Origin of the sequence: Microcystis aeruginosa NIES-2549 (assembly GCF_000981785.2) — a bacterium.
GTDB classification, from domain to species: domain Bacteria; phylum Cyanobacteriota; class Cyanobacteriia; order Cyanobacteriales; family Microcystaceae; genus Microcystis; species Microcystis aeruginosa_C.
On sequence record NZ_CP011304.1, the window covers coordinates 2,129,625 to 2,244,967 of the forward strand.

Annotated in this window: 108 protein-coding genes and 2 pseudogenes (2 of these 110 cut by a window edge); 52 read left to right on the plus strand and 58 right to left on the minus strand. The window is 41.6% G+C overall.

The genetic code is table 11. The features are described 5' to 3' along the window. From myaer_RS10515 to myaer_RS10530, 4 genes are all read right to left on the minus strand, one after another. A protein-coding gene (locus myaer_RS10515) for an O-antigen polymerase (protein ID WP_046662047.1) crosses the window boundary here: on the minus strand, positions 1–348 show its 5' end (the start). 687 nt of this gene lie to the left of the window's left edge; only the first 348 of its 1,035 coding nucleotides appear in the window; its start codon is at positions 346–348; its stop codon lies off the left edge, out of view. Between the two features lie 250 nt (positions 349–598). Further along, positions 599–1,396, minus strand: a complete 798-nt coding sequence (locus tag myaer_RS10520; protein ID WP_046662048.1) for an FkbM family methyltransferase — start codon at positions 1,394–1,396, stop codon at positions 599–601. A 25-nt stretch (positions 1,397–1,421) separates the two neighbouring features. Further along, positions 1,422–2,777 (minus strand): flippase, encoded by a 1,356-nt coding sequence (locus myaer_RS10525; protein WP_046662049.1) that lies wholly within the window; start codon positions 2,775–2,777, stop codon positions 1,422–1,424. Between the two features lie 69 nt (positions 2,778–2,846). Next, on the minus strand, positions 2,847–3,596 hold the full coding sequence (locus tag myaer_RS10530; RefSeq protein WP_046662050.1) for a Uma2 family endonuclease: 750 nt from the start codon (positions 3,594–3,596) through the stop codon (positions 2,847–2,849). 270 nt (positions 3,597–3,866) lie between these two features. Between myaer_RS10530 and myaer_RS10535 the strand changes: the two genes are divergently transcribed. Further along, positions 3,867–6,188, plus strand: a complete 2,322-nt coding sequence (locus myaer_RS10535; RefSeq protein ID WP_046662051.1) for a GumC family protein — start codon at positions 3,867–3,869, stop codon at positions 6,186–6,188. A 79-nt stretch (positions 6,189–6,267) separates the two neighbouring features. Then, positions 6,268–7,725: a DASH family cryptochrome gene (locus tag myaer_RS10540; protein WP_046662052.1), complete on the plus strand. Its 1,458-nt coding sequence runs from the start codon at positions 6,268–6,270 to the stop codon at positions 7,723–7,725. Positions 7,726–7,982: 257 nt separating this feature from the next. On the opposite strand, the gene nadA is transcribed toward myaer_RS10540, so the two are convergent. Together nadA and myaer_RS10555 are read right to left on the minus strand one after the other, a co-directional pair. Then, a complete protein-coding gene (nadA, locus tag myaer_RS10545; protein WP_046662053.1) occupies positions 7,983–8,942 on the minus strand; it encodes a quinolinate synthase NadA in 960 nt (319 codons plus the stop codon). A gap of 749 nt (positions 8,943–9,691) precedes the next feature. Beyond that, positions 9,692–10,261 carry a pentapeptide repeat-containing protein gene (locus tag myaer_RS10555; protein WP_046662054.1) on the minus strand — a complete coding sequence of 190 codons (570 nt, stop codon included), beginning with the start codon at positions 10,259–10,261 and terminating at the stop codon, positions 9,692–9,694. Between the two features lie 245 nt (positions 10,262–10,506). Here myaer_RS10555 and myaer_RS10560 point away from each other — a divergent pair, with 245 nt between their 5' ends. From myaer_RS10560 to myaer_RS10570, 3 genes are all read left to right on the plus strand, one after another. Continuing rightward, positions 10,507–11,112: a DUF1003 domain-containing protein gene (locus tag myaer_RS10560; protein ID WP_080949742.1), complete on the plus strand. Its 606-nt coding sequence runs from the start codon at positions 10,507–10,509 to the stop codon at positions 11,110–11,112. A gap of 48 nt (positions 11,113–11,160) precedes the next feature. Next, the gene (locus myaer_RS10565) at positions 11,161–11,856 is read left to right on the plus strand and encodes a TerC family protein (protein WP_046662055.1); all 696 of its coding nucleotides are present in this window, start codon (positions 11,161–11,163) and stop codon (positions 11,854–11,856) included. A gap of 138 nt (positions 11,857–11,994) precedes the next feature. Next, a complete protein-coding gene (locus myaer_RS10570; protein ID WP_235614842.1) occupies positions 11,995–12,234 on the plus strand; it encodes a hypothetical protein in 240 nt (79 codons plus the stop codon). A 77-nt stretch (positions 12,235–12,311) separates the two neighbouring features. On the opposite strand, the gene myaer_RS10580 is transcribed toward myaer_RS10570, so the two are convergent. Both myaer_RS10580 and myaer_RS10585 read right to left on the minus strand, forming a co-directional pair. Then, a complete protein-coding gene (locus tag myaer_RS10580) occupies positions 12,312–12,710 on the minus strand; it encodes a YidH family protein (RefSeq protein WP_046662056.1) in 399 nt (132 codons plus the stop codon). Positions 12,711–12,781: 71 nt separating this feature from the next. Beyond that, on the minus strand, positions 12,782–13,588 hold the full coding sequence (locus myaer_RS10585) for a prohibitin family protein (protein WP_046662057.1): 807 nt from the start codon (positions 13,586–13,588) through the stop codon (positions 12,782–12,784). Positions 13,589–14,202: 614 nt separating this feature from the next. Between myaer_RS10585 and myaer_RS10590 the strand changes: the two are divergent. Continuing rightward, positions 14,203–14,472: pseudogene (locus myaer_RS10590) on the plus strand (PLP-dependent transferase); the annotation flags it as partial. Positions 14,473–14,516: 44 nt separating this feature from the next. On the opposite strand, the gene myaer_RS10595 reads toward myaer_RS10590, so the two are convergent. Next, a complete protein-coding gene (locus myaer_RS10595; RefSeq protein ID WP_046662059.1) occupies positions 14,517–28,604 on the minus strand; it encodes a cadherin domain-containing protein in 14,088 nt (4,695 codons plus the stop codon). Between the two features lie 359 nt (positions 28,605–28,963). On the opposite strand from myaer_RS10595, the gene myaer_RS10605 reads away from it, so the two are divergent. Further along, on the plus strand, positions 28,964–30,082 hold the full coding sequence (locus tag myaer_RS10605; protein WP_052734178.1) for a response regulator: 1,119 nt from the start codon (positions 28,964–28,966) through the stop codon (positions 30,080–30,082). Here the strand turns inward: myaer_RS10605 and myaer_RS10610 are convergent. Next, the gene (locus myaer_RS10610) at positions 30,079–32,679 is read right to left on the minus strand and encodes an ATP-binding protein (protein WP_158524794.1); all 2,601 of its coding nucleotides are present in this window, start codon (positions 32,677–32,679) and stop codon (positions 30,079–30,081) included. The two genes, myaer_RS10605 and myaer_RS10610, sit on opposite strands and share 4 nt — an antisense overlap. Positions 32,680–33,040: 361 nt before the next feature. After that, positions 33,041–33,466, minus strand: coding sequence for a hypothetical protein (locus myaer_RS21445; protein ID WP_162496090.1), 426 nt, complete (start codon positions 33,464–33,466; stop codon positions 33,041–33,043). Here myaer_RS21445 and myaer_RS10615 point away from each other — a divergent pair. Further along, positions 33,450–33,719 (plus strand): annotated as a pseudogene (locus myaer_RS10615) (transposase); the annotation flags it as partial. The gene myaer_RS21445 and the pseudogene myaer_RS10615 overlap by 17 nt on opposite strands. Positions 33,720–33,856: 137 nt before the next feature. Here the strand turns inward: myaer_RS10615 and myaer_RS10620 are convergent. The 6 genes from myaer_RS10620 to cysK form a co-directional block, all read right to left on the minus strand. After that, entirely contained in the window at positions 33,857–34,486 is a 630-nt protein-coding gene (locus myaer_RS10620; protein ID WP_046662062.1) for a cadmium resistance transporter, read from the minus strand. Positions 34,487–34,516: 30 nt separating this feature from the next. After that, a complete protein-coding gene (locus myaer_RS10625; RefSeq protein WP_046662063.1) occupies positions 34,517–35,092 on the minus strand; it encodes a Crp/Fnr family transcriptional regulator in 576 nt (191 codons plus the stop codon). 157 nt (positions 35,093–35,249) lie between these two features. Next, positions 35,250–35,924, minus strand: a complete 675-nt coding sequence (locus myaer_RS10630) for a hypothetical protein (RefSeq protein WP_046662064.1) — start codon at positions 35,922–35,924, stop codon at positions 35,250–35,252. A gap of 315 nt (positions 35,925–36,239) precedes the next feature. Further along, entirely contained in the window at positions 36,240–36,776 is a 537-nt protein-coding gene (locus tag myaer_RS10635) for an MgtC/SapB family protein (RefSeq protein ID WP_046662065.1), read from the minus strand. Between the two features lie 76 nt (positions 36,777–36,852). Next, positions 36,853–36,987 carry a PLP-dependent transferase gene (locus myaer_RS21635; protein ID WP_149039027.1) on the minus strand — a complete coding sequence of 45 codons (135 nt, stop codon included), beginning with the start codon at positions 36,985–36,987 and terminating at the stop codon, positions 36,853–36,855. Between the two features lie 15 nt (positions 36,988–37,002). After that, complete coding sequence (gene cysK / locus myaer_RS10640) at positions 37,003–37,950, minus strand: cysteine synthase A (protein ID WP_046662066.1); 948 nt, start codon at positions 37,948–37,950, stop codon at positions 37,003–37,005. Between the two features lie 638 nt (positions 37,951–38,588). Here cysK and myaer_RS10650 point away from each other — a divergent pair. Together myaer_RS10650 and cpcA are read left to right on the plus strand one after the other, a co-directional pair. Further along, positions 38,589–39,107 (plus strand): phycocyanin subunit beta, encoded by a 519-nt coding sequence (locus myaer_RS10650; RefSeq protein WP_002733930.1) that lies wholly within the window; start codon positions 38,589–38,591, stop codon positions 39,105–39,107. Positions 39,108–39,162: 55 nt separating this feature from the next. Then, positions 39,163–39,654, plus strand: a complete 492-nt coding sequence (cpcA, locus tag myaer_RS10655) for a phycocyanin subunit alpha (protein WP_002732914.1) — start codon at positions 39,163–39,165, stop codon at positions 39,652–39,654. 174 nt (positions 39,655–39,828) lie between these two features. Here the strand turns inward: cpcA and myaer_RS10660 are convergent, their stop codons facing one another. The 4 genes from myaer_RS10660 to myaer_RS10675 all read right to left on the minus strand — a co-directional run bounded on the left by myaer_RS10660 (position 39,829) and on the right by myaer_RS10675 (position 43,306). Continuing rightward, positions 39,829–40,827, minus strand: coding sequence for a sulfurtransferase (locus myaer_RS10660; protein WP_046662068.1), 999 nt, complete (start codon positions 40,825–40,827; stop codon positions 39,829–39,831). A 110-nt stretch (positions 40,828–40,937) separates the two neighbouring features. Beyond that, the gene (locus myaer_RS10665; RefSeq protein ID WP_046662069.1) at positions 40,938–41,606 is read right to left on the minus strand and encodes a phosphatase PAP2 family protein; all 669 of its coding nucleotides are present in this window, start codon (positions 41,604–41,606) and stop codon (positions 40,938–40,940) included. Continuing rightward, positions 41,603–41,983 (minus strand): hypothetical protein, encoded by a 381-nt coding sequence (locus tag myaer_RS10670; protein ID WP_046662070.1) that lies wholly within the window; start codon positions 41,981–41,983, stop codon positions 41,603–41,605. Before myaer_RS10670 ends, myaer_RS10665 begins: the two co-directional genes overlap by 4 nt. Positions 41,984–42,223: 240 nt before the next feature. Continuing rightward, positions 42,224–43,306 carry a sulfate ABC transporter substrate-binding protein gene (locus myaer_RS10675; RefSeq protein ID WP_046662071.1) on the minus strand — a complete coding sequence of 361 codons (1,083 nt, stop codon included), beginning with the start codon at positions 43,304–43,306 and terminating at the stop codon, positions 42,224–42,226. Between the two features lie 123 nt (positions 43,307–43,429). Here myaer_RS10675 and myaer_RS10680 point away from each other — a divergent pair, with 123 nt between their 5' ends. Beyond that, positions 43,430–43,666 carry a hypothetical protein gene (locus myaer_RS10680; protein WP_201261991.1) on the plus strand — a complete coding sequence of 79 codons (237 nt, stop codon included), beginning with the start codon at positions 43,430–43,432 and terminating at the stop codon, positions 43,664–43,666. 416 nt (positions 43,667–44,082) lie between these two features. Here myaer_RS10680 and myaer_RS10685 read toward each other — a convergent pair whose 3' ends face one another. Together myaer_RS10685 and myaer_RS21320 are read right to left on the minus strand one after the other, a co-directional pair. Continuing rightward, positions 44,083–44,469, minus strand: a complete 387-nt coding sequence (locus myaer_RS10685) for a type II secretion system protein (protein WP_052734179.1) — start codon at positions 44,467–44,469, stop codon at positions 44,083–44,085. 232 nt (positions 44,470–44,701) lie between these two features. Then, positions 44,702–44,938: a hypothetical protein gene (locus myaer_RS21320; protein ID WP_158524795.1), complete on the minus strand. Its 237-nt coding sequence runs from the start codon at positions 44,936–44,938 to the stop codon at positions 44,702–44,704. On the opposite strand from myaer_RS21320, the gene myaer_RS10695 reads away from it, so the two are divergent. Continuing rightward, the gene (locus myaer_RS10695) at positions 44,937–47,267 is read left to right on the plus strand and encodes a heavy metal translocating P-type ATPase (protein ID WP_046662072.1); all 2,331 of its coding nucleotides are present in this window, start codon (positions 44,937–44,939) and stop codon (positions 47,265–47,267) included. The two genes, myaer_RS21320 and myaer_RS10695, sit on opposite strands and share 2 nt — an antisense overlap. Positions 47,268–47,466: 199 nt before the next feature. Here the strand turns inward: myaer_RS10695 and myaer_RS10700 are convergent, their stop codons facing one another. Continuing rightward, positions 47,467–47,808, minus strand: coding sequence for a hypothetical protein (locus myaer_RS10700; protein ID WP_046662073.1), 342 nt, complete (start codon positions 47,806–47,808; stop codon positions 47,467–47,469). A gap of 12 nt (positions 47,809–47,820) precedes the next feature. Here myaer_RS10700 and holB point away from each other — a divergent pair, with 12 nt between their 5' ends. Beyond that, a complete protein-coding gene (holB, locus tag myaer_RS10705; RefSeq protein WP_046662074.1) occupies positions 47,821–48,786 on the plus strand; it encodes a DNA polymerase III subunit delta' in 966 nt (321 codons plus the stop codon). A gap of 37 nt (positions 48,787–48,823) precedes the next feature. Next, positions 48,824–49,042 carry a hypothetical protein gene (locus myaer_RS10710; RefSeq protein WP_046662075.1) on the plus strand — a complete coding sequence of 73 codons (219 nt, stop codon included), beginning with the start codon at positions 48,824–48,826 and terminating at the stop codon, positions 49,040–49,042. Positions 49,043–49,106: 64 nt separating this feature from the next. Here myaer_RS10710 and ftsH2 read toward each other — a convergent pair whose 3' ends face one another. Further along, positions 49,107–50,993, minus strand: coding sequence for an ATP-dependent zinc metalloprotease FtsH2 (gene ftsH2, locus myaer_RS10715; RefSeq protein ID WP_046662076.1), 1,887 nt, complete (start codon positions 50,991–50,993; stop codon positions 49,107–49,109). Between the two features lie 435 nt (positions 50,994–51,428). Between ftsH2 and myaer_RS10720 the strand changes: the two genes are divergently transcribed. Together myaer_RS10720 and myaer_RS10725 are read left to right on the plus strand one after the other, a co-directional pair. Continuing rightward, complete coding sequence (locus myaer_RS10720) at positions 51,429–51,575, plus strand: EcoRV family type II restriction endonuclease (RefSeq protein ID WP_230400975.1); 147 nt, start codon at positions 51,429–51,431, stop codon at positions 51,573–51,575. A 15-nt stretch (positions 51,576–51,590) separates the two neighbouring features. Further along, entirely contained in the window at positions 51,591–52,523 is a 933-nt protein-coding gene (locus myaer_RS10725; RefSeq protein WP_046662077.1) for a DNA adenine methylase, read from the plus strand. A 35-nt stretch (positions 52,524–52,558) separates the two neighbouring features. Here myaer_RS10725 and myaer_RS10730 read toward each other — a convergent pair whose 3' ends face one another. Further along, on the minus strand, positions 52,559–52,858 hold the full coding sequence (locus tag myaer_RS10730) for a hypothetical protein (protein ID WP_046662078.1): 300 nt from the start codon (positions 52,856–52,858) through the stop codon (positions 52,559–52,561). 218 nt (positions 52,859–53,076) lie between these two features. Between myaer_RS10730 and psbX the strand changes: the two genes are divergently transcribed. Then, positions 53,077–53,196, plus strand: coding sequence for a photosystem II reaction center X protein (gene psbX, locus myaer_RS10735; protein ID WP_002733679.1), 120 nt, complete (start codon positions 53,077–53,079; stop codon positions 53,194–53,196). Positions 53,197–53,241: 45 nt separating this feature from the next. Here psbX and myaer_RS10740 read toward each other — a convergent pair whose 3' ends face one another. Beyond that, on the minus strand, positions 53,242–53,889 hold the full coding sequence (locus tag myaer_RS10740) for a ComF family protein (RefSeq protein WP_046662079.1): 648 nt from the start codon (positions 53,887–53,889) through the stop codon (positions 53,242–53,244). Further along, positions 53,858–54,157 carry a DUF1816 domain-containing protein gene (locus myaer_RS10745; RefSeq protein WP_046662080.1) on the minus strand — a complete coding sequence of 100 codons (300 nt, stop codon included), beginning with the start codon at positions 54,155–54,157 and terminating at the stop codon, positions 53,858–53,860. Before myaer_RS10745 ends, myaer_RS10740 begins: the two co-directional genes overlap by 32 nt. 255 nt (positions 54,158–54,412) lie before the next feature. Here myaer_RS10745 and myaer_RS10750 point away from each other — a divergent pair, with 255 nt between their 5' ends. From myaer_RS10750 to myaer_RS10775, 5 genes are all read left to right on the plus strand, one after another. Continuing rightward, entirely contained in the window at positions 54,413–54,772 is a 360-nt protein-coding gene (locus myaer_RS10750; protein WP_046662081.1) for a ferredoxin thioredoxin reductase catalytic beta subunit, read from the plus strand. 9 nt (positions 54,773–54,781) lie between these two features. After that, complete coding sequence (locus myaer_RS10755) at positions 54,782–55,207, plus strand: DUF309 domain-containing protein (RefSeq protein ID WP_046662082.1); 426 nt, start codon at positions 54,782–54,784, stop codon at positions 55,205–55,207. A gap of 49 nt (positions 55,208–55,256) precedes the next feature. Next, on the plus strand, positions 55,257–55,757 hold the full coding sequence (locus myaer_RS10760) for an LptA/OstA family protein (protein WP_046662083.1): 501 nt from the start codon (positions 55,257–55,259) through the stop codon (positions 55,755–55,757). Between the two features lie 218 nt (positions 55,758–55,975). After that, on the plus strand, positions 55,976–56,704 hold the full coding sequence (lptB, locus tag myaer_RS10770; RefSeq protein WP_046662084.1) for an LPS export ABC transporter ATP-binding protein: 729 nt from the start codon (positions 55,976–55,978) through the stop codon (positions 56,702–56,704). 32 nt (positions 56,705–56,736) lie between these two features. Next, positions 56,737–57,906, plus strand: a complete 1,170-nt coding sequence (locus myaer_RS10775; RefSeq protein ID WP_046662085.1) for an LptF/LptG family permease — start codon at positions 56,737–56,739, stop codon at positions 57,904–57,906. Between the two features lie 36 nt (positions 57,907–57,942). On the opposite strand, the gene rsmI is transcribed toward myaer_RS10775, so the two are convergent. Further along, a complete protein-coding gene (gene rsmI, locus myaer_RS10780; protein WP_046662086.1) occupies positions 57,943–58,782 on the minus strand; it encodes a 16S rRNA (cytidine(1402)-2'-O)-methyltransferase in 840 nt (279 codons plus the stop codon). Positions 58,783–59,172: 390 nt separating this feature from the next. Here rsmI and myaer_RS10785 point away from each other — a divergent pair, with 390 nt between their 5' ends. After that, positions 59,173–59,289, plus strand: a complete 117-nt coding sequence (locus myaer_RS10785) for a photosystem II reaction center protein I (RefSeq protein WP_002732356.1) — start codon at positions 59,173–59,175, stop codon at positions 59,287–59,289. Between the two features lie 140 nt (positions 59,290–59,429). Further along, on the plus strand, positions 59,430–61,823 hold the full coding sequence (locus myaer_RS10790) for a DUF3769 domain-containing protein (RefSeq protein ID WP_046662087.1): 2,394 nt from the start codon (positions 59,430–59,432) through the stop codon (positions 61,821–61,823). 133 nt (positions 61,824–61,956) lie between these two features. On the opposite strand, the gene myaer_RS10795 is transcribed toward myaer_RS10790, so the two are convergent. From myaer_RS10795 to myaer_RS10850, 12 genes are all read right to left on the minus strand, one after another. Beyond that, a complete protein-coding gene (locus myaer_RS10795) occupies positions 61,957–65,697 on the minus strand; it encodes a WD40 repeat domain-containing protein (RefSeq protein WP_046662088.1) in 3,741 nt (1,246 codons plus the stop codon). A 104-nt stretch (positions 65,698–65,801) separates the two neighbouring features. After that, on the minus strand, positions 65,802–66,347 hold the full coding sequence (locus myaer_RS10800) for a Mov34/MPN/PAD-1 family protein (protein ID WP_046662089.1): 546 nt from the start codon (positions 66,345–66,347) through the stop codon (positions 65,802–65,804). 98 nt (positions 66,348–66,445) lie between these two features. Beyond that, complete coding sequence (locus myaer_RS10805; protein ID WP_002779140.1) at positions 66,446–66,844, minus strand: hypothetical protein; 399 nt, start codon at positions 66,842–66,844, stop codon at positions 66,446–66,448. A 20-nt stretch (positions 66,845–66,864) separates the two neighbouring features. Then, positions 66,865–67,866, minus strand: coding sequence for a hypothetical protein (locus myaer_RS10810; protein ID WP_046662090.1), 1,002 nt, complete (start codon positions 67,864–67,866; stop codon positions 66,865–66,867). Positions 67,867–67,871: 5 nt separating this feature from the next. After that, on the minus strand, positions 67,872–68,117 hold the full coding sequence (locus myaer_RS10815) for a hypothetical protein (RefSeq protein WP_002741506.1): 246 nt from the start codon (positions 68,115–68,117) through the stop codon (positions 67,872–67,874). After that, positions 68,110–68,376, minus strand: a complete 267-nt coding sequence (locus myaer_RS10820; RefSeq protein WP_002741504.1) for a hypothetical protein — start codon at positions 68,374–68,376, stop codon at positions 68,110–68,112. The genes myaer_RS10815 and myaer_RS10820 overlap by 8 nt, the downstream gene beginning before the upstream one ends. A gap of 14 nt (positions 68,377–68,390) precedes the next feature. Continuing rightward, on the minus strand, positions 68,391–71,261 hold the full coding sequence (locus myaer_RS10825) for an FtsK/SpoIIIE domain-containing protein (RefSeq protein ID WP_046663707.1): 2,871 nt from the start codon (positions 71,259–71,261) through the stop codon (positions 68,391–68,393). Between the two features lie 5 nt (positions 71,262–71,266). Continuing rightward, complete coding sequence (locus myaer_RS10830) at positions 71,267–71,728, minus strand: hypothetical protein (protein ID WP_046662091.1); 462 nt, start codon at positions 71,726–71,728, stop codon at positions 71,267–71,269. Positions 71,729–71,753: 25 nt separating this feature from the next. Continuing rightward, positions 71,754–72,116: a hypothetical protein gene (locus myaer_RS10835; protein WP_046662092.1), complete on the minus strand. Its 363-nt coding sequence runs from the start codon at positions 72,114–72,116 to the stop codon at positions 71,754–71,756. Between the two features lie 56 nt (positions 72,117–72,172). Continuing rightward, a complete protein-coding gene (locus myaer_RS10840; RefSeq protein WP_046662093.1) occupies positions 72,173–72,652 on the minus strand; it encodes a hypothetical protein in 480 nt (159 codons plus the stop codon). Positions 72,653–72,856: 204 nt separating this feature from the next. After that, a complete protein-coding gene (locus myaer_RS10845) occupies positions 72,857–73,312 on the minus strand; it encodes a hypothetical protein (RefSeq protein WP_002741496.1) in 456 nt (151 codons plus the stop codon). A 417-nt stretch (positions 73,313–73,729) separates the two neighbouring features. Further along, on the minus strand, positions 73,730–74,815 hold the full coding sequence (locus tag myaer_RS10850) for a hypothetical protein (protein WP_046662094.1): 1,086 nt from the start codon (positions 74,813–74,815) through the stop codon (positions 73,730–73,732). 100 nt (positions 74,816–74,915) lie between these two features. Here myaer_RS10850 and myaer_RS21640 point away from each other — a divergent pair, with 100 nt between their 5' ends. From myaer_RS21640 to myaer_RS10860, 3 genes are read left to right on the plus strand one after another with little or no spacing between them, the layout of a single operon-like run. Beyond that, positions 74,916–75,068 (plus strand): hypothetical protein, encoded by a 153-nt coding sequence (locus myaer_RS21640; RefSeq protein WP_201261992.1) that lies wholly within the window; start codon positions 74,916–74,918, stop codon positions 75,066–75,068. A gap of 47 nt (positions 75,069–75,115) precedes the next feature. Further along, positions 75,116–76,615 carry an NACHT domain-containing protein gene (locus tag myaer_RS10855; RefSeq protein ID WP_046662095.1) on the plus strand — a complete coding sequence of 500 codons (1,500 nt, stop codon included), beginning with the start codon at positions 75,116–75,118 and terminating at the stop codon, positions 76,613–76,615. Then, entirely contained in the window at positions 76,608–77,930 is a 1,323-nt protein-coding gene (locus myaer_RS10860; RefSeq protein WP_046662096.1) for a tetratricopeptide repeat protein, read from the plus strand. The genes myaer_RS10855 and myaer_RS10860 overlap by 8 nt, the downstream gene beginning before the upstream one ends. 55 nt (positions 77,931–77,985) lie before the next feature. Here the strand turns inward: myaer_RS10860 and myaer_RS10865 are convergent, their stop codons facing one another. After that, a complete protein-coding gene (locus myaer_RS10865) occupies positions 77,986–78,180 on the minus strand; it encodes a hypothetical protein (RefSeq protein ID WP_046662097.1) in 195 nt (64 codons plus the stop codon). A 20-nt stretch (positions 78,181–78,200) separates the two neighbouring features. Next, positions 78,201–78,353 carry a hypothetical protein gene (locus tag myaer_RS21325; protein ID WP_158524796.1) on the minus strand — a complete coding sequence of 51 codons (153 nt, stop codon included), beginning with the start codon at positions 78,351–78,353 and terminating at the stop codon, positions 78,201–78,203. Between the two features lie 287 nt (positions 78,354–78,640). Between myaer_RS21325 and myaer_RS10870 the strand changes: the two genes are divergently transcribed. The 5 genes from myaer_RS10870 to myaer_RS10890 all read left to right on the plus strand — a co-directional run bounded on the left by myaer_RS10870 (position 78,641) and on the right by myaer_RS10890 (position 83,261). Continuing rightward, positions 78,641–78,838 (plus strand): hypothetical protein, encoded by a 198-nt coding sequence (locus myaer_RS10870; RefSeq protein ID WP_002760112.1) that lies wholly within the window; start codon positions 78,641–78,643, stop codon positions 78,836–78,838. Then, complete coding sequence (locus myaer_RS10875; RefSeq protein ID WP_002760111.1) at positions 78,835–79,089, plus strand: type II toxin-antitoxin system RelE family toxin; 255 nt, start codon at positions 78,835–78,837, stop codon at positions 79,087–79,089. The genes myaer_RS10870 and myaer_RS10875 overlap by 4 nt, the downstream gene beginning before the upstream one ends. Positions 79,090–79,197: 108 nt before the next feature. Further along, on the plus strand, positions 79,198–79,617 hold the full coding sequence (locus myaer_RS10880) for a XisH family protein (protein WP_002767573.1): 420 nt from the start codon (positions 79,198–79,200) through the stop codon (positions 79,615–79,617). Then, the gene (locus myaer_RS10885) at positions 79,605–79,946 is read left to right on the plus strand and encodes a XisI protein (RefSeq protein ID WP_002803043.1); all 342 of its coding nucleotides are present in this window, start codon (positions 79,605–79,607) and stop codon (positions 79,944–79,946) included. The genes myaer_RS10880 and myaer_RS10885 overlap by 13 nt, the downstream gene beginning before the upstream one ends. A gap of 615 nt (positions 79,947–80,561) precedes the next feature. After that, positions 80,562–83,261, plus strand: a complete 2,700-nt coding sequence (locus myaer_RS10890; protein ID WP_046662098.1) for a DNA methyltransferase — start codon at positions 80,562–80,564, stop codon at positions 83,259–83,261. 203 nt (positions 83,262–83,464) lie between these two features. On the opposite strand, the gene myaer_RS10895 is transcribed toward myaer_RS10890, so the two are convergent. After that, positions 83,465–83,713 (minus strand): Ycf34 family protein, encoded by a 249-nt coding sequence (locus myaer_RS10895; protein WP_002760106.1) that lies wholly within the window; start codon positions 83,711–83,713, stop codon positions 83,465–83,467. Positions 83,714–83,807: 94 nt separating this feature from the next. On the opposite strand from myaer_RS10895, the gene myaer_RS10900 reads away from it, so the two are divergent. Next, the gene (locus tag myaer_RS10900) at positions 83,808–85,025 is read left to right on the plus strand and encodes a CCA tRNA nucleotidyltransferase (RefSeq protein WP_046662099.1); all 1,218 of its coding nucleotides are present in this window, start codon (positions 83,808–83,810) and stop codon (positions 85,023–85,025) included. A 460-nt stretch (positions 85,026–85,485) separates the two neighbouring features. Here the strand turns inward: myaer_RS10900 and myaer_RS10905 are convergent, their stop codons facing one another. Continuing rightward, complete coding sequence (locus tag myaer_RS10905) at positions 85,486–85,935, minus strand: DUF6933 domain-containing protein (protein WP_046662100.1); 450 nt, start codon at positions 85,933–85,935, stop codon at positions 85,486–85,488. Positions 85,936–86,281: 346 nt separating this feature from the next. Further along, entirely contained in the window at positions 86,282–87,100 is an 819-nt protein-coding gene (locus tag myaer_RS10910) for a carbon-nitrogen hydrolase family protein (protein ID WP_046662101.1), read from the minus strand. An 86-nt stretch (positions 87,101–87,186) separates the two neighbouring features. Here myaer_RS10910 and myaer_RS10915 point away from each other — a divergent pair, with 86 nt between their 5' ends. The 4 genes from myaer_RS10915 to myaer_RS10930 all read left to right on the plus strand — a co-directional run bounded on the left by myaer_RS10915 (position 87,187) and on the right by myaer_RS10930 (position 90,011). After that, positions 87,187–87,819, plus strand: coding sequence for an HAD-IB family phosphatase (locus myaer_RS10915; RefSeq protein ID WP_046662102.1), 633 nt, complete (start codon positions 87,187–87,189; stop codon positions 87,817–87,819). A gap of 707 nt (positions 87,820–88,526) precedes the next feature. Then, entirely contained in the window at positions 88,527–89,198 is a 672-nt protein-coding gene (locus tag myaer_RS10920) for a choice-of-anchor R domain-containing protein (RefSeq protein ID WP_046662103.1), read from the plus strand. 322 nt (positions 89,199–89,520) lie between these two features. Continuing rightward, positions 89,521–89,736 (plus strand): hypothetical protein, encoded by a 216-nt coding sequence (locus myaer_RS10925; protein ID WP_327348244.1) that lies wholly within the window; start codon positions 89,521–89,523, stop codon positions 89,734–89,736. Next, positions 89,733–90,011: a hypothetical protein gene (locus myaer_RS10930; RefSeq protein WP_002803028.1), complete on the plus strand. Its 279-nt coding sequence runs from the start codon at positions 89,733–89,735 to the stop codon at positions 90,009–90,011. Before myaer_RS10925 ends, myaer_RS10930 begins: the two co-directional genes overlap by 4 nt. A 251-nt stretch (positions 90,012–90,262) precedes the next feature. Here myaer_RS10930 and myaer_RS10935 read toward each other — a convergent pair whose 3' ends face one another. After that, positions 90,263–91,030: an ABC transporter ATP-binding protein gene (locus myaer_RS10935; RefSeq protein ID WP_046662105.1), complete on the minus strand. Its 768-nt coding sequence runs from the start codon at positions 91,028–91,030 to the stop codon at positions 90,263–90,265. A gap of 274 nt (positions 91,031–91,304) precedes the next feature. Here myaer_RS10935 and myaer_RS10940 point away from each other — a divergent pair, with 274 nt between their 5' ends. The 5 genes from myaer_RS10940 to myaer_RS10960 all read left to right on the plus strand — a co-directional run bounded on the left by myaer_RS10940 (position 91,305) and on the right by myaer_RS10960 (position 96,026). Further along, positions 91,305–92,381 carry an AI-2E family transporter gene (locus myaer_RS10940; protein ID WP_046662106.1) on the plus strand — a complete coding sequence of 359 codons (1,077 nt, stop codon included), beginning with the start codon at positions 91,305–91,307 and terminating at the stop codon, positions 92,379–92,381. 517 nt (positions 92,382–92,898) lie between these two features. Next, positions 92,899–94,434: a bifunctional phosphoribosylaminoimidazolecarboxamide formyltransferase/IMP cyclohydrolase gene (gene purH, locus myaer_RS10945; RefSeq protein WP_046662107.1), complete on the plus strand. Its 1,536-nt coding sequence runs from the start codon at positions 92,899–92,901 to the stop codon at positions 94,432–94,434. A gap of 146 nt (positions 94,435–94,580) precedes the next feature. Further along, on the plus strand, positions 94,581–94,805 hold the full coding sequence (locus tag myaer_RS10950; RefSeq protein WP_004158853.1) for a hypothetical protein: 225 nt from the start codon (positions 94,581–94,583) through the stop codon (positions 94,803–94,805). Continuing rightward, complete coding sequence (locus myaer_RS10955) at positions 94,798–95,166, plus strand: type II toxin-antitoxin system PemK/MazF family toxin (protein WP_046662108.1); 369 nt, start codon at positions 94,798–94,800, stop codon at positions 95,164–95,166. Before myaer_RS10950 ends, myaer_RS10955 begins: the two co-directional genes overlap by 8 nt. Before the next feature lie 53 nt (positions 95,167–95,219). Continuing rightward, on the plus strand, positions 95,220–96,026 hold the full coding sequence (locus myaer_RS10960; protein WP_046662109.1) for a creatininase family protein: 807 nt from the start codon (positions 95,220–95,222) through the stop codon (positions 96,024–96,026). A 260-nt stretch (positions 96,027–96,286) separates the two neighbouring features. Here the strand turns inward: myaer_RS10960 and myaer_RS10965 are convergent, their stop codons facing one another. After that, a complete protein-coding gene (locus myaer_RS10965) occupies positions 96,287–96,673 on the minus strand; it encodes a type II toxin-antitoxin system VapC family toxin (protein WP_046662110.1) in 387 nt (128 codons plus the stop codon). Beyond that, positions 96,670–96,897 (minus strand): DUF2281 domain-containing protein, encoded by a 228-nt coding sequence (locus tag myaer_RS10970; RefSeq protein ID WP_046662111.1) that lies wholly within the window; start codon positions 96,895–96,897, stop codon positions 96,670–96,672. The genes myaer_RS10965 and myaer_RS10970 overlap by 4 nt, the downstream gene beginning before the upstream one ends. Positions 96,898–97,408: 511 nt before the next feature. Here myaer_RS10970 and myaer_RS10975 point away from each other — a divergent pair. Then, positions 97,409–98,077, plus strand: coding sequence for a HEAT repeat domain-containing protein (locus tag myaer_RS10975; protein WP_046662112.1), 669 nt, complete (start codon positions 97,409–97,411; stop codon positions 98,075–98,077). Positions 98,078–98,138: 61 nt separating this feature from the next. Next, a complete protein-coding gene (locus tag myaer_RS10980) occupies positions 98,139–98,651 on the plus strand; it encodes a phycobiliprotein lyase (protein WP_046662113.1) in 513 nt (170 codons plus the stop codon). Positions 98,652–98,721: 70 nt separating this feature from the next. Here the strand turns inward: myaer_RS10980 and myaer_RS10985 are convergent, their stop codons facing one another. Both myaer_RS10985 and myaer_RS10990 read right to left on the minus strand, forming a co-directional pair. Beyond that, entirely contained in the window at positions 98,722–99,654 is a 933-nt protein-coding gene (locus myaer_RS10985; RefSeq protein WP_080949748.1) for a hypothetical protein, read from the minus strand. Continuing rightward, on the minus strand, positions 99,611–100,210 hold the full coding sequence (locus tag myaer_RS10990) for a DUF1517 domain-containing protein (RefSeq protein ID WP_046662115.1): 600 nt from the start codon (positions 100,208–100,210) through the stop codon (positions 99,611–99,613). Before myaer_RS10990 ends, myaer_RS10985 begins: the two co-directional genes overlap by 44 nt. Positions 100,211–100,412: 202 nt before the next feature. Between myaer_RS10990 and hpnH the strand changes: the two genes are divergently transcribed. Beyond that, positions 100,413–101,429 (plus strand): adenosyl-hopene transferase HpnH, encoded by a 1,017-nt coding sequence (gene hpnH / locus myaer_RS10995; RefSeq protein ID WP_008205928.1) that lies wholly within the window; start codon positions 100,413–100,415, stop codon positions 101,427–101,429. 2 nt (positions 101,430–101,431) lie between these two features. On the opposite strand, the gene myaer_RS11000 is transcribed toward hpnH, so the two are convergent. Beyond that, the gene (locus myaer_RS11000; protein ID WP_046662116.1) at positions 101,432–102,805 is read right to left on the minus strand and encodes a DICT sensory domain-containing protein; all 1,374 of its coding nucleotides are present in this window, start codon (positions 102,803–102,805) and stop codon (positions 101,432–101,434) included. Positions 102,806–102,988: 183 nt separating this feature from the next. Here myaer_RS11000 and myaer_RS11005 point away from each other — a divergent pair, with 183 nt between their 5' ends. Both myaer_RS11005 and nblR read left to right on the plus strand, forming a co-directional pair. Then, positions 102,989–103,471 (plus strand): hypothetical protein, encoded by a 483-nt coding sequence (locus tag myaer_RS11005; RefSeq protein ID WP_046662117.1) that lies wholly within the window; start codon positions 102,989–102,991, stop codon positions 103,469–103,471. 70 nt (positions 103,472–103,541) lie between these two features. Then, positions 103,542–104,231, plus strand: coding sequence for a response regulator transcription factor NblR (nblR, locus tag myaer_RS11010; RefSeq protein WP_046662118.1), 690 nt, complete (start codon positions 103,542–103,544; stop codon positions 104,229–104,231). A 153-nt stretch (positions 104,232–104,384) separates the two neighbouring features. On the opposite strand, the gene myaer_RS11015 is transcribed toward nblR, so the two are convergent. Beyond that, positions 104,385–105,182, minus strand: a complete 798-nt coding sequence (locus myaer_RS11015; RefSeq protein WP_046662119.1) for a glutathione S-transferase family protein — start codon at positions 105,180–105,182, stop codon at positions 104,385–104,387. A 361-nt stretch (positions 105,183–105,543) separates the two neighbouring features. Here myaer_RS11015 and myaer_RS11020 point away from each other — a divergent pair, with 361 nt between their 5' ends. The 3 genes from myaer_RS11020 (at position 105,544) to myaer_RS11030 (ending at position 108,312) form a co-directional block, all read left to right on the plus strand. After that, complete coding sequence (locus tag myaer_RS11020) at positions 105,544–106,752, plus strand: hypothetical protein (RefSeq protein ID WP_046662120.1); 1,209 nt, start codon at positions 105,544–105,546, stop codon at positions 106,750–106,752. A 33-nt stretch (positions 106,753–106,785) separates the two neighbouring features. Further along, on the plus strand, positions 106,786–107,778 hold the full coding sequence (locus myaer_RS11025; protein ID WP_046663708.1) for a pentapeptide repeat-containing protein: 993 nt from the start codon (positions 106,786–106,788) through the stop codon (positions 107,776–107,778). 96 nt (positions 107,779–107,874) lie between these two features. Continuing rightward, positions 107,875–108,312, plus strand: a complete 438-nt coding sequence (locus tag myaer_RS11030; protein WP_046662121.1) for a retroviral-like aspartic protease family protein — start codon at positions 107,875–107,877, stop codon at positions 108,310–108,312. Here myaer_RS11030 and myaer_RS11035 read toward each other — a convergent pair. Then, positions 108,307–109,968, minus strand: a complete 1,662-nt coding sequence (locus myaer_RS11035) for a M14 family metallopeptidase (protein ID WP_046662122.1) — start codon at positions 109,966–109,968, stop codon at positions 108,307–108,309. The genes myaer_RS11030 and myaer_RS11035 overlap by 6 nt on opposite strands. A 71-nt stretch (positions 109,969–110,039) precedes the next feature. Here myaer_RS11035 and myaer_RS11040 point away from each other — a divergent pair, with 71 nt between their 5' ends. After that, on the plus strand, positions 110,040–110,252 hold the full coding sequence (locus myaer_RS11040) for a hypothetical protein (RefSeq protein ID WP_002751038.1): 213 nt from the start codon (positions 110,040–110,042) through the stop codon (positions 110,250–110,252). Here myaer_RS11040 and myaer_RS11045 read toward each other — a convergent pair. From myaer_RS11045 to myaer_RS11060, 4 genes are all read right to left on the minus strand, one after another. Further along, positions 110,249–110,995: a circadian clock KaiB family protein gene (locus tag myaer_RS11045; protein WP_046662123.1), complete on the minus strand. Its 747-nt coding sequence runs from the start codon at positions 110,993–110,995 to the stop codon at positions 110,249–110,251. The genes myaer_RS11040 and myaer_RS11045 overlap by 4 nt on opposite strands. A gap of 90 nt (positions 110,996–111,085) precedes the next feature. Next, positions 111,086–112,357, minus strand: coding sequence for a type IV pilus twitching motility protein PilT (locus tag myaer_RS11050; protein WP_046662124.1), 1,272 nt, complete (start codon positions 112,355–112,357; stop codon positions 111,086–111,088). Positions 112,358–112,692: 335 nt separating this feature from the next. Beyond that, positions 112,693–113,595, minus strand: coding sequence for a three-Cys-motif partner protein TcmP (locus myaer_RS11055; RefSeq protein ID WP_046662125.1), 903 nt, complete (start codon positions 113,593–113,595; stop codon positions 112,693–112,695). A 14-nt stretch (positions 113,596–113,609) separates the two neighbouring features. After that, on the minus strand, positions 113,610–114,404 hold the full coding sequence (locus myaer_RS11060; protein WP_046662126.1) for a DUF5131 family protein: 795 nt from the start codon (positions 114,402–114,404) through the stop codon (positions 113,610–113,612). 245 nt (positions 114,405–114,649) lie between these two features. Here myaer_RS11060 and myaer_RS11065 point away from each other — a divergent pair, with 245 nt between their 5' ends. Beyond that, positions 114,650–115,343 carry the 5' portion of a hypothetical protein gene (locus myaer_RS11065; RefSeq protein WP_046662127.1) on the plus strand. Its footprint extends 68 nt past the window's final position, so only the first 694 of its 762 coding nucleotides appear in the window; its start codon is at positions 114,650–114,652; its stop codon lies beyond the right edge, outside the window.

Consider the following 115,343-nt stretch of genomic DNA (forward strand, 5'->3'; position numbering starts at 1 on the left):
TGAAGATATAATTAAACATAATAGAATCAAGGAATATAAGAAGATAACGTAAAATAATTCTACTTGAGAACTTCCATATAGAATACTCGCTTTATCAGATGTACTAAAAATCTTTGATCTGTAGCTTTGTAGTTCAAGTGCTGAAGATGTTCGCAACAAATATATTGCTTTTACAAAAAAAGGCAAAACAAATATTAACAAAATTGGATATGATACATTTAATATTGATTTGAATTGTTTATGAAAATTGATATTTATAGAAATACTTTTATCGAAAAGAATGTTCTTTTTGTATTTGTTATTTGTTTTAACAACAATTAAAGCTCCTAATGTATATGCTAAGAGCATCAAAATTATCAGTGATTGTGTGTGAACACCTGGTATTATATATTCCTGTAAGACTCAGATTTGCTATAAAAAGCCAACCTCCCCACCAAATAGTCATGAAAGTAATAGGATTAGCCAGCCTTTTGAATTTTAGATAAGATAAAAATACACAGATAAAAACAACTGTAGGAATCAAAAAGATAAAAATTGCAGTATCTTCAAACCAATCCATAATTTTTTATATCCTAGCTATACGTTGAATCGATAGTTTTTATTTTTTATTTTTATGTAGGGCAACTATATTTTGATAGGCAAATATTTCACAAAAGATAGGAGAGTATGTATCTAATGGCAAGAGATGATTCGGTAACATTCTAAAAAGTCGATATTCTTCCAATAAATCGAAGAAATCCTTAAAGAAAGTTCTGCTAAAAACGTTCATTTCATTAAACTCAAAGTGTATAATCTCAATCATACCTTTTTTAAGAGATTCCTTCAAGCCCTCAAGGACACTGTATTCATTCCCCTCAACGTCAATTTTCAGCAATTTTACTTTTTGTATATTCTGCTCAGACAAAAAGCTATCTAAATCAATAACATCCACTAAATGTGCAACTGAATCACACTGGCGAATCTCATTGATAGCACCTCTATACAGAGAAGCATGAGATGAGCCATCTTGATTTTTATAATCATATAGTTCCAATTTCGATTTACTTTTACCGCAACCTAAATTCAAAGCCTTATACTTATTTTTAATGGCATTCTCTTGAAGTATTTTAAAAGTCTTCGGATGCGGCTCAAACGCATAAATCATAACTCCTGAGTTAAGTTGTTTGATTAAGTTAGAATAATTGCCAACATTTGCTCCGATGTCAAGTACGACTGAACCTGGTTGAAAATTTTTTGTCAGTTTGGTAATAAAAGAATACTCGCCACTTATTTTATCATTCTTCCAATTCAAAATTCCTAGAAAATTTAGCACCAACAAATATAGCCTGACATTGAAGCTATAAAAAAAAGGTCTTGCTAAAATCCATACTAAAAAGTTTCTGATTGTTTGTTTCATAGCATTAGTTGTTTTAATTTCAAGACTATATTAGAGTTCGCTTTATTTTATTAAAATAATTTAGATTTTGCTCAAAACGAAATGGTATAAACAAAGCTTTAGTTAACATCAAACCAGGCTTGAACATAGGAGGATAAAGGAGACAGCTAATATGAGAAGCTACTGCATAGGATAGCACGGTTGCTATCGCCGCTCCCACACCGCTGTAGGGGGGAATAAGCAAGAAATTCAACCAGACATTGACAATCGCTCCTAATGAAGTCGTCAAAAAACTAAACCGGGTGAAATTTTCAGCCATTAACCAGTTACTGCGAGCCACCCCCAAAAAGACGAAAGGACCGGCCCAGATGTGCCATGCTAGAATTTGACCAGCTTCAGCATAGTCCTTACCGAGCAAATTTGTCAACAAAGGAACTGAAGCAAAAGTCATGGGAACTGCAATGGCCAGTGCCATCCAAGCCATGAGATCGTACAATTGTTGTAGTCTAGCATAATATTCCTCTCTACTCCTCTGCTTCGCCCGCAGGATTGCAGGAAAGACAGAAGAACAAACTGCCACAGGAATAAAATACCAAATTTCTGAGAACCTGACCGCCGCCGCATAGTTTCCCACTGCTTGAGCATTTGCCATATTACCGAGCATTATTTGGTCAATCTTCATGTAAATCGTGATCATGACACCCGATAGGATCAGCGGCCATGAATCTCGCAGCATTTCTAACCCTTTCGACCAATTGACTCTCCATTGCCATATAGATTGGTGATGCTTAAAATAAACCCAGAGCATTCCCAGCACCTTCACAACCTGCTCTGCCAGAATTAACCAGACAAAAGCCATTAACGACAACTTGAAGGCAATAAATGAAAGTTTGATCAGGGAACTCAAAATTAACTGGACGCTTCTCAGTATAGCTAGGACTCCTGAAAGTACCTGTGATTGAAACCAAAACTCGATCACGTCAAAAGCACTGAACATTAAGCTAAAGGAAATAATTAAGGTCATCCAGCGAACGTTAGGATCGGCATCAAACGTCCAGATGGCTATACCAGTTATAATAATTGTCAATAAACTGGCTATCAACTTTAGCACAAAAGCAGTACCCAAAATCTCTGGGGCAGCCTTTTCTTTATGGACAATATTGCGGACGACGATGGCATTCAAACCCAATTGAGAGATCGCACTAAAAAGAGCAACGAAGCTAGTAGTATAACTTAGTTTGCCAAAATTTTCTGACCCTAAATATCTAATAACCCAGATTCCGACGAAAAAGGCTAGTATCATGGTCAGGATGCGCTCGACAAACAGCCAGCCGACGTTACCGAGAATTTTACGCAATCCTGGACCCAGTTTCTGAGTGATCCCCGTCAGTTTATCGAACATTCCACCTCGACTTCATAGACATTGACACTATACCACCGATGCTCTTAACTCGACCATTTTCTAGATTTCTTATTCAGCCCCCAAGTCAATTCCTATGGCCTTCAGCTGTGCCGCCATGCGCTCTACCTTCCGTTCGGCTTGTTCGACTCTTTTCCGCTCCTGTTCAATCCGTTCACTACCCCACAATAGTAAATTAACTGATTGATCCCACCAGCGCAACCAATGAGCCGTTACTGCTGCTTTTTTCCCCTGCCATACTCCTAAAAATAAACCAATTTCTGCCAGCCAGTAACGATAATTTTCATCAGCTTTCTGTAACTCATACTTCCCTGCTACTAAGCGATAAACTTCTAATTCTCCTGTTTGTGGTTGAAAAATAATATAGACAGGCACTTGTAAGATTCGCTCGTAGAAATACCACTTGCCATAGGGATAGTGGGGATTGATAGAATACTCCCCTCCCTCCGTTTCTGAGATGAATTCCATGACAATTGCTGGTACTTCCCCTTCTGCATGAGGCGTGTAGCTGCGGGGAATTTCTCCTTCTCGGATAGGTGCTACTGCGGGTACATAAACCCAATCGGGAGCTTTTACTACTGTCTTACCGCCAACGGTGGCGCAAATGCCAAAATTAGAAGCAATAAGACTCGCTTCCACAATTAAACTGGCTAATTCTAAAGATTCTCGCAAAGCCGCCGCGAGGAGGGGTTGTAGGGTGCTTTCCACTGGTTCATCAGGGAGGACAAAATCCGCTGGCAATTTCTCCCAGGTAATGGGGGGTAAAGTATCAGAGAGGCGAGGTGCTAATGGGATTGTCATTTAGGCTCTCGTGTGATGGTGGTTATGGCGGTTTAGCTTATTGTAACAGCAGATAATTCTTGCCATTGGCGGGATAGCAGATGATTTGTAACCGTTAGGGGTATGTCAAGCAGCCAGTGGCATTGACTAGGTTAAACGCACCTTATTTGGTAATTACTGGAAAAACTAGGGTTATCATTGTAGCACGGTGTTATGATTGAGCGGTGACAAATCGAGCCAGATTGCCACCGGAAAATCTTTTAATACAGTTATCCCTTGACTATTTGACTAATGATGAACAACCAACAAAATGGGGCTTTAAAAACCCAAAGTCAAGCAAATCTGCCAGTTTTTGCCCAACCGGCTTTTATCCCCTCCCCGACGCAAGAAGAAGAGGAACTCAACCTGCGTCAATTCCTTTCCGTCATCAAGCATCGCTGGTGGTTAATCGCTGGCATCACCCTAGGGGTGACAGGAGCGCTCGCTGTTTGGACTTTTTCAAAAACCCCTATCTATCAAGGTAGATTCCTGCTGCTCATCGGTCAACCCATCGAGGAAAATAAAAGTTCTTCCAGACTGGCAACCCAAGATATCCTACCTCAGTTGGGGGGTGAAGACATCGATTATGATACCCAAATCGCCGTTTTAACCAGTCCTCAACTCCTTAACCCCATCCTTAGTAAAATAACCCCTAAGTATCCCGACTTTACCTACAGTGATTTAATTAGTAAAACTGGCAAATCTGATCTCAAAATTACTCAATTAAAAGAGACGAAAGTTTTAGAAATTTCCTATCAAGATGCGGAACCAGAAAAAATCAAGCTGGTTTTAGATAATTTAGCCCGTCATTACCTCAAATATAGTTCTCAGGAACGGAAGACCGAAATTAATCAAGGCTTAGACTTTGTTAACGCTCAATTGCCCGTGCTGCGGGAACGAGTTAATTCTCTACAAAAACAAATGCAGCAATTCCGGCAGCAATACAATTTCCTGGATCCCGATAAAGAGGCGACTCGTTTATCACAACAATTAACCGCTACTGAACAAGAGTATCAGGCAGCCCAAGTTGCCCTTAACGAAATTAACTCTCGCTATCAAGCTTTACAACAACAGGTGGGATTAGCCCCTAATCAGGCAATTATCGCCACCTATCTCAGTGAATCTCCCGGTTATCAAGATTTGCTCAAGCAGCTGCAGGAAGTGGAAGTGGAACTGGCCGAACAATCGGCAGTTTTCGCCAAAGATAGCCCGATAATCGCCACACTAGAGGAAAAACGGGCTAATTTACTGCCCCTACTGCAAAAAGAGGCCCAGAGAACCCTAGGGGAAAAACTGCCCCAGACAGTGGGTAATTCCCCGGCTTTGGTATCTCAGAGCGCTTTGCGGGTAGAATTAACCCAACAATTGGTGGAAGCCGCTAACAGTCGCCAAACCCTAGAAATTAAGGTAGAATCCCTTGCCCGGGCCCTGGAACAGCAGAAAGCCTCGGTCAAAAATCTTGCGGTTTTGGCCCGTCGCTATACGGATTTGCAGCGAGAATTGGAAATCGCCACCACCAGTCTCGGCGGTTTTCTGGAGGAACAACAAAAATTACAGCTACAGGTGGCACAACAAGTGGTGCCTTGGCAACTAATTTCCCCCCCAGAAGTAGGGGAAGAGTTCGTTTCCCCTAAACCCACGCGAAATCTGGCTTTAGGGGTTATTGGTGGCCTGTTACTAGGACTGGGGGCAGCCTTTTTAGCCGAAAGATTAGACCCCGTTCATCATAGTGCAGATGAACTAAAAGAAGATACCAAACTACCCCTTTTAGGCGCAATTCCCTGGCAAAAAGACCTCGGTACGATCGACAAAGTGACCGCCGCCCTACCCCAGTTAACAGTCGGCGCTCGCAAAATTACTATCCCTAATACTACCCTAAAATCAGCCAACGAAAACCCCTCCTACTATAATTTCTCCCCCTTCTCGGAAGCTTTCCACACTCTTAATACCAATATTCGCCTCCTCGGTTCCGATTCCCCCCTCAAGTCCCTCGTGATTAGTTCTGTATCACCGGGAGATGGTAAAACCACCATGGCAATAAATATCGCTAAGGCGGCCGCTCGTATGGGACAAAAAGTCTTATTGGTGGATGCCGACCTGCGACGACCCCAGATTCACCATCGACTTAATCTCGATAACGACCACGGACTTAGTAATGTCCTCGCCGAGAATCTCGATTGGAACAAAGCAATTCAATCCCTACCCCGCTACGAGAAGAATTTCGGGAGTTTATCGATTCTTACCGCCGGTTCAATTCCCCCAGATCCAACCCGCTTGCTTTCTTCCCAGAGAATGCAGGAGATGATCTCGCAATTACAGCAAGACGACGTTTTCGATCTAATTATCTACGATCTACCACCGATCGCCGCTTTTGCCGATGCAAAAATTCTCGCCGCCATGGCCACCGGCCTGATTCTCGTCACCAAACTGGGCAAAACTGATCGCTTTGTGCTGAAAAATCTACTCGAAGATCTGAGATTATCCCAGATTTCCGTGTTAGGTTTAGTGGCTAATAATGTTAGTCGGAAAGACCACAATTATCGTTACTATGGCTATTACTACGGCAAAAGATAATTAAATTGAAGATATATCCCCCCTTAATCCCCCCTTAATAAGGGGGGTGTCTGATGGTTTTTAACACCTAACTACTTAAATGCGGGTTTTAATCTGGTATCGCAATGATCTGCGGGTTCACGATCACGAGGCAATTTATCAAGCTGTTCAAGAACAATTAGAGATAATTCCCTTCTATTGTTTTGATGAGCGTCAATTTGGTCTTACTTCCTACGGGTTTCCAAAAACTGGCAAGTTCCGGGCTAAATTTTTATTAGAAAGCGTAGCAGATTTACGACAATCTCTGGAAAGTTTAGGCGGTAATTTAATTATCCGACGGGGAAAACCAGAAGAAATTATACCGCAATTAGTTCAACAATTACAGATAGCCAAGGTTTATTATCATCAAGAGGTGACAGCCGAGGAATTAGTGGTAGATAAAGCTTTAAATAAGGCTTTATCTGGGGTTCCCGTGCAGATAAAAACTTTTTGGACAGCCACTTTATGTCATCCTGATGATTTACCTTTTACCCTTAATCAACTGCCGGAATTATTTACTAATTTTCGTAAACAAGTAGAACGTCATTGGGAAATAAGAACAACTTATCCCACGCCGAAAAAGTTGACAAAATTACCTAAAATAGATTTGGGAAATCTTCCGATTTTAAACGATTTGGGCTTAACAGAACCAATTTTAGACCAGGGAGGTGTTTTGTCGTTTCAAGGGGGTGAAATGGCAGGAAAATCACGGGTTAAAGAATATATTTGGGATAGTGATTCCTTAAAAACCTATAAGGAAACCAGGAATGAAATGTTAGGGACTAATTATTCCTCAAAATTCTCAGCTTGGTTAAGTTTTGGCTGTCTTTCCCCCCGTTATATCTATGAGGAAGTACAAAAATATGAGCAAACAAGAGTAAAAAATGACTCTACCTATTGGCTGATTTTTGAATTATTATGGCGAGATTTTTTCCGATTTATTTGCAGTAAACACGGTAATAAAATTTTCTATAAATCTGGGTTGCAAGAACTTAATTTACCTTGGTTAGAAGATTGGGAAAGATTTAATCTCTGGTGTGAGGGAAAAACTGGTTATCCCCTTGTAGATGCTAATATGAGAGAGTTAGCTGCTACAGGATTTATGTCGAATCGTGGCCGGCAAAATGTCGCTAGTTTTCTGACCAAAAATCTCGGTATTGATTGGCGTATGGGAGCAGAATGGTTCGAGTCATTATTAATTGATTATGATGTCTGTAGTAATTGGGGTAATTGGAATTATACTGCTGGTGTCGGCAATGATGCACGAGGATTTCGTTATTTTAATATCCCTAAACAGTCAAAAGATTATGATCCCAAAGGTGATTATTTACGTCACTGGTTGCCGGAATTAGCCCTAATAAAAGGCGATAAAATTCACGAACCCTATAAATTATTCCCAGAGGAACAAAAGCGTTATGGGGTGATTTTAGGGGTTAATTATCCCCGTCCTATTGTCGATTTTTTTCAATCGATCAAACACAACGAAAAAATTTATCTTCAGCATTTCAGTGAACAGTAATCAGTAATCAGTTGACCTCGAATTAATATTATCTCAAGACTAAAATTTTGTCTAGACAAGCAACTTACCCAAATAAAAATGATTTTAATGTCCCCAGATTTTTTCAGTTAAATTGAATTAGCAATAATAGATATACATTTTAGCATCGAATTAATCATTAGTACAAGCTATCAAAACAAGCTCTGATTGAGTTATAATTTTTGGATATGTCTCATGAACTGATAACTGATAACTGATAACTGATAACTGATAACTGATTAAGACATTTCTAACATTCTTTGAATCGGCAACAGTGCCTTAACTCTTAAATCTTCAGAAATAGTAATTTCTGGAGTTTTATCTCGCATACAGAGATACAACTTTTCGAGAGTGTTCAGTCTCATGTAGGGACACTCATTACAAGCACAGTTATTTAAAGCTGGTGCGGGGATAAATACTTTCTCTGGGGCCGATTTTTGCATCTGGTGAATAATCCCGGGTTCTGTGACGACAATAAAGGTTTTTTCAGAACTTTTTAGAGAATAATTTAATAGTGCCGTCGTAGAACCAATATAATCGGCATGGCGTAAAACCGATGATTCACACTCAGGATGGGCGATAATTTTTGCTTCTGGATGGGCGACTTTTAATTCTATTATCTTGCGTTCGGAAAAAGTTTCATGGACAATACAACTACCCTGCCAGAGAACTAAATCTCTACCAGTTTGCTGACTGACGTAACGGCCTAAATTGCGATCAGGAGCGAAGATAATCGGTTGATTGACAGGGATTTGATTAACTATTTTGACTGCATTGGAACTGGTGCAGATAATATCACTCATGGCTTTAATTTCTGCACTGCAATTGATATAGGAAATCACGATATGATCGGGATATTGGGCTTTAAAACGAGCAAAATCTTGAGGATGACAACTATCAGCTAAAGAACATCCCGCATCTAAATCCGGCAGCAATACCAACTTATCCGGATTTAAGATTTTAGCTGTCTCTCCCATGAAGTGAACCCCCGCAAATACGATTACATCTGCTGGGGTTTGGGCAGCCTGCTGGGATAAACCTAGAGAATCACCAATATAATCAGCTATATCCTGTATGTCAGAATTTTGATAGTAGTGAGCCAGAATAACAGCGTTTAATTCCCGTTTAAGCTCTTTAATTGCTGTAAATAGGTCATCAGGTAAGCTCGATCGATTTGCGGGTTGAACAGTTGTAAACACGGCGGCATTTATGGTTATTTTTACCAAATACTAAACATTCCCCTACATTGTAGCAAATTTTTCCGAGGAGAGACCCCAATCAAAAAAAAGCTTGATGGAACAGCGATCAAACGACTGACAACCAAACTCTGACACCCTATCCTATCGAGAGATTCTTGGTCAACGGTAAACCCTATGTTAGGGTCTGCTGAAAAAGTTTGTTGGTGGGGGCAGGGTGTGGGGTGTGGGGTGTGGGGTGTAGGGTTTTACCGATTTTGAGGTAGTCAGTTACCTAATTTTCAGGGAAAAAGTACCTGAATTTTACCCCCGATCCCTCCAATGGTCGGCACTTTTTGAGGTCAAAAAAGTCTAAAAGCCTTATCCAACAAGGTTTTTAGATTTATTCAGCAAGCCCTATGTTAAGGGTGATCACAATATCAGCCAAGAAAATTTCAGGTTTATTCCTATCAAATTTCTGGGGACACTTCGGCCGAACGAGATAAAATCAATAAATCTTAGCAGGGTTCCGATTTGGTGCGCTCTGACTTGTATGCTCACGCTCTTTGCAATATTTACCCGAATAAACCCTCTAAAACTGAGATTATCGCTAAACTTAAAGACTCTTGGTTAAATTCTGGAATTCATTCCTATTTTACTCGAGACGAAAAAACTGGGCATAAAATCGAAGTTAACCAATAGTCACCGAGTTTTAAGGCATTAGCGAGGGATAGCCTCTGTCGTTGGCTATTTTACGAGACTAGGCTCCTGTCTTAACTTTTAAACTGATTGGGATCGACACCGATCACTCCTTCACCGTCCGCATCTTGTAGGTTAGCACCATCTAAGCGAGCATTAGTGAGATTGGCCTTCTCTAAGTCAGCTTTTTGGAGATTGGCGTTGGTTAAGTTTGCCCCTTGCAGGTTGGCTTTTTCTAAATCTGCACCTAAGAGATTGGCCCCGCTTAAATCGGCCCCCGCTAGGAGAGTTTTGCCGAGGTCGGCTCCCCCGAGATCAGTCCCTTTGAGGTTAGCACCCTGTAGGTTTGTTCTTTCTAGATCCGCTTGGCTGAGGTTTGCTCCTTCTAAATTGGCCCAGGACAAGTTTAAATCTTTGAGGCTAATGCCGTTAAAGTCACAACCGACACAGGCGTTAGTTGCCTGTAGTTTTTGCAGATTATCCCCAGCGGCAGCCGGCTCGATCAGAGTAATTTTTGCCGGTGCGCCGTCAGTGGTGGTAACGGCCCTAGCGATGGCAGGCTGGAAGCAAGAAAAAACTGTGAGTAGCAATAGACAGAAGGCTGTCAGTAGCGATCGAGTGAGGGGGCCTGTAATTGGTTTCATCGTTTTTGATCTCCTTGAGTGATCTTTTTCAGTCTCTCTTTTCACTCTAGGCAATGGCTTTAATAAAAACAAATATTCTTTGTTTTCAAATCCATAAATTCCCTTTATGCAAAGCTGGGAAACTCCCTCGCCCTTTCATCACTTTTGTTTATTAAAACAACAATTAAGAATATTTGCTTTTATCTTTATCCCTTACCTAAGATAATAGTGTCCAGCCAAAATCCTAGTTAAGGAGAGGAAGAACCATGACTCTATCTCAGCCTAGACCAACTAACCTCGATCGCCAGATAAAAATTAATGCTAAGAGCGATATTAGCCCAAAGAAAGCCTATAAAAGTCAAAATAGTTCAAATTTGACCTTCGGGCAAAAACTCGCCGATGCGATGGCGGCAAAAGTGGGTTCTTGGGGGTTTCTCATCGGTCAGACCATCGTACTGACGGGATGGGTAGGGGCCAATACTATCCCCGGAATGCCCCACTGGGATCAATCCCCCTTTATCCTGTTAAATCTAGTTTTTTCCTTTGCCTCGGCCTACACTGCACCTGTGGTGTTAATGAGCCAAAACCGACAATCGGACGAGGATAGGGAACAGGCAGCCCAAAATCATCTAGTCAATCTACGCACTGCGGAAAGCATCGAATTACTGCACCGCAAACTAGACGAGTTACAAGCAAGAATCTCGATCGCCGACAGTACATCTTTACTAAGTCAACCAGAAAATAAAACCGCCGCCACCATAATACCCCTCGTTCATTTCGATGGCAGTGTGGTCACAAATCTTGCGATCGATCCCAAGGTCAAAAACTTGACCTTGGATTTATACCGACAGCAGAATGACAAAGAACCGTAGAAGGATTAATCTGTCTCGACACAGTGATAGGAGTGAAAATATAATTATATGTCCCCTCAAATTCTCGATATCGCTGAAAATCTCTCTCTAACCACTTGCGGCACTATTCTCACCCTGGCAGTCTTAGAAACCATTCTATCGGCCGATAATGCCGTCGCCCTGGCCGCTTTAGTGCGAGAACTTCCCGACCCCAGACAACAACGCCAGGCTTTAAACTGGGGATTAGCGGCGGCATTTGTGTTAAGAGTTGCCATGTTAGTGAGTGCCAGTTGGACAGTTAAATTCTGGCAGGTGGAGGTACTGGGTGCTATTTATCTGCTCTGGTTAGCGGGTAAGCATTTTTGGCAGAAATTTTTGAATATAGAAATAGAAGACCAAAATTTTGCCACTAATCTCGCCATAGAATCTTTTGGCCGTGTTATTGTTCTGATTGCTTTTACGGATCTGGCTTTTTCCCTCGATAGTGTCACCACAGCGATCGCCCTAACCGATCGATTCTGGATTCTCCTGACTGGTGGTATTTTGGGAATGTTAGCCCTACGATTTTTGACCGGTTTATTTGTCAGGTGGTTGGCTGAGTTTGTTTACCTACAAGATGCGGCCTATCTGACGGTTTTAGCGGTAGGGGGAAGACTGTTATTAAAAGCTTGTCAACCCACCTATTTACCGCCAGAGTGGATGGTATTGATGATGGTGGCGATCTCGTTAAGTTGGGGCTTTTCTAAGCGTGTTGTGGTGGAATAGTTCTGGCAGCAAGGGATTTTCTCAATTTTTTAGGAGCGTGTCAACCGTTATACTCCGGGAGGATGGGCGACTGTGACATAATTTGGGACTAGGTACGGTAAGAGTCGCTAGTGAACCCCGTTAGCCTTGGAGACTTCCTTGCTAGACACCATTTCCACCCTATCCCCAAAACTAACAGCGATCGAAACCACGGGAAATCCTCTCCCGAAAGTTGCCAGTTGTTCCTCCACCTGTCGTTACTGTCGGTTTTATAAGTTTCAGGGGAGAGGAAACGGCTATTGTCAACGCTTGGGAGTCCCTGTCCACAGTCATTGGCGCGCCTGTCCTTTGATTTGTCCACCTTTCGCCCCTTCCTGGGAAAGGCTGGAAAATGGGTAATTCTAAGTAGTTATCTGGATTTTACCGCCTGTATCGAGCAATTTTCTCCCCATCCCGATGCGCCCGAGGATGGGGTTTTAATCGAAACCGATGCTTTCCACTCCACCGTTATCGGGACTGGTGGCGACAAAATAGAGAATTCCTGACCCGAGACAAGCGATCGCTATACTAAAGCAAATAATCCAGACTCGAGCAGGTTCGTAGCTATTACTATCGATCGCTCGCCGGATGAGAAAATACCGGCGCGTGGCGATGACAACGGTTAATAATCCCACCATAGCGAAGACAAAACCCAACAACCACCCCAATCCTAGGGCGGTAGAAGATGCCGTCCGTAAACGCAAAATGACCAGACCAAAACCCATCAAAGCGATGGAGGCGCGCATCCAAGACAGATAGGTGCGTTCGTTGGCCGAATGATCTCGCCAGTAATCGGGGTCAAATTTCTGCTTTGTCTTTCGGGATTTAAACAGCATATAGGAGTTCCTCGCAGTCAAGTTCAATAAAATCAAGTATTCTTTCTTATGGTTTTAATAAATTGTTTTTATCATCTAGTTTTTCGCTTATCTTTAACCAATTCAAGGGACTTAAGCAGATTATCATCCATAAATAGGGGGAGTTTACCGTCCCATTTTTCGATCGCTTTGTTCTGTAAAACTTCTGGACTTAAGGAATCTTGGAGAATGCGATGAGCTTCCGCCTCTCCTTGAGCCAGATTGATTTTCACTTCCGATTCTTTCAGAGCTTTCAGCACCATAAAACCGGCTTTTTTGGCCTCCTGTTCGGCAATTTGTTTGGCTTCCACCGCATCGGTAAAGCGATCGGAAAAATTGACATGAACCAAAGAAATATCATCGACACCGATATGATAATTTTTCAGTCTTTCGCTCAAACGAATATCCACTTCCCCTTTCACCTCCTCCCGTTTAGTAATTAATTCTTCGGCGGTATATTTAGCCATAACTGCCTTGAGAATTTCCTCCACTGCTGGATCGATCACTCGTTCAATGACAGCCGTTTCATCGCCAATTTGTTGAAAAATAGTATTAACTTCTGATGCTAAAATATGCCAATTCAGTGCCACATCTGTGAATACTTCCTGTAGGTCTTTGGAGGAAGCTTCGGCCGCTATCTGTTGTTTTTGAATTCTCACACTTAGTTTTTTTACCGTGTTAACAACCGGAATAATCCCGTGAATGCCCTCATTAAGTATTTTCTCCTGTACTTGACCAAAAACCATTAAAACCCCTCTTTCTCCCGCATTGACAATCACAAAAGGATTAAAAATAATCGCCAAAATTAATAACAAAAAAAAGAGATTACTTGGTCTAGCTAAAAGGCGAATTTTGAGCATTTTAATTGATAATAAAGATAGTTTATTGGATGGGATTACAAATCAATAAAATGGCTAATTTTATCTATTTTAATAATTTTAGCAACTAGAAATAAAGGTAAATTTTGTCCTATATTATTTAGATAAAGTCAGATTTAGTCTCGTTATTTTTCGTTTTGGCTGGGGAAAGTTCTGGAAATGATTGTGTATTTATAGTTATCATATTCGCCAATTAAATGTTTTAGTAATCATGAATTAAAACGAGCATCTCGTTAGTTGTTGACCCAAAAAGCATTTATTTATCTAAGAAAGCGATCGAGATTATCCAGAAACAATTATCACAAAATTTACCTTGTCTTAAATGGTACATTCTCATTCCACCAGTCTAGCTGGTACTTTCTTTTATAGCAATTACCTTAACACAATCTAGTTTCGGCATAAAAGATATTTTGTATAAAGGATATCTCGATAAATTGACTCGCAGAAATGGCTATGGTAGAACCCTAAATACAGTAAACGGATAAGCCTACTGTACCCATTCCATCCCCTAATGAGGTAATTTAATCACCCTTTTTCCTCGATCGCACAGATCGAGGAATTTATCCTTTATTTCCCTCCCTGAGCGCCCAGCGCCCATGTCTGACCGTTACCGTTTCGAGACGCTGCAAGTACAAGCCGGCCAGGAACCTGCCCCCGGAACCAACGCCCGCGCCGTTCCCATCTATCAAACCACCTCCTACGTTTTCAACGATGCCGACCACGGGGCGCGACTGTTTGCCCTAGAAGAGTTCGGTAACATCTACACCAGGATCATGAACCCGACCACCGATGTCTTCGAGAAGCGGATCGCGGCTTTAGAAGGGGGTGCGGCGGCCCTGGCCACCTCTAGCGGTCAGGCAGTGCAATAATGGAATGGGCCTTATCCCCCTCCGTTTAACCCGAACTGGGGTTAAGCAATAAAATTAAACGCCAAAATCCCATCATTAAAATCGTTATCGCTGATATTGGGTAAGTTCCCCGGTAAATCCTCAAAGCCAAAGATATTATTCCCCCTTGACCGTAAATGTTCCGCCCCATCGGGATTTGCCGAGCCAAAGGAGAAATAGGCCACCTCATGACTCATATAGTTTTCTAGGGTAGCCGCCACATTATCGGGATTCTTGGTCAAAAATGCCTGAATACTCCCTTGCAGACTTTCTCCCAGATTGCCCCCATTGGCAATCACAAAGGGTGCGTAGCGTCGCCCTCCTTCCAACAACACATCCCCTTCGTTAAATTCAGCGGCGGTGGTGCTTTGGTTTGCCCCTTCTCCACTGGCCCGCAAAATGAAGTTATTCACTGCTTGACTTAAGGCACTACGCGCATAACCCGCTTGACCGGGTTGAATTAACTCTGTCACGTTGCCATCTCCATCTAAATCGAGGCTGTCAAAAACGGCTCCGTTGTCATCCGCCACTGGATAGAGACCGACAACGTTATTGAAGAAGGCTCCCGTCTGTTGGAGTCCCTCCTCAATGGCTGTCACCTGTATGCTACTGGGCAAGTTACTGAAGTTGAAAACCAGAGAACCCTGTCCATTGCCCGTATTTTTAAATTCAAGGGCCTGGGGATTAACGTCTTGGTCGGGTAGATTGGTAATTTCTAGGGTGAAATTAACCGTTGCGTCTGGCGTGGCATTGGGAGCCGGGTTGAGGGTGGTATCCGTTACCGCCACCGTCAGATTATAGAGGGATTGGGCTTCAAAATCAGCCTTACCGATGAAGAATAATTCCCGGCCACGAATCTGGAAACTGCTCTGATCACTGCCCAACAAAGAAAGGCTATTGGTCCCCAAGGCATCATCGCTGATCTGAATATCGGCAACTTTGACACCTTGACTGGTATCGGTATTTTCAGCGATCGTATTGGTGCTATTAGCAAGAATTAGGGCTGTGGGAGCTTCGTTGACATCGGTGATGTTTAAAGTTAAGGTTTGGGTGAGATCGGGGGTGACACCAACGGTTGTATCATCGACATTGACGGTGACTTCGTAACTGTTTTGAGCTTCAAAATTAGGAGTAAAACCGACATAGAAAAGAGCCGAATTCTGAATTAAGAAGCGCTCCCTATCCCGTCCCGTGAGGAAGAGATTATTGGTTCCTAAACCATCATCTTCAATCAGGAGATCGGCGACTTTAAATTCTGGTGTGACATCGACATTTTCAGCTAACTCGGTGACAGCATTTTGGAAAATTAGGGCTGTGGGAGCTTGATTACCGGGAGTTTCATTAACATCATTGACAGTAATTGTCAAGGTTTTCTCAAAACTTAGTCCCCCTTGATCGGTGGTTTTTACCCGAATACTGTAACTATTCTTGGTTTCAAAATCGGGGGAATTATTAATCTGTAATTGATTCCCTACAATCGAGAAGGCAGTATTATCTGTATCTCCTGTTCCTGCTATTAAACTATAGGTAAAGTTATTACCAGTATCGGGGTCTGTGCTAGAAAATGTTCCAATTACTGTGTTAACAGGGACATTTTCATTTACTGTAGTGGCACTTAATGCTAAATTTGTTGGAGCTTGATTACCGGGAGTTTCATTAACATCATTGACAGTAATTGTCAAGGTTTTCTCAAAACTTAGTCCCCCTTGGTCTGTGGTTTTTACCCGAATACTGTAACTATTTTGGGTTTCAAAATCGGGGGAATTATTAATCTGTAATTGATTCCCTACAATCGAGAAGGCAGTATTATCTGTATCTCCTGTTCCTGCTATCAAACTATAGGTAAAGTTATTACCAGTATCGGGGTCTGTGCTAGAAAATGTTCCAATTACTGTGTTAACAGGAACATTTTCATCTACTGTAGTGGCACTTAATGCTAAATCCGTCGGAGCTTGATTACTAGGATTTTCATTAACATCATTGACAGTAATTGTCAAGGTTTTCTCAAAACTTAGTCCCCCTTGGTCGGTGGTTTTTACCCGAATACTGTAACTATTCTTGGTTTCAAAATCGGGGGAATTATTAATCTGTAATTGATTCCCTACAATCGAGAAGGCAGTATTATCTGTATCTCCTGTTCCTGCTATCAAACTATAGGTAAAGTTATTACCAGTATCGGGGTCTGTGCTAGAAAATGTTCCAATTACTGTGTTAACAGGAACATTTTCATCTACTGTAGTGGCACTTAATGCTAAATCCGTCGGAGCTTGATTACTAGGATTTTCATTAACATCATTGACAGTAATTGTCAAGGTTTTCTCAAAACTTAGTCCCCCTTGGTCTGTGGTTTTTACCCGAATACTGTAACTATTCTTGGTTTCAAAATCGGGGGAATTATTAATCTGTAATTGATTCCCTACAATCGAGAAGGCAGTATTATCTGTGTCTCCTGTTCCTGTAACTAAACTATAGGTAAAGGTATTGCCAGTATCGGGGTCTGTACTGGAAAATGTTCCAATTACTGTATTAACAGGAACATTTTCATTTACTGTGGTCGCACTTAATGCTAAATTTGTTGGAGCTTGATTACTAGGATTTTCATTAACATCATTGACAATAAAGTCCAGTGCCACCAGGCCATTAACCACTTCATCGCCATCGAAGAGTCCACCATCTTGGAACTGCATACGATATAAATCGTTCAAACCATTCCCGTCAACATCTTGCGCTTGGCTGATTCCGTTAACTTCTGCGGAGGGAATGTTCACATAGCTATCCGTGGCGGGATTCCAAATCAGAGGCACCACCAGACCATCTAAATCCAGATCCAAGGTGGCTATCCCCTCTGTACTATTGGTCGTGGTGATGTCAAACAGAACGGAATTCCCCTCTGTTCCCGTAATGCTTTTCCAGCGTCGGATCTGCTCATTCCCGGTGGCGATCGCCGCTTGCCAGGCATCGGGTACTAGGTTTGGATCGCTGCTTTCCCCTTCTAGGGTAACCGCTAACCCAAATTTGCGAGTGCCAACGTATTCACTATTATCGGGAATGGGTACGGTAACGGTGAGGGTGGTTTCCCCGGGGGCAAATACTGCCTGGCCTGCAACAGGCGTATAGCGATCGCCAGCCTTGGCATCCCCATCCTGGGTCAAGTAACCTACCCAGACGTATTTGTCTAAATCCCCTGTGCGTTGGATGGTAAATTCTACCTTTCCATCGGCTTCATTGCCTTTAGAATTAGACACGAATAGGCGAGTCGAGGCATTAGGATTACTGGCAGTAGGACTAAATACCGAACTAGCAAAACTTCGAGCCGTGCTATCACCTGATTCATCGACACTATAGGATGTCATGGTTTCTGCACTAACAGAGGCTACTTCTAAAGTCGAGTTAGGTGTGGGGATGTTTGTTTTGGAAGCATTTGTCTTGACGGTGATAACATTAGTTGTACCTGTTTGCACAATGCGATTAAGTAAAACCGTGGCGGCGGAGGTATTGGAGGTATATTGATCGAACTTCTGATTATATTGATAGACTGTACCGTTCAGACTAAAATCGCTACTGAGATTAAGGGTGTCATCGGCATCCATTACCACCGTGACAGTGTTGTTATCAGAAAGTTGCGTGACGGTTAGAGAATTGAGGGTAAGGGTATTTGCACCATAATTTTCGGTGACTAAAATCTCAAAATTGCGTAAACGACTACCGGGGGAAAGAGTGGTTAAATCCCAATCTTGCCCGTTATAACCCTCAAATCTTAAAACGTTTGTACCAGTACCACCATCTAAACGAAGGAAATAGGTATCATTGACAGTAACAAAATCATCTCCGGGTCCGGCGTAAACTACGTCAATACCGCCGTTAGTATAAATTTGATCATCTCCTTCCCCGGCTAGGAAACTTTCACCCGTTGCCGTGCCAATCATGATATCATCGCCGACCGTACCAGTTTGATTTACAGTGTCATTAAAGTCACTACCAAAGATTGTGTAGGTCAGATTATCGCTATCCCCCGGCGCACCGATGATAAAGTCGCTAAAGCCATCGCCATTTACGTCCCCACCACCACTCAGGGAAATTCCGGCTTGAGAACCAGGTAAACCGGTAATTACAAAGCCGCTGGTATTCGAGTTACCCGTAGAAGCATTAGATTGATTATTACTTAAGCTGTTTAAATCAAAGGGTGACGTGGCTGGATAAGTGCTACCCCACACAGATTCCCCGCCACCAAAGACGACAAAGGCTGTACCATCGGTCGTGTTACTGCTATCCAGGGCCGTATTGGGGGAGCCAATAATTAGGTCATCGTAGCCGTCGCCGTTAATATCTCCCGTTGGTGCCACTTGGGTTAATAGCAACGCTTGATTATTAGCCACATTGGTGGAGCTATTGGGAGCCGGGGTCGCCAGCACCACATCAGGGGTGGAACTGCTACTCAAGCCGCTGGTGGAGCCGTAGAAAATTAACACTGCTCCTTGGTTATTTTCCAGCAGGTTATTATTCCAACTGCCGAGATTCGAGAAAAAGCCAGGAGCTAGGACGGCAAAATCCGCAATACCATCGCCGTTAAAATCACCGATATTTTGCAGTTGCTCACCGAATTGTTGAGTCTGATTCGGTTCGTAAATGGGATTGGAAGTAGCGATACCAATACGCGTTGTACCCGTTGTTTCATAACCGACCAAGATACTCTCTTGGAAAAAGACGGGGGAAGGACGATCGTTGGTGGTTTGGTTTGGAATGTTATTGAGGGTACTGCTCCAGGTGCTACCCCCATCGGTAGAGGTCAAATATGGAATTTCGTTATTGCCGTTGCTGGAAGTAAAGAAAAGGTAAAGCGTATCTCCCACCGACAAAAGACTGGGACCCGATGACGATGTCTGACCTGAAACCTGGTTACTGCTCCAGGAGGTTCCGTTGTAGGTGGCGACATTTACATCTTCATTGCCGTTACCGACAAAGCTCACCAATAAATTATCCCCATCCACCGCCACTCCCAGGCGATTGTCAGTTTCTTGAGCATTGCCAGAGCTATTGGTGACCGTGCCATTGCTCGACCAAGTGCTTCCATCGCTAGAAGTGGTATAGAGAATCGTTTTGGTACTATTATTGGCGACAAAAAAGAGGTAAAGATCCTCGTCATAAACAGCTAGGGTAGGGCCAATGCCAGTAGGAGCGGTATTGCCGCCAGCGTTGATGGAATTAGTGCTATCAAAGGTTAAGCCTAAATCGCTACTACTGTCAGTCGTTGCTGGGGTAACAATGACCTGGTTATCTGTGGCGGTGAAAGCAAGGTAAAGTGTGTTATTAAAAACCGCTAGAGAAGCTTGGGTATCACTTTCAAAATTACTCCCTAAGCTGGTCAGCCCTTCCCAGTTATAACCATCTGCACTTCTTTGAATATAGAAGTTAGTAGTATAAGCACCAGTGGTAGAGTTGGTAATTTCGGTAGTGTTATAGACCATATATAAATAGCCGTTAAACACCGCAAAGGAAGGGGAAAATAGAGGAGTTTCGTCAAGACTATTGAAGCCCCAGTCACTATTATTTAATGTTCCTGAAATTGCAGCATTAGGAGGCGTGATATTGGTGCTGTTGCTAGTAGCGGAACCAGCAGAAATATTACCTGAATAAACCGTCGCCTGTCCATTCCCAGTGGCATTAGGACTGATCACATTCCCATTGGGTTCACCGCCGCCAATATCGCCAAAACCATCGCCATTCACATCACCGATGCCATTAAAGACGGTATTACTGTTAGCGCTAAAGGTGACAGAACTATTCAGAGTGCCGCTGCTGTTACCTGTGTAAAGTTTCTGCCCACCATTAGAGGATGACAATAACAAATCATCATAGCCATCGCCGTTGTAGTCTCCCACCGCGACAGCAGAGGTTATGCCAGTTTGGGAAATATTGGCACTGGTACTCAAAGTCAGAGTTTGTTGGGGGCCTAGGTTGGTATTACCTAAAATCAGATAGAAATTATTATTCTGATCCACCACCCCAAAATCCGCTAATCCTTCGCCGTTAAAGTCACCTGCGGCACCAACGCTTTGAATTAAGCCGCCATCGGCAATGTTAATAATTAACTCATCCGTTCCCGCCGCTGCGTCCAGTAAATTTTGGGTACTAGCGCCAAAAGTGACAACAGCGCCATTGATACTTCCTCCGGCCAGCACATCGGCAAAACCATCGCCATTGATGTCCCCCAACATAACGACATCATTACCTGCTCCGGCAAGAATTTTGCTAACGCTAAGGGCGGTGACATATACGTCAGCCTCGGAGTTGGTGCCAGTATAGCCTAGATACAATCGACCCCCTAAAATAGCTGGAGCGGGGAGATAATTACTGGTTTGGGAATCAATCTCGTTTAACCCAGACCAACTGGTTCCATTGCTAGAAGTCAGATAGTAGAGATCGCCACTGCTATTGCTATAGGTGAAGTAAAGTTGACTGCCGTCATTGGTAATGCCAGGCGCTGTACTGGCGCTAGTTGCGCCGCTTAGTTCCGATACGCCCCAAGTTAGGTTCGTTAAATTTGAACCGCTGGTGTTAGTGACGTAATAGTTATTACCGCTACCTACCGTTCCACCCTGATAGGCTAGGTAAAGCGTTTCGCCCATAACGGTGGCGCTGACGGCTTGGCTGGCAGTTTGATTGGGGGTACCATCTGGATTGGCAACTGTGTAATCTGTTGACCAGGAAGCTCCTGATTGGGGATTATTAGAGTAAACGTAAAGAATATCGCTATTAGACTCGGTGCTGACAAAAAACGCCATCAACTGGTCTTGATAAACCACGAGAGAAACCCCGGCACTGGAAGATTGATTGGGGATAGCTTGTGCGCTTGTCCAGGTTTGTCCGTTATCAGTGCTAGAGGTAATATAGAGGTCTTTATTAAGACCAACAAAAGCCAGATAAAGCGTCCCTTGATAAAAAGCTAAGGATGGGGACTGGCTGGTAGTTATACCACTGGGAAGTTCCACCGCGCTTGTCCAGGTTTGCCCGGCATCACTGCTAGTGGTCAGATAAATTTGATTACCCCCCTTTTCCACATAGGCGAGGTAAAAAGTGCCGTTATTGTTGATGAAAGCAGGGGCGGCGCTCGATTCGTCTCCGAGGTTATAAATTTGGGTTCCTATTCCTACTGTTACGGAGTATAAGTCGCCATCAATAACAAAACCGTTATCACCGGAAATATCGGCTAATTTAATACTGCCATCGTCCGCTAACCAGGGATGGCCATAAGTAGTGTAGAGTTGTCCCGCATTAGGCGCACTAATCATTAAATCATCCACGCCATCACCGTTCACATCCCCAATACCACTAGCGGCGGCTCCCACTAATTGATAAGGCTGATCTCCATTGAGTAAGAAGGTGGTTTTACTATCAGTAGCGGTAATGTTGAGGTCAAAAATAGTACCAATGTCGCTCAGATTAAGGGGTCCAAAAAGCACATAACCTTGCCCAGTGCCGTTTGCACCCTGGGGGGCGGTAATCAAAAAGTCTGCATACCCATCATCGTTGACATCGCCGGGGGAGGTAATAATCGCCCCTGTTTGACTGAAAGAAAGCCCTCCGACAATACCTAAATTGGCTACATTGCCAAGATTTTGAGCATTACTGTTGGCACTTACTCCTCCTTTAAGAACATAAACGGCACCGTTATTATTGCTTGCTCCCGGGGCGGAAATGGCTAAATCATTAGTACCATCACCATCTAAGTCACTACTATTTAAGGCACTTCCCGCATTGATGTTATTAGCTGTACCATTACTGGAGGGCAGATTGGGACCGGTATAACTCACATATTCCGTTAATGTTGTTGTGCCATTACTTTGATAGACATAGACTGCCCCCAATTCGGCTTGGGTGGTGGAGGGATAACTATTATTTTGATTGGTATTACCAGGAAGTCCACTTATGCCATTCCATTGATTAGTAACCGTTCCTTGAAAGTTGATCGCACCGATAATCAAATCATCGGAAAGTTTATTACCAGTAAAGGTAGTGGAATTAGGTGTACGAGAGGAAACCGCAAGGCTATAACCTGCTAACTCTCCCTGGTTAGTGGAATTGTAAATATTTGAAGAACTTGAACTACCATCAAAGGCAACATACACCGCCCCATTGCCATTATTTGCCCCCGGCGCACCGATGGCAATATCAAATTTAGTACCATTGGCGTAAGTGCCATTAGATTGAGCGTTACTGTTAAAGTTACCCACTGCCACGGAATAACCAAAGGCGATATTGGTTGAACTGGGGGCATTAATTACATAACCTTGACTGCTAGTTAAATTCGTGACATCAATGGTAGATCCTTCTAAATTATTAGAGCCATAAATGACATATACTGCATTCGCATTGGGATCACCAATGACTAAATCCTGATAACCATCACCATTGACATCTCCTGTGGCCATACTGAAAGGAAAATCGCCGTTTGCTTGTCCAGTATCACTTAAACCTGTAATCAAGACACCGTTAGGATTGCCAGTTAAATCGGTAGTAGTTAAGGGATTGGTTTCACTGTTTAATAATACTGCGCCGCCTCCAAAGAGAATTTGGATTGTCCCTCCTGATTGTGGAACGCCTGAGGTGTTAGTATAGCCCCGATTTCCCACGGCTACATCGGATTTACCATCGTTGTTAAAGTCAGCAGAAACGATTGAATAACCGATACTAGGATTATTGGTGTTGATAATAAAACCACTATCGATTAAAGCAAGGGAAGAATCATTGGCTTCGGTGACTGTGGCGGTTCCTAATACTTGGTTAGAGTTGATGGTTGTGGGTTCGCTGGTGACATCTACAGGATTGATAGATTGGGAAGCATTACCATTGATAGAATATTCAAAGTTAGAGTAATTATTACCTCCTCCATCGATAAATAAATCTAAGTCCACATTAGAGGACAAGATTGTATATTCCCAACTACCATCAGGATTCACAGGATTAAGTAGTTTATCCCCTTGCACAACCGCTAATTGATTGCCATTGGTATTGCCCACACTCCATGTGATAGTCTCGCCATTACTATTAGTCGCAGTGACAACAATAGAACTTATTGTTGTACCTGTAGCCTGATTCGATAAATTGAGGGGTAAATAAATATCAGGATTACCGTTAGGATTCACATAGCCACTACTGTTAGCAGTGGTGTAAGAAGTCACATCCCATTCAGGTGTATTAGCATTGGATAGTTGAGTGGCGATGGGCTTGTAGGTAGGATCAATAACACTAGGCACACTCCAGGAACTACCATTATAAGTTACATAGTTGGTATTTGGTCCGGCAGGTAAAGGATCGATATATTGAGAATTATATTTATTGCCTATTTGACTGGTACTAAATAGGATTTGAGAAATTTGAGAAGGGGTTAAATTGCCAAAATCCGATATATCACCAGTTTCGCTATAGGTTAAGGCTTGACTATAAAAAGCCACCTCATCTAAATAGACGGCACTGGTATTAGAAGCACTAGCAAGACTGACAGTGGCACTGTTCGGGAGAGTTAAGGCTAAATTCTCTTGAGAGACCGAGGGTTTACCATTAATATAAAGGGTAGCAGTATCGGTTTCTCCGTCATAACTGGCAACCACATAATACCATTGGTTAGCACTAGGAGTAAAACCATCGGAGTTTAAGATATTTCCATTGAGATTGAAAGATAACTCTGTATTGGTGAGACTTATACTCACCAGGTCACTAACTGATAGTAATTCTATCGAACTTGAGGATAAAGAGGGTGCATTAAACCAAAATTCTAAGCTAAAAGAAATACCAGAGAAGGGAATGGCGACGGAAGTGGCACTATCGCCTGCATTAAACAATACGGCAGGATTGGGATCACCCTGATTAGTGCTAGTATTTTCTAACGCACCTACCTCATTAAATGTTACTGAACCACTATAAGTACCATTACCGCCAGCCCCGTAAATACCTTCATTGACAAGGGTTGTACCACTGGTTTCCGCTAGACGATAGTAAAGTAGAGGAGATTCTTCTTGGGTTAATTGACTATAGGATGTAGCCTGAGTTTCTGTCCACAAAACTGTTGGCTTACCGTTAATGGTGACAATACTTAACTCTGTTGAGGGATCAGGATTTGCGTCAGTGTAGAGAATTTCAGGACTACTCCAACTAGCCACCCCACTACTATAAGTAAGGCTTGACCAGTAAATGTTTGATTCGCTATTATTATAGTTAATCCATGCGGCCATCAATTCGTTATTCGGTCCAGAGCCGATGACGATTTTGCCTTCCGAGCCTTCTTGTTCTGCTATGGCAGCGGCTATCGTCCAACTACCTCCACTATAGATAGAGTAATAAATGTCAGATTTATTGAAACTTTCATTAATTGAGGTAGTTTCATCGTCGGTATAAAATTCGCCAGGTACAAGGTTCGTATTTATATCACTAGCATCAGCATTAGACCAGACTAACACGGTAATATCATTAGTGGAGTCATAGGCCCCTACGGGATTAAAGTTAAAACCGCCTGTCCCCGGAATACTGCTAATACTGCTAACTAGGTTAGTATCAGTAGAATTGAGGACAGCGTATTTAATAACAGTAGTTGGAGTGCTAGGGGATGTAATAACGGGTTGATTGCTAAAATTAGCCACACTACCGTTAGTACCAGATAAAGAATTACCCGTATAACTTACTGTAACGATGTCTCCATTACCGATGAGATTTACCCCGTCTGGGGGTTGAACCGTTAAAATAACTGTATTGCCAGTAGTATTTACGTTCCCAGATATCGTAAATACCTGTCCATTACTTTCTACAGTAAAGTCGCTATTGGTAACACCATTATCGGTTAAAGTTTGATCGAAAACGAGGGTAATTTGATTACTGGTATTATTTTCGGTATTATTTTCAACGATCGCACCCGCCCCCAATATAACGGGGGGATTGCTACTCTTAGTGGTGTTAGTCAGGGCAAAATTACTAAATTCATTAACCCAAAGGGTGGTATTAGTAAAGGAGTTATCAATGTAAAGATTAGTGCTGGTGGGAGTTGAAAGATTGTAACTAATGCTTAATTCTGTATCCTCACTCACCGCAGTATCAAGAGTTAAAGTCAGACTATTATCATTAACTTGGATATTGCCCACAGTATAGCTATTATTATTACTATCGGTGACGATAAATTGATTAGCAGTAGGAACATCATTGCCATTGCCTAGATCATCGATAAAATTCAGGGTGACAAGTTTCCCGTTAACAAAACCGGAGATCGGTTCTAGAGGCGGAACCTCCGCAACCCATGCCAATAAAGGAGATGAACCACCAGAAATAATGAAGGGCGCACTATCTTGTCCTAAATCCGCTTCAATATTTGCCATGAGGGAGGAAGTTGTAACAGCAGGCGGGGTAATCCCTGTTACTAAGGAGCTAATATTTTGACTGTTGTAAGTTATACTAACAATTTGATCGGGAGATACACTCTGATTGAGACTCAAAAAGACATTATTCCCTGTGAGGGAAACAGAAACACTCTGTACCTGGACATCATTCACCGTTGTCCCATCAGAGTTGGTAACGGTGACGGTATAATCTGCAACAGTGTCGGAGAATGTCAGATTAGAATTGTTGTTTGAAATGAAGACAGATGACTGAGAGACTTGGGCAGATACGCCATTTTGAATGGTAAAAGATTCGATCGAATCTCCGTTACTATCTTCTAAGGGGTTACTACCTAAAGAACTACTATTGTTATAACTAATGGTGACATTTTGTAGAGACTGATTCGTCACCGATGAGGCAAATGTTAATAACACACCATTATTAGTTACCGTCGCATCGGTAATGGATAAGGAGGTGTTATTGTTGTTGGTGACGGTAAATCGAGCAAGATCAGGACTAACCGTCGTATCTAAGGGAGTGTTAAAAGCGAGAAGGAGGGTGAGATTAATATAGTTTTGACTGTTACCACTGGTGGGATTGTATTGATAAGCAAGGGAGTTAGGAGTATTATTAGTAACGCCTAAATCAGAGATATTTTCGATCGTATTGCCATTAGTATCCGTGATCCCCTCATTATTTACAAAATTGAGAGAGACATTATTGCTAGTGGGTGTAGGATTATCAGAACTGGTGTAATCGAGATTTTCTGAGGTAGGAATGGCATTTTCTAACTGTAAAATAACGAGATTAGAACTCGCACCTGCTACCACACCAAAAACAGGAACATTAGTAATATTGCCATTAATATCCGTCACGCTGACAGTAAAGTCACTCGCGGAGGGAAGTGCAGCTAAATCTGTGCCGAAGTCCACTGTAATCAAAGAACCAGCTAAACTGGCGCTAGTGGTAGAAGCCATTAACGCCAAAGAAGTCGAACTTGCTACTGAGGAGGAGTCACTGTCACTACTAGAGTTTTTATTGCCGTCAAAAACATTCCAAGACCAACCCGGATTGAAATTAAAACCTAATCCTAAAGGACCTATCTTCACCTCTAAACCAACGGGAAAAGTTAGGGAGATAGTATTATCTGTATTTCCAATACCCCAGTTAAAAGCAGTTTCGACACCACCGTTTATATCTGCACTCAGAATTGGTACATGGGGAATTTGAGCCTTACCGGATACCCCTGTAGTCAACACAGGAAAACTAATCGAGCCTTGGTTATCTAATCCTTGGGTCGTGCCATTAATAAAAGCGGCGAAGGTTTCCCCTACAGCAATCGCTATATTGGCGGCCAGAATTCCAGCACCGCTACCCTCAGTTGTTCCCTCTGTCGCTAGATTCATCATTAGTACAGATGCGTCGGCACCAGCACCTGAACCTATCGCTTTGCCCAAATCACCTAGTCCTGCCAACAAAGTTTGAGGCGAATAGGTTTGTCCAGAAATAGGTGTCCCCAAAAGGTTAAAATTAATACCGACACTACCCGTGGCATCTAAGGTAAAAAATCCTGCGGTTTCCTCTGCTGGTATAATCGGAAACTTTACGGAAGCGGTTATGCCTAAAACGTTATCTATATCAAGCAAATCATAGGGTGAATTGTTAGAAAAGCTATACTTAGAATCTAGGTCAAATCCAAAAGTAATAGGACTTTCTCCCCGTATTTTTTTTGTTCCGACTACATTAGCACTATCATCAGCGAATAAATTACCAAATAAATCACTATTTTGATAATCAACGGTGGGATCAGGTACGGTTTTATTTTTCCAAGGGCTTTTTAACTCTTTGGGGGATTCCCATTCTAGCTGTGCATTTGTTTGTAAAAAAATTGATGGTTCTCCACCAAAAGTTGTCCCCCCTGACAATGTACCCACAAGCTCCCAATTTTTCATAAAGGGAGTGATAATTGATCGAAGAAAGCCACTGCTAGGCACACTGTGCATCAATTCCCAATCTTCTAATAAACTACTAGCAAAGTATAATTGGGCATTCCATGAGCCGAAAGGTTGTTGTGCTTGTTCTTCTTCTGTTTCGTCGCTACTAATACTTAAACTATTGGCTTCTGTGGCTGATTGTACCGCTGGAGTTGTGCTTTGAGCATTGCTTAAAACCCCCGGATTAACGACACCATTATTCGTTAATTGAGGGGAATAGGGGGCAGTAGGTATTACATTACTGGTACTTGTAGAGAATTGACTACTGCTAACGCTAAAGGTTTGAGTGTAAAAGTCGGTATCTTCTTTGATGCTGAGATTCGCAACATTATCAAAGTTAACCTTTGAACCGATAACTATTACTTCGCCGCTATCATTAACTGTAACGGTAGGTTCTAAATCCCCTACTTGATCTGAGGTTAGAGTTTGAGGAGTATCTAACCATTGTAAATCAGCATTCTCGTCGTATTGGGCGGCGGTATAGAAAAAATCGCTATCATTCAGATTTCCCTGTTGCCATACCACTGCTAACCCCGGATTGCTCCCACTAATCAGTTTATCACTAGCGACGAGATTAAGACTGGCGACAGGTTCAGTACCCGTAAAAGCAATAGCTTCGGCATTTTTCCAAGTTTCCGAATTACTGTCATAGACTGCGTGCCAAATATTGCCATTATCAGCCCAAACGATATGAGTAACCCCTGTGGTGGAGTCAGTGGTGACAGCGGAAAGACTGGAAGCGAGATTGATAGACATGACTAAAAACTTTGAAGAAGGGTTAAGGTCAATTAAGTTTGAAGTCCACTAGCGTGGTTAGGTTGAACAGTAGACTTGTCGGGAAGTAGCGATCAAAATTGCTGAAGCTTATGTACAGACAAACTTGCAGGGATTTTGCTCCGAGATTCCTGAGTAGATAGAGCGTTGGGGTTGACCATAGGGACTTGGAGGGTGAAGTCACTTTCCGTTGACCACTTTCGTCATTAATCTTCACTATAAGTTGACTTGCCTTAAAGGATCTCTGTAAAATTGTCATTTTTGTCATGACCTTGAGCTTCCTCAAGGTGCTAGGATCACAAACTCCTCTACTACAGCTTAATCCAGAATCTAAAATCCCAATGCAGTTCAATCCCCTCACCTCTGAAATCATCATCGAATTTCTCCAAAAAAAGCTCTATTTAAGTGAATATCGTACCTTAAGTCTTCAAGAAGAAATGATTATTAAAGGAATCATTGATCAGCATAGTTATGAAAAAATTGCCAATCAAATTTATCTTAGTCCAGGTACCACCCGCAATATTGCCTCTCAGCTTTTCCGTCACTTATCAACATTGTTTAAAACTAAAATAACCAAGAAAAATTTTGGCGTATTTATCGAGAAAACGATGAACAACAAGGAAGATTTCATCGATGAACTAGAAAATTATACGCCAAACTGTTTAGAGGCAAATTTATCTGTTATTTTATTAATCGACGATCAACTGGAAAACCTGTTGCTTCTCAAGCAAATTCTCTCTCAAAATAATTACATAGTTCGTACCATTAAGAATGGTCGGACAGCCCTAGAGCTAATTGATAAAATTAATCCCAACTTAATTCTTTTAGATATTTTAATGCCTGAGATAGATGGCTATGGAGTTTGTAAAACACTAAAAGAAAATCCACAATATAAGGAAATTCCTATTATCTTTCTCAGTGCTATTAGTGATTTAACTGACAAAGTAAAAGCCTTTAGTTTGGGGGCTAGTGATTATATTACCAAACCTTTTGAGCCGGTTGAAGTTTTAGCGAGAGTCTCCTATCAAATTGAACTTCAATCTCAACGCCGAGCCTTGAAGACAGAAATTGAATCTCATCAAAAAACTATCGAATCCTTGACCCAATCTCGATCAATTTTAGCTAGTCTTCTCAATTATGCTCCCTATGGAATTGCCGCTTTATCCGCTATTCGTAGTCCAGAAACTGGAGAAGTTATTGATTTTGAGTTTATTCTCGTTAATCCAATTTTTATCAAACTTTTTCCCGCTGACTCTGAGCTAATTAAAAGTGGTTCAAGTTGTGTCTCATTTTTGCAAAAAAAACAACTGGATTGGCTGCCAAAATTAATTAACCTAGTAACAGCTGGCCAACCCTTCTCCGAGATTATCAATCTCGCCAGCCAAATTATTGAAGTTCATGGAACTAAATTAGGCGATGGTGTTAGTATAACCTTACATCCTATAGTTAATCATTTTTAATTATCTTCAGTAGGCAAAAGTGAAAAAATATCTATCAATCGGTCAATTTCAACCGCCTTAACTAATTTGCCTAAATCTTGAGTTAATTGGGGATAATCAGGCTCAATTTCTGCAAGTAATCCCAGCATTGTTAATTCATCTAGTGCAGTTAGAGCCTCATAGAAAGCGCGACACCATTGAGGTGATATACCTTCAATAATTTTCGGAGTTAATGACATAAATTTACTGATTTTTACCTTGTCTTTTGCTACCAAATTAGTTTGCTCAGTCTGAATTTCTGCTTGTAAAATTTGGACTGGTAAACAAAAATAAATCCGAGTTCCTTGAAGCACTTCGCTTTCTAAGCTAATACTACCGCCTAAAAGTTTAATATACTCTTGAGTTAGCATCAACCCCAAACCCGTTCCTTCAATTAAAGGATCAGGATTTTGACCTCGATAAAAAGCGTTAAACAGTAGTTCTTGTTCCGACTGGCTAATCCCGACTCCTGTATCTTCTATCCAAAAATTAAGTTGAGCATTTTCTTGATCTAATTTTTGCAAGGAGACTGTTAAAGAAATGCTTCCCACAGATGTAAACTTAAAGGCATTACTGAGCAAATTAAACAAGATTTGTCGTAACTTAGTTGCATCAACTCGAATTAGGCGAGGACAAGCGGTGAGAAAACTAACCTGAAAATCTAAGTTTTTTATCTCGCTACTAAGCTGAAAAATTGCTTCAATATCTCGAATAAAGTCTAAAAAGTTAAGAGATTGAGGCTGTATTGATAATTTTCCAGCTTCAATTTTAGCTAAGTCTAAAATGTTGGTAATTAATAAAAATAAATTTCTGCTATTTTTTCGCACAATATTGAGGGATTGAGTTAAGTGTTTTGGCAACGCCGGATCATTGACAACTATGTCAGTAAACCCTAAAATCGCATGAAGGGGTGTTTTTAGCTCATGACTCATATTGGTTAGCAAAATGCTTTTAGCCTGATTGGCGATTTCTGCTTTTTCTTTAGCATCAGCAAGTTCTTCAGTCTGTTTCTTCACTTCTTGTGTTAAGATTTTGTTATAATCTTTCAGAAGTATTTCCGCTTGTTTTCTGTCGGTAATATCTTCAATAATAATCAGAGCAAAGATAATCTCATTGGCTTCGTCAAAAATCGGCTTTCCCAATATCTTAACTACAATACTTTGGTGATTGACTTTAATAGTTATATCATCTAGAGTAAATGATTCTCCTATTAAAATTTTCTGCATATTTTTCTCAAAAAATTCTAGGCTTGCAGCCAATAAAATATTGCCTTCTTTGTTGATAAAAATTTGCTGTTTTTCCGAATTATAAACTGTAATACCAATCGGTATTGCTTCCAAAAACTGTCTTAATTGTTGTTCTTGAGACTGAAGTTTTTTTACATATTCCTTTAGTTGATACGCCATTTTTTTAAAGGCTTGAACTAAGTTTTGCAGTTCAGTAATCGAACTTGCTTTAAGTTTTTTTTGCCAATCTCCTTCGGACAAGGCTAAGGTTGCTTGACTTAATCGGGTAATCGGTTGAGTAATGTAATAAGCAGAAATTAAACCAATAATAATAGCCATCAATAAAGCTAAGACAGATAGCAGAAAAGTGAGACGTTGATTTTGCCAAATTTTCCCTAAAATATCAGCCTGTGGAATTACAATAATTGCTAACCATTGCAGTCCATTTTGTTGCTGGAGTGGAAGTGCTAAGACAAAATACTTTTGAGAGTTGATAACTAATGAAGAAAAATACTGTTTTTCAATTTTTTTTACTGGTAGATTGAGTAATGTTTGTGATATCTTTTTGGTGATAAGATTAGGACTTTTAGTTGCCAACAAAGGAACTGCATTGCCATTAACAACTTCTAACTGACTTTGACCATTAGAAGTAGCAATTAAATAACCATTTTTATCAATAATAAAGACGCTACCCGTGCGCCCAATTTTCAGGGATTGCAAAAATTTATTTAGATAGGACAAATCTACCTGAATAGATGTTACCCCTAATAATTGAGAACGCTTCCCATTGTAGAGGGGACGAGAGAAGTTTATTACTAAATGTTTTTGAAAAACTTTATGGGCAAATAAGGGAGTCCATTGCATTTTGCCCGTTTTTATCACCTGGGTGTACCAGGGTCTGTTAGTCACTTTATATCGATTAGCGAGGATTTTGGGATTGCGTTTCTTTTGATAATTTTCTAGAGAAGAATAACCATAGTAATTATATTGCGTTTTTCTTCCTACTTCCGCTAACCCTTGAAGGATTTGACCTTGTTTGTTATAAGTGTGACCGGCTGCACGAAATTCATTGGCTTGATTACTCACCATAAAAGCAGTAAGAAAATCATGGCGATGGTTTCGATACTGTTTGTATAAATAAGAGCCCCAAGGTTCTAAGTCGTTGAGATTTAAGATTCCTAAATCAATTAAATCTTGATGTTCTTGAGTGAGAGCAATCGGTTTTTCTAAAAAATTGTCCATTTCCCCTTGCAAGCGATCGCCAATATCTTCTAGCAAGGAAAGTGTTAACAGATTAATCGCTTGCCAAGTGCTGTAGTAAGCCAGCCAACTTATACCGCCGATCACAATCATCAACTGCACAACAAAAGGAACCGTCAGAAGGATTTTCAGGGAAAGCCAGCGAGATAGATCAAATTTCATTACCGTCATCGAGAAACTCGCGAAATACAACTCTCGGTTCGGGAATCACTATAGGTAGTGTTTCAATGACTGATTAAACCTACCTGTAGTGGTATTAGTTCAACTTATGCCACTACAGGCAGTGGATAGCTTAATCCAAAAACACTATATGTGGAAAATGAGCGAACCGTCAGATACAAGGTATGATAGCTTCTTTTAGATGCGGATGTGGTATTTATTGATCATGAAGTGCGGAATCTGGAACATAAGACTAATAATCATTCTACTTTCCTCATTTTTGCCAGCCACTCAATTAAACTCTGTAACTGCTTCTAAGGACTATCAAATCCTGGAGTGTCTCGTAGGGAGTGATGATCGATCGAAGAAAGCCACTTTTAGGGACACTGTGCATCAATTCCCAATCTTCTAATAAACTACTAGCAAAGTATAATTGGGCATTCCATGAGCCGAAAGGTTCTTGTTCGAGTTGATCTTCTGTTTCACTTGGAGTTGTGCTTTGAGCATTGCTTATAACCCCCAGATTAACGACACCATTATTCGTTAATTGAGGGGAATAGGGGGCAGTAGGTATTACATTACTGGTACTTGTAGAGAATTGACTGCTGCTAACGCTAAAGGTTTGAGTGTAAAAGTCGGTATCTTCTTTGATGCTGAGATTCGCAACATTATCAAAGTTAACCTTTGAACCGATAACGATTACACAGAAAAAAACTGTCATAATAATCGACCAAGCTTCCATTCATACCAGCGAGGCATTTATGGAGAAACTTGAGGAATGGGAAAAGAAAAACTTGAAAATATTTTGGTTGCCCACTTATTCACCTCATTTAAATTTAATTGAAATATTATGGAGATTTTTAAAATATGAATGGATTGAATTTAGCGCCTATAAAGACCGAAAGAGCCTCCTCGCTTACGTTAAAAAAGTGCTGGACAATTTTGGAGGCGAGTATGTAATTAATTTTGCCTAGGTACTTATAACTTTTCAAGAGAACGTAGGTTGGGTTGAAGCATGAAACCCAACGCCTGCTCATGTTACGCTACCGCTAACCCATCCTACAAATAATTTTACCTCCCTACTTAAAAGACGATTTTTAGGCATTCTTGGTTAAGACATTAAAAATAAACGATAAGATTTGCTGTCAATTAAGATATAAATTCCTAGAATAATATAGATAAAAGGACTAATTTTATGTCCGTAGTTTGTAAGCACTTTAGCTATCCTGGGATGGGTAATCAAAAAATAGGCTAGGACGCACCAAATCCCCATCATGAGATAAAAAATTATCATGATAATTAAGACGTGCATCGGGGAATTATTGGCAAAAAGAGAGGTATAGATACCAATATTATCACCACCATTAGCCACTGTTACAGCCACAACTTGATAGGTTTCGGGAGTAATAATCGATCCAGGAGGGGAGGAATGATTAAGATCGATCGCTACTGTTTGAATATTCTCATTGTCTGACGAAAAAAGCTGTTTAATCCCAATAATTAGCGGTATAAATCCTAATAGACCAATCCATTCTTTAGAAACCAGTAACCCAAATAGTAAACCGAGGGAACTAGCTAGGAGAATGAGGGTAAAACCGAGGTATTGACCGATAATCAGATGTCGAGGTCGAAAATTAGCATTAAGTCGCGAGAAAAACAACATTAGCACCATCAGATCATCGAGATTTGTGGCTACAAAACTCGTCACGCTAGTAATTAAAAGGGCTACTAACCAATTCATAGATTGAAAAAAGGGATAATCCTTCCCATTCTAAATCTCGTAGTGCCAGATTTCCTCCTCTCGTAAAAGAAGACGATGGACGGGAAGACGTTCCACGGCCCCCTGTTGTTCAAGATGATTAAGTGCGCGGGTAATTGTGACTCTAGTAGTTCCTAATAAGTCAGCGATATCCTGATGAGTTAGACGCACATCAATTAATTGTCCGTTACCGGTTTGTTTGCCGAATTGATTGCCTAACCATGACAGTAATTTCAGGACCATAACATCAGTACGTTTGTAGCTACGAATAATACTTAGTTCTTGTGCTTGCTGAAGATGAGACAGCAGAATTTCTGCCATTTGATAACTCTCAACTGTGGAAAAGGAAACTGCTTGCACAGGACTAATGCACTCAACTTGATAGGGATTGACTCTCTCTAGGGTTTTGCCAACAAAACTGCCGGGTCCCCACAATCCCAAGACGATGAGGGTTCCATCTTCTAACCAGGTGGAGGTTTTCACGACTCCACTCTCGATTTTCCAGAAATTAGGATTTCTGAGGGGCAAAATTGCCCGATTATCAAAGTGCCAGCGATGGGGGGTTGGTGGTTGATAGGTAAGCGTCATGATTGATAATTAATTTTGATTAGGTACTTAGCTAGTAAAAAGCACAAGGCTGTCGGTAAAGGGGCTTTTTAGACAAGTTAAGGCTTTTTGGGAGATTTTGGGGTAAAAACGATAATTACCCCAAAAAAGACTGATTTTATGCCCTTGCAAGCCCTATTTATTTCGGGGTGCTAGTCTTCTCCAGTTCCGTCGTCGCCGAGGAGATCAGTTCTTGCCAAGCTCGATCGCTTTCCTGTAGAGTCTGTTTAACTGCGTCGATGGTCTTTTCCACGCGAGTTTTCAGGAAAGGGGAAGCATTGTCTTTGAGTCGTTCGGTGTCGTCGGCTAAGATATCGATCGTCTCGGAGGTATTAACGAGGCTCTTTTCTAGGGTAATAAGGTTGTTTTGCAGGGTTTCACCGAGTTTAGCCCCAGAACTTGTCAACTTTTTCCCTAATTTGCTCACTTTTTCCCCTAGATCGTCAATATTATCTGCTAAGTCCTCTAGGTTGTCCTGTTGAGCTTCGATAATCTTCTTGTCGAGAGAAGGGGCGGCTAGTTGAGCATTTAGGTCATCGATAGCCGATTTTGTCGCTTGGATGGCTTTTTCATAGGCAATTTGGGCATCTTCGAGAATTTTTGACCTAGAAACCTCATTTTTTTTCTTAACTGGTTCCACCACAGTGCCACCGGTTGCCGTGGCACGGTCGATGACAGCCAACTGTTCGGGAAGTAGCGGCAAGGCGATCGCATTTCCCCTTCCCCCGAGGAGCAAAGTGACAGTTAAGAGGAAAATCAGCAGCCGGAAAACTTGATTTTTGAGGTTTTTAAAACTCTTATTTCGGTTGATCATAATTTGATTTTCTCCTATATTCAAAAAATTGGTTATTCAATCTAAATATTATCATATAAAATACTTGTGTGTTATCTATATACAGAAAATTTTATAAAAAATTTATTATATTTTTTAACTAATAAATTGCAGATAAAATATAAACTTTTTGAGCTAAAAACTATTATAGAAAAGCTTATACCCTTTTAATAGAAAAATAATTTTTATCGAAAAAATCTGGTCTAAAACCTCGCCTTAAGGCGAAAAGTTTTTGGGGCGGGGTATAAATTCCCTTTACAAAAATTGCCTCCTGCCGACCGCCTCCTGCCTCCGTTATTAATGAGATGCTGAATTATCCGATGAGTCTATTTCTTGATTGATCCGAGATATTTTCTTCCGACCTTTAATATATTTGGCTAAAGGTTGTTTTTTCTTCAGTCGTTTAATGCCACTTAAAGTGGAGAGAGTGAATAAAGTACCCACGAGAACCATCTGCCATAAACCGCAGCCAGAAGCGGCCCCTAATCCTGCTGCTAACCAGATAGTCGCCGCCGAAGTCAAACCTTTTACTTGTATCTTATTTAGTTCCCGATGGGACTGTTGTAGGATGATTCCCGCCCCTAAAAAACCGACACCAGAAGCGACCCCTTGAATAGTGCGACTGAGGGCATTAGAAGACGCATAACCCACATCTCCTTCCGCTTGTAGGGGAATCATCACGAACATGGCAGCTCCGAGACTAACGATGATAAAAGTTCTCAATCCAGCCGGACGACCGCCTCGCTGTCGGTTATAACCAATCAGACAGCCGACGGCCATAGCCATACTGAGCCGAAAAATAATCGTTTGCCAATCTTCCGAGTCAAAAAACATTGCTTAACCCATCAAATGAGATAAAAACTTCGCCTAACTAATCAAGGCCTTTTCCAGATCCCGCTTTAAATCGTTTCTATTCTCGATCCCGATCGATAATCCTAGTAAAGCTGGTGTTATAGGTGGAAGTGAGATCAATGGGAACCGTTACCGCCCCATGGCTAGAGTCTGGTTCTTGCCCCCCATGAATTGCCCTCGTTTCAAATTCCATCAATTTATTGTCCTATTAGTCGATATCTTCGAGGTCTTTAAACAGGGCCGTGCTGAGGTAACGTTCCCCGAAACTAGGCTGAATCATGACGATTAATTTATCTTCGTTTTCGGGTCTTTTGCCCACCTGAATCGCCGCCCATAAAGCAGCCCCGGCCGAAATGCCCGATAGTAGTCCCTCCTGACGAGCTAACCGTCGCGCGTAGGCGAAAGCCTCTGTATCATCGACGATAATCACCTCATCGATTAATTCCGGTCGGAAAATGGCTGGGATAAAACCGGCGCCGATGCCTTGGATTTTGTGCGGCCCGGGTGGTCCTCCCGATAAGACGGGACTATTAGAGGGTTCAACTGCGATCGCTTGAAATTGGGGACGACGGGGTTTAATGGTTTCGGCAATACCGGTAATGGTTCCCCCGGTTCCCACGCCACCGATAACGATATCTACCAGGCCGTCGGTATCGGTCCAGATTTCTTCGGCGGTGGTTTCTCGGTGAATTTTCGGGTTAGCCGGGTTGCGGAACTGTTGCAAACTATAGGCGTTGGGGATGTTTTCGACTATTTCCTCGGCTCTGGCGATCGCTCCTTTCATGCCTTGGCTACCCGGGGTTAATTCTAATTGCGCTCCGTAGGCTTTTAACATCGCCCGTCGTTCTAAACTCATGGTTTCGGGCATAGTCAGGATTAAGCGATAGCCTTTGGCAGCGGCTACCATGGCCAGGGCGATGCCGGTATTGCCGGAAGTGGGTTCCACCAGAATTGTTTTATCGGGGTGAATTAGTCCGGCGGCTTCAGCGTCCTCCACCATACTGACCCCGATGCGATCCTTAACCGAGGCGGCGGGGTTCATACTTTCTAGTTTGACGACGATGCGGGCTTTTACTCCCTCTGCTACTGGGATTCGATTCAGTTGGACTAGGGGAGTCCGTCCTACCAATTGGGTGATGTCTCTTGCGATCGGCATAATCCCACTTGCTTTATACTTGTTGGCTATTTTTGATTATATATGTATTTAAGATGTTTTACAATACTTTTTAGATTGGAGTACAGTGCGTCGGCGGGGATTATCCCCGTCGATTTTTTTGCCTTGATAGTTTCTTTTTGGTATATCAAAGCACAATCGATAAAATCGTCTTGGGAAATTTTTCTCAATTTAGTTAATTATTATTAGTATATAAAAGCACATTTGTTTAAATAACTTAAAGGAATTATTAGAGAGATGAAAAGAGTGATACTTTTTCTTAGTATAGGGTTACACATTTGGAAAAGTTTTCTGAGATTTATCCTAAAAAATTATTTTTTTGCTGTTTTTTTAGGAAACAATTTTTAATAAATAAAGGTGAAAATATCGTCTATAAAATAATTTATGGCAAAAACGAGGTGTGTCTAGGAGCGTCAATAAACGCTAAATTCAATTTAAAAGAATTGTTCCTCGATATACAAAAAATCTGGCCAAGGGAGAGTAAAACTTTTTTCAAGGACGATAGTATAGTCCCAAGAAAAAAACTCCTAGATACTTTATCGGAAAAATAAAGAAAAGCCAGAAAATTTACCTCGATATTTTGCCGAAACCAATCATCATTATAGGAGATGAAAACTATGGTGTTAGATGCCTTTGCCAAAGTCGTTTCCCAGGCCGATACCCGCGGGGAATACCTGAGCGAGAATCAAGTCAATGCCCTAATTGCCTTCGTCAAAGATGGTAATAAACGCGTGGATGTGGTCAATCGTCTTTCCAGTAATTCTTCTGCGATCGTTACCGATGCCGCGCGTAGTTTGTTTTCAGAACAGCCCGTTTTAGTTGCCCCCGGTGGCAACGCCTATACAAACCGTCGTGCCGCCGCCTGCTTGCGGGATTTGGAAATTATCCTGCGCTACGTTACCTATGCCACCTTCACCGGCGATGCCAGCATCCTCGATGATCGCGCCTTGAATGGTCTCCGGGAAACCTACGTCGCCCTAGGAGTTCCGGGTGCTTCTGTTGCGGCCGGAATTCTCAAGCTCAAAGACGCTTCCCTTGCCCTAGCGGCCGATCCCAACGGGATCACTCGCGGGGATTGCAGTTCTTTACTAGCAGAAGTCGCTTCCTACTTCGATCGAGCGGCGGCGGCAGTTTCCTGATGCTGTGACTTTCTTCTCTCAATCCGATTAAACTTTTGTAGGAGCAATTCCATCGATGACCAAGACACCTTTAACCGAAGCGGTGGCTACTGCCGATTCCCAAGGCCGTTTTCTCAGCAGTGCAGAATTACAAGTAGCCTTCGGTCGTTTCCGTCAGGCCGCCATCACCCTAGAAGCGGTAAAAATCCTCGCCCAAAAAGCCCCCAGTTTAGCCCAAGAAGCAGCCAACGCTGTCTATCAAAAATTTCCCTACACCACCCAACTCCAGGGGCCGAACTATGCCTACGATGAGCGGGGGAAATCCAAGTGCGTTCGCGATATCGGCTACTATATCCGGATTATCACCTATGCCCTCGTGGTAGGCGGTACAGGCCCGATCGATGAATATCTAGTCGCCGGTTTGAGTGAAATTAATAGTGCCTTTGAACTATCTCCTAGTTGGTATATCGAAGCCTTAAAATACATCAAAACCAATCACGGATTAAGTGGGGATGCTGCTGTAGAAGCTAATTCCTACATCGATTATGTGATCAACGCCCTTAGCTAATTTACGTCAACTTCACGTCAACACAAGCTCAAATCTCCTAAATTCACCTCGGGATGAGCGCCGAGGTTTTTTTGCGTCCGTCTAACTTGGTCGTCGTCGGGAACCTACCCTAACAAAAAAACCATCTTGGGCAAGATGGTTAAACACAACGAGTATAAACCGACAAACTTGATTTTAGACCGCTTTTTCTGGCCCGGTAGCGACGGGCAGATCTGTGGTACTGTACTCTGTCCAAGAACCCTCATAAATTCGCACCTTGGGATAACCGAGCAGATGTTTGAGGACAATATACTGTAAAGTCGCTTCCCGTCCGGTACTGCAACTGACGATAATATTATCCGAGGGCTTGATGTTGCTTTGGGCAAGAATCTTCCTTATTTCGTCTAAAGATTTCAATTTATGAGGATTTTTCAGGGATTCATCGGGATTATTCGCTTCCGTAAAAGTCGGCCAGGGTATATTTTTCGCCCCCGGAATATGACCATTTCTCAGCCAGATATCCTGTTTCCCCTGAAAAAGTTCTTCCGGTCTAGGATCGATAAAAACCACATCTGGTTTGCCGATCAATTTCTCTACTTCTGCTAAATTTACCCGAATCGAGGGATTATCACGGACAGTAAAGCTCCCGGGTTGATATTTAGGGAATTCTTTAGTTACCTTTTGTTCAGAGCCCTTATAACCCTTAAAACCGCCATCTAAGACCGCCACATCTCGGAAACCCGAGCGCTCTAGTAAATAGGCCACCATGGTTGCCCCCAAGACATCGCGACCATCGGAATATACTACCACTCGATCGCCATTAGTGATTCCCGCGGCGGCAAAGAGACTGCCAATTTTATCCTCTTGCCAATATTGAACCGGCAAAAATCCGTTTGGACCACGAAAATTATTGTCGGCTATATTCACCGCTTTCGGTAAATGACCGGTGATATATTCTAAAGGATTAATCCGCACATCGAGAATTTTTAACTTCGGATCGTTGAGATTTTGTGCTACCCACCCCGGCGATACAAAGTCTATCTTAGTCTCAGATTTAGACGTGGCCATCAGGGGCGATGACGGGGCTAAGGTAAAGGTTAAAATGCAGAGGAGAACTAAAGTGAAAAAAGCAAGGGGACGGCTGTGAAACCGTCCCAGGGATAGACCCTTCCCTTGACGCAGTTTTGGTTTCATGATTCAGTGTCAGCGACGAGTATCAAATGATAATCACTATAGGGCTTTGATTAGCTTTCTCCAAAAATTTAAGTATAGCGTGATATTTTTTTTGGCAGCAAGTCGGTCAACTAATTATTAATTTTCTCTTGGGTGTTGATCGCCTTGGGTGTCTCTAATAACTGTTGCCACCAGATATGAAATAGGAAAGACCAAGCGATCGCTAAAAGCCAAGCGGCAAGGATATCACTAGGAAAGTGAACACCTAAATAAAGACGAGTCCAGGCAATAACTAAGACGAAGGGAATCCCCAGTAAAACTACCCCGAAAAACCAGCGCGTTCTCCAAGATAGGATCAGTAAAGAAACCACTAACAGGGAACTAAATAAAGCATGACCGCTAGGGAAGGCAAAATCATCGGGTAACGGATAAAATAACTGCCAAAATTGCGGGCGGTTTCGATGAAAAAAAATCTTGAGATTATAACTAATTGCCCAACCTCCCGCCATAGTTACAAGAAGATAAGCGAACCCATACCAGTATTTTTTTAGGGCAAAAATCAGCAGTAAAATTGTTAGTATCGGGGCTACTCCCCAATAAGTACCCAATCCCGTTAGTTTTATGGCCAAAAAATTTAGGTTTAAATTAGTAGTTTGATGAATAGATAGCAGCAGGAATTTTTCCCAAGCAAATCCTTGGGGATGCTGGTCAATAGCGATCGCTAAATCCGTAAAACTTAGCGATGTTAACAAGATGGCTAAGAAAAATAAGCTATTGTTTAAGTAGGTTTTGGCAATCACGGGGAAAAAGTGGCGATCGAGGATAACAGGGGCATTTCTAAAACCTGAAAATGCAGCAAAGCTAGGATTACTAAAGTATAAACTGTCGAGGAAAGTAATCCATTTCTTAATTCTTTTTGCCAATTGCGTTCTTCTTTCTCTCCACCGATTAATTCTTTCGTTCCGAACTGCATCAGCAGAATTCCCACAACATTAGATAACCAATAACCAACCATGGCCGCCGGCAGAAAAAAATCGGCGTGTAAGCAAGCAATTAAACGACCGAAACCGTAGGCGATCGGCAGATTAAAAATTAGATCGTTCCACCAACACAGGGGCGATAATAAGTAACCAATCAATACCAAGGTTCCGTTTTTTATTTTGTCCAGTAGATACATCTTTTTTTTATTTACTAACTATCAGCTTTGTTTTTGGCTCTTCTAGGTTCTGTGTGATACGTTTAACTTACAGAGGATCGATCAATCTTTGTGTCCTTTGTGTCTTTGTGGTTCCTTCCACTCGCTCGCTAGGAAGAATGTATCTTAGAATACATTTTACCCACCAAACCTAAGAGAGCCTGTTTTTTTGGCCATCAGCAATCAACTATCTCTGCTATCTAGCTGACGGCTCACGACTAATTAACGCTGAATTTGGTCAAAAATCGCCCCATCAGCGAAGAATTTTTTCTGGATCGCATCCCAGCTACCAACCGCAGTATAGGGGAAAAGATTCGACACTTTTGGATATTGTTTACTAAACTCTTTAGCCACATTAGCATTAACGGGACGGAAACCCACCTTGGCGAATTCCCGCTGCGCTTCCGGAGTAAAGAGAAATTGGGCAAAAGCTGTCGCTACTTCCCGGGTTTTGCGTTTATCAACTATTTTATCCACTACGGCCACAGGCGGATCGATCGAAACATTGACCGGAGGAATAGTATAGGAAAACCCGGTTTCTCCTTTTTGACGGGCCAGAATCACCTCGTTTTCGTAGTTAAGCAGCACATCCCCCTGATCTTGTTTAAAGAAGACATCGCTGGCTTCCCGGGCATCTTTGGGTAGTACAGGCACGTTTTTATAGACATTGCGGACGAAATTGGTCGCTTGTTGTTCGTTGCCTCCATTCCGAGTTACCGATCCCCACAGGGCCAGAAAATTCCACCGTGCCACCCCAGAGGTTTTCGGGTTGGCAGTAATGACTTTAATCCCCGATTTGGCTAGATCTGGCCAGTTGCGGATTCCTTTGGGATTGCCCTGACGAGTAACTAAAGCTACCACGGAACGAGTGGCGATGGCATTATTGGGGAGTTCTTTCTGCCAACCGGGGTTAACTAAACCCGCTTTTTGCAAGCGTTCCACATCGGAACCGATGGCCAAATTTACCACATCTGCATCTAATCCGTCGATAACAGCGCGGGTTTGGGAACCAGAGCCGCCATAACTCTGTTTAATCACCACATCCTGTTTTTTCTCTCTTTTCCATTTGTTGACGAATAGAGGAATGATTTTTGAGTAGGCCGATTGAGTCACCGCGTAGGAAACCAGGGTGATTTCCACGGTTTGTTGTTTAGCTTGCTCTTTATCCGCAGCTGCCAGCAGATTACTCGATGCTGATAGGGGACTAGAAGCTAGTCCGATTCCCGTTGTGACGACGGCAGCCGTAGCTAGAGAAATAAAAGGTAAGAGGGTTTTCGGTTTTGGGGATCTAGGATCAGGGATCACGATGTCATCGGCTCCTTTGTTTATTTATGGGAGATTGCTAGGTATTTTTTCTAGAATCGTATTCTATACGAAATAAAAAACAATTACAATACATTGAAGAAAAAATTATACTGTTTGGGTTAGATGCAAATAAATCAAGCCATTAATGGCTTGATTAACTCAAAAAAAATGGAAATATTCGATTTATACCGCTTAAATGCGCCTTTAAATCTGCCTGAAGCCTCTTTATGCTTCCAGAATAGAGATTTTATTGTCTTTATGGAGAGGAAAGAATTTTTTAGCCCTCAAAAACCTCTCCCGGGTTCACCGGTGAAGTTAGCTGACCTTAGCAACTATTACCCTAAAATTGAAGCGGTCTAACGACTTCAATCAATAAGCAGGGTGCGTCCCCAAAATCTATTGGTGGAGCAGTAGGACTTGCATTATCGCACTGAAACAGTCCAGTAGGGTGTGTTAGCGTTAGCGTAACGCACGAATTTTGAACATTAGATAAGGTGCGTTACATTTCATTAACGCACCCTACCAGAGCGCACTGAAACAGTCCAGTAGGGTGTGTTAGCGTCAGCGTAACGCACGAATTTTGAACATTAGATAAGGTGCGTTACATTTCATTAACGCACCCTACAAGATCGGCGATCGCACTAATACACCAAATTAGCTGAAACAGTCCACTACCATATCGGCGATCACACTAGTGATCGCGTGTGTCCAAATACCCTTGTGGGGGCAAAATCTACCCTAAATACCGAAAAAGATGCTTTACATCTCACCAAAACTTAGCGATTAGGGAAATTGGGAAAGCGAGTGCGGCATCCGCGATTGATCAAGCCATACCATCCCCAAGCGGCACATTCAATCGGGCGAGTCTCTTGAGGTCGGGAAACAACCGTATAGTCGCAAGAGACATAGCCGTTACCGTCGCTATCTATTGCCTGACAGTTCGCTCCTTTTAGGTCTTCTCTAAGAACGGAATTAACATGGTCTCTCAGTTGATTTTCGGCAAAACTCCTGCCCAAAAAAATCTGTCCTAGGAAAGAAACGGCGCTGATTGCGAGAATGCCGACAATAATAGTATTGACTAAGAGTTCAATTAGGGTGAAACCTTTGTTAGCCTTCTTGTTGGCGATTTTGAGCAGCAGTTTGGTTTTGAAGTTAGCGTTCATGATTTTTCCTGAGTACAGGTGTTGGATTTGCTTCTGAACAATAAAACTGTTTCTATTCGTTTATTTAGGCTGAAGAGGCTTAACTATGTGTGAAATTTAAATTTCTTTACAAAAAGCTGGATGCCAACTATAGCAGTTATCTTAGCGTTGGGTTTCATGCTTCAACCCAACCTACGTTCATCTTATATTTAATTCCACCCACCCACTTAGGACTTGTATTAGGGAACGCACCCTACAGCGATAGCGTACTGCTACGCAGTGCCTTCGGCATCGCACTGCCCCCCCTAATTGAGCGCCACCAATCGGTATGATTCGTAATTATGCCGCAAGCACTGACAATGAGCGGCAAGTCTCTTCTAATATTATTGCCGATCGAGAATGGCTCAGGAAGAGATCGCCAAAATAGTTTAAAAATCGGCCGAGAATTTCTAGGATAGAAGTAAAGACCATCCTTGCCTACTTTTTCCATGATCCTAGCCGCCGAAACTGGACTAAAAACCGCTACTCTAGACGTAAAAGGCATGAAATGCGCCGGCTGTGTGAGTGCCGTAGAACGACAACTCAGCCAAAATCAAGGGGTAAAATCGGCCCAAGTTAACCTAATCACGGAAATTGCCGTGATTGAATACCAACCGGATGCGATCGCACCAGAGCAGTTAGCCGCAAAATTAACCGCGATTGGATTCCCCACCCAACCGCGCAGCTCATCGACTCCCCTTTCTCAACAAAATCAACGGCTGCAAAACCAACAAAAAGAACAGCAACAACAATTATACCGATTAGCGATCGCTTGTTGTTTACTGGTTTTTTCCCTGATTGGTCACTTACACCACATCGGGGGACCAGAAATCCCTATCTTTCAAAGTATTGCTTTTCACTGGACTTTAGCCACCCTAGCCATTTTATTCCCCGGCCGCGATATTTTCATCGATGGTTGGCGGGGATTACGGCACGGGATGCCAAATATGAACACTCTCGTTAGTTTAGGCACAGGTAGCGCCTATATAGCCAGTTGTTTGGCTCTTATCTTCCCTAATCTCGGTTTAGAGTGCTTTTTCGATGAACCGGTCATGCTGTTAGGTTTTATTCTCCTCGGACGGACTCTAGAAGCGCATTCCCGTCATCGCGCAGCCGCAGACTTAGAAGCGCTTACCTCCCTACAACCGGCAGTGGCTCACCTGATTGGTAGTACAGATGACCGTGTGGGCGTGGCCATTCCCGTGGAACAGCTGCGCGTCGGGGAATGGGTGCGCGTCTTACCCGGGGAAAAAATTCCCGTGGATGGGGAGATTATTCAGGGAAGAACCACGGTAGATGAAGCTTTATTAACGGGGGAATCGCTCCCGGTGGTTAAGGAAATGGGAGATCTAGTCATTGCTGGCAGTTTCAATCTCTCCGGTGCGATCGCCGTGCAAACTCGTCAGGTGGGGACCGATACCACCCTAGCTAAGATTATCGCAGCCGTGGAATCAGCCCAAACTCGCAAGGCCCCGGTACAGAAGATAGCGGACCGGGTAGCGGGTTATTTTGCCTACGGAGTCATGATAATTGCCCTAATTGTGCTGCTCTTTTGGTATTTTTGGGGAACTAGGCTCTTTCCAGAGGTGTTAGGGTCAACCACGGGACACCATGAGCTGATTCAACCCACTTCTCCCCTACTTTTGTCCCTAAAATTAGCGATTTCTGTGCTTGTGGTCGCTTGTCCCTGCGCTCTCGGTTTAGCCACACCGACGGCCCTACTGGTGGGAACCAGTTTAGCAGCCGAACGGGGCATTTTAATTAAAGGGGGTGATGTTTTGGAAACCGTCTCGCAACTGCAAACGGTGGTTTTTGACAAAACGGGAACCCTTAGCCAAGGTCATCCAGAAATTACCGATTGTTTGAGTTTTTCTATCCTTAATTCCCTGGAAATTCAACAATTAGCGGCAGTAGTGGAGAGTGGTACTAATCATCCTCTTGCTCAGGCGATTTTAGACGCGGTTACTCCCCCTACTAACCTGACGGGGGAAGATTTTCAAACTGTGGCCGGATTGGGAGTTTCGGCAAGGGTGCAGGGGTCGAAAATTGTTCTAGGAAATCGGCAATGGTTGGCACAGAACGGCATTAAAATCGATGAAACTATCTGGGGGATTCAAGAGCTTTTACAAGCGGGTAAAACGGTGATTTATCTGGGGATGGAAGAACAATTACTCGGCGCGATCGCTTTTCAGGACCGATTGCGTCCCGATGCTCAAACAACCGTGAATCAGTTACAAAAACTCGGTTTAGAGGTGATTTTACTCAGTGGTGATCGCCAAGAAGTGGTGACAGCGATCGCTAATAGTTTGGGTATTAGCCAATTTTATGCCGAAGTTGCCCCCACCGAAAAATCGGCCTTAATTGCCGACCTACAGACAAAAGAGGGCAAAATCGTGGCTATGGTCGGGGATGGTATCAATGATGCTCCCGCACTAGGACAGGCTAACATCGGTATTGCTCTGGCCGGTGGCACGGAAGTGGCCATGGAAACGGCTGGGATCGTTTTAATTAGCGATCGCCTAGAGGATGTGGTGCAATCTCTGCATTTAAGTCTGGCTACATGGCAAAAAATCCGACAAAATCTTTTTTGGGCTTTGGGTTATAATACCTTTGCTATTCCCATTGCCGGTGGTTTATTACTGCCCCGTTGGGGTCTAGCTTTCAGTCCGGCCCTAGCAGCAGCTTTAATGGCTTTTAGTTCGGTTATGGTAGTGAGTAATTCCTTGCTTTTACGTCGTCAATTTCCCCCGCTCTCATCGACGCAGGAAAGCGAAAATTAAAGCAATTACCGATTTTTTCTCGATCAATCCATCAAGCACCAAAAAGAGCGACTCTCTTATTCTTTGTGTGATAAGTTTCACTGATACAGGAGCGATCAATCTCTGTGTATTCTGTGTCTTTGTGGTTCGTTACCCAAGAGAGCCAAGATGGTATTTTGTCCCCGTCTTTGTCAGTTGACGGAGACAGGAACCAATCGGGTTAAGCGGTAATTCTGGTCAGGGATTGACCTTGATAATTGTTGGTAATAATCTGGTGAATAGATTGGAAAAATTGCCGACAACGATTATTAGTTCTCAGGGGCAGCTCATGATTTTTAACCAATAAATCGATCTGAAGTTCCGAGCTAGTGGGGGGATGAATAAATAATTCCACTTTCACCAACTGGGGAAAGAGAGCATCGTTAGGAACTTCCGATAAAAGTAACACATCAGGTCGGCGCTTGATGATTTCAAATTCACCCAAACTTAGGATATCATCGTATAAAAGCCCGGTTTGATGGGGAGAAATTCCGACAAAATAAGAACAGGAATAGCGAGCCATGGCAGGGAAAAGATGATAAATTGGTCACGGTTAATCGGTCAAAATCAGGCCATTGAACTACTACAAAGAGCGCTTGAAATCAATTCGATCGCTCCCGCTTACTTATTCGCCGGCGCTAAGGGGATTGGACGCAATCTGGCCGCAAAATGTTTCTGCCAAGACTTGTTAACTAGAGATCGATCGCCGGAAACAAGGGAATTAATCCTGAAACGCTTTCTCGGGGGTAATCATCCCGATTTACTCTGGATTGAACCCACTTATCAACACCAAGGCAAACTGCTCACCGCAAAAGAAGCACAGGAAAGCAATCTCAAGCGTAAAGCTCCCCCGCAAATCCGCATCGAACAAATCCGCGAGATTACTAACTTTTTAAGTCGTCCTCCCCTCGAATCGGCCCGCTCTGTGGTAGTGATCGAGCAAGCAGACACCATGACAGAAGCGGCGGCAAATGCCCTCTTAAAAACGCTTGAGGAACCTGGAAAAGCGACTTTAATCCTGATTGCTCCCAGTCCCTCCTCTTTACTACCCACTCTCGTTTCTCGCTGTCAACACATCCCTTTTCAGCGTCTTTCGGAAGAAAATCTCGCTCAAGTCCTCCGCTCTAACGGACAGGCTCGCGTTCTCAATTATCCGGCAATTCTCGGTTTAGCCCAAGGTAGCCCCGGAGAAGCGATCGCCGCTTTAGAGTTTCTCGACAGTCTCCCCCAAGATTTACCGCGATCTTTGAGCAAATTTCCCCTAAAACTCTCCCAAGCACTGGAATTAGCCAAAATTATCGCCCAAACTCTTGACACGGAAACCCAATTATGGTATGTGAGTTATCTTCAGTATGAGGATTGGCAACGACGACGAGAGCGATCGATTTTAGAAATCTTGGAAAAAACCCGCCGGCAGCTGTTAGCCTACGTTCAACCCCGTTTAGTCTGGGAATGCACTTTCTTGGCATTAGCCAAGCTATCCACCGCCCAAAAGCCTTAAAATTGTTATATTTATCGATCGAGTGGGGAGAAAGACTATGAAAATCAAATCCTTAGTTTTGCTGATTCTGTTAACCTTGACTACGGTTTTAGGCGCTTGTCAGGGAGGAAAAGAAGCCGAAGAACCGAAAAATGGCTCTCCTGGGGTGGAATCCCCCCAAAAAAACGAAGATAGCGATGAAGACGGGGAAAGCCAGCAAAAAGACGGTGATAATGACCAGAATAAAGACGATGACGATGATGATGACGATAACTAAATCCCTAGTATAAAAAAATCGGGTGAGCCTTAACCCACCCGATCGCATATAGATTGAAATCAACCTATAACTGTGGTACAAACTGTTCTTTTTCGGGAACGTAGGCGTATTCAGCCACAATTTGCCGGAATTCTTCCCCATCGATCGTTTCTTTTTCGATCAGCAGGTCCACCACTCGATCGATCACTTCGCGATGATCGCGGACAATTCGCCGAGAAATTTCATGGCAGTGTTCCACGATCGATCGCACCTGATCATCAATGCGAGTAGCGACCTTCTCAGAATACTCGGAACGAGTCATCAAACCGCCACCGAGGAACACTTCACCCCCTTGACTTTCTAGGGACAAAGGACCCAAATCGCTCATCCCGAAACGAGTCACCATCTGGCGGGCCATATCAGAAACTTGCTGTAAATCGCCACCGGCACCGGTAGTCACCTCATCATAGCCGAAGATTTCTTCCTCAGCCGCCCGACCACCTAACGCACCGGAAATCCGGGCCATTAACTGCGCTTTCGTGGTTAAACCCTGTTCTTCGTTGGGAGTGAACCAAGTTAAACCCTGGGCCTGTCCCCGGGGAATCAGAGTCACTTTCTGGACGGGATCGTGATCTTTTAAGAGCGTACCCACGATCGCATGACCCACTTCATGATAAGCGATTAAGCGCTTGCTCTTGCTATCGACTAAAGGAGTGCCTTCCATACCCGCGATAACGCGATCTACCGCGTCATCTATCTCTAGGAGGGTAATGGCATCTTTACGACGACGGGCGGTTAAAATTGCTGCTTCGTTCAGTAAATTGGCTAAATCTGCTCCACTGAACCCCGGAGTGCGACGGGCGATCGCTTCGATGGAAACGTCGTTAGCCAGCTTTTTATTGCGGGCATGAACGTCTAAAATCTCTAAACGACCTTTAAAATCGGGCGCATCGACGGTTACTTGGCGATCAAAACGGCCCGGACGCATGAGAGCGGAATCGAGAACATCGGGGCGGTTAGTGGCGGCAATGATAATAATTCCCGTATTCCCCTCGAAACCGTCCATTTCTGTCAATAATTGGTTTAGGGTTTGTTCCCGTTCATCGTTACCACCACCGATACCGGCACCCCGTTGACGACCTACCGCGTCAATTTCATCGATAAATATTAAACAGGGAGCATTTTCCTTGGCTTTTTTGAACAAATCGCGCACGCGAGAAGCACCGACACCGACAAACATTTCCACAAATTCCGAACCAGAAATGCTGAAGAAAGGCACACCCGCTTCACCGGCGATCGCTTTAGCCAACAGGGTTTTACCCGTACCCGGAGGGCCAACTAACAGGACTCCTTTGGGGATTTTGGCCCCGACGGCGGTAAATTTCTCCGGTTGTTTGAGGAAAGTGACGACTTCCTGTAATTCTTCCTTCGCTTCGTCAATTCCTGCCACATCATCAAAGGTGATGCCGGTTTTTGCTTCCATCTGGAAGCGAGCTTTTGATTTACCAAAACTCATCGCTTGACCGGGGCCGCCTGGCATATTATTAGAACGGCGGAACAGGAAAAAGAGAGCGGCAATCAGCAAAAAGGGGAAAACTAGATTACCGAGGAATCCCCACCAAGCGCCGTCATTCCGCATCGGGTGAGCATCGAAACTAATTTTAGAATCGCGTAAACGGGCGATTAAATCCGGGGAATTGGCAGGTAAATCGACCCGTAGGCGTTGTACTCGGTTTTCTAGTTCCGGATCCAGGGCCTGTACGATCGCGGTTCTGCCCCCTTCGTAGAGATCGACGCTAACAACCCTACCACTGTCTAGGTATTCTAGAAAGCGTCCGTAGGTCATGCGGGTACTGGCGGTGTTATTGCCGATATTACTGGTGGCCGTGGCAAAAGTGCCTTGCCAAAGGAAAAAACCGACCACAAGGGCGGGCAATGTCCACAGTAAAATCGTTTTCCAAGATAGTTTCATGTTTGTTTAGTGGTTCTAGGATAAAGATTTTTGCTTAACTCATTTAGCTGTTTTTGTCAAGGATTTTACGTTATTTTTTTGAGATTAATCCCCGCAGCCAATTAAATCTTAACTAAATGTAACGTAATTCTCATAATTCTGACAAGAATGGTGACGAGAGATTTTGGCTCTCTTGGGTTTGGTGGGTAAAATGTATTCTAAGATACATTCTTCCTAGCGGGGGGGTGGAACGAACCACAAAGACACAAAGGACACCAAGATTGATCGCTTCTGTGTAAGTTAAACTTATCACACAGAACCGAGAAGAGCCAGATTTTTGAGTTCATTTGTTCTAACAAGGTCTCATGGTTTCTGGGATAAGCTGTACTGAATTTAAACTGTCTAGAAGTATATACTATATCTATTGATACGAAAATCATCTCCAAAATCCTAGAATTGCTTCTTTTTCCCATATTTGATAATTTTGCTAGATGTAACCAATTAAAGATAGAGTTAGTATCTCAACAAAATTTTTACCCTGATTTGACCTTTATTCACGAGCCAACAGGAGCTAAGTTTGCTGTGGATAGAAATTACTATTGATGAGGAGAGTGTTTAGTGAAGTTAACGCCACTTGTACCACCGATTAAGTGTCAAGGAATTAAAACTAAATTGGTGAAAGATATTAAAAATATTGTGTCTGATCTGAGCTTTGGGCGTTGGATAGAACCCTTTTCTGGATCGGGAGTGGTGGCTTTTAATATTAATCCCCAAACGGCTTTACTTGCGGACACAAATACTCATATTATCCAGTTTTATAATAATCTAAAAAATCAAGTTATTACCAGTAAAACTGTTAAGCTTTTTTTGCAAGAAAATGGTCAAGTTCTTAAGGAGCAGGGAGAAAGTTATTATTATCAAGTACGAGAAAGATTTAATCAAGCTCCTAATTCTCTAGATTTTTTATTTCTCAATCGCTCCTGTTTTAATGGCGTGATGAGATTCAATCGTAAGGGAGAGTTTAACGTCCCTTACTGTCATAAATCAGAACGATTTTCTCAAGCATATATTACCAAAATAGTCAATCAAGTTATTGCCCTAGAAAATATTCTTATTAAAACTGATTATAATTTTCAAGTTGCTGACTTTCGAGAGACTTTATCTGATTGGCAAAAAACAGACTTGATCTATCTCGATCCTCCTTATTTAGGGAGACACACCGATTATTTTAACTCTTGGTCTCAAGAGGATGAAGATTGTTTGGTTACTATTTTAAAGGATATTTCTTGTCGGTTTATTTTGTCCACTTGGCACAGTAATCAGTTTAGAAGCAATCCTTTAATTAAAAAAAATTGGAGTGCTGATAAGTTTTATATCTATACTAAACAGCATTTTTATCATGTTGGTTCCACAGAAAAATTGCGTCATCCGATCACCGAAGCGATCATCACTAACTTTAACATTCCCTTGTTGCCAGAGCGAGGAACTGATTTGCAACAACTGTCATTATTGCCATCGACAGCAGAAAATGAGGGAGTGAGAACAGTCTAGAAGATGCCTAGTTGCTAATTCTCACTCCTTACTATTTATCCTTGGCTTTGGCGCAGATGGTCGTTAATTTGGCGTTTACGCTTTTCTTGGGGGGTAGTGCTAGTAATTTCGCCAAAATCTTCACTACTCATGGAAAGATGGGACATTATCTTTCTTTTGCGCTCTTTAGCAGTTAATGCCGGTGAAGGAGTCACTGGCGGCGGCGCTGCCACGGGTTCCGCTGCCACCGGGGGAGTTTCCACAATTGGCAGCGGTTTTTGGGGAATATAGTCAGCACCAGTGGTACTTCTGGAGAGATGATCGAGAATGCGCCGTTTGCGATCGTCAGTAGCCATAAAAATCTTTGCCAGTCTAGTGTGAACTTTTGTAACTATCACCCATTGTCAAACATCCCTATCTCCTTGAGAAGTCAAGGGAGATTTTATTTTCAGCGATTGAAGACATATAAAACCTGCGATCGCATTTATCTGGTCGTGGAACTGGGGGCCTTCTCGCCCAAGGTGATAAGATAAAAAACTAAGTCTTTGAAAATATGACAAAGGATTTATCTATCATGACACCCTCTTTAGCTAACTTTCTCTGGAGCCTTGTTTTAGGTGCGGTTATCGTCCTGATCCCCGCCACTATCGGTTTGATTTTCATCAGTCAATACGACAAGATCAAACGGACTTAATTTAATTTAACCCTAAAATGCCTAGACCGATTCCGTCTGGGCATTTTAGCTAATTTTGGAACTGGCAACAGCGATCGCCCCTATTACCCGATATCCCTCTGTGCGTAAAACCCGCACAGCCTCCTCGATCGTGGTTCCCGTGGTATAAATATCATCAATTAAGAGAATCGGCACTGATTTGGGTAAATTTTTTCCCAATTGAAAAGCCGCTTGCATCGTCTTTTTTCTTTCCTCGCCTGCCAGACTAAATAAAGCTGCCGTGTTCTTAATCCGAATTAATCCGCGACTAGCCAGATGATAACCGGTTAAACGACAAAAACCTTCGCCAATAACTTCTGCTTGATTAAAACCTCTTTCCTTTAACCTTTCTGGGTGGAGAGGGATGGGAATCACCGTCAAACGTTTATCGGTGAGGGGAGGACGAAGGAGCCAAGTTTCCCCCATGCAACTGCCTAGCAAAGAGCCGAGAGCGGGATGGCGATCATATTTCATTTTAGCGATCGCCTGTTTTAATTTACCTTCATAGCGTCCCCAGATAAACAGGGGAATAGGACCACGCCAGAGAAAAAGCGGGTTATTCTGACGATAGGACTGTAATTGTCCCTCACAATCACGGCAAAGCTCTCGATCGCTCTGCCGTTGACAGAGAGGACAGGGAGACTTAAGAAATAAAGCGAGAAAAGGTTCGAGCATGGGAAGCAAAATTTTTAGCTAGATGCTGATTTCCATCGTCAAAAACGGTCAAATAATGGGGATTACTCCGCTCGATCGAAATACTGATTCCTTGCGCTCCTTCGGACTCTATATCTTGTAGATAACCCCCCTGATGCTCTTGTGCTTCCTCAAAAGAAGCAAAGGGACCAAAATAGTAGATACAGTGGGGATAAAGGGAGGTAATTTTCAGCCACCAAGGCGTGTTATCGTCAGAAATTTTATTTGTCTGCAAGAAAGATAAAATCATGTTCTGGTATTGATCGGGTAGAGGGATTGCGGGAATCAAGGACAGGTTTTTAGGAACTTTGCCCCCATAATTCCGATTTGCTGGCCAAAAAATAGAGCTTCTGGCCCAAGAGAGTCTTTTTATCGTATTAGATTAACAAGGGGATCGCTCGCAAAATCAAAAGAGATTCTAAAAATTCCCCTCGGCCAAGGGGAAGCGGATCGAGATAGGATAGTAAAAAGTTTTTTTGTAGAAAGCTAAGGGGATCAGATAACTATGAGCCAGATCGCAAACACGGATAAGAGTCTTGAGGCCATGAAGAAGTTTGCCGAACAGTACGCTAAAGGTACAAATACCTATTTCTGTAGCGATCTCTCGGTGACAGCCGTAGTAATTGAGGGATTAGCGCGTCATAAGGACGAATTAGGCGCTCCTTTATGTCCCTGTCGTCACTACGAAGACAAAGAAGCGGAGGTAAAAAATACTTTTTGGAATTGTCCCTGTGTACCGATGCGGGAACGGAAAGAATGTCACTGTATGCTATTTATTACCCCCGATAACGAGTTTGCCGGAGAAGAACAGACAATTCCCCTCGACTATATCCAAGAAGTCCGCGAATCGATGAAGGGGCATTAGTTTAGGGTAATGACAGCTACCGCTTTTGGCCAAGGAATCGACGAATTTAATCGCCAGCAATTCTATGCTTGTCATGATACCCTAGAGGCTTTGTGGATGGAGTCCGCAGAGCCTGAAAAAACTTTTTATCAAGGCATTTTGCAGATTGCTGTCGCTTGCTACCATCTGGAAAATAATAACTGGCGCGGGGCGGTAATTCTTTTGGGAGAAGGGGTTAGACGTTTACAACACTATCAACCCGATTACGAGGGGATCAACGTGACGCATTTGGTCGGGGAGAGTTTGGATCTATTAAACTTTTTACAGAATCTCGATCCCCAAGCTTTACCGGCAGTGCTAGAAGCGATGAAAAGCAATCAGGAACATCCTCATCCCCACTTCGATCGATCTATCTGTTCTCTGCCGAAAATCCTCAAAAGTCATCCCGTCCTCTAAACAGCTAGATTAGTTAGTCAATACAATTACGTCTATAGGTGACATTTCTATGAGAGCAAGATCCGCAAAAATCAGAGGATGGCTAGTTACCCTCGTTTCTACTAGCTTAGTCATGGGATTAGGTACTTCTCCCCTAGTCAAGGCACAGCAGAATATTGTACCGGGTAATGCCATGACAGTGCGATCGGATATTCAGGAGGCAAACTCAAAAACGGGCGTAATTACCGCTCGTGGTAACGTACAAGTGTTCTATCCTGCCCGCAAAATGCAGGCCACTTCCGCCCAAGCTCAGTATTTTAGCCGCGAACGTCGTTTAGTGATGACGGGTAACGTTTACGTTTTGCAGGAAGGCAACAGTATCCGCGCTGAAACGATGACTTATCTAGTCGATGAGGGCAGATTTATCGCTACTCCCCAAACCAGTCAGCAGGTGGAGTCAATTTATTTAGTCAAAGATAACGAAACCTCTCCCCCACCGGCTGCTTCCCCTGTACCCGCACCCATACCTTCCCCTTCCCTCCCCGCTGCCCCAATTATTAACCCGCAGTGATTAGGAGTCAGGAATCAGGAGTCAGGAGACAGGAGACGGGAGACAAAAGGCAAAAGGCAAAAGGCAAAAGGCAAAAGGCAGTATTCTTCCCACACCCCACACCCGTTCGGCTGAGCTCACGGCCGAAGCCCACACCCTACACCCCACACCCCCACACCCCACACCCCACTTCCCCAACACCCCACACCCCACACCCAACACCCCAACACCGGATAAAGATGACTTTAGTATTAGAAAATATCCATAAATCCTACGGTAAAAGGCTCGTGGTTAACCGGGTGAGTATTACGGTTGCCCCGGGGGAAATTGTCGGGTTATTAGGACCAAATGGTGCGGGAAAAACCACAACTTTTTATATCGCCACGGGATTAATTAAACCGAATCAAGGGCGCGTTTGGCTCGATCAAAAAGAAATTACCAAATTACCCCTTAATCAGAGGGCGCGTCTGGGTATTGGCTATCTGACGCAGCAGGCCAGTATTTTTCGTTATTTAACTGTATCAGAAAATATTCAGTTAGCCCTAGAACAGTCGGGAGTTCCCTTTTCCCAACGGGCAAATCGTCTCTATGATTTATTAAAAGAATTTCGCCTCGATAAGATTGTTCGCACTAAAGGAGCCTACGTTTCCGGAGGAGAAAGAAGAAGGACGGAATTAGCTCGCGCTTTAGCGGTGGGAGTCAACGGACCAAGATTTTTATTATTAGATGAACCTTTCGCCGGGGTGGATCCGATCGCCGTGTCCGAGATTCAAACGATGATTGCTGGTTTAAGGGATCGTCAGATGGGAATTTTAATTACCGATCACAATGTGCGAGAAACTTTGGCTATCACTAATCGGGCTTATATTATGCGCGAAGGGCAGATTTTAGCGGCGGGAAGTGGCGAAGAACTTTATAATAATCCTCTGGTGCGTCAGTATTATTTGGGTGATAATTTTTTAAGATAATTGTTATTAATAAAAAAATCGATAATTATATCATGAAAGTTGGCAATTGGCAAGGAAATTTAAGTAGAATACCCGGATTTAGCATCTTAGACCGCTATATTTTTGTCGAGTTATTATTGCCCTTTTTATTTGGTATGGGTTTATTCACTTCTTTGGGAGTGGCGATCGGCACTTTATTTGATTTAGTGCGACGGATTACTGAATCGGGTTTACCTTTTACTTTGGCCCTAAAAATTCTCTTATTAAAAATGCCAGAGTTTATCGTTTTAGCCTTTCCCATGTCAATACTTTTAGCGGCTTTAATGGCCTACAGTCGTTTAGCCAGTGATAGCGAATTAATTGCTTTTAAAAGTATTGGAATTAGTGTTTATCGCCTAATAATTCCGGCCATTGTGCTAAGTTTAATAGTGACGGGATTAACCTACGTTTTTAACGATTATGTGGCTCCGGCTGCCAGCTATGAAGCTAATGCTACCATGACCAAAGCCCTGCGACCCAATCGTAAGTCTTTTATTGAAGATAATATTATTTATCCTGAATACGGCAAAGTGCGGCCAGCGAATGGAGGGGAACCCCAAACGGTATTAAGAAGGTTATTTTATGCCGAAAGATTTAACGGTCAAGAAATGTTAGGTTTAACCATTCTCGATCGCACCCAACCGGAAGTTAATCAAATTATTACCTCAGAATCAGCTTCTTGGAATATTGAAAAAAATATCTGGGATTTTTATAACGGTACAATTTATCTAATTGATCCTAAGGGTTCCTATCGTAATATTGTCCGCTTTCAACATCAACAATTAGCCCTACCGCGTACCCCTTTAGATTTAGCTTTTCGGGCGCGAGATGGTTCAGAAATGACCCTAAGACAAGCGCGGGAATACCTAGAAATACTGCAATTAAGCGGCAATCCAACCAAAATTAGAAAACTACAGGTTCAAATCGAGCAGAAAATATCTTTACCCTTTGTTTGTTTAGTTTTTGGGATGATTGGGGCAGCCTTGGGATTGCGTCCCCAAAATTCTAATAAAGCCACCAGTTTCGGTATTTGTATTGTCCTAATTTTCTCCTATTATCTCCTATCTTTTGTCACCAGTTCCTTAGGCATTGGCGGAGTTTTAACCCCCTTGATGGCCGCTTGGTTGCCCAACATTTTAGGATTAACTGCCGGGGGAATTTTGTTACTTCAATCGGCTAAATAATCGAGGGTTAGCGGTAGAAATAAAAATTGATAATTATCAAATTTCTAGGGCTAATTTGTATAAACGACTGCGGGATAAATTAGTAACCTGTGCTAATTGTCTGCTGGCTTGCGATCGATTAACTCCTCCTTCGATAATTTGTTTTAATTCCCGTTTTAATTCCTCATCGGATAATTGGATATTATCGGCCTGATTGTTGCCCATAACTACGATTGTAAATTCCCCTTTAGGAGTTTTATTCTCCCGATATAAATTAATCGCCTCGGCGATAGTTCCTCGCCAAATTTCTTCGTAAAGCTTGGTTAATTCCCGACCTAAAACTATCTTTCTCGTCGGGCCGAAAGTTTCGCGTAAATCCTCCAAAGTCTTAATAAGTTTGTGAGGTGCTTCATAAAAAACCATCGTTCTTGTTTCGGTTTTTAAACCCTCTAAGCGCTCTTGTTTCAGCTTTTCCTTACCCGGAAGAAATCCTTCAAAACAGAATCTTTCCGTGGGTAATCCCGACACCGCTAAAGCAGTAATTACCGCCGTTACTCCCGGGATGGGAACCACTTCGATCTGAGCTTCTATACAAGCTTTAATTAACTCATAACCCGGGTCAGAAATCCCCGGCATTCCCGCATCAGTAACCAAAGCGATATCCTGACCTTGGCTGAGAATATTTAATAACTGATCGAGACGGGAAAGGCGATTATGTTCATGGTAACTAATTTGAGGGGTTGAAATATCAAAATGCTGTAATAATTTGCCGGTGTGTCTGGTATCTTCGGCAGCAATGAGAGCGACTTTTTTGAGAGTTGCCAAGGACCGGAAAGTCAGATCGTCTAAATTGCCGATCGGCGTGGCCACCACATACAATTTACCGATATTATTCATAAATTAGCTAAAAATAGGCTATTTAGTCGTATTTTCAGTGATCAGTACCCAGTAATCAGTAAACTAAAAACTCGGCTCTCCCAGGTTTGGTGGGTAAAATGTATTCTAAGATACAGTCTTGGGGCAGTGAGTGGAACGAACCACTCCAGACACAAAGGACACAAAGATCGATCAATCCTCTGTAAGTTAAACTTATCACACAGAACCTAGAAGAGCCAAAACTCACATCTGCTCACCGCTCACTGATAACTGCTCACTGATAACTGATAACTGATAACTGAAGACCGATCGCTTTTCTCTGTTCAGGGATCGCCCAAATGGGGTAAAGTAGGTCAAGGTATGCTCACCCCTGTTATTGAATTAATCTAGTCTAAGGAGAACGTCTTAGTAATGTTAACCCTAAAAATCGCCGTTTATATCGTTGTTTCCTTCTTTGTCTTACTTTTTATCTTTGGCTTCCTTTCTGGCGATCCTACCCGTAACCCCGGACGCAAAGACTTTGAGTAGAAGACAATTAACAAACCGGTTCTAGGGTAAAGGCACAGGGAACAAGTTATTAAACTTTCCCTGTCTCCCTAGAAATAATGATCGTGGTAGTATCAATGAGGTTCGCTCGTCCTCTATTTTGATCGCCGACTCGTGCAGTCATGTCTTTTTTTATCTTAGCTGTTGAACCACCTGCCCTAATTAATACTGTAGCTGAACCGGAAACGGAGGAGCGCCAAGTTGCTGAAAATATTCCCACGTCTGTAATTCCTCTCCCTGTCACCCCAGCACCTCTAGAGGCAAAAAAGCCTTCAGAAGAGAGCGTTTCTATTCCCCTCACCGTCACTCCACCCCCGGAAACCGTCGAGGTAAAACCCTTGGTTCCCGATGAGGGTATTCCCCTAGAACCTTTACCTAGCAGTGCGGGGGATGCGGCAGCTTTAGGAAAACCCCTTTCTGTCCAGAATTCTCCACCCCCCGCAGCCGTTGGTGTCACCATTCATCCCGAAACCGAGATAGTTTCAGGATTAAATCAAAAAGCTCTTAACCAGAAAAATGGCTTAACTCGGATATTAGTGCGGAAAAAAGGCGAAAAAACCAGCCAAGAATACTTGATTTCCCTCAATAACAGCCTAGCTCAGACCGCTGCAGTTAATCCAGAAGGGGAAAGACCCCTAGAATTAGTGGCCGATGAGCAGGAATTTGACCAAAATCGGCAGATTATCACCGCTAGAGGTAATGTCACCCTGCGTTTTGCCCAAAGTGTACTAACGGCCGATCGCTTACAGATTAATCTTCCCGAAAAGTTAGCGGTAGCGGAGGGCCAGGTGATCCTAACCCGGGGAGATCAGATCCTGCGCGGCGATCGCTTTGAGTATTATTTCGTCCAGGATAGCGGTGTGGTATTTAATGCTAATGGGGAGATTTTTCAACCCAGCACCGCTAGGGATTTAGGGCAAACGCTGCCCACGGATGTGGGGGCCGGTAGTTCTTTTGGAACCCTAACTGATCGTTTGGCATTAAATCAACCCTTGCAGAGAATCACCACGGGAGAGGGTTTTCAATTTGTCGTCGGGGGACAGGATCCCAGTCGGCGCGATCGACAGAATATTAGTAGTCCATCGGGGGGAACGATTAATCGTGTCCGTTTTCAGGCCGAACGCTTGAATTTTGATGGTAAGGTGTGGAATGCCACTAATGTGCGTTTGACTAATGACCCTTTTTCCCCCCCTGAATTGGAAGTTCGGGCCAATTCCGCCACTTTTCGCAGTACCGGCCCTTTTACCGATGAGCTGCGGATGAGTAATTCCCAGTTGGTTTTCGATCAACGGGTAGTGGCACCCACTTTTATTAATAGTCTTACGTTCGATCGCCGTCGTCGTCGTCCTTTTTTAATTGCCCCGGGCTATGATGGGGAGGATCGGGGCGGATTTTTCATAGAAAGTCCCCTAACTTTAGTGGAGACACCGAAGACTCTTTTTGAGTTGACACCGCAATATTTAATTCAAAAAGTCCTTAATCCCGATGCTTTTCCCTCAGCTAACCCCGGAGGTGGCGAAGTTTCGCCCCTTAGTCCGAAAGCTTTTGGTTTATTGGGCAATTTTGCCACTAATTTCGGTGAGCGCTCGTTTTTGCAAGCAACAGCCTCTTTTTCTAATTTAGATTTGGAACAGATCGAAAATACGGTTCGTTCTAAAATTCGCTTTCAACAGACGATCGGACAGTTGCAGGATCCCTATCTGCTCAATGTGGAGTACAATTATCGCGAGCGTCTCTTTAACGGTTCTTTAGGGTTTCAGACGGTTAATAGCAGTTTTGGGGCAATTTTGACCTCACCTGTGATTGTCATCCCGAATACGGATATTAGACTCAGTTATCAAGCTTCTGTTCAGAATATTAATGCACCCACCGATCGCAGTAATCTCTTAGCGGCCAATGCAACGGATAATGTTACTAATTTAAGCCGTTTTCAGGGTGCTGTCTCCCTCAATCGCAGTTTTTTACTCTGGTCTGCCCCTACTTTACCACCGACCCCCGACCAAGGTTTAAGATTTTCTCCCCTTCCCGTTCAACCCTATATTGCTCTTGTCACTGGTGTCACCGGTGTCACCAGTTATTACACTAATGGAGAGACGCAAAATTCCGTCACGGGAACCGTGGGATTATTAGGACAGTTTGGGCGTTTTTCCCGCAATTTTTTCGACTATACCGGGTTTAATATCAGTTTTAGTCAGGGTTTAGTTAACGGACAATCACCCTTTTTCTTCGATCGCTTTGTTGATCAACAAACAATCTCATATAGTATAACTCAACAGGTATATGGTCCGATTCGCGTGGGTTTCCAGAGCATTTATAGTATCGATCAAGCTAAGGAAATCAGTACAGAATATTTTCTCGAATGGAGTCGTCGCACCTATAGTTTAATTTTGCGCTATAACCCAGTGCTGCAGTTGGGAATACTCAACATCCGCGTGTCGGATTTCAACTGGACAGGCAACCCCGGCTATTTTGAGGGCAGCGATGTCCGTCCGGTGGTGGATGGAGTAACCCGTTAAGACTACATGGGAGGGTGAATTATGAATGATGAATTATGAATGATGAATTATGAAGTGGGGTGTGGGGTTTTAGGGATTTTCAGATCGGGATTACCTCTCATTGAGACTCCCTTGACTAACTTCTATCTTCTTTTCAACGTGACAGAAAAGCTCCTAAAATTTTCATGGTGTTGCTCGTTTCATAATTCAACCCTTCTACTCCCTTAATATTTGTTTGTTCATAAAGTCTAGGAGAGCGTAAAGTGTTCTGACACTCTCCTGTTTTTAGGTTCCAAAGTTTAATCGTCTCGTCTTCACCTGCGCTGGCCAATGTGTTACCGTTGGGACTAAAACAGACTGACCTGACACTTTTAGTATGTTCACACAGGAGTTGATGAAGTTGACCTGTTTCAACATCCCAAATTCGGATTGTTGCGTCATCCCCCCCACTTGCTAGTAACTTCCCATCGGGACTAAAAGCTACTGACCATACCCAAGACTTATGACCTTCAAAACTATTAATTAATCTACCATCTTTGACTTGCCAAACTTTGACCGTTTGATCATCACTTGAACTGGCTAATCGCTGACCGTCAGAGCTAAAGACAACAGACCAAATTCTTCCTTGATGACCTTTAAAAGTCCGCAAAGATTGAGTCATATCATCTTCAATAGACCAGAGTTTTATAGTTCGATCTTCACTACCAGTTGCTATTAATTTTCCATCAAGACTAAAATTTACTGATAATACCCAGGCCTGATGTTCCTCAAAAGTTTTAAGACAAAATCCTCTCGGAACTGACCAAAGCTTAACAGAATTATCTCCACTACCACTTACCAGCATTTGACTATTAGGACTAAAAGCGATCGACCATACGCGCTTTTGATGTTCTGGGGAAAAAGTGTACTTTTCATCTGTCCTAATATCCCAAAGTTTGATGGTGTTATCGTGACTGGTACTAGCAATCAGTTGACCATTCGGACTAACCGCGACTTGATACAATAAAACCCAATAATCTTTTTCTTGTAAAATTTTAATTACTTTGCCACTTTCCCCTGACCATAATCTAATCGTTTGATCTCCACTTCCACTTATCAATGTTTTTCCATCGGGACTAAAAGCTACTGAACAGATCCAGTCAGTATGACCATTAATCTGTTGAAGACATTTATGATTTTTGATAGACCATAATCGGATCGAACGATCTATAGAACCACTCAAAATATATTGACTATCGGTGCTGAAAGTAATTGATGATAATCGATTGCCATATCCCCTAAAACATTGAAGACATTCTCTGGTTTTTACTGACCATAATCGCAGTGTCAAATCTTCACTCCCACTGGCTATATATTGACCGTCCGGACTAAAAGCAATTGACCAAATCCAGCTTTCATGTCCTGTTAAAGTATCAATATTTTGATATTCTCCTTCTATAATAGACCATATTTTAATGGTTTTATCCCCACTTCCACTGGCTAGAAGTTGACCATCGGAACTAAAGGCAACTTGCCAAACCCAATCTTGGTGTCCTGTAAGAGTATGGAGACATTTTCCTGTGTCAACTGACCATATTTTGATGGTTTTATCAGCGCTCCCACTGGCTAAAAGTTGACCATTTGGACTAAAGGTAACACCACCTACTCGTTCTTGATGTCCTTCAAGGGTGTGGAGACATTCTCCTGTTTCAACTGACCATATTTTGATGGTTTTGTCCTCACTTCCTGTGGCTAAAAACTGACTATCAGCACTAAAAGTAACGGCTCTAATAGGAGCATAATGTTTTTGAGAAGGGTGGGGCAAAGAATGACAATTTATAGATATATCTGTTGTAATAGACCAAATTTTAACAATTCCGTCTTGTCCCCCACTTGCTAGTAACTGTCCCTCAGAATTTAAGGCTACTGACCACACCCAACTTCCGTGAGCAGGAAAACTTTTGCTTAATTCTAATTTTCCATCTTGTTTGACTTTCCAGAGGTAAATCATCCCATGACTGTCACCAGTTGCTAAAAGCTCTTCTCTTGGAAAAGAGCGATTAAACTGACTGCAAGAAATTGATAAAATACTGCCACAAGTTTGAGGGAAAATACAGTCAAAAAACTGTGAATAGGAAAAATCTACTTGGTTGAGTCTAATGTTTGAAAAATCGACTTGTCGAATAGGGATATGGGAAAAATCGTAGCCGATTAAATGACCATTTTTCAGTATATTAAGTAAGTTAATAATATTGCCAGCAATGCCCCCAATTTGTCCAGAAGGTTGATGTTTTAATGTCTTTAAACAATCAATTAGTTTGCTTGACAGATTGTTTTCTTGAAAATCATGGATTAAGTTCTTGATTATTGGGTGTAAAATAACATTAATTTGAATCTTTCTTAGATAATCAGGAACAGTAGTTTTAGTCAAGGAATTACTTCTTAATAATTGGAATTTTTCAGTTTTGATTTCTTCGGTTGCTATGGTAATAATTTTTTGAGTGAAATATTCAATCAGTAGAGGATGTATGGTAAAGTAGTCATCTTTTTTATCTAACAGAATTTTGCTAGATAATGATCTGATCCCTTCTTGGATACTTTTACCGTCAGGTTCAATGATAATATTATGTTCTAGTTCCGACAAAGAAACTGGATTTCGATTAATCGCTAACTCAAAAATAATCGCTTTTTCTAAATCAGATAGTTGCTGAAAGTAAGAATTTAAAATAGACTCGATTTTTTCTATCAGAAGATTACCTTTTAAAAGAAAATCCGAGAGATTATTATGATGAACTCGTTGAATATGATGAGCGATAGATTTGATGAATAAAGGATTGCCGTGACAGACTTGTTGAATTAAAAATTGCCATTCATCCTCTGAACCATGAAAGGTGTCAATATCTCCCAAAATTTGTCGTCCAGTTTGATAGTCAAGTCCTTGTAACTCTCGGAAATAAGTTGAAGTTTTATTTCCCACTAACGATTCAAGTTCTTGAGGAATTTTTCGACTGGTTATAATTAAACAGCTATTGTGCTTTGACTGACCAATTGCTTGTAAAATTTCGCTATATTCTCGATAGTTTTCATGCTCAATAATCGCATCAATATTATCTAAAAATAATAAACAACGATATTTGGCTAGTATCTTGATAAATTTTATCAGTTTTATTTTAAATTTATCTTCTGCCTTAAAACTGATATTTTGTGAAATAATATTACTTGTATTTTCCAGAAATTCTAGGGGTAAAGGAGGATTCAAAAAAGACCAATAGATAACACGGGGAAATTCCTCTTGAATTTGCTCAATCAGTTTACAGACAAGAGATGTTTTTCCGATTCCTGCTATTCCGAAAATTCCGATAATTTTACACGGGGGACTATTTTGAAAAAACTTTTGTTTTAATAATTCTAGTTCTTTTTCTCTACCATAAATCTGAGAAATATCAGGAATTAATCCGAAATTATCATAATTTATTTCTGTTTTAACTGATGAGTTTTCAAGATTGGGAAATTTACGCTTATCCCATTCTTCTTCAAATTTTTTCAAATTTTCTTCTGTTGATGAATGCCAAAGATTTAGGGTAAAGTGCAAATTTGCTGCGCCTTTAGTTTTGACTCTATTATCTATTAGTATTTCCCATTCTTGTAAAACCTTAAGGTCATTTCTCATCTGTTCAACAGTAATGGCAGCCCCTAACTTTTGCTTAGTAATTCCCTGACAAAAATCTGTTAATATTTTTAAAGTTGTATTGATAATTAACTTAGGGTGTGATACACCTTCTTCGAGCCACCTGACGGATAGGTATTTCGACCAATACTCGTGATCTGGTGATTCCTTATTAACATGAGTTAATAGTCTTTCTAAGAAGAGCAGAATTCTTTTTTTGACGGTAGGACTGGTATTGAGATTGGGCATAGTCTGAAATTTCACTTTTTAGGATTATAGCCTGATAATCTATTCACCGTCAATTAAGTTAAGTATGAAAAAAGTTAATACTTGTGTAACTAGATTGAATAAAATTAATCATTAACTATTGACAAATAATCAGATAAAGATTTAATAGTTAGCAAATTTTTGGGAATTAATTGATCTCCAATTTCTATAGAAAGCTTAGTATATTGGGGTCGTGAATCAGATTGAGAAGGGAGGGAAACGTGATACATAGTCAATCGAAAAAATGGGTCAAAATTAACTAAGGCAGAAATAGCTCCCTCAGAATGTTGAGAAGCATATTTTTTATTAATTGTATCATCAGTTAAGGAAAAGTAATCAAAACTGCCCGGATGTCTATGCCATAGTCCAAGAACTTCTATGGGTTCTCGATAAAATCTGGCAATTTTGTTAGACAGGTGGTTGATATAAGCATTATCATACTCAAAATAGCCGGGGCGAAAGATAGGATTTAGACCCGAATCTAAGGTTTCTAAAATATACCATTTATTAGGGTTTCTAATTCCTAAAAAAATGCCACCTGTTTCTGTTTTATAGCTTTCATAGGTTTCAGCTGCAATAGCTAAAAATGATTTCTGGGAAAAAATAGTTTTGATATTCTGGTAACTTAACATTGTTTTTATTCTCTTAGTTATTCATCTTTTTTTCTGTCTAAGATAGATATTTATCAAACATTTATTTTTAATAAAATTTCGTAATATAAATATCTTTTTTAGTTACAACTGCGATTAGCTTGTTGAATTAATCTGTGAATATTAGGTAATTCTGCTTGAGTTAAGCCGTAATATTCGATAGATCGATCATAAGAATAATAAGCTTGTTTAACTTCCTGTTTTTCTCGTTCTAAGAAATGTTCAACTTGTTGGGAATAGCGTTCAGCCTCTAAAGCATAATCTTTGGCTTTAACCAACTCCTCATTGGTTTTTTCTAAGCCTTGTACCTGTTTTTGCAAAAATTCTATCATTTTCTGATCGTCATCTTCATGGGGATCAAGATAACGACGGTTAAGAGTTTTGGCAGCCTCATCTTGCCATAGGCCTCGAATATCTTTACGATAGTCTTGCAGAGTGCGAGATCGCTGCTGCATCTTCCAAACAATATCTTCCATCATTTTTTATCCTCCAAAAATCACTAAAATTGAAAAGGACGGTTGAATTCAATCAGACTTTCTACTCGATATTCTATTTCTCTTGTTACCCCAATTTCTAAACATTGAGCGGAGTTTCCTTGCTTTTCCGCTCCTTTGAAATCATTTCGGGCTTCTTCGGTGAAATTGCGGGCATTATTTACGGCTAAAGACATTAAATCTGCCATTTCCTGCTCATTGCTTGCCTCTAATTGCGCTCTATCAACTTCCCGTCTAGCTGCATTCGCATTTTCTAAACTACGTTCGGCAAAACTCAGGGCATTATGGGCATAATTTAAAGTAATATTCGCCTGATAGACGGCTTTTTGGGCATATCCGACGGCATTTCGACAACAATTCACCCTAGCTTGCGCTCGTGCGACTTCTTCTCTTGCTGCTTTTTCTTCTTCAATGGCTTTATTTAAGCGAGCAATCGCAGCCTGAACCTTTTTTTGGGCTTGACTAACCCTAGCTTGCTGACCAGAACAATTGGGCGCATGATATTGTCCATCCTTGTCAGTATAGCCTGAATTTTGGCAACTGGTAAGGGCGGATTGTGCGCTTTGTAATTCAGATTCTGCACTGCTTAAAATAAATTCTGCTTGCTCTCTTTCGTTTATGGCAAGTTCTAATCGGGCTTCTGCCCGTCTTAACCAGTCAATTGCAATACCTAACTGATATTCCCAATCATTTAGGGTTGATTGCGCCTGATTTTGGGTATTTTGAGCTGCTGCCAAATTTTGTTGAGCTTTTTCTAAGACTTGATGACAATTAGATAACAATTGAGCAACTTCATCATTAGCCTGATCAACTAATTTTTGATCATTTTTAGCCTGATCTTGAATAATTGAAGCATGATACAGAGCTTGACTGACTTTTTCTTCACTTTGCCTTTGATGCCATGACATTTGATCCAGGGTATCACGGGCGGTTATTTTCCAGTATCTAAGTTCTTCAATTAAGTCATTGAGAAGGTTAATGAGAATACGGGGATCTTGAATAGTCATAATGATTAAGATTTATCGGGGATTTCTTGGATAAAATTGAGGATTTTCTGAACTTCTAGCCTTGAATCTTCCATTTCTGCCAAGGTTCTTGTCCAAAAACCTGTAAATTCTTCGGCGGCTGATCCTTGAAAAACTTCATCAAGCGATCGCCATGCCGTATCGAGAAATTCCAATTCTTCGCTTAAAATCAAATAATATTGATTGAGTGCAGTTTGATAGGCTAAAAGGGCTGTTTTTCGGGAATTATCCACCGTTTAAATACCTCTCTAATACTTGTAACTTATGGTTTAAAAAATCATTATAGGTGGGAATTTGGCGACTATAATAATTATTAGTCTTTTCTTGCAAATCAAGCCACATTTCGTCATGTTTTTGTCGTTTTTGGTCTTGCCAATGGGGAGAAAGATCCTCATAGGTGGTTTCCACTTCTCGCCACGCCGATTGAACGCGATCATGGAATTGTTCGAGGGTCTGTTGAAAGTGTTTGAGTTGTAAAAATGAGTCATCCATGGTTAAATTAAGCTTTAAGCTCTTTTGATCAAACTATTAGCAATTTTCTCTATTTGTTGCTTAAATTCGGGGGTAGATTCCGTACTATAAGGTTTAAAAAGAGTAGTGCGATCGCTATCCGTATCCCGATAAAGGGCTTTAATTGGAACATCTCCATCTGCTTGTAAACGTGAGGCTTGGCGATCACTAACAAAGGTGAAAGAATCATCTTCTGACATCTGTAAAGCGACTCTATGGCGAAAATAAGCTAAATTTCGCCGAATATCAAGGACATTAGAGAAAGCTTTGATCCCTGAAAAACTGAGGATGAGATGAATACCTTTACTCGGTCCTTCCTTCAATAATCGCTTAATTTGAGTAGTTAAGTGACTTTCTGGGCTATAAGACTGCTCATTGCTCCGTCTTAAGTCATCTACTCTATCTAATTCCGTCATGATGACGAAAATAGAAGGTTGAGTCATCAAGTCTGCTTCACTGAGTTGGTTTCTTTCGTCAAGTTGAACAATTAAATTGTTCAAAATTGCCGTAATAATTCTATTTTCGCGGTTAAATGCCGTCGTAAAGCCCAAAGGTTTTAGAATAATCTGACATACTTCTTCCAATGCTAAATGCCATTGTGTACCGGATACACTGCGATCTACCACAACAAAACGAGATTGTTGAAGATTGCCATTAATAGCAAGACTGGTCAAAATAGCTGATAGAATTCCATAACGGGCTGTATTATAGTCTCCACCGATAACTAGAACGTTTTCACTTGGACGACGGCGTAATATCAGCCTTGCCTGTTGCCTCACACTGAATTCTTGTCCTAGCCATGTTAAGACCGGGTATTCTGCACTAAACCAGTCAGAAATGCCTAATCCTCCTTTGTAGAAAGGTAAACGGGCGATTTTTTCCCAATCTTCTGAGGTTAACCATTTACCGTAATCTAAAATATGGCGTAATTGAGGATTATCTGCTAAATTAGGCTGAGAATCTCCATCAAAGACCACTGTTTCCGTGTAATCTTCTGGGGAGAGTTGATGAGCTTTTTGAGATAAAGCGTTAATGATCATATCTCGGCGAGATTTTTCGATAAATGCCACTTTCCCAAAATAATTAGAGTTATCATCGCCACTACGGTCATTAATAACAATTTTCCCCGGCAAATCACAGGTCATTAATAATTGTTTTCCTCGTTTTCCAAATTCTGTCAGGGCTTGAATTTCTGTTTTTGACATCTGCATTCCCATTCTCAGGTGAATATTACCCAAAATTCCCGTTTGATTCCGCATTCCTTCAGCCCCAAACCTTTGGGAAGCGAGTAACATATGAATACCCGCACTCCGCCCCTGTTGGGCTAAAATCAGTAGTTGACTGGAAGCAGTATCCTCTTTGTCGTTAAAAAATAACTCCTGATATTCATCAATAATTAGAAGAATACGGGGCATTTTGCCCTCTGGTTGTCCTAGTCGGCGATAACCTGCCAATTCTGACACCCCTAATCTTTTAAATAAGGCGTTACGTCGTTCTTTTTCGGCGATTAATTCAGTTAAAACACTACGCGATAATTCAGGGGAGGAATGTAAGGAAACTACTTCGGTATGGGGCAAATTGCGATAGGGGGCTAATTCTACGCCATATTTGCCATCAATGAGATAAAATCTTAATTCTGAGGGACTATAACGAGTTGCCAAGCCTAAAATAAGCCCATGATACAGGGTAGATTTTCCTGATCCAGTCATTGCTCCTAGCATACCATGAGCGCATTGATGACCTTCGCTATCTTTACCAAACCAAATATTTAATTGATCAGAACTTCCTCTTCCACCGATAGGTGTGGTTATCCATTCTTCACTGCTATAATTCCACCAATTTTGCGGATCAATTCCTACTATATCATCCCAATCTAATTTTCGTTCGGGGGGTTTAGCTTGTTTAACTTTATCAAGTAATTGTTTTTGTAAATCTGCGTCAGGAATACTATCCGCTTTAAATTGAAGTTGACAAGATGTTGCTGTCTTTGACTGTTGACTGAGATCAATATAAAAGGCATTTTCAAACCCACTCATATTAATATCTCTAGGGAGATCAATATCTTGATTATAGTGAATAAACACATATCTTCCAGCTTCTGGTCCACTATTACCAATTTTTTGTAATTCTTCAATATCTCTACGGTCATATCTTTTAGGAAAATCTGCGACAAAAATCCCCTCAAATCTTTCATTGACTCGAATATCTGGGGGGAGTAAATGTAAGGCAGGAGACTGAGGATCTAAATAGGTTTCTTTGACGCGACGAATATCTTGGGTGACTTCTAATAAATCTCGATAAACTTCGCCACTATTTTCTCTAATCAAAGCCTCAGGAAGGGAACGACGCATTAAAAATGCACCCCCATTATTAACGGGATCACAGAAGGTATAACGTATTTGATAAGGAAGTAAAATAGCGGTACGAATCACAAGAGATTGCAGTAATTCTAGCCCCATATTACGGGTATTATTGCTACAGCGAATAATAATAGTTTTATTCCCACCAATAAAGGGAGCAAATTCGGGAACACAAAAAGTGTTATTACTCGATCTTTGTTCAACTAATTGACCAATACGAATTAATTCTGTATGCTCTAATGAGGATAATAAATTATCGTTAATGTTCCAATTTTCCCAACGATAATCTTGCCAACTTCCTATTATTTCTAATGGTTGCTGTTCTAAATAAGATTGAGTCGATAGATAGCTATCTTGGAGAAATTTTCCAAAATAATTAGGTAATTGTTCGCCGTTTAATTTACCATGATTGAACAAAGAAGCACAAAACCCTAAATAGTCGGTTATGCGTTGACTACTTTGTTCAATTTTTTGGTTTAACCCTTCAATTTGTTGTTGCCAAAACATAAGCATTATTCTCCTTGTTTAGATAATTTTAAAACATTTTTTTGAGTATTTAACTGATACAGTTGAGAAGAATTAGAGTCATCAGAGGAGTTATTGTTAGTAAAGATAAATAAAGTGAACAACAAGAAAGAACCCCCCACACTCAGCCCAATGATTAGCCCGATGATTAGGTTACGAGCTTTAATTTTTAAAGACTCTATCTCATTTTTATGAGATTCTATATTAGACTGTTCTTGGTTAATTTTACGGTCTGTTTCTTCTAATTTATCCAGACAAGCTTCAATTTCAGCCGGGGGTAATTGTTGAGAAGTTAAAGGGGAAATAGTCGTAACTTGACTTGGATTACTATAATATTTAGCAAAGCGTTTACTTAGGTCTTTTCGATTAGAATCAGCCCGATCATATTGTTGCCAAATTTGCTCTCTATTAGCAATCATACGAGCAATTGAATTTTGAATTGTTTTCATGTTTAAACCTCTGGGTTATTGTTAATTAATCAACGAGTTGAGGAATAGATAAATCACAGTCATGTAACCACATGGTTGTGCGTGAGGGTTGATAGAAAACTTGCCAAATTTTATCACCTCTATTATTGGTGTTAATAACACCTGTTAATGAGACGACTTGATCAACAATTAAATAACTTCCACGAGTCCCCTTTCTTGCGTCATAAACCCTGCCATCTTGTCGAATAAAATGATTGCTACAATATCCACTCCGATGAGGTTTAACAATAGCTACCACATTACGATAGTTATTTTCTTGATGACGACGCCATGTTTGAGCGTTTACTGGTAAGACTAAGCTGGTTAAACTGACAAGACAGGTGATAACAAATAAATGAGTAATTTTCATATTTTTTGCTAAATTAATGAAAGAAATATTTGAGGTTAATTAAGACTTTTAGAAGCTTAATGACAATACGTCTGATTCCAATTAGCAGTTAAATTACTACCAGAAGGAATACAATCCCGTAGGCGAGTTTTTCCATCAGATTGAATAGCAAACTCTGGTCCCCACTCTGTCTGATCAATACCGAAAATTACAACGGCAATATCTTGACAATTAGATACGATTCTATCGGCATAACTTTTCATTAAAACACCAGAAGCTATAATGTTTGAAACAATCCTATAACTTCTTGTATCAAGAGATGTATAGCTTTCATTATAAGGGCTTAATGCGAAAATGATTTCATCTTTTCTATTAGTGGGATTTCTCCTATTAGTTACAGTCCTTTTTGTAAGTATCACCCTTCTAACTCCTTTAGATTCTATTTCATTGACAATAGAATTAATGGTTGCTTGACAGCGAGATTGAGCTTTAAGTGGTAAGCTAAACCCTAGCTGACTCAGTATCAAAATGAATAAAATGAAGTTAATTTTTTTCATGATTTTCAATTCGCAAGATGGTCAATTGCTGAAAACATTACTTACTGTTAAGCTTGACTAATTCTTGGTGAATACTAAAAACTAGAATCAATGATTCACAGAAAATTCGCAAGACTACATAACAGATAGTTAAATGCTAGGGAGGATTAAAACAGTCCAGTTAACCCCTCTAGCATAATCAGAAAAAAAACAACAAACTGTTTATCAAATATCTGCAATAAGTTGATTTAATTCATTAATCATTTTCTTTGCTTCTGTTCCTTCCCAAGGAACATGAGAATATGCTACAACTCCACCTCCAGTTGAACCAACAGCAATGACGGTCTGAAAAGCACTAATGATATTGGCAACTCCAAGTAGAAGTAATGGGAATCCAAATGATCTAATAGCACTAAAACCAACTAAGAGAAGGATTACGCCAACACATAGAGGCAAGAACTTGAACTCAGTTCTAGTTTTAATACCTGCTATGCTTCTTAATGGATATGTTACTTCATCTTGGCCTATAGGGATAAATAGGAGAACATTGGGTTTTCTGGCGATTAGTCTCTTGTTAGTTAACCAAAAACCTGATTTTAGAAAGAAAAGTATCAAGGAATAGCTAAACTCATACTCCTTCTGAACTGACTCATCTTTTCCTAATGGGGTGTCAAATTGCATCTTAAGCTCCTTTACTTGATGTTTTTTTGAATAATTCTGATGAGTACATAAGTGAAAAGTTACCCTAGATAAAAAAGGTATTTTATATTAAGGCAACGTAAGTTGTTCCCTAACCTTAGTTTGGTTAAAGTGCTAACTCTACCCTATCAGCTACTCAACAAAAGCCAATCATCCACTTATTTCTAAGTTTCGGCTGAACAGGCCGCATCTGGTATGCCAGTATAGCTTGAGAATAATTTGGGAATCTACCCAAACTGGTATCAATTTTAAAATAGCCTCAAACCCTTATAGAGTAAGGAATATGACATCTAAAGCTGAGATTGACTTCGGGACACTTAAGGATATAGCCAATTTTCAGGATAATTTACCTTAAGTTCCCAAAATCTAGTATTTATCGGAAACCTATTGAGCTAGACTTCACACCGCAAACGCTTGCTTGTGTTTATGAAAAATCTGGTCAGCGTTGTGGTACTGATGCTTAATCATCCACTGCTCCAGTTCAATGAGATACCATTGACCGGCAAATGTTCCATATTTTAAGCAAACTTTTTCATTATCGTGTAGAGTGTGCTTAAATCCAAAACGTTCTTTATACAGTGCTTCAATGGTTTCGTCCCCTTTTGGATAAGTCGTGTAGGAAATTTCAGTGTGAGCAATATCATGTTTGTAAGTCAAGATAGCTCGAATCAATTGCTGATAAACAAGATAACTTGTTCCTATTTTGCCAGTTCCCTTTTCATCATATAGAGAGAGACTTTCTCCGATGCTTGTTACATTTTTGGGTAACATCAAATGCTTTCCTGTGTGTTTTCCTTCACAAAATGTTGCCAGTTGACAAGGCAAATAGTAGCCATATTCAGGCAGAGAATAGGTATAACGTGCAACACCGATTACCTGAGAGGGATTCTGTTCAGGATAGGCTAGAAAAATAACCGATTGGTGAGTAAATAAATCGTCGATTTCTTTGCGATAATTTTGTGACTCAGGATAGCGATTCTTGAGAAATAAGAAATAGGATTCAATTTCTGCCGGTGTTTCCGCTTCCTTGACCAGATAACCTTTGACCTTTGGCACATCAAAAGAAAGTAAGGCTCTTTTGCAAAGAATCCAGCAGTTGCCAATGTTATTTAATACAATAAACCCAGCACAAGAAAACAGAATCTTCACATATTGCTCAATATCAGGGGTTTGGGATATATCATAGACAAAGAGAAGACCGTTATCCTGTAACATTCTTCGGACAGTCCTTAAAGTGAATAGGGGATCTTTTTGGGTGTAATTTGTGGTCTTTAGCGTTGCAAATGTTTGTGCCGTTGAATCCTTTTCCTCGTTTGGTTTTAAATTAAGCCAACAAGAAAGTTGCTCATAGTGACGCTCTCGTATTTGACCGCTAAATAAGTGATTGACATCAACTCCATCCGATGACAGTAGCCGCACCGATGTAGATGATAATGAGATAAACTGTTTACCATTGGTTTGGTTGATTATTTGAGAAATAGCCATTTTGCTACCCTTAGGAAGAGGACAACGAGCAATGAGGCTCTCTTCATTGGGAGTAAAGCGATAGAAATCCTTAGATTTCTACGGAGAAGCAAGCAAAACGATGATTTTTGGGCGCAAAAAGCAAAAGAAGCTGGAATTAGAAAGAATGAGAAAGCTTGAATGGCTTCCTATACCTATAATTGAGCAAATAGCTGATATGTACTTAGTCACCTTGAGAGAAAGTTTTTCAAAAAATGAGAATTTCTGGGGATAATTGATCAACAATAGAGAAATAAACTTATGTAGATTGAATAGAGAGCAATGAAGTTAAAACTCTCCGTAGCGGGACTTGAGCAAGTCAAAACCCGATGGGCGCAAAAACAAAAAGAAGGCTGGACTAGAGAGCATTTATGCACAGAAGCTAGTCAATTTGCTGAACCTGATACCAATTGGGAGGAATTGTTCAATCTCCGACGTTACGCTTTGAATTGCACCCCAGAGACTTTAGATCGATTTTTAAGGAGGGAAAACATTCGATTAGGAGGTTTTGTTTCCTTTTGTCGAGCTTTGAACATCGACCCTTCAAAAGTCGCAGATCTAGATAATCTTTTGCAAAAACTGACTCAAGATATCGAGCCTATTTGGGTGGGGCGAGAGTCTCTTCAAAGTGATTTACTGGAAAAACTAAGAGGCGATTGTCGCATTGTCGTAATTACAGGAATAACAGGTATTGGGAAAACTGCCCTCGCCTACAAATTAGCCTTAGCTTTGTGTCAAGAAGGGTTTCCTCCTGAACTGCCTATTGATTTTGATGGGTTTAATCAACGGGAGGATCAACAGTCGCAATCAGAAGCACAAAACTTTATCAGCACAGCTATTGATTTACTCAATCGTGGCGATGAACCTGTTACGGCAAAACAAGCAAAAAACCCAGAACAATTATTAACTCAACTGGTTAATCATCTGAGCAATAATCGTCGATTGATTTGGTTTGATTCAATGGAAAATCTTTTACAAGGAGAACAACAAGATGGTAGTAATCGCTTTAAAGACCCCCTCTGGCGAGTCTTTTTTCAAAAAATATTAGAAGCCGAAGATTGTCAGACTCGAATTGTGATAACTTCGCAGGATAAGCCTGAAGATTTTGAAACTTTTAGTCAAGCTCAATATTGGCATATTCAGCCATTAATGGGATTAGAGGATCAGGAAAGTTTACAGTTATTTGAACGTTTATTTCAACAAGCAGAAGTCGAATTAATTCTTCATGGACGTAACCTTGCTTACCTTAAAGAGATCGGAAAACTTTATGAAGGACATCCTCTCGCTATCCGCTTAATTTCTGGTGATATTATTGATAGACTGAATGGAGATATAAGCACTTATTATGAGGAGAATAAATCCCGATTTCGACGATTAAGAGAAATGATTGATGAAGCTCAAAAAGCCAATCCTGATGATTATTACAAAGTTAACTTAATGACCAAACAATTACGAAAACAACTGCTAGAGGAGGAAATCAAAAAAACAATAGAGCGGCTTGAAAACACTTTTAAAACTGCTTATTTATTGCTTATCTATGGCTCCACTTATTCATCTTTTGAATTTAAAAATGCGTGGTTTCAAAATCTTCAATTATTTTCAGAATACGAGGAACAGGATTTAGACTTAGCTCTTTTTACCTTGTTTAACCGTTATTTAGTAGAAACTCAAAAACAACCGGGATATGAACCACATATCAAACAGCACAGCTTAATTCGCAATGTTGCTTTCAAGCATCTAGTATCTACCCAAACAAAAGAAGGAAACCCAAATCATGAATGATTTTCAATCTCCTCAATTAAGAGTCAAAGAACGTCTCACAAGTATCGATTTTACTGTTTTTGGAGAACTCGCTCAAGTCAAACAAAAAGGGGAAATTTTAGGGGCGACAGGGAGTCATTTTGAAAAAGCACATTTTGGCGCATTTATCTGGCATTTAATTGGTTATGAACGCCATATTAAGGATAAAATGGGACAGCAGCTCTCTATTCAAGAACGGGCAAGCCGTTATGTGGAAGCATTTCTCTGTCTGTGTCGATTAGGTTGGTACAAAGAAGCTAAATCTTTATTTTCTTTACCCTTAGAAATTCATGATCCAACTTCTTTACCTTTGCACAAACAATTACGCATCTGGGGACGGTATGAAGATGGCATAAAACTGTGTAAAGAATTATTAGGAAATCTTGACAATGAAACCGATTTTATCTGTTTAAGTGAACTCGGTTATATGTATCGAGAATTAGGACAATTTGACCAAGCAAAAAATTATACGGAGAAACTCTTATCCTTAGCCGAGCAATTAAATAATCCTCTTTGGAAAGCAAGAGGAAAAGGAAATATAGCCACAATTGATGGAATAAAAGGGGAATATTTAAGCGCTGAAATAGGACTGAATGAAGTTTTAAATCTAGCCGAGATTATTCCCGATTGTGACGAAAAATTTGAGATTATTAATGTTGCCCATTCAAATCTGGGTAATTGTTATGTTTATCAGGGAAAAGTTGACCAGACTATTCCTTGTTTAGAAAAATACTTAAAATGGGCAGAAAAAATTAAAAATCTTATTTATCAAGCAACGGCTTTACGAAATTTAGGAGAAGCACACCGGCGAATCAATGATTTGAATACAGCTATCGATTATACTCAAAGAAGTCTTGATTTATCTGAGCAAATAACCGATGAAGCAGGAATTATTTTTTCTTTGGGAAATTTAGCCGCAATTTATTGGCAACAAGCAAATTTTCAGGAGTCTGAAAAATACTTTAAACAACAAAAGAAAAGAGCTTTAGCTATTTCAGATGTGGCAGGTGTTGCCCATGCTTGCGCTGGATTAGGAGAAATTTATAGTATCACTCGAAAGGATGATCTAGCCTATCAATATCTTAATCAAGCTTTAGATATTGCCCTCGATATTGGAGAACGATATGTAGAACTAGAGACTTTAATTGTTTTGGCAGAATTTGAAGAAAAAACCCATGATCTTAAATCAGCTATTAATCACTGGCAACGCGCCTTACATCTTTCTGAAAAATTAAATATGCTCTCCCATAAAGAGAACTGTGAACAAAACCTAGAAAGGTTGTTAAACCCCAACTAAGTTGAGACTGAGTAACGCACAGAAAACGGGTTTCTCGGAGAAACCCGTTTTCTACTCATGCAAAAGAGATGTCTATTGAAACAATCTGAATTTCCCTGACTCGGTGCATTGGTTTGGTTTGCTTTTCGGTGGTGATTAGTTCATCAGCTTGAATTTGCAGCGCAGCAGCAACATGAAGTGCATCCATCGCCGCTAAACCGTAAGTGCCAGCAATTTCATGACTCACTGCATCCTCCTCGACGTGCAGCAAGTTCTTGTTCTATTTCCTCTTCATTGAGCAGTTGCAATCCAGCCGAAATTGCCCGATGTCGGATTTCCCATAACTTTTTGCTTAATGGTGTTTGGGGAATAAATTTTAATTATATCTATTACTTCGCTACCATTATTATTCAATTCTTTAATTAAGAAGTCTAAAGATGGCATAATTACTTATTCCGAATATTGGTATTTGGGCATTATTATAGCATTCCAATTTTCTAAAGTCAACCCCTCAACTCTAGCTAAATTAATACCATTAGTTTGTAGAATAGGAAATACTTTTTAATCTTTAATTCTTAGGATAAGTTGAGGTATAGTTTCTCATCTTAACTTTAATTGGAGCGATCGCAGTTTTTCTGTAAAAGAGAGAGTGGCGATCGCTGTTGAGTTGAGGATGAAGGATAAATTTGAGCTATAATAGGGGATAAAATTAACAAACAAGGTAATTATCAATGCCATTAAAGCAAAAGTATATTACTGATGAACAGGGTAATCAAATCGGTATTCTTTTAGATATAGAGGAATATCGAAAACTCCTAGAAGATTCTGAAGAATTAAATGCTATTAGAGCCTATGATTTAGCTATTTCGGAAGAGGAAGAAATTCCTTTTGAAGAGGCGATCGCCGAAATTGAAAATAGTCGTCAATGAATTACACTATTGCGATTAAAAAACAAGCTTCTAAGGCTTTAGCTAATCTTCCCCAAGATAGTTATCAGAAAGTTCGAGACGGGATTAGAGCATTAGCTGACAATCCAAGACCAGCAGGGTGTCTCAAACTGACAGGACGAGAAGGTTGGCGGATTCGGATTGGAGTTTATCGCGTTATTTACGCGATAGATGATTCTGCAAAAAAGGTGATTATTCTAGATATTGGACATCGAAAGGACATCTACCGATAGGCGATCGCGTTTTTAATAAAAATTTGGAAGAGGCGATCGCTATTTTACTGTGAGAAGAGGAGGGCGATCGCTTATAATAAATCCAGTGATCAAAATAGAAGGAGGCAAATGCCAGCAAAAGACCTCTATCACGAAGCCGTTAAAAATGCCTTAATTAAAGACGGCTGGACAATTACGGCTGATCCTTATCCTATTGAATATGAAGACGCTGAATTGTATCCAGACCTGGCGATCGAGAAATATATTTCCGAAGAACAAAGACAACGTAAAATTATCATTGAAATTAAAAGCTTTCTTGGCCCTTCAATGATCAAAGACTTTGAAATGGCTTTGGGACAATATATTTTTTATCGTGATCTCATTCAATTAGGACAAGATGAATACCAAGAAATCTATCTGGCTATTAAAGATGAAATTTATGAGACTTTTTTCCAACGAAAATCTATTCAAGCCGTTATTAAAAGACACCAATTAGATTTATTAGTTGTCAACATCGAAAAAGAGGAGATTGTCCAATGGATAAACTAACTAACTATCGCCAAATTATTCAAAATACCTTAACAAAGCTAGACACAATTGCGAATAGCTCATCCAAAAAAAAACTAGAAACCTGTTTAATTTTTGATGAAAATCATGATCATTATCTATGGATGTCTATTGGTTGGATAAACAAAAAGAAAATCAACAATATTCAGATTCATATTCGTATTAAAAATGAAAGAGTTTATATTGAACAAGATTGGACAGAAATAGGAATCACCTCTCAATTATTAGAAGCAGGGATTCCCAAAGAAGATATTGTTTTAGCATTTCATGATCCTGCAAGTCGTAAATTAACAGAATTTGCTATTGCTTAATCAGGGGCGATCGCATTTTTAGCTGAGGTTAAGAAGGGCGATCGCTGTTTTTCGGAGTTTGAGAGGGGCAATTTGAGCTAAGTACCTAAGCAAAATTAATTACACATATCTAACCACCTCTTGCCTCCTGCCTTTTGCCTATCTTCACTAGGAAATTAATTTTGCACGACTACTTATAATAGGGGAGAAAATTAACCTAAAGATTCAGGTGCCTCAAACGCATTCACAGAGAGGCTTCTACAATCTCAAAACTCGCCAAACTAACAGATTCATTCTCAATAAGCACGAGAATTAAGGCTTTTAGCATTTCTTTCTTAATGAGAGTGAGTATTTTGGCATAATTCGCCCAAATGCTTACCTAGTATAGGTTTGACTACTTTAATCGTCGATTGATTTGGTTTGATTCAATGGAAAATCGGCTCTCCCCTCCAGACACAGAGGACACAAAGATCGATCGATCATAGAGTAAGTTAAACTGATCACACAGAACCTAGAAGAGCCTGAATTATGAATTATGAATTATGAATGATGAATTATGAATGATGAATGATGAATTATTGTGTAAGATGGTGATCGCACTACAACGCCCACCCTACTCCAATGGAAAGGCTATAGATGACTACTACTCTTGAAAGCTTACAGGAATTTATTGATTTTTGTCAACAGCACATTACTGGCAAAGAAAGGAAAGAAGCTCAGATTTTCCTAGACCGTTTCTTTCGAGCTTTTGGTCATAAAGGTGCGTTAGAAGCGGGTGCAACCTATGAGGAGGCGATTACTAAAGGTAGCAAGAAAGGTAAAACAGGATTTGCTGATTTAGTTTGGAAACCTCGTGTTTTAATTGAAATGAAAAAGCGAGGAGAAGATTTAAGTAAGCACTATCCCCAAGCTTTTGAATACTGGAGTCGATTGGTTCCTAATCGCCCTCGCTATGTCTTATTATGTAATTTTGATCAGTTCTGGATTTTTGATTTTGATCTTCAAATAGATGAACCGGTAGATCGAGTAAATCTCAACGATTTGAAAAATCGGGTGAGTGCCTTCAATTTTATGGAAGTAGGGAATCGTACCCCTATTTTTCAGAATAATCAAGTCGAGATTACAGAAACGGCGGCGCGGCGGATGGGTGAGTTATTTCAACTGTTAAAAAAACGCGGTCAGAAAAGCGGTTTTGATGAGTTGACAGCCCAGCGATTTATTTTGCAGTGTGTATTAGCAATGTTTGCTGAGGATCGAGGATTGTTGCCAAGAGATTTATTTATTTCTTGTGTACAAGAATGTCTAAATGGTGGCAATTCTTATGATGTCTTGGGGGGATTATTTCAACAGATGAACCAACCCGGAATTACCCCCACTGGCAAGTATCAGGGAGTGGATTATTTTAATGGGGGACTGTTTAGTATAATTCATCCAATTGAATTAACTAATAAAGAATTAGAGTTTCTGGATGTGGCGGCGCGTCAGGATTGGAGTAAGATCCGTCCGGCAATTTTTGGTAATATTTTTGAGGGGACGGCTAATGCTGAAGAACGTCATACTTACGGAATGCACTTTACCTCAGAAGCGGATATTATGAAAATTGTTCGCCCAACTATTAGCCGTTACTGGGAGGAGAAAATTGAGCAAGCTGGGACGATTGGCGAGTTAAATACACTTCAGTTAGAATTACAGCAGTATAAGGTATTAGATCCGGCTTGCGGTTCGGGTAATTTTCTCTATGTCGCCTATCAAGAATTAAAGCGCATTGAACAGTTATTAATTGAAAAAATTGCTAACCGTCGTCGTTCTGCTAGTGACCAGTTACAGATTAGTTTTGTTACGCCTAAACAGTTTTATGGTATGGATATTAATCCTTTTGCTGTAGAATTAGCGCGGGTGACTTTAATGATTGCCAGAAAGGTGGCAATTGATAGGTTTAATTTGACGGAAGCTTCTTTACCTTTGGATACTTTGGATAGTAATATTATTTGTGCTGATGCTTTGTTTACGGATTGGCAAAAAGCAGACGCAATTATCGGTAATCCTCCATTTTTGGGAGGTAAACACATGAGATTAAATCTCAGTGATGATTATGTTAATAGAGTGTTTGGAAGGTTTTCTGAGGTTAAAGACTCGGTTGATTTTTGTTCCTATTGGTTTCGTCTAGCACATAATCAATTAGACGAGAAAGGAAGAGCGGGTTTAGTTGGAACTAATTCTATTAGTCAAGGGAAAAGTCGTGTAGCAGCGTTGGATTATATTACTCACAATGGTGGACACATTCATGAGGCGATTTCTACTCAGCCTTGGTCTGGTGAGGCTAATGTTCATGTTAGTATTGTCAATTGGAGTAAAGTTGAGCCAGTAAGTTATTATTTAGATAATCATCAAGTTTCTCAGATTAATTCTTCTTTAAAAGCGACTGTAGATGTTTCTCAATCTCCGCGATTAAAAGCTAATCTTAATCAATGTTTTCAAGGAGTGATTCCTGTTGGTAAAGGTTTTCTAGTTAGTGAAAAACAAGTTGATGAATGGATTAAACAAGATTCTAAAAATAGGAATGTCCTTAAGTTGTTTTCAATGGGAGCAAATCTAGCCCAAAATCCTCACGGTAAGCCAGAACGCTGGATTATTGATTTTAATGATATGAGTTTAGAGGATGCTAGTGAATATACACTACCTTTCGAGCATATTAAAGTAAATGTTAAGCCAGAAAGAGAGCAAAATAGACGAGAAGTTACTAAACTAAACTGGTGGAAATATGGTGAAAAAAGACCAGCAATGAGAACAGCAATTAAACCTTTAGATTGCTACTTTGCTGTTCCAGAAGTTTCCAAATGGGCAGTTTTTGTCCCTTGTCCCTGTGATTGGCTACCAGGTAATAAAACTAAAGTAGTTGCTTCCGATGATTATTATATCTTAGGTATTCTTTTATCTAACATTCACCGAACTTGGATGCACACCCAAAAATCTACACTTGCAAGCACAATAGCCTACACCCATAACACCTGTTTTGAAACCTTCCCCTTTCCCCAGACACCTTCACGGGAACTTGTCGAAAAAATCCGTCAAACCGCCGGGGAATTACACGAATACCGCAGTCAACAGATGGAGAAAAAACAATGGGGAATCACCAAACTATATAACCAATTCTTTAACGAACCCAGTAGCCAACTGTATCAACTCCATCAGAAATTAGACAAGCTAGTAATGGAAGCATATCACTTCCAAGCTGACGACGACATCTTAGAGAAACTATTAACCTTAAACCTCGAATTAGCAGAAAAAGAGAAGCGAGGAGAAACCGTCATCGATCCCTGGTCCCCTTACTCTTAGTGAGTAACGCACAGAAAACGGGTTTCTCCGAGAAACCCGTTTTCTACTCATGCAAAAAGGGGAATAAATAATCAGTCTTTAATAACCAGATTTAGTATGACTACTATTGCACGGGTACATCAAGAAAAGTTAACGGGTCTATCCATTGCTGGACAAGGGTTTTCGGCTCTTGTAGTAGATATGTATGGAGTAGTTCAGGTGTTTTAGGTGGGAATTGGTTCACCTGGCCGCAAACTAGACCATTTACCGGTTTCGCGCAAAAAGCTTTCACAACCCACCACATCCCACTCCATTTCGATATAATCTTCTTTGGTGCGAATGTTAACGTTAATAGAAGGGTTCTTCGCTTCAAAGTCCGGTGTCTCGGTGAGATGACGTTCCTGATGTTGTGTTTCTACGGCATGATAGGTGAGACAGCGATCAACAAAATAGCAGTTAATACAAATACACATAGGTTTAACTCTATAAGTCTTTTCCGTTAATCTAGCTCAGTCTCTCCCCAAATGGGGCCGGTAAAAATTATATTTTTGTAAATTTATCTTCTCGATGTCTTGTCAAAAAAACCTAGATAGTTTAGTTAAAGAAGTTTTTGCGATTAATCGGCAAGAATTGCCAGAAAATGCTTATTTAGTCGGTGGTGCTGTGCGAGACGCTTTATTAAACCGTCAGAAAGACTATATTGACCTAGATTTTGTGGTTCCCGAAAAAGCGATCGAAATTGCCCAAACTATTGCCCATCATTATAAAGCGGGTTTTGTGGTTTTAGATGCCGTTCGTCAAATTGCTCGCGTCGTTTTTCCCCAGGGGACCCTTGATTTCGCACAACAGGAGGGAGAATCTCTAGAAATAGACCTAAAAAGACGGGATTTCACCGTTAATGCTCTCGCTTATAATCTCCACACCCAAGAAATTTTCGATCCTTTAGGGGGATTAAAAGATTTAGGCTGCCAATCCCTGCGGATGATTTCCCCCGAAAATCTCCAAGATGATCCCCTAAGATTATTAAGGGCCTATCGACAAGCGGCTCAATTGGACTTTGAGATCGAACCCCATACCCGTGCAACTATTCGTTCTCTTGCCCCTTTATTGCACCGTGTAGCCGCCGAAAGGGTACAATCCGAGTTGAATTACCTTTTGCTCAATTCCCGTGGCAATAAATGGCTAAAAAGTGCCTGGGAAGATGGCTTATTATCTCTCTGGTTGCGTCGGATTACCCCCGCAAAAATGGAGCGAGTTATGGGGGTGGAAGCGGCAGCGGGATTTTTAGAATCTTTGTTACCAGAAAAATTTATCTTTTCCCCTTCTCAGTTACAGTTGACAAAATTGGCCCTATTGGTATCGGATATTTTAGCAGAAGCGGAAAAAGAGTTAATCGATCTCAAGTATTCCAGGGGGGAAATTCGCACGGTAATCACGGTAATTAAGTCTTTACCTCCCCTGAAGGAAGCGGATAATTTAAGTCTGCGGGAACATTATTTTATTTATCTAAATACGGGAAAAGTATTTCCTGTCTTTGCCCTTTTTGCTTTATCAATGGGGATTAACAAAAATATCGTCGCTTCTCTGTTGACTTCCTATCTCGATCCCGATAATATTATCGCCCATCCCCGACCTTTATTAAGGGGCGATGATTTAATTAACCATTTACACCTGAAACCTAGTCCGATTATCGGTAAGTTATTAACCGAGGTACAAATTGCCCAAATTGAGGGCCAAGTTACAGTTTTTCAGGAGGCGATCGATTTTGCTAAAAAGTTGTTATAAGTAGCTGGTTATAATTAAATTAAAAATGGATTTTAGGTCTGATCCCCCCTGCCCCCCTTGATAAGGGGGGTGCCGATAGGCGGGGGGATCTACCCTTAATAAGGGGGGCATCTGATAATTTTTAACGCCTACCTACTTAAGTAGGGAGGCACAATTATTTGTAGGATGGGTTAGCGGTAGCGTAACCCATGCGGGCGTTGGGTTTCATGCTTCAACCGTTCGGCTGAGCTCACGGCCGAAGCCCAACCTACGTTCATTTTATATTTAATTCCACCCACCTACTTACTTAGCAATTGTTCACAGTTTGGAGAGTTTTGTCTGTTAATCAGAGTTTTAGATTCCGATTGAGTCTCAGGGTTTCGACTTATCCAAAACTCAGATTATCCAAAACTGAGATTTATTTAGTTTTAAGCTGTGAAGATTGGGGAGCGTTTTCTCCTTAGATTAAAACACGACCGTTTTATTGTACTCCCTTCGATTGATTCAAGAGATTTTGGTAACATTCGGTCGGGGTACGGTAAGATAAATATTTAAAGGGAGTCTGATTAATTATTTCTGCAAATCTTTCGTTATCAACCGCATTGTACTGATCTAATTTAGCGATTAAATTCTTCATGTTATTCATGGAGCTTACCAGACTCCTATTCTCGGATTTGAGATAATGAATTTCAGGGGAATCGCCCTCATGCCGATCAATGGTGGTAATTTGAGCGATAATTCCCTTAATTCCCTGCTTGTACGAAGAAATTAAGGTGTATAAACTCTTTTCCTGAGTAATGAGAAAAATACCTCTCTTCCTGAGATCGAGGACATCAATTCGCCAAGCATTATTATCGGCGATAAAATCTTCTCTTGACTGCACTTCTCGTTGAAGTCTTTCGGCCGCTTTGCTTGACAAAATCAGATTCATCTCTAAAAATAAAGTTAATTATTTAATATTATAAACCAACTAGATTTTTGGTTCTTCGTTACTTGGTATGGTTCGATAGGGGGGCATAAATGGACTAAATCCTTATCTGGCAAGAGATTTAATTGATTAGTTCGCTCTAGATCGAAAACAATTAACAAAAATCGCCAAATGTCTTTCTCTATAAGAGTTTAATTCCTTATAACCCTGTACGTTGCATAAGACAAACCGAAGAACCCTAATTAGGTTTTAGATTCGACCCTTGTTATCAGGGAGCAATGTTACGCGAAAAAACCGAGTTAAATCCCAAAATTAGGCGTTTTTATCGACAAAATTGTCGAATCGAATTTTAAACAAAAACACGATGCTGTAGGGACGGCATTTGTCGTCGCACCTGTTGCAGACGTTGGGGATTAATTTCGGCAATTGCCACCCCCGCTTCTTCCCCTGCGTCGGCTAAAACCACACCCCAAGGATCGATAATCATAGCGTGACCGTGGGTGTAACGGCGTGCGTAATTATTGCCCGTTTGAGCAGGAGCTATTATATAACAAGTATTCTCGATCGCTCGCGCTTGTAACAAAACTTTCCAATGATCTTTCCCTGTAAAAGCCGTAAAGGCTGCGGGTACAAATAAAACATCGGCTCCTTGCCGCGATAAATAGCGATAGAGTTCGGGAAAACGCACATCATAGCAAATCGAGAGGCCAATTTTGCCCAAGCTATCGGAGCCATAAATCGGCGGTAAATCGATTCCTGCCATGACTGTACTCGATTCCTGATAGGTGTTACCATCTGGGACATTGACATCAAAGAGATGGACTTTTTGATAACGGGCTAATTCCGCACCGTTGGCATCAACTAAAATAGCGGTATTATAAGCCTTATCGGGAATACCCGTCACCGGCACGGGAAAACCACCCCCTAAAATAGTTACTTGAAACCGTTGGGCCATGGTGCGGAGGAATTTATCGGCTTTTCGAGCAATAGTCTCGGCCTGGGCGATTTTATCGCTTTCTGCCCCCATAAAGGCGAAATTTTCTGGTAAACCGATTAATTCCGCCCCTTTACCCACGGCAAGTTCGATCAACTCTTCAGCGGCAGCGAGATTTTTCTCTAAATCCGGCTGACTGGTCATTTGAATGGCGGCGGCGAGATAGGATTTCATGGGGGTTGAAGCTCTAGAGTCAGATAATCTCTGTAAAATTAATCATAACCTTCGATTATATCCAATTTCAGATATTTTGTCACCCCATGAGTAAAATTGTTTTCTGTGACTTTGATGGCACTATCACCGCCGTGGAAACCTTTGCGGGTATGCTCAAAGAATTCGCCCCCGATTTATCAGCCCAAATTATGCCCCAAATGTACGCCCGCACTCTCAGTCTGCGCCAGGGTGTCCGTCAACTACTAGAGTCGATACCGAGCCAAAAATACGCCGATATTATCGCCTATGCCGAAAGCAAGCCAATTCGCCCTGGATTAGCTGAATTTCTCGCTTTTTTACAGGAGCAATCCATCCCTTTTATTATTATCTCCGGTGGTATCCAAGGCATGATTGAAACGGTCTTAAAACGGGAGGGACTATTAGATAAGGTAACGGCAATTTATGGTGTCAATCTTCATACTCAAGGGGAATATTTGCAAGTTCATTCCGATTGGGAAAATGAGACAGAATTAGTGGCTAAAGCCTTGATTATGGCTAAATATTCAGGAGTAGAAACTATTGCGATCGGTGATTCCGTTACCGATATTACCATGGCTAGAAGGGCCGATCTAGTTTTTGCTAGGGATCGTTTAATCGATTATCTGCAAGCGGAAAATCACCCCTATATTCCTTGGGATAACTTTTTTGAGATTCGCGAATATCTGTTATTGAGAGATTAGGGATTGGCTGTTAATTAGGTAGGGGTTAAAAATTGTCAGATACCCTCCTTGGATTAAGGGGGGATCAAAGAGGGCGAATGCAATTCGCCCCTACGATAAGTAGCTGGTTATAATTAAATTAAAAATGGATTTTAGGTTCGATCCCCCCTCAGTCCTAGGGTTGATTCATAGTAGGGTTGATTCATGAATCAACCCTACCCTTAGTCCCCCCTTGATAAGGGTGGTGTCTGATAATTTTTAACGCCTAAGTAGTCGTGCAAAATTAATTTCCTAGTGAAGATAGGCAAGAGGCAAGAGGCAATGATTTTTGCCGTCTTATTCCCAAGCTCCGCCTGGAAATGATTTTTGAAAGCGCTGCCTTCTGTAAAGATTACTCAGGAGGCAGAGACTCTCATTAAACAACGAGAGGTTTTAAAATCCAAGACCAACCCGTTAAAAGATTTTTTACTACCCTACTCTTAAGGGTAACAATAATTATAAATTTTTGTAAATTTGTGTTGGTTTACACTTGACAAAATCGGGGGGGGGGGTAAAATCCCGTTGTTGCTCTGTCTTGTCATTGAGGAACTAGCTTAAAATTTAGTGATTGGCAATTTTGAAAAAATCAATTTTTCTCCCTTGCCAATGTCGCTTAATTTGAGATTTTCTCCTTTAAAGGGCAGTCAGAACATTTGTTTGTTTATTTGTTTTGAGGAAAATTTCCGAACATGAAAACTTCGACTGTGCTTAAAAAGTTATCGATAGTTAGTGCTGGAGCAACATCTATTGCTCTTGCAACCATGGGAACAGCGTCAGCATCTATAATTTTTGATGGGGGTGGTCCAGATCAAAAGGATGCAAGTGAAATGACGAAATGGGTACAGACACAGGATTTTATTCTTAGTCAGGATATTGGGACAAGGCTAACAGATGTTCATTTCTGGACGCTTGAGGCTCCAGGTGCATGGGATGGAACCCTCGACTACTTTGTATTCGCAAATGCAGGCGGTCAGCCGGCCAGTACCCCCTTTGCTCAAGGCGCAGGGGCTAACGTGGTGAAGACGGCAACTGGCAACCAACCTTTTGGTTTCAACGAATATGCTTATTCGTTCGATCTTCAGACTCCTCTCGATTTATCGGCAAATACAACATACTGGCTAGGTTTACACCTTTCCAGCAACTTTGACCAGGACAAGATTTATTGGAGTACAACAACTCCAGGTGTTGGTTCAACAGGTCAACAATCCTCCAGCGGGACTTTCAACAACTGGTCTAATAATGGACTACACCATGCTTTTTACCTAACAGGTCAAAAAGTCCCCGAACCTGCTTCAGTCTTAGGTTTACTCGCCATCGGTGCTTTGGGTGCTGGTTCAGTCTTGAAGCGCAAATTAAAATAAAAAACTGGCAAATCTAGCTTTAAATTGGCAGTGATCGCGCTCTATTGATAAAGTGCGATCGCTTTTTTGGTTATAATAGTTAAAGACACGATAAATTGATTCAAGTCAAGCCCATGCCACTAACTCTTAATTTAACATCGGAAATCAAACAATATCTCAGCCAAAAAGCGAGGGAGAAAGGTCTTTCTCTAGAAGATTATGTCCTCAAGCTAAGTAGGTAGGCGTTAAAAATTATCAGACACCACCCTTATCAAGGGTAGGGTTGATTCATGAATCAACCCTACCTTATCAAGGGGAGCAGGGGGGATCGAACCTAAAATCCATTTTTAATTTAATTATAACGAGCTACTTACTTAAAGATACTATTTTAGAACAAGAAAAACAGACCAAACTGGTTAATTTACTTCAATCTTGGATTGATGAAGAAGATGAACAGGAACAACAAGAAACAGGTGAATATTTAATCGAAGCACTCAATCAAGATCGTTTATCTGAGCGTCCTTTATTTCCGGCTGAATTAAAGGGAGTAACTTGGTGAATAGAGTAGTTTTATTAGATACGGGAATTATCGGTTTAATTACTAATCCTAAGCGAGCGCCTGAAAGTCTAGCTTGTAATTGTTGGCTACAAACACTAATTAAAGCAGGTATTAGGGTTATTCTTCCAGAAATTGCTGATTATGAGGTGCGTCGAGAGTTGTTACGCGCTAACAAGATTAAAGGAATTAAGCGACTGGATGAGTTAGCATGGGTTACGCTACCGCTAACCCATCCTACAAATAATTGTGCGTCCGTACTTATGACAAAATATTGATCGGGAGAAACTTTAACTCTTTTTTTGACTATCTCTGGTAATTAAATAATCATTGTTAAGTAGCTGGTTATAATTAAATTAAAAATGGATTTTAGGTTCGATCCCCCCTCAGTCCTAGGGTTGATTCATAGTAGGGTTGATTCATGAATCAACCCTACCCTTAGTCCCCCCTTGATCAGGGTGGTGTCTGATAATTTTTAACGCCTACCTACTTATCTCCCATTAACCTGAAGAGTAATTATCTAAAATCCTTATTCATCCCCTAAATAAGCTTCAATCACTGCGCGATTCTCCCTGACTGTGGCTGGATCTCCCAAAGCGATTAACTTACCGAAATCTAACACGGCAATGCGATCGCATAATCCCATCACTAAAGGCACATGATGTTCGATTAACAGGACGGTTAAAGCTAAATTATCGCGAATTTGTCGAATTAGCTGACTTAATGACCCCTTTTCGCTAGGATTCATCCCAGCTGCCGGTTCATCGAGGAGCAATAACTGGGGTTGCAAAGCTAAAGCGCGGGCAATTTCCAAGCGTCTTTGATCACCATAGGCTAAATTACGGGCTTTTCGATTGCTTTGGTCGGTTAATCCGACTAAATCTAATAATTCCGCTGCTCTTTTATAGGTTTTTTCCTCCTCCCTTCTCGAAACTGGTAAACCCAAAATTCCTGTCCAAAGATTGGCTCTATTGTGAATGTGACCAGCGATCGCTACATTTTCTAAAGCCGATAATTCACCAAATAAGCGCAAATTCTGGAAAGTACGGGCAATTCCTGCCTGAGCGATCTGGTGAGGACGATAATTCGCCAGACTGTCGCCTTGATAAATTAAATCACCACTCGATAGGGGAATTAAACCGGTGATCAGATTAAATAAAGTCGTTTTTCCCGCCCCATTGGGTCCAATTAAGCCAAAAATCTCGTTTTTTTGTACCTGAAAGCCAACGCCATCGACAGCGACTAATCCCCCAAATCGACGGGTGGCTCCCCGCACTTCTAATAAATTTGCTTGCATCCTTGTTAACAGATTAAATTAGTCGATTTTACTCGATCAAGACGATTGGAAGTAAGCATTGCACCAACCAAAAAAAAGATATTTGTCAGGAGATTTACCCTGAAAGAATCAGTTGTAGAGATTTATCGGGCAGTTATTTTGGTCAGGAAACATTTTACACAATCCCCACCAGATAAGCAAGACGGCTCACCACTACCAGCGAATCACTACCGATAACGAAAAACTGCCATAATTGCAGAAATGTCCTCATCTAGCCAAAAGGCGATCGCTATTGATGAAAAATGACGCTAAAATTATCGATCTCGTCATCCGGCTGTTTTTTCTGGGCCTGTTGTTATTTGCTGGTTTTACCCTGCTGCGTCCCTTCCTAACCATGATCCTCTGGGGAGCAATTCTAGCGATCGCTTGGTATCCGCTCTTTCTCTGGTTAAAAAAGTTACTCGCTGGCCGGGCGAAACTGGCCACAGTTCTCCTCACCCTACTTTGTCTAGGGATTATTATCGGTCCGGTGAGTGGCATTGCAGCGGTTCTGGCGGGTAATCTGCGAACGATGGCCGAGTATATCGATACTGGTGCGGCGCTGATTCCCCCTCCCCCCGCCGATGTGGCCACCTGGCCGCTGATTGGCGAAAGGATTGCCAGTCTCTGGCAGCAGGCATCGGATAACACGGGTCAATTTCTTCAACGCTTCGAGCCACAATTAAAAGAACTGGGGAAAATCTCCCTTTCCCTAGCCACCAGTACCGGTCTGACGGTGCTGAAATTTATCGCCTCGATTCTGATTGCGGCGGCCCTCACCCTCTCGGCTAAAAATCTGACTCGCCTGATGAACCGGTTAGCGGAAAAGATCGCCCCGGGTAGAGGAATCGCGCTGGCCAGTCTTACCGCCTCCACCGTCCGCAATGTTAGCCGTGGTGTTATTGGCGTTGCTATTATCCAGAGTCTTTTGATCGGCATCGGTTTAGTGACGGTGGGAACGCCTGCGGCCGGTTTATTAACTCTCCTCACCCTAATTTTGGGTATTCTGCAAATTGGCCCCGGTTTGATTGTCTTGGGGGCGCTCATTCACGCTTGGGTAACACTACCCCATTCCATCGCCCTATTATTTACCCTCTGGATGATTCCCGCCACCCTGGTGGATAATTTCCTCAAGCCGATCTTAATGGGGCGCGGTCTGCCCATTCCTATGGTGGTGATTCTGTTGGGGGTGTTCGGGGGAGTGATCGCCTACGGGATTATCGGTTTGTTCGTCGGACCGGTTCTGCTCGGTCTCTGCTACGAGTTAGTTAGGGCTTGGATTGGCGAGGATAGCCCCGAACCAGTGGCAAATAGCCATGATGAGCCAATCTAAGGGCGGATATGTCTAATTTTTACCTTGAAAAGGCTCGCCGGTTTAGGGGTTGTCATCCGTGGCCACTACCTTATTTTTACCCGGAGTCGCTAGACTCAGTTTTGGGGCTTATGCAGAAACTGAATAAAATGCGAAAATATCTCCTACATAAATAGGGTTTGCGGCAAAAAGTACGGGCGAAGCCTGTGGTGACTCTCAGCCAATTAGTTGATCACAAACGTTGTTAGGTAACATTTTAAGAATAAGAAAAGATGATGGGAATCTGACAAGATTTTGCCCTGAGGGTGGCCAAGAGATTTTCATCAATCTAGAGGGACTTGTTAACCCTGAACAATCCTGTTTTTTTTAACAAGTCAGACTAAATCTTTCCGGGAGGACTTTAAAAATTGCCTTGGCATAAGTTGCTATTTGAGAGAGGAAAATATAGAAGCAGCTGATTATTTATTAAGCTACTTTTTTTAATTTTTAACGGGTTAGGACTGAGATATACTGAAATGGTTGCTTATAGATCACTACTATGGGACGTTTAGCGCTGATCAGCGTGACTGACAAAACCGGAATAGTTGACTTTGCCCGTCAGCTAACAGAAGAGTTTGATTTTGAAATTATTAGCAGTGGAGGAACCGCCAAAACACTGCAATCGGCGGGGATTCCCGTGATAAAAGTGGGAGAATACACAGGCTCTCCTGAAATCTTGGGCGGAAGGGTGAAAACTCTCCATCCTCGCATCCATGGCGGTATTTTGGCTAGACGGGATTGGCAGTCAGATTTAGCGGAAATGGAGGCTAATCAAATTCGTCCTTTTGATTTGGTGGTGGTTAATCTCTATCCCTTTGAACAGACGATCGCCAATCCTGATGTTACCACCGCTCAGGCGATCGAACAAATCGATATTGGTGGTCCGGCGATGTTACGCGCCTCGGCTAAAAATTTCGCCCATTTGACTGTCATCAGTAACCCGAAGTATTACGAGCAGTATTTAAGCCAATTACGGCAAAATAACGGCGAAATCTCCCTGGAATTCCGTCAAAAAATGGCGGGGGAAACCTTCGCTTTAACCAATGCCTACGATCAGGCGATCGCTGCCTATTTCGCCAGCTTAAACGGGGAAACGACTCGCTTTAATTTGGCAGGAAATGCCCTGCAAACCCTGCGTTACGGCGAAAATCCCCACCAAAGTGCCACTTGGTACGGCAGCGGGACAATGGCTCACGGTTGGGTAAAAGCGACCTTATTACAGGGAAAAGAACTAAGTTATAACAATTTAGTCGATTTAGAAGCAGCCCGCCGTTTAATCGCTGAATTCGGCAGTGAAGAACCAGCCGCCGCTATCTTGAAACACAATAATCCCTGTGGGGTGGCGATCGGTGATAGTTTAGTGGAAGCTTATACTAAAGCTTTTCATGCCGATGCTATCTCGGCTTTTGGGGGTATTGTTGCCCTAAATCAAGCCATAGATGAAGCAACCGCTAAAGAATTAACGAAAACCTTCCTAGAATGCGTGGTTGCCCCCGATTGTAGCCCCGAAGCCCGGGATATACTCGCTAAAAAGTCAAAAGTGCGGATTTTATTGCTGCCGGATTTAAGCACGGGAGAAAAACAAACAGTAAAAGTTATCGCCGGCGGTTTTCTAGTACAAGCGGCCGATGATGTGGTAGAAACCCCGGAGGAGTGGCGCGTGGTGACAGAAAAACAACCCACTGCCGCACAATTAGCGGAATTACTGTTTGCTTGGAAAGTATCTAAGCACGTTAAATCTAATGCTATTGTGGTGACAAAAAATCAAACTACTTTAGGTGTTGGTGCGGGGCAAATGAATCGCGTTGGTTCGACGAAAATTGCCCTTGAACAAGCAGGGGAAGCGGCCAAAGGTGGCTATTTGGCTAGTGATGGCTTTTTCCCTTTTGATGATTCTATTCGCACGGCGGCCCAGTTTGGTATCGAGGCAATTGTTCAACCAGGAGGTTCTTTAAAAGATCAGGATTCGATTAATGCCGCTAATGAGTTAGGTTTAATTATGGTCCTAACAGGCATTCGTCATTTCTTGCATTAATACAAAGTTAGGGGGTGTTGCTGCGGGTAAGTGAGTCGTTAGGCATTCAATCTACTTACAGCCCAGAGGCAGGCGTTGACAATTGACGTAGGATTAGTTAGTATGATGCTCTAATCCTACTGGGCTGTCGTGGGCAGTTTAGGGCAATGAGTAAGAAAGTTAGCATAACCTTAGACGACGAAGTTTTGGACTTTGTAGATCGACTAGCAAGCAATCGTAGCCGCTTTATCAATGATGTTCTCTGGCAAGAGAAGAAAAGGGTTTTTATGAAAGAGCTAGAAGATGCTTATAAAGATCAGGCCAATGATCCAGAGATGCAAGCAGAAATTTCTGTCTGGGATATTGCAGTGGGTGATGGTCTAAATGCCTAATGGAAGACTAACCTATAAGCGAGGAGAGATATGGTGGGTCGATCTGAAACCCGTTGTTGGTTATGAAACCGATAAAGAACGTCCTTGTCTGATTTTACAAAACGATATTGGCAATCAAAATGGAACAACGACAATAGTTGCTCCATTGTTGCCAGGAAAAAGAACTTATCCTTTTGTTGTCAATATTACCCCGACAGTGCAGAATGGACTAGACGGAGATCGACACATCAACTTAAGTCAAATGAGGGCTGTAGATTCTCAGAGAATTAAGAATCAACAGGGTGTTTTAGAAGACGTTTATTGGGAAGAAATAGAGAAAGCAGTCTGTATTCAACTCGGTTTCAGTTTAGCTTTTAATTAGCAAATAAACAGTAATTTTTACCCCAACCCTAATCCCTCACCCCCAATAAAATTATGATGCACGGTTTTATTCCCCCTCATCGTTATTTTCCCTATCTTACTTGGACCGATATAGATTCAATGCCAGATAAGGAAAATGTGGTAATTATTCAACCCATTGGTGCGATCGAACAACACGGACCCCATCTACCTATTGCCGTCGATGCTGCCATTAGTTTAGGGGTTTTAGGCAAAGCTTTCGAGAAATTAAATACAAATGTTCCCGCCTTTGCTTTACCCTGTCTCTACTACGGAAAATCTAACGAACATTGGTCTTTCCCCGGCACTATTACCCTCTCGGCAGCCACCTTATTAACCCTCATTCAAGAGATAGCTGAAAGTCTCTATCGTTCGGGTTTTCGCAAGTTAGTATTAATGAACTCCCACGGCGGACAACCGCAAGTTATGGAAATTGCCGCTAGGGATATTCATCAACAATATCCCGATTTTTTAGTATTTCCTTTTTTCACTTGGCGAGTTCCCCACAATGCAGCTGAATTATTCTCGGAATATGAATTAGAATACGGTATTCATGCAGGAGATGTGGAAACTAGCATTATGTTATCATTACTGCCAGAACAGGTCAAAATTGAGCGGGCTGTGCGAGAATATCCCCAAGGTTTGCCAGAAAATAGTTTGTTAACTATGGAAGGAAAATTACCCTTTGCTTGGTTAACTAAGGAATTAACTAAAAGTGGAGTGATGGGAGATGCTACTAATGCAAGTAAAGAAAAAGGCGATCGATTATTAGAATCCGTTGCTAATGGTTGGGTACAGGCGATCATTGATGTTTATCGATTCCGTCAACCGAAGTTATACTAATAAAAAATTAATCAGAATTGTTAATAAGCTGTACTGCATTTAAACTGTCTATTGCTAATTTTATTAGCAAGGATAAAACTCCATCTTCCTTCTTCTTTGATTCGGGAATTTGAACACCATCTTCTATGAGAATTAATAGAAAAATTTTTAACCAAATAGGTTAATTTTTAGCATAATTATTAATCTCAATCATGAGTTTTATCCTTGAGGGTTTAGAAATTTTGTAACCAGTCACAAAAATAAAAAAAACGACATTATTTTTACCATATTTTTTGTACGGGATAAGCATCGAAAACAGAATCAACGCCTAAAATAATTAGGTTTTCCGTAATTGCTTGAGAAATTAATAAACGATCAAACGGGTCTTTGTGATAATAAGGTAAGGTGTCCAATGTCCAAATATGAGATAATTTCATGGGTAAAATCTGCACATCATTAATTTTAGTTTGATCTTTAACTATTTCCGAGAGAGAAATATCTAAATTTAATTTGCCTAACTGTACCTTGATCTGTATTTCCCAGACGCTGACCAAACTCAAGAAAAGAAGATTATTTCTATTTTCTAGTATCTCAATTGCTGATGAGGAAAGCTGAGGAGAATTCTGGGAAAACCAGATTAAAGTATGACTATCTAAGAGAATATTCATGAGTCAAAATTCCAGAAGTTATCTGGTAAGGGTTGATTGAAATCATCACTCATCCAAATTTTCCCCTGATGCAACCCAAAGACTCGTTTTTTAGGGGAAGATGACGGCTCCTTTTCCTCCGTGAGTGCTTCTACATATTCTAAGATTTGTTTTTGTTTATCTAGAGGAATTTCCTGTAGCTTGTTAATAATGCTTTCTGTAATTTTATTGCCAGAAATAGTCATGGTTTTCTCAATATCTACTGAAATCTACACTTCCAGCTTCATGATAGCATTTTAAACATAAATAAAGTTAATTTTTGTAGAACCACTTCCCCAACTTGTTTAAGAGAGTTCCTGCAAAAATCAAAAATCTTCCGTGAGGAGACTCCGAGACGGTTTACAGGAGGAGAAAAAAGACAAGAGACAACTATCCTGTCCATAAAACCCAAGATTATGTCAAATTTATCTGAGGTTTTCGATATTTTGAGCCGATAGCACCTCGAAAACTTACTTTTACAGGAGGTTTAAGCTAAATTAATCCTATTGTTAAGGATATTAGCTAGAGCAGTTATCTTAATGAGCAGGTACAAAATTTTCGTTTTCGGGAGTCGGTCTTCCATACCAAATTAGGTTACACTTCATCTTTATCAGAAACACTGTAACACACAGAAATTAGCTGTTTCAGTCCCCTAAGGCTGCTGACTTAGAAACAATTGCGTTAGAATTAAAGAAATATTACAAGTGATTGACAAAAATGAGTAAGCCTGATATAGAAGCCATTGCCCTCCAGTTAGAAAGCAGCAACTCCAAAGATCGTCTGCTGGCCTTGGCCTCCCTGCGAGAAGTGACCCCGGAGGAAGCTGTACCCTTGATCAAAAAAGTCCTTTATGATGAAATGCTGCCGGTGCGATCGATGGCTGTCTTTGCTTTGGGAGTCAAACAAACCGAGGAATGCTTTCCTATCCTAGTGGATTTGTTAGCCAATGATGCCGATTATGGCATTCGCGCCGATGCTGCGGGGGCTTTAGGTTATTTAGAAGATATTCGCGCTTTTGAACCCCTACAGAGGGCTTTTTACGAAGACACGCAATGGTTAGTCCGCTTTAGTGCCGCCGTCGCTTTGGGCAATTTGGGCGATATTCGGGCTAAACAGGTGTTATTATCGGCCCTCGATAGTAACGAAGCGGTTATTCAACAGGCCGCTATTGCTGCCCTTGGGGAAATCAAAGCAGTGGAAACCGTCGAGAAGCTTTTAACCTTTGTTAACTCCGATGACTGGTTAATCCGGCAGCGATTAGCGGAAGCTTTAGGCCACCTTCCGGCGGAAAAAACGATCGCGGCCTTAAAATTTTTGGTCAAAGACGAACACCCACAAGTGCGCGAAGCAGCCCGTTTATCCTTGCAAAAATTGGCCAACGTCTAGGGATAGGATAGAATAAATAATCTATTCTTCCAGAGCGATCGATCTTTGCCTACAGCCATTCATGGACATTCAAGAATTTATTAATCTCTGTGCGGGTAAATGGTTTTCTCAGCGCACCAGTTATCAATTAGCCGCCCAAAAAGTTGCCAATAATAAAGCAGAAATCACCATCGATTTGCTGACTGCCGATGCTGCCGATGTGGTGCAATTATGTTTAGAAAATAACTGTCAGTCCCAGTCCAGTCTAGGGGGATGGAAAGCGACTTGGGATAATTCCGTGGACTATGGACAACCGAAAAAAATCGGTTCTAGCTATTTAGTTTGGCTACCCTCAGAGAATCCTTGGCAGGGAAAATTAATCACATCGGACGCTAAATCGGCAGCGCTGGGAGAATATCATCTCAGAAGCGATCAAGCTTTGACTTTAACCATCGAGGACAATCACCATCGTATCGAGGAAAGAATCTGGTTTGCTAGTCCTAATCTGAGATTGCGTACCAGTATTATCCAGTCGGTCAATGGCGATCGCCAGACGGTTTTCTATTCGGAAATTCGCAAAATGGTTGCTTCTTAAGTAGTTGCCATCCCCAATCTCTGAGGTGGGGAAGACAGGGTTAATCTTCCACCACTCCAGTCAAATCCTCCTAACGTCGGCCGCGTCTGCTGCTGCCGAAACCACTGCGACTAGGGGTACGACGGGAACCAGAGGAACCGAAACTAGGAGAACGTTTGACATTATCAGATTTACCCGAATTCTTCAGGGTACTGGAACCATAACCGGAACCACTGGGTTTTGTGGTGGTGGTGGTGCTGCGATTGGGACTAGAGGGAGTATTGCTAGGATAACGACGTAAATTGCCAGTAGAACGGAGAGTTTGCCGGTTTTTGACCGCCGGAGGTGGACTATTATGTTTAGTCCGGTATTGATCTACTGCCTGATTATAGGTGGAACCGTAACCACCAAAACCAGTCATCACACCCCCCGGAGTATAGAGGGGAGGAACGTAGTATTGAGGACGAAAGAGCAAACTACCCAAAGCTTGACCAGCAACAGCACCGAAAAAAGGACTCCAAAAACTCGATTCTTGCCGAATCACCACGGTTTCTTGTTGTCCGGTTTGGGGATTGTTCCGCACTTCCGTGACATTATGGACATACTCGATTTTAAAATCTTCGGTCATGTATAGGGTAGCCTGATCGCCGTTGATTTCCACCGAGGTTTTTTCCCCTTTAGCGGTATCCTCCTCGGTTAATCTAGCCATTTGCAGGTTAGTGGTGCGAAAGAGGGGAGAATTCCCCCCAGGGGTGTTTAACAGCATTAAGGTATAAGTGCCATCTCCATCATCGTAGGTAGCTTGTTGCACCTCGTAGCGACCGCTACTAACCTGATTGGATTCTCGTCTTACACTACTGTTATTAGCTGACGGTGACTGAGTTTCATTTGACGACGAACCACAGGCCACCGTTGTGCAACAAAGGGTAAGAATTAAAAAGATTGTCGTTACTTGGCGCAGCATAATGGCAAAATTAAGACTATAAAGGCAGTAATTCGGGGAAATTGAGTAATAGTTGCTCATTGGTCAATTCATCTCCCAATTGAGCAGGAGAAAAATGTACCTGAATCGCACGCAGCCGACCTTGGTAGTGGAGGTTAATTATTGATCTTAAACCATCTTCCAGGGCCTCTCGATCGGCTAGGCTAGTTTCTAAACCAGCACTCTCACCCTCGAATGCTATTGTGATCATAACAACTAAGTTATCAGTGACGGGTAAAGTTAAGGGTTCCTTTTCCCCCACTTGTGAAGACACCGATTCACTTAGGTATCTCCCCGCAGAATCGGTAAACAGTTCGTTAACGTAGTCTCCCGCTTCCCCCTCATTCCAAAAAACATCGCCCTCATTAGCCACAGAAAACCAATAGAGGTTCATCTGCAGCAGATTTTGACAAATTTCTACTAAACCCTCTCCCATGACCTCTAAATCGCCTTCGGAATCGATCGCCTCCCGGCCGGCACGATTAAGAATACCGATCAGGGGTGCGACTTCTTGGCCGTAGAGATGCAAAAATAAGCGACAGACCACATAGCGAGTTCTACCCGCAAATTTCTTGAAGCGATCGCCTAAAGAACCCATAATAGACCTCCGGTAAAAATCAAAAATTGTCGTTAAGGTTAGGAGTCAGTAGTCTTGGAGCCATCAGCTAGATCAAGGTGATAATCAAGTAAACAGCCAGAAAAGCCCTCAGCTTTTATTTATTTTGCCATTTTCTAGGCTCCTATGCCTTGATGTCCTGTTAACAGTCTATAATGACTTAGAATCCTATTGGTGTGAGCAAATGGCTGTCCAACTACAACAAGCTTTAGTGGTTGCTTCCTATATCTTGAAACAGCGTCTAGCAGGAAAAAAGCGTTTTCCCTTAGTTTTAATGCTAGAACCCCTATTTCGCTGTAATTTAGCCTGTACTGGCTGCGGGAAGATTCAACATCCCCCGGAAATCCTCCGCAATCATCTTACCCCAGCAGAATGTTTCGCAGCGGTGGAAGAATGCGGGGTTCCCGTGGTTTCCATCCCCGGGGGCGAGCCGCTTTTACACCCACAAATCGATGAAATTGTCAAGGGGTTAGTGGACAGAAAAAAATTCGTCTATCTGTGTACCAATGCCCTGTTATTGGAGAAAAGCCTGGATAAATTTACTCCTTCACCCTATCTTACCTTTAGTGTCCATCTGGATGGTCTCAAAGAACATCACGATCGCTGTGTGGATCGAGAGGGAGTATTCGATAAGGCAGTACAAGGGATTAAAGCAGCGAAAGCGAGAGGTTTTCGGGTTACTACTAATACCACGGTTTTTGAAGGCACAGATGCGCGAGAAATGCAGGAATTTTTTGATTTTCTCGCTACTTTGGGTATCGATGGCATGATGATTTCCCCGGGTTATAGTTATGAGTGGGCCCCGGATCAAGATAGTTTCTTGAAACGGGAGCAAACCAGAGCTTTATTCCGAGAAATTCTCTCACCCTGGAAATCAGGTCAGAAAAAGTGGAATTTTAACCATAATCCTCTCTTTCTCGATTTTCTCATCGGTGAACAGGACTATGAATGCACCCCTTGGGGTAGTCCTAGCTATAGTCTTTTAGGATGGCAAAAACCCTGTTATCTGCTCAACGAAGGTCATTACAAAAGCTTTCGGGAACTTTTAGAAGAAACCAATTGGGATAACTACGGTCGGGCCAGTGGCAATCCTCAATGTGCCGATTGTATGGTACATTGCGGCTATGAACCGACCGCGGCCATGGCAGCTTTTAAACCGGCTAATATGGGACGTGCCATGCAGAGTTTAATCGGAGTCTAATCCTAAACTGATTCTAACCAGACGGCGGGGACTTGACTAGGGCGATCGGGTAATTGCATCCACCCCATTTCGCACAGACGAATTACCGAACTTAATTTTTCTACCAAAGCGGGATCAAAACGAATCCCGCTATAATTTTGACAGCGCTCTAGGGCCTCTCCTAAATCTAGAGCTAGTCGGTCGCCTCGCGGTTGAGTTAATTCCTGAAAATAGGCTGATAATCCTAAAATTCGCGACTCTAAGCTGATTTCTTCCCCTTTTAAGCCGTTGGGAACCCCGCTACCATCCCAGTATTCAAACTCATGGTAAATAATCTGTTGAATTGGGGCTAATTCGGGCATAGTGGCGAGTAATTGTGCGCCTAACACCGATCGATCCCGCCAAAATAACGCATTTGCTCCCTCTAACTGACTGGCACGCTGTCTAAAAACTTCGATCGGAGCCTCCGCTAGACCGATGCGGTATAATAAACCGGCTAATCGTAAGCGTCGTAATCTTAGGGTGGGTAAATCGAGCAATTGTCCCAACATTTCCGCTAAAGCGGCCACCTGTAGGGAAGCAAGGGGATTATCAATATCTCTTTCATCGACTTTTTGAGCCATTCTTAGAAAAGCTTGTAGTTTATTAGCGGCTAAATTTTTATTTAAACGGGATGCTTGTCCTTCTAAGTCGCTTAATTCTCGCGTTTGTCTGCTGACGGTGACTAACTGCTGTTGACTGGTTTGCAGATAGGTGACAATGCGAGAGACTACTCCCGTTAAATCCGTGGGAATGGGATTAATATTTTGACTAATTTCCTCTTGTTGTCTGCTTAAATCGGCCGCTAGACTGGGATTATAGGGATGGAGACGCTCAATTAAGATACTAGCGGCTTTTTCGACTAAATCGCGCTCGAATGTCCATAAACCGTAGAATTTTCGCTCCGTGTCTATTTGGGGTTGACTATCGGACCGGTATTCTTCCGGGGATAACTCATGACAGAGTACCATGGAGGCGTAATCGGGGGAAAGAATGATTAAATTCCACTCATTAACCAAACTATCGCTATTATCTAAGTTCACTAGCGAAACATTCTCTAAACTGCCGGTTTTATGCTCAGAAAAACCACTATCGGCCACGGCGGCGATCGCAATATGACGAGAAGAGCGAGCCATATCTAAATAGCGATCGGCTTCCTGTAAATACCATTTTCCCTGTTGAAAGGTGACTAAGACCAGTGGTTTATTTGTACTATCAGGGCTGCTAGTTTGCAAGATATGATCTTCAAGAGCATGACACAGGGCCACCAGGGTATTCTTAAAATAGACCCCGTAACTGCTGGGTAATCGTCCCGATGAAGCTCTTTTTAACTGTTGTAAGCTGGATTCTACGGTCATAGGTGGCAAGATTAGGGGAAATGGGGAGAAGGGTGTGGGGAGCAGGGAGAGGGAATTATGAATTATGAATTATGAATTATGAAGTGGGGAGACGGAGTAGGGGAGCAGGGAGAAAAAACTGATTACTGATTACTGATAACTGATAACTGATTACTGTCTCCTCATCGCTTTTTACTTAATTTTATGACCTTAGTGATTTGTACGGGTTTTCATGATTCTAGATTGACCGAGGATTTTTTAGGACATCTGGGGAGCAAATCGGTCCAATTACGTCCCTATATTATTATTTCTCCTTTTTCTTGCTTAAATGAAGCTTTTTCACCGGGAGAAGACCTAACCTTAATTGGGTTTAGTGCGGGGGTGGTAAATGCGATCGCTTTAGCCTATTATTGGCAAGCTCAAGGGGTTAAAATTCGAGCTTTAATCGCACTGGACGGATGGGGAGTGCCATTAATCGCTAATTTTCCCATTTATCGCCTTAGTCACGATTATTTTACCCATTGGAGTTCCTGTTTATTGGGTAGCGGTCAAGAAAATTTTTATGCAGATCCCCCTGTAGACCATCTTAGCCTCTGGTCGTCCCCCGATCGAGTAACTGGTTGGTCTGTCAATGGTAATTTTGTCCAACGCACCACAGCGTTAACTTTTTTATCTCAAATCGGTTAGGCGAGAATCAATTAAGTACAATTAGCTAGTCCCCTCCCTATCTTTCCTATTTCTTTACCGCTGCCAACTCATGAGTACATCAGTTCTGAGTTCTTCGATTCTCTTGGTGGGAATTGAGGAGAATATCGCTAAACTAGCTAGTGCGGACTTGAAAGAAGCAGGTTATCGTCCCCTGATTGTGCCTAGCATTGATATCGCTTTTCCAGAAGTGCAAAGTTGGCAGCCAGCGATGATTATACTCGATCGCTTCCTGGCGGGGGAAGCGGGTGTGAGTTTTTGTCGTCGTTTACGTTCCCAAGGGAGTCGCGTTTATATTATTTTGTTAGTATCTCAAGAAACCCTAGAAGAACGTCTTGCCTGTTTGGAAACGGGAGCCGACGATTATTTTCTCAAACCCTATAATTCGCAATCTTTTCTCAAATTAATCCGTTTTTACCTGCAACCTCTGGAAACTATCCCCGAACAATTGTGCTTCGGTGACTTAGTATTAGATTTAGCCAGTCGTCGTCTCTCCTATAAAAACAAAAATATTGAGTTGACGATGAAGGAATTTGAACTGCTGCGCTACCTGATGATTCACCCGAAAGAAGTATTATCAAGGGAGCAAATTCTCGAAAATGTCTGGGGGGACGAATTTCAAGGAGAGTCAAACGTTATTGAGGTGTATATTCGCTATTTACGCCTGAAGATGGAGGCTGGTGGTCAAAAACGCCTCATTCATACCGTGCGCGGTGTCGGCTACGTTTTACGCGAATCTTAACAGTGATCAGTAATCAGTGATCAGTAATCAGTGATCAGTAGATTGCTTTTATTTAATCTCCCTACACCCTACACCCCACACCCCACACCCCACACCCCACACCCCACACCCTACACCCTACACCCCACACCCCACCAGCCTAGTCAAGCTCTGCTATTCGATCTGGATGGAGGTGGGGGAATCTATAGGAGGGGTGGAACTCCCCGGGGTGATAGTTTGACGGTATTGACTATAAAGACGGTCGCGCCAAGCAAAAAAGCCCTCGTAGGCGCTATTATCGGCTAACCCCGGAATCCCCTTGCCTTGCAATTCCCTGGGTAAGTTGAGATAGGAACCCTGGGGAAACTGAAGCAGTACACTCAATCCCGCCACGGCTAAATCGGCTAAAGTGGGCTGATCCCCGACTAAATAGGGACGATTGGTTAAAATGAGGTTTAAAGCCTCTAAGTCCTGTTGTAGCCCCTTTTTCGCAGTATTGATAGCATCTTTTCCCAGACCTACACCCGCACCCAAAATATCAATTAATTCCCCCGGCATGGAACCCAGTAACAAGCGCATAAAATCGGGAGTTTCCCGGGGTAAAAAAGCGGTACGAAAGTTTTGATTTTGGGCAAAAGCGCCGAGAAAAGCGGTTCTTCCTTTTAATCCCAGGGATTCATCGGCCCATTCTTCGATTAATAAACATTGACCCCGTTGGAGGGGATCTGTGGGGATAATTGGTTTTTCAGGATACTTGCGATCGAGATAAAAAGCAATCTCCGTCGAGTCAGCGATATAGGTATCACCATCCTTGAGGACCGGGACCTGTCGCTGTCCGGAAAGACGGAATAAGTCCAATTGTCCCACCCCCGGCACCACGTCCCTTTTTTTATAGGCCAGTCCTTTATAGTCGAGGATGAGACGGACTTTCTCACAATAGGCAGATAATTCAAATTGGTAGAGTTCTAGCATAGGATGATATAGCCCCTCGATAAATCAGTTTCTCCCTGATTACTCTAACCCTATCGGGCATCGGTCGTCTAAACTTAAAGACTTTACTCCGATTTTGCTCGAACATTTGTACTAAAAAGAAGAAGGGCGAAAAAATAATCTTTTGCTAATTTTAGGAGTTAGGCTGGGTACTCTTAGGGAAGATAGACTAAACTCAGCCACCATAACTCAATAGTGCCACGCTTTTAGGCTAGAATATCTTCGAGCTCCAGAAGAGCCGGAATAACTTATATATTCCCGCAAGCTAACTTGCGAGAGACCAATAGCATAACGCTATAGTAGGGGTGCGAGGGCTAACTCCTTTCTCGGATCAGAGGTTATTATGCAATTATCCATGGACGTTTTTAATGAGGTAGTTCGTTATCTCGACAGCCACGAAGAAAAATTACGGATCAAAAAATTAATTTTTTGTATCTGTAAAAAATATTGGGAAAATGATCCTAATATTTTAGAGGGTGTGGCGATGGAAGACTTGGTGAAGGAGTTAGTGCAACTCAAAACCAGTAAGGAACAATTAACTTTGTCGGTTTATAAATTAGTTAAAAACCTAAATCATTCTAAAGCTTATCTGGGCGTAGCCACAGTTATTATTGAGCAAATCAGTAAATTATATGGTGATATTGCTGCCGCCTATGAAACCCAATTATCACCATTAGAACCAGCAGTTAACCCTAGGGTTAATGCCGTTAATAATGCTGTCAACAACGAGGAAGATAATTCCTTAAGACAGGTGGTTAGTAGCCTAGAAAATCATCTAGAGACGGAGAGAATTCAAAAATTAATGTTTGCCGCCTGTAAAAATCGTTGGGAAAATGATCGATCAGTGATTAATAATTATGGCTTAAAAAATATTATTTTAGAACTTCGGCAAAACAATCCTAATTTCTTCAGCTTGCGACAAACTCTCAACCAAATTGCCGAAAATATTAATAAAAAAGCTCTCTACCTGTCCCTAGCCGATATTATTCTTACCCAGCTAGAGCCTCTTTACGATACTGATAGCGATTACGAAGAAGATGAGTCAAACAGTCAAATCTTTAACGATCAAATGGTTCATCTAAATGATGATTGTGATTCTTCGGCTAAAACTGCATCTTTCTCCTCCTCTAGAACTAGAAGTAAACCTGTGGAGTTTCCCTCTTCAATCATCGCTCTAAATGAACCGCAAGTAGGAATGGGATTGCACTTTTTCGAGCCAGCTTCCTTAAAAAATAACCCCAGTAATTCCCCACAAATTCCTGCCTACGACCCCTTTGAAATTCGTTTAGAAATTTCGCATTATGCTAATCCTTTACGAGCCAAAATATTAATTTTCTCGCTCCTATTTTATCCTTGGGATCAGAACAGTCAAGATTGGTTAACCCTGCGAAGTTATACCCTAGAAGATTTACTACAACAACTCATCCAAAGTGGGAAATCTCTCAAGGATATCGAAATTCAACTATACAATATTGCTCAAACCCAAATGGATAGGGATGCTAACGTTCAAACCGCCGGTATTCTGGTGCAAGCTTTACAAAGAATTATTTAATTGTTTACCCCAATTTCTCTGGATATTATACCTATGAAACCCACCGAATTAATTGCACGTTATGCCGAGGGAGAAACTCAATTTAGTGGCTTAAAATTGCCAGGAGTTAATTTAGTTGGTGCTGACTTGATTGGCATTGTTTTAAATGGGGCAGATCTGCACGGAGCCAATCTTCTCTTTACCTATCTTAACCGGGCTAATCTCGCTCAAGCTAATCTCGTGGCGGCTAATTTAAGCGGTGCTAGTCTCAACCAAGCTGACTTAAATGGCGCAGATTTACGCAGTGCCAATTTACACGGAGCGCTCCTACAAGGGGCTAATCTTCGTGATACTGATATAACCCTAGCTATTCTACTTGATGCTAACTTAATCGGGGCGGATTTACGCGGGGCTGATTTAAGTAGTGCTAACCTCACTGGTGCTTGTTTGCGGGGAACAAATATGCGTCAGGAAAATAAAAATTCTAACACTAATTTACAAGCGGCTAATCTCTATCGCGCCGACCTGCAAGGAGCTAATATGAAAGGGGTTAATCTGGTACGAGCTAATCTAGTAGGAGCCAATTTAAAGGAGGCTAATTTGTCCAATGTTGACATCAGAAATGCGGATTTAACTAATGCTAATCTGCAAGGTGCTTTACTTACTGATGCCAATTTAGTCGGGGTGTGTTTAGTGGGAGCAAATCTAGCGGGAGCCAATTTAGTGCGGTCAAAAATGAGCGATACGGAAGCAATGGGCGCAAATTTCCATAGTGCAATTATGACTGAAATAAAATTAGATCGAGCTAATCTTAGTCAAGCTAATTTTCAAGCGGCAAGAATGAATCATGCTGACTTAAGAAGGGCTAATCTTTCAGGAGTTAATTTCAGGGAAGCGGAGCTAATCGATGCTTTTTTTGCTAGAGCAAATCTCACCGGTGCTGATTTAAGTAATGCTAATCTAACTGGTGCTGAGTTAATGAGTGCTAATCTCATGGGAGTTAACTTCCTCGGTGCAATTATGCCCGATGGCCGGATTAATAATTAAAATTACTTAGACAGTGTTGTTGGCAATTATTCTGGTATAATTAGGGGTAGAATTGAGGGTAGTATTATGGTTTAGCCAGCAATTATTGCAGAAGATATGGGCAAAATCTACACCAGCATTACAGTTATCAATCGCGCCGATCAAATTCGTGCGGAGGATGGTATCATCGCGCCGGATCAAATTCGCTCTCTTACCCTAGAAAATGTCTTGGTAGATACGGGAGCAACTAATCTTTGTCTGGTGCCAGAAGTAATCTCCCGCTTGGGTTTACAGCTTTTAAAAGAAGTAGATGTGGCTACGGCTAAAGGCATAGGAAAAGCGAGAATTTTTCGCGATGCTACCTTGATTATCGCGGGACGGGAAGGCACTTTTGAATGTTTGGAATTACCCAGAGGTCAAAACAATTTATTAGGAGTAATTCCCTTAGAAGCTTTGGGATTAGAACCAGATTTTCGCAGCCAAAAATTGCGAGTTTTACCCACGGAATCCCACGAGACTTATTTAACAATTTTATCGAACCAAATAGCTCTATAAAATCACTTTTTGTCTGACTGTTCCGGCTCTTTCAGCTATAGCGATAATCTCGATTTCTTGACCAGAAACTCCCTTAATTACCCATTCCACCGTACAGCGATAATCTAAACCGTGAGCGAGACTACTATATACTTTATTTGATCGTCCTTCTAAGTGACCGATTTCTTGCTCTAATTTTCCCACTATTAAACTCACCTCATCGGCCAAATTTAACTTGACTTGAATGGGACGAACTATCTTTCTTTCCAGTGCTTTTTTGCTGGTATAAGTGGGTAAAAATCCCTGATTTTCTAACTGTAAAACCAGATGATAAATACCATCGCCCTCCGACTTAAGATCGAGACGAGAGATAGCTAAAAGAGGTGACATTAAAGCATGGGCAATAGTAAACTGACATTGTTTCTCACATAAATCTGGTAAATACTTTTCTGGGGCATTTTGCCAGACATTTTTAAAGTCCCAACCGCCAATTTCCACCTCTCCCAATTGGGGATGATCAAAACTTTGCCAATTAATAAAACCCTTTCCCGCTAAATTCTCATCATTCCAACGCTGTAACTTCAATTCATCTTCCAAAGGATGCCAGCGAAACCATTGAATATAATCATCTTTTTCCACTGCTGCTTGGGTGGGTGCATCCCATAACTCCACCGTAAAACCATACCAACCAAAATGATCATAACCGTAATCATCCATGGCACCGTTAGTCACTTCTTTAGGATGATAACGAAAATCGTGATAGACAGAAACGCATTCATAGCCAGTCATTGCCTTTCCCTTATCGGCAATATATTTATACATTTCTAAGTCTTCCACGGGGAAATATTCATCGGGATGGGTGCTATAGGGACGCAACATGACTGCTGAATAGGTATGATAGGTAACGAAGCCATTAATATTGGTGTTATTCGCCCAAAATTCGGCTTCTGCACGGGTTTCTGGCTCGGAAAAAGGAAAATCTCCGGCCCCCTGTTGTTCCCCTTCAGGAACCCAATAAACAGGATAATTGCGGTTAAAATCTAAACCTTCTAGGGTGGGGGCAGTGGTAAAATTATAGCCATCGTAATCGCGGATTAAACCTTCGGTGAGCAAAGTGTAAAAAGTTCCCTCAAATTCCTCCGGTTCGCGACGCACCATAATGCGAGGATCTTGTTCAGAAATTTTCCAAGCGCCACAGGTATCTTTTTGGCGCATTTGTAAGATTAAACCATCGCCGTTAATATCTTCAGGATATAGCCCCGGTTTCTCATCCGTGTGGGGATAGGGGCGAATACTCGATCGTAACATATAGGGAGTGGTGAGATATTTTTCCGCTCCATCCACGGCTAATCGCGGCAAAATATAGACAGTGTAATGGTCAAGAAGTCTGGTAATTTGGGGATTATGACCGTATTGGCTCAAAAGATGAGAGATAGTGTAGAGAGCGACGGCAGAGCCTGTTACTTCCCCCGCGTGGGTGTTAGCATCGATCCAATAGGCAGGTTTTTCTAAATAGGGTCCTGTGGCTTGATTTGTTAGGGTAGTTAACCAGATATCTCGATTTTCGTAGGTTTTACCGATCGAAGTCAGGCTAATTAAATTAGGATAGGATGAAGCTAGGTTTTTCAGGAAAGAAACTAATTCTTGGTAGGGGTAATAGTGGCTAAAATCAAACATAATCTTCTGCAACTAAAAAAAGGATTCTTGGGTTAATTTGACAAAATATGGGATAATAACAGTAAAAAACTATGGATAGTCAAGATATCGCTCGCTACATTGAAGAAACTAACGGTATTTCCAAGCCTTGGCTGTTGGTGCAATTGCGTCTCAAAAAACTGCAAGAACGTCGTGCCAGTCTTTCCCAACAGGAATATATCCAAGAATTGGATGATATTCAGCAAGACTTAATGAAATTGGGCGAATGGTGGCGAGGAATCGAGTCAGAAGTCTTTAAACCCTAAGCGGTGGCGATAATCTGCAATACTCGCGGTAAATCCTCAAATTCGCCGACGATGCGTTTTACTGGTTGTGGCCAAACCCGGACTAAAGTGGGAATAGCAGAGACATGATTGGATTCTGCTTGTTCTGGATGCTTAGAGATATCGATCACTTTCAGGGTATAGGGGTGGTGTAATTCTCGTTCCAGAAGCTGATGGATCGATTCTAGGGTGTGCTTAGTATTGGCATTATTACCGGAGACAAATAACCGCAAAACATAACCCTTAGGACTAGGATTACTATAGTCAGAGTCAGCAGCCATCGCCGAAGTAGCTGCGGGAAGCTCCTGATAACGGACAATCAGATCGTGGGATTGCCAAAGTTGGGGAAACTGCTGACGATAGGTTTCTAAGATAGTGGGATTAGAGGATTGTTCCTGCCAAGGTACAGTAAACCAAGCTCGATCGTCCGTGGCGAAAATAGCATTTAATAAAGGCTGATAGCGACGGACAAGGGGATAGACTTCGGCTCTAGTATGAATACGGTGACTGTAGGGATCTCGCCAGCGATCGATGGTAGCGGTAAAACTAGGAACTAAAAAATGGGGGGGTTCTGGCAACCCTAAAGCGGACTGGAGAGCAGTACAGAGATTCAGATGCCAATGAGTTTGTTTATCAGGATCGATACAGTAAATTAGGTCGCCCCCGGGGGTAAACAGGGCGATGCCTTTAAAAATATCGGGCAACACAATCGCAGAAGTAGCCACTTGAGGGGTTCCCGTGAAAAATAAATAGGAGCTTCTATTTTTCTAGACTACTAAACTCTTGACCCCTCAAGGATTTCCTTCAGGGTTTTTCTAGATTCTCCCCCGCAGCATCATCGCCATTTCATTGGGAACCGGGGACATGGCCAAGGCTACCCCCTCGCTAATCCGTCCCTTTTGATAGAGGTTAAACAGGGATTGATTAGTGGTAATCATGCCGTGGTATTCGCCGTCTTTCATTAATTCAACAATTTCGTCATTTTTGCCGCTGCGAATGTAATCTTTGACGGCCTCTGTATTGACGAGAATATCGTAAAAAGCAGCCCGTTTACCGTCGGTGGTGCGACATAAACCCTGGGAAATAATACAAACTAAAGATTCTGCGATCGCCACCCGCGTCGATTCCCGTTCCTCGGCGCTATAAAGAGTTAAAATCCGGTCAAGGGTTTTTACAGCGCTGTTGGTGTGCAGGGTTCCCAGGACTAAGTGACCGGTTTGGGCAGCTTTCAGGGCAGTATTAACGGTGGCTTTGTCCCGCATCTCCCCCACCAGAATAATATCTGGGTCTTCCCGCAAACAGGCTTTTAGGGCATTATCGAACTCCTGGGTGTGTATTCCCACTTCCCGTTGTTTGATCAAACTGCGACGACTTTCATGGACAAATTCGATCGGGTCTTCGATGGTGATAATATGTTTGGGGTGTTCTTTATTGATGTAATCGATCATGGCTGCTAGGGTGGTGGATTTCCCTGAACCCGTCGGACCGGTGATTAAAATCAATCCCTTCTGCACATCGCACACATCCCGGAAGACCATCGGTAAGCGCAATTGTTCCATAGTGGGGATTTTCATGGGAATCAGACGCAAAACCATCCCCGGACCGCGCAGACTTTCAAAGATATTAATCCGCACCCTAGCGAATTCGTACTGAGTCGCACCGTCAAATTCTAGGTCTTTTTTAAAGCGAAGGATTTCTTCTTCACCGAGCATTTCGCGTAACCAACTATAAAAAGTGTTGATGTCAATTTCAGGATAGTCGAGAATAATCATTTCGCCACGATCCCGCATCCGGGGTTGTTCTCCAACTCCCAGGTGAACGTCCGAATAACCCCGATCAAAGGCAAACCGGATCAAATGTTCTAAGTTGGGTTGATTGGAGGCGCGACTTTCGGGAGGACTTGGAGGCGATATTTGACCATTTTGCGGCATATTTGGCACTTCTTTTGGCTGCGTCGCCACTTTTTGGCTCATTTCTTGATTTATCTCTGGTGTGGTTCCCTTGATTAACTCCGAGGGAGGCATCGGGATGGAGGGAACCGGCAGCGGTTGTAGTCGTCGCGAGGAAGAATTGGGATTTTTATTCATGAGCAATAGGGGTTTTTCCTTTACTATTCCCCGATTGTACTAACATCTCATCCCCAATTTCTCAATTGCTCACAGACGTTAGATTGAGGAGTAAGGATCCAGTAGTCTCCGAGTCAGGAGACAGGAGACTCCGAGACAGGAGACAGGAGATTATTTTTATTTATTCTTCCCACTTCCCCACTTCCCCACTTCATAATTTATAATTCATAATTCCCCCTCTCCTATACCTTTTCAACAGGATTTAGTTCCGAAAATCGTTACAATGGAGGTTGAGGGCTGATGATTTTGACTACTCAAGTTTGAGCGAGTTTGACTTGAAATATAAAAACAAAAAATTATCCTTGTAATTTTAGTTTTTCGTAACGTTTAAAAATATCGTTAGTAATTTTTATAGCAGCTTCACGGTGACTGGCTAAACACAAAGTATATAAAGCGGCATTCTTAGAATTTTTCATGATAACTGGGTTGCTAACGTAGGGAAAAAGTGTTTTTAATCTTTCTGTATATAAATCTGCTAATCTATCGGCAGAGATTTTGTCACGACTGGCATTAGGTTCTTGATTATCAAACAAATTTAATTGAATATTTTGTGGTGGTTGGTAAATTTGCTCTAGCCAATCTACGTTCCCCATTACTTTATTCAACTGTTCTACTACCTCTGTTTTTGGTTCTTTATCTTTTAGCAAAAGCCGAGTAACGCCCATCACCGAAAAGTTAATAAAAATATCGCAAGCTTTAGTTTCTGCTAGTTGAGTGATAGTTTGCCAATCTACTTGTAATCCATAGGGATCTAAAAAAACAAAGGCTCGTTGAGTAAATTTTTTCTTGAGCAATAAATTAGGCAGTATATCGTTACATAAAATCTCATTACAGTTACCGCGACGGACATGAATTTCACGGTCAGGAAACTCCTCACATAAACGTTCTAAACGTTCAGTGCGTTGACGGGAAGTATCAATAAACCAGTAACCATCAAATGGTGGTTCTGTTCTCAAAGCACGCAGGGGAGAACCATCAATATATCGTTGTTCATCTTCCTTCGCTGTTGGTCTCACGGAACCAGCAAAAGCGTCTATATAGTAATAAGCTTTAAGCCAAGGCTTTCCTGTGGGATTCTTGGGAGTTTTCTGATTGTTCATGATCACAGAATAAGCATTGAGATACTGAGCGAGTAAATCTAACTTATCCTCAGACCATTTACCAATAATATCTTCGCCTTCTTGGCCTCGTTGACTCATATCGATAACTTTGTTTAGGTCAATGTTAATAAATTATCTTGTTGTTTATTTTTTGAGAGTTTTTTTAGGGAGGAACCTGCTCTGATTGTCCATTTAGCATTGTGTTCGTTCCAAGCAGCAGGCATTTCATCCCAAATACGCTCATCAAGCATTCTACCACCAGCTTTGGAATAGTTACCACCCCACTGCTTAAAGAAAAAAGCAACTTTAGATTCTCTGGTTTGAGCCAAAATTTCCCTAACCCAATCTGGCTCTATGGGACGATGTTGATAGCCTGATTCACCGCCAACAATAACCCAATCAATCAGCGATAAATCCAGATTTAGTGGTCCTAAAAGAGGTTCACAGGAAAGAAAACGTACTTTGGCTGGTACTGTTTTTAAAGCCTCAATTCTATGGGTATATTGCTGACTTTCTACAGAGACACCCATCCAGATATTTTCCGACCATTCCAGTTTATCTGCTAAAGTTGCTAGTTTTTGAGGGCGCTTAGTCAAAATTTGATAAATATGCCAAGGAGTGTCTCGCATCACCGCAAAGATTTCCTGTAAATAGCCAAAGTCTAAATCTTCATGAAAAAGATCACTCATCGAATTGACGAAAATTCGACTCGGTGTGCGCCATTTTTTCGGCTGTTCTAGTCTTTCTCGATGAATAGTAAAATTAAAACCTGTGGGAAAACTTCCAGGAAAACGCATTGTTATTGCTTCTGCATAGCAATGACGACACCCCGGACTCACCTTTGTACAACCAGTGGTGGGATTCCAAGTTTTGTCCGTCCATTCAATACCAGTTTTACTACTTGACATTTTTTTACCAGATACTTCCATAAGAGGGTGAACTTTTAACAAAGTATTATAGTACAAAATATCTAAGTAGGATCAAAGGCTGACAAAAATTAATGCTACTGCCTGATCTCTCCCGATCTCCCTCAGAGGCTATAGTAACTATAATCACCCCTTTAGACCCCAAAATTGTTACAATGGAGGTTTAGGGCTGATAATTTTGACTACTCATTTCTGTTTGATCGTCAGTCTTAGGGGAGGTAAATACGATGAATAGTCTGCCCAGTTCAGTCGAACGGGAAAATCTAGGACAATTTTTGTTAGAAAACCTGCAAAATATTACAGATAAACTCGATCAAATTGTCACCGATTCTGATCGGATAATACTGGATAATTTACTACAAGAAACTAAGATTTTAGTTGAGCAAGTTAAGGATAACTCTAAAACTTATCAAGCAAGAGCCGATATATTTTATCAAATTAATAAATTATGGCTTCAGGTTTGGAAACAATATAAGAATGAGATTTCGGCAATAAATTTGATTGAGATTATCAATGAATTTACCGATAGAGTAACTGCCTATAATCAATTATTTATCGGCCTTGCTCAGATCAATGAGGGAAAGACTGGTGAGGAAAAAGCCGATTTAATCAGAGTGGTGGAAGGTTCACGCATTCTCTCGGAAACCATAGATGTGTTTATTGATATGTTTGCCGATTCAGAACTAGAGCAAATTTACCAGGGAGCTAAAAATGCTCTATCGGTTTCTAATCGTACTATAACCGAATATTTCCAAGATACTGACAAATCTTTAGTCACCCAACTGAGAGCCTATTATAGTTTAATAATTTTCAGAATTCAAGAGCGATTTAATCCTAGTAATGTATCTTTAGAAACTACTTCTCATTCCCTAACAGATGATTTAAGCGATCTTGATCCTTGGACAAGAGACTTAGTGGGGG

Coding starts and splice junctions, on each gene's coding strand:
- myaer_RS10520 (WP_046662048.1), bottom strand. CDS start 1,396: ATGAAACAAACAATCAGAAACTTTTTAGTATGGATTTTAGCAAGACCT.
- myaer_RS10525 (WP_046662049.1), bottom strand. CDS start 2,777: ATGTTCGATAAACTGACGGGGATCACTCAGAAACTGGGTCCAGGATTG.
- myaer_RS10530 (WP_046662050.1), bottom strand. CDS start 3,596: ATGACAATCCCATTAGCACCTCGCCTCTCTGATACTTTACCCCCCATT.
- myaer_RS10535 (WP_046662051.1), top strand. CDS start 3,867: ATGATGAACAACCAACAAAATGGGGCTTTAAAAACCCAAAGTCAAGCA.
- myaer_RS10540 (WP_046662052.1), top strand. CDS start 6,268: ATGCGGGTTTTAATCTGGTATCGCAATGATCTGCGGGTTCACGATCAC.
- myaer_RS10555 (WP_046662054.1), bottom strand. CDS start 10,261: ATGAAACCAATTACAGGCCCCCTCACTCGATCGCTACTGACAGCCTTC.
- myaer_RS10560 (WP_080949742.1), top strand. CDS start 10,507: ATGACTCTATCTCAGCCTAGACCAACTAACCTCGATCGCCAGATAAAA.
- myaer_RS10565 (WP_046662055.1), top strand. CDS start 11,161: ATGTCCCCTCAAATTCTCGATATCGCTGAAAATCTCTCTCTAACCACT.
- myaer_RS10580 (WP_046662056.1), bottom strand. CDS start 12,710: ATGCTGTTTAAATCCCGAAAGACAAAGCAGAAATTTGACCCCGATTAC.
- myaer_RS10585 (WP_046662057.1), bottom strand. CDS start 13,588: ATGCTCAAAATTCGCCTTTTAGCTAGACCAAGTAATCTCTTTTTTTTG.
- myaer_RS10595 (WP_046662059.1), bottom strand. CDS start 28,604: ATGTCTATCAATCTCGCTTCCAGTCTTTCCGCTGTCACCACTGACTCC.
- myaer_RS10605 (WP_052734178.1), top strand. CDS start 28,964: ATGCAGTTCAATCCCCTCACCTCTGAAATCATCATCGAATTTCTCCAA.
- myaer_RS10610 (WP_158524794.1), bottom strand. CDS start 32,679: ATGATTGTGATCGGCGGTATAAGTTGGCTGGCTTACTACAGCACTTGG.
- myaer_RS21445 (WP_162496090.1), bottom strand. CDS start 33,466: ATGACAGTTTTTTTCTGTGTAATCGTTATCGGTTCAAAGGTTAACTTT.
- myaer_RS10620 (WP_046662062.1), bottom strand. CDS start 34,486: ATGAATTGGTTAGTAGCCCTTTTAATTACTAGCGTGACGAGTTTTGTA.
- myaer_RS10625 (WP_046662063.1), bottom strand. CDS start 35,092: ATGACGCTTACCTATCAACCACCAACCCCCCATCGCTGGCACTTTGAT.
- myaer_RS10630 (WP_046662064.1), bottom strand. CDS start 35,924: ATGATCAACCGAAATAAGAGTTTTAAAAACCTCAAAAATCAAGTTTTC.
- myaer_RS10635 (WP_046662065.1), bottom strand. CDS start 36,776: ATGTTTTTTGACTCGGAAGATTGGCAAACGATTATTTTTCGGCTCAGT.
- myaer_RS21635 (WP_149039027.1), bottom strand. CDS start 36,987: ATGGAATTTGAAACGAGGGCAATTCATGGGGGGCAAGAACCAGACTCT.
- cysK (WP_046662066.1), bottom strand. CDS start 37,950: ATGCCGATCGCAAGAGACATCACCCAATTGGTAGGACGGACTCCCCTA.
- cpcA (WP_002732914.1), top strand. CDS start 39,163: ATGACCAAGACACCTTTAACCGAAGCGGTGGCTACTGCCGATTCCCAA.
- myaer_RS10660 (WP_046662068.1), bottom strand. CDS start 40,827: ATGAAACCAAAACTGCGTCAAGGGAAGGGTCTATCCCTGGGACGGTTT.
- myaer_RS10670 (WP_046662070.1), bottom strand. CDS start 41,983: ATGTATCTACTGGACAAAATAAAAAACGGAACCTTGGTATTGATTGGT.
- myaer_RS10680 (WP_201261991.1), top strand. CDS start 43,430: ATGCAAATAAATCAAGCCATTAATGGCTTGATTAACTCAAAAAAAATG.
- myaer_RS10685 (WP_052734179.1), bottom strand. CDS start 44,469: ATGAACGCTAACTTCAAAACCAAACTGCTGCTCAAAATCGCCAACAAG.
- myaer_RS10695 (WP_046662072.1), top strand. CDS start 44,937: ATGATCCTAGCCGCCGAAACTGGACTAAAAACCGCTACTCTAGACGTA.
- myaer_RS21320 (WP_158524795.1), bottom strand. CDS start 44,938: ATGGAAAAAGTAGGCAAGGATGGTCTTTACTTCTATCCTAGAAATTCT.
- myaer_RS10700 (WP_046662073.1), bottom strand. CDS start 47,808: ATGGCTCGCTATTCCTGTTCTTATTTTGTCGGAATTTCTCCCCATCAA.
- holB (WP_046662074.1), top strand. CDS start 47,821: ATGATAAATTGGTCACGGTTAATCGGTCAAAATCAGGCCATTGAACTA.
- myaer_RS10710 (WP_046662075.1), top strand. CDS start 48,824: ATGAAAATCAAATCCTTAGTTTTGCTGATTCTGTTAACCTTGACTACG.
- ftsH2 (WP_046662076.1), bottom strand. CDS start 50,993: ATGAAACTATCTTGGAAAACGATTTTACTGTGGACATTGCCCGCCCTT.
- myaer_RS10730 (WP_046662078.1), bottom strand. CDS start 52,858: ATGGCTACTGACGATCGCAAACGGCGCATTCTCGATCATCTCTCCAGA.
- psbX (WP_002733679.1), top strand. CDS start 53,077: ATGACACCCTCTTTAGCTAACTTTCTCTGGAGCCTTGTTTTAGGTGCG.
- myaer_RS10740 (WP_046662079.1), bottom strand. CDS start 53,889: ATGCTCGAACCTTTTCTCGCTTTATTTCTTAAGTCTCCCTGTCCTCTC.
- myaer_RS10745 (WP_046662080.1), bottom strand. CDS start 54,157: ATGATTTTATCTTTCTTGCAGACAAATAAAATTTCTGACGATAACACG.
- myaer_RS10750 (WP_046662081.1), top strand. CDS start 54,413: ATGAGCCAGATCGCAAACACGGATAAGAGTCTTGAGGCCATGAAGAAG.
- myaer_RS10755 (WP_046662082.1), top strand. CDS start 54,782: ATGACAGCTACCGCTTTTGGCCAAGGAATCGACGAATTTAATCGCCAG.
- myaer_RS10760 (WP_046662083.1), top strand. CDS start 55,257: ATGAGAGCAAGATCCGCAAAAATCAGAGGATGGCTAGTTACCCTCGTT.
- lptB (WP_046662084.1), top strand. CDS start 55,976: ATGACTTTAGTATTAGAAAATATCCATAAATCCTACGGTAAAAGGCTC.
- myaer_RS10775 (WP_046662085.1), top strand. CDS start 56,737: ATGAAAGTTGGCAATTGGCAAGGAAATTTAAGTAGAATACCCGGATTT.
- rsmI (WP_046662086.1), bottom strand. CDS start 58,782: ATGAATAATATCGGTAAATTGTATGTGGTGGCCACGCCGATCGGCAAT.
- myaer_RS10785 (WP_002732356.1), top strand. CDS start 59,173: ATGTTAACCCTAAAAATCGCCGTTTATATCGTTGTTTCCTTCTTTGTC.
- myaer_RS10790 (WP_046662087.1), top strand. CDS start 59,430: ATGTCTTTTTTTATCTTAGCTGTTGAACCACCTGCCCTAATTAATACT.
- myaer_RS10795 (WP_046662088.1), bottom strand. CDS start 65,697: ATGCCCAATCTCAATACCAGTCCTACCGTCAAAAAAAGAATTCTGCTC.
- myaer_RS10800 (WP_046662089.1), bottom strand. CDS start 66,347: ATGTTAAGTTACCAGAATATCAAAACTATTTTTTCCCAGAAATCATTT.
- myaer_RS10805 (WP_002779140.1), bottom strand. CDS start 66,844: ATGATGGAAGATATTGTTTGGAAGATGCAGCAGCGATCTCGCACTCTG.
- myaer_RS10810 (WP_046662090.1), bottom strand. CDS start 67,866: ATGACTATTCAAGATCCCCGTATTCTCATTAACCTTCTCAATGACTTA.
- myaer_RS10820 (WP_002741504.1), bottom strand. CDS start 68,376: ATGGATGACTCATTTTTACAACTCAAACACTTTCAACAGACCCTCGAA.
- myaer_RS10825 (WP_046663707.1), bottom strand. CDS start 71,261: ATGTTTTGGCAACAACAAATTGAAGGGTTAAACCAAAAAATTGAACAA.
- myaer_RS10830 (WP_046662091.1), bottom strand. CDS start 71,728: ATGAAAACAATTCAAAATTCAATTGCTCGTATGATTGCTAATAGAGAG.
- myaer_RS10835 (WP_046662092.1), bottom strand. CDS start 72,116: ATGAAAATTACTCATTTATTTGTTATCACCTGTCTTGTCAGTTTAACC.
- myaer_RS10840 (WP_046662093.1), bottom strand. CDS start 72,652: ATGAAAAAAATTAACTTCATTTTATTCATTTTGATACTGAGTCAGCTA.
- myaer_RS10845 (WP_002741496.1), bottom strand. CDS start 73,312: ATGCAATTTGACACCCCATTAGGAAAAGATGAGTCAGTTCAGAAGGAG.
- myaer_RS10850 (WP_046662094.1), bottom strand. CDS start 74,815: ATGGCTATTTCTCAAATAATCAACCAAACCAATGGTAAACAGTTTATC.
- myaer_RS21640 (WP_201261992.1), top strand. CDS start 74,916: ATGATTTTTGGGCGCAAAAAGCAAAAGAAGCTGGAATTAGAAAGAATG.
- myaer_RS10855 (WP_046662095.1), top strand. CDS start 75,116: ATGAAGTTAAAACTCTCCGTAGCGGGACTTGAGCAAGTCAAAACCCGA.
- myaer_RS10860 (WP_046662096.1), top strand. CDS start 76,608: ATGAATGATTTTCAATCTCCTCAATTAAGAGTCAAAGAACGTCTCACA.
- myaer_RS21325 (WP_158524796.1), bottom strand. CDS start 78,353: ATGCCATCTTTAGACTTCTTAATTAAAGAATTGAATAATAATGGTAGC.
- myaer_RS10870 (WP_002760112.1), top strand. CDS start 78,641: ATGCCATTAAAGCAAAAGTATATTACTGATGAACAGGGTAATCAAATC.
- myaer_RS10875 (WP_002760111.1), top strand. CDS start 78,835: ATGAATTACACTATTGCGATTAAAAAACAAGCTTCTAAGGCTTTAGCT.
- myaer_RS10880 (WP_002767573.1), top strand. CDS start 79,198: ATGCCAGCAAAAGACCTCTATCACGAAGCCGTTAAAAATGCCTTAATT.
- myaer_RS10885 (WP_002803043.1), top strand. CDS start 79,605: ATGGATAAACTAACTAACTATCGCCAAATTATTCAAAATACCTTAACA.
- myaer_RS10890 (WP_046662098.1), top strand. CDS start 80,562: ATGACTACTACTCTTGAAAGCTTACAGGAATTTATTGATTTTTGTCAA.
- myaer_RS10895 (WP_002760106.1), bottom strand. CDS start 83,713: ATGTGTATTTGTATTAACTGCTATTTTGTTGATCGCTGTCTCACCTAT.
- myaer_RS10900 (WP_046662099.1), top strand. CDS start 83,808: ATGTCTTGTCAAAAAAACCTAGATAGTTTAGTTAAAGAAGTTTTTGCG.
- myaer_RS10905 (WP_046662100.1), bottom strand. CDS start 85,935: ATGAATCTGATTTTGTCAAGCAAAGCGGCCGAAAGACTTCAACGAGAA.
- myaer_RS10910 (WP_046662101.1), bottom strand. CDS start 87,100: ATGAAATCCTATCTCGCCGCCGCCATTCAAATGACCAGTCAGCCGGAT.
- myaer_RS10915 (WP_046662102.1), top strand. CDS start 87,187: ATGAGTAAAATTGTTTTCTGTGACTTTGATGGCACTATCACCGCCGTG.
- myaer_RS10920 (WP_046662103.1), top strand. CDS start 88,527: ATGAAAACTTCGACTGTGCTTAAAAAGTTATCGATAGTTAGTGCTGGA.
- myaer_RS10935 (WP_046662105.1), bottom strand. CDS start 91,030: ATGCAAGCAAATTTATTAGAAGTGCGGGGAGCCACCCGTCGATTTGGG.
- myaer_RS10940 (WP_046662106.1), top strand. CDS start 91,305: ATGAAAAATGACGCTAAAATTATCGATCTCGTCATCCGGCTGTTTTTT.
- purH (WP_046662107.1), top strand. CDS start 92,899: ATGGGACGTTTAGCGCTGATCAGCGTGACTGACAAAACCGGAATAGTT.
- myaer_RS10950 (WP_004158853.1), top strand. CDS start 94,581: ATGAGTAAGAAAGTTAGCATAACCTTAGACGACGAAGTTTTGGACTTT.
- myaer_RS10955 (WP_046662108.1), top strand. CDS start 94,798: ATGCCTAATGGAAGACTAACCTATAAGCGAGGAGAGATATGGTGGGTC.
- myaer_RS10960 (WP_046662109.1), top strand. CDS start 95,220: ATGATGCACGGTTTTATTCCCCCTCATCGTTATTTTCCCTATCTTACT.
- myaer_RS10965 (WP_046662110.1), bottom strand. CDS start 96,673: ATGAATATTCTCTTAGATAGTCATACTTTAATCTGGTTTTCCCAGAAT.
- myaer_RS10970 (WP_046662111.1), bottom strand. CDS start 96,897: ATGACTATTTCTGGCAATAAAATTACAGAAAGCATTATTAACAAGCTA.
- myaer_RS10975 (WP_046662112.1), top strand. CDS start 97,409: ATGAGTAAGCCTGATATAGAAGCCATTGCCCTCCAGTTAGAAAGCAGC.
- myaer_RS10980 (WP_046662113.1), top strand. CDS start 98,139: ATGGACATTCAAGAATTTATTAATCTCTGTGCGGGTAAATGGTTTTCT.
- myaer_RS10985 (WP_080949748.1), bottom strand. CDS start 99,654: ATGAGCAACTATTACTCAATTTCCCCGAATTACTGCCTTTATAGTCTT.
- myaer_RS10990 (WP_046662115.1), bottom strand. CDS start 100,210: ATGGGTTCTTTAGGCGATCGCTTCAAGAAATTTGCGGGTAGAACTCGC.
- hpnH (WP_008205928.1), top strand. CDS start 100,413: ATGGCTGTCCAACTACAACAAGCTTTAGTGGTTGCTTCCTATATCTTG.
- myaer_RS11000 (WP_046662116.1), bottom strand. CDS start 102,805: ATGACCGTAGAATCCAGCTTACAACAGTTAAAAAGAGCTTCATCGGGA.
- myaer_RS11005 (WP_046662117.1), top strand. CDS start 102,989: ATGACCTTAGTGATTTGTACGGGTTTTCATGATTCTAGATTGACCGAG.
- nblR (WP_046662118.1), top strand. CDS start 103,542: ATGAGTACATCAGTTCTGAGTTCTTCGATTCTCTTGGTGGGAATTGAG.
- myaer_RS11015 (WP_046662119.1), bottom strand. CDS start 105,182: ATGCTAGAACTCTACCAATTTGAATTATCTGCCTATTGTGAGAAAGTC.
- myaer_RS11020 (WP_046662120.1), top strand. CDS start 105,544: ATGCAATTATCCATGGACGTTTTTAATGAGGTAGTTCGTTATCTCGAC.
- myaer_RS11025 (WP_046663708.1), top strand. CDS start 106,786: ATGAAACCCACCGAATTAATTGCACGTTATGCCGAGGGAGAAACTCAA.
- myaer_RS11030 (WP_046662121.1), top strand. CDS start 107,875: ATGGGCAAAATCTACACCAGCATTACAGTTATCAATCGCGCCGATCAA.
- myaer_RS11035 (WP_046662122.1), bottom strand. CDS start 109,968: ATGTTTGATTTTAGCCACTATTACCCCTACCAAGAATTAGTTTCTTTC.
- myaer_RS11040 (WP_002751038.1), top strand. CDS start 110,040: ATGGATAGTCAAGATATCGCTCGCTACATTGAAGAAACTAACGGTATT.
- myaer_RS11050 (WP_046662124.1), bottom strand. CDS start 112,357: ATGAATAAAAATCCCAATTCTTCCTCGCGACGACTACAACCGCTGCCG.
- myaer_RS11055 (WP_046662125.1), bottom strand. CDS start 113,595: ATGAGTCAACGAGGCCAAGAAGGCGAAGATATTATTGGTAAATGGTCT.
- myaer_RS11060 (WP_046662126.1), bottom strand. CDS start 114,404: ATGTCAAGTAGTAAAACTGGTATTGAATGGACGGACAAAACTTGGAAT.